Here is a 111,431-nt window from a genome sequence, read left to right as displayed (position 1 = left end):
CGTCATCCGACCTTCCGCATCGCGGTGGTCGGCGGCAGCCTGTTCCGCATCGGCACCGGCGCGATCCCGTTCCTGCTGCCGCTGATGCTCCAGGTCGGCTTCGGGCTCGATCCGCTGCAATCGGGGCTGATCACCTTCGCCGCGGCGGCCGGCGCGATGTTCGTGAAGACGATCGGCCCGCGGATCCTGCGCCGCTACGGCTTCCGTCCGGTGATGGTGGCGAACGCCGTCCTCGCCGCGCTCTTCCTCGCGGTGAACGGCCTCTACACCGCCGACACCCCGCATTGGCTGATGCTCGGGATCCTGTTTCTCGGCGGCTGCCTGCGCTCGATCCAGTTCACCTGCGTGAACGCCATCGCCTACGCCGACCTCGAGAAGTCCGAGATGAGCGCGGGCACGAGCCTCGCCAGCGTCGCGCAGCAGATCTCCTTGAGCCTCGGCGTGACGCTCGGCGCCCTGGCGCTCGAAGGCGCCGCCGAATGGCATGGCCGCAGCGCGATCATGGCGGTGGATTTCGGCCCGGCCTTCTTCGCCGTCGCGCTGATCTCGGCGGTCTCGGTCTTCGCCTTCCGCCAGCTCGCGCCGGATGCCGGCGCCGAGGTCTCGGGCCGGATGATCGCGCGTGCCGCGCCCGCCGCCGCACCGGGCGGGCCATAGGTGCAGGCTCCCCTCCCACGGTCCGCTCGCGGAGGCTGCGCGTGAACGTCTCGATCCTGCAACCGCTAATCGCTCAGATCGGGCTGATCGTGGCGCTCTACGTCTGGCTGTCCGTGGCGCGCCTGCGCGCCGTGAGCCGCGGCGAGGTCGCGTACGACGCCTTCGTCCTCGGTCGCGACGAGCCGCGGCCGATCGCGCGGATCACCCGCAACCTCGCCAACCAGTTCGAGCTGCCGGTGCTGATGGTCGGCTGCGTCGCGCTTCTGGCGGCTTTCGGCGAGGTCGGGCGGTTCGACGTCGCCTGCGCCTGGCTGTTCGTCGCCGGCCGGGTCGTGCACACGGCGGTGCAGACCCTGACCGACGACGTGAAGCTGCGCGGACGCGTCTTCGGGATCAATTTCGTGGCGTTCCTCGGGATCGCCGGGCACCTCGGCCTGATCGCCCTGGGGTCGCGGTAGGCCGCTCGGAGCGCATGCTCCGGCGCGGCCGCCTTAGGCGGCCTTGGCCCGGCGCGGCCGGTTTGCATTGGCGCTCGCCTTCGGGGCGCCCTTGGCGGCGGGCTTCGCCGCCGGGCGGCCGGTCGCGTCGGCGCGCCAGCCCTGCCAGCTCCAGGCGCCGGGTCCGGCGAGCGCGTAGATCAGGAAGCCGCCGGCGAGCCCGAGGTCGGCGAGCAGCAGCGTGCGCTCGGCCGCGGCCGCCGGGCCGGAGAACTGCCAGAAGGCGTGGAGTAGCATCGCCGTGAGGCCAGCGAACCCGGCGAGCGCGACGCCGGTGATCCGCGGCAGCACGCCGACGATCAGCGCGAGCGGCCCGAACACCTGCACGACGACGGCGAGCGTCGCCACCGCGTTCGGGGCCGGTACGCCGGCGCCGGCCAGCGTCAGCGCGAAACCGGAGACGTTGAGGGCGCGGGCGATGCCGGTCGGCAGCAGCGCGGCCGCCAGCAGAAGGCGCGCGGCGAGAAGCAGTCCGTCCTGGGCTCGGGCGATCACGCGTGGTCTCCGGTGGTCTGAGGCGAGGACGGCATCGTCGTCCGCACCGCTGAAGACCGGGTTAAGTCGCCCCCGCGCTCAACCGGAAACGCCGCCGCGGAACAGGCGTCCGCGCTCGGTCCACGCCACCACGAGGAGCGCGGCCGCGCCGAGCCCGGCATAGCCGAAGGCGATCGGAAGGGTCGTGCCGTCGAAGCACTGGCCGATCGCGAAACCGCAGAGCGCGCCGAGGATCGTCGTGTAGAACCCGAGGAACGAGGAGGCCGTGCCGGCGATCGCGCCGAGCGGCTGCAGGGCGAGCGCGTTGAAGTTCGGCATCGCGAAGCTGATCAGGAACTGGTTGCCGGCGAGCACCGCGAGGAACAGCGCCAGCGGCGGGTGCCCGCCATAGGCGAGCCCGATCGCGACCTGCCCGAGCGCCACCGCGACGAAGGCCGTCAGCCCCGCATGCGACAGCGCCCGCATACCGAGGCGTCCGACGACCCGGGCGTTGACCAGGGTCGCCGCGCCCATGGCGCCCGCGACCAGCCCGAAGGCCAGGGGGAACAGCGCGCCGAGGTGGTAGAGCCCGGTGTCGAACACCTGCTGGGCCGAGCCGACATAGCCCATGATGCAGCCGGTGAGCAGGCCGAGGGCGGTGGCGTAGCCGATCGCGACGCGACAGCCGAGCGTGGTCCGCAGGGCCTGCCCCGTCGCGGCGAAGGAGAGCGGCCGGCGGTATTCCGGATGCAGCGTCTCGGGCATGCGCGCTAGGAACCAGAGCGCGAGCAGCCCCGCGAGCGCGAGCATCGAGACGAAGACGTAGGTCCAGGAGCCGAGCGCGAGCATCGCCCCGCCGATCGCCGGCGCGATCATCGGCACGATCAGGAACACCATCATGGTGAAGGACATCACGCTCGCCATCTCGCGCCCGGCGAAGCGGTCGCGCACGATCGCGGTCGAGAGCACCCGGCCGCCGGCCGCGCCGAGCCCCTGGATCACGCGGGCGGCGAGCAGCCATCCGAACGACGGCGCGACCATCGCGAGCAGGGTTCCGGCGACGTAGACCAGCAGGCTGCCAATTAGCACGGGACGTCGCCCGAGGGCGTCGGAGACCGGGCCGTAGACGATCTGGGCCGAGCCGAAGCCGATCATGTAGACGTAGATCAGCCATTGCAGGTGGTTCGGGTCGACGACGCCGAAACGGGCCTGGATCGCCGGGAAGGCCGGCAGCAGGTTGTCGATCGAGATCGCGGTGACCGCCATCATCAGCGCGACGATCGCCACGAACTCGACGAAGCCCGGCCCGGTCCAGGGACGCGCGCGCGGGATCGCCTGGCCTTCGGGCGGATGGGGCCGGATCGGTGCTGTCACGGGAACGCCCTTGGCGGCGCGGGAACACCTCCGACGGGAAGGGCCGCACGGGCCGCCTCATCGGGGCGGTTCGCGGCGGGGATGTGGCCGGCGCATGCACGGGACGCCGAGGAGATCCCCCGCCGGCTGCTGGAACGGAAACGGCCTAGCTTCGTTGCATCGCCAACACTCGCTGCATACCCGGAGTTCCCGTGTCGACGCTCGTCCGCATCCTTCTCGCGATCTTCCTGCCGCCGATCGCCGTGCTCGTGACCAACGGTATCGGCCTGCAGTTCCTCCTCAACATCGTCCTGACGCTGATGTTTGGCCTGCCCGGCATGATCCACGCGCTCTGGCTGATGAACCGCGACCGCCCTCTGCTCTGAGCGGCATCGCCGAAACGAAGACAGCCGGCGGTCGCGCGACCGGCGGCTGTCTTCGTTCGACCGAGCGCGTCGCGATCGGTCAGGGCTTCTCGGGCTTGTCCGTCCGAAGCGCGGTCGTCGTCACCTTGCGCACCGGGCGCGGCGCGGCGTGAGCCACCTTGACGGTCTGCGCGGCGACCTTCACCGGCTCGGCAACGACCGCGTCCGCCGTCGGCGTCGCGGGTGTCGGCGTCGCGTCCTTGTCGAAGACCTTGCCGAGCAGCGTCCGGTAGGTGCTCGGATCGTCATCAGCGCCGGCGACCGTGATTCGCGCCGGCTTGGCCTTCGCGGCTTCCTTGACGCCATCGTCGCTGGGGTCGGGCTGCTTGGCCATCAGCGTCCGCGTGCCGGGCTTCATCGCGTCGGGCTTGGCCGTGCCGGGCTTGCCCGCATCCGCCTTGCCGCCCTTGGCGAGGGCTGACGCCGCGGCCTTGGTCGGGATCGGCGCCTCGGGCGCGGCGGCGAGCATCACCGGACGGCCCTTGGCGTCGACCTCGATCTCGCGCGGGCCGGCAGCCAGGCTCTCCGGCCGGCTGACGTCGCCGAGGTTGTGCCGGCCGTAATCCTTGGCGCTGTAGGGCAGCTCGGTCTCGGTGCCGCTGAGGTTGGCGAAGGCGGTGGTCTGCTCGGCGCGGAACACCGGGTTGCCGCCGCCGTCGTCGTAGACCACCCGCGTCGCCGGCGTGCCCTTGGCGACGAGCTCGGCGATCTCCTGGTTGTCGTGGGTGCGCTTCTCGGCGACGAGCGGATCGACCTTCGGCGTGCACGAGCCGGCGGCGGCATCCGCGCCGCCGAATACGTACTTGGTGCCGCACACCCCGACCTTCGGCTCGTCGCGCAGGGCTTCGAAATAGTCGGCGCCTTCCTTGAGGTTGCGCCAAAACGGGGCGTTCGGGTCGTTCCGGTACTTGGCCATGTTTTGTGCCGTCATCCGGAACGGATACGACTGGAACTGGAACGCGCGCTGGCCGCCGGCGAAGGCCTCGCGCGCGACCGCGTAGATCTCCGACATCGACGCGTCGGTCATCGCGAAGCACCCGGCCGACGAGCAGGTGCCGTGGACCATCAGGTAGTTGCCGGTGCTGCCGTTCGCCCGGTCGTAGGCGTTCGGGAAACCGGTGTCGAAGGAAAGGTAGTAGGACGAGTTCGGGTTCATCTGGCCCGGGGTGATCGTGTAGAATCCCTCCGGCGCCTGGCGATCGCCCTGCTTGCGCTTGGGCCCGAGCTGGCCCGACCAACGGCAGATCGGGTAGATCTTCAGGAGCGCGTAGCGACCGTCGGTCCCGCGCTTCCACACCTCCATCTCCGCTTCCTTCTTGTAGGCGCGGATCAGGATCGGGTCGCTCTGCTGCATCCCCTTGGTCTGCATCAGCGACAGGGTCTGGGGCGGGATCGGCGTGAGCGAGCGCGTCGAGGCGCCGTTGATCATCCCGTCCTGGCAACCGCCGAGGGACAGGGCGGCCGCGACGGCCACGGGCGCGATCAGGCGGGACGCTCTGTGGAGACTTGCAACGGCGAACCGGCGCACAGCCATGGGGGAACCTCGTCCTCGAACACACCGCGCGCGGGCCTTGTCGGCAGCCGTCGTGCGTCACTCCCCCACTCTCTAGCTTTGGTAAGCTTACGCCTCCGTTACCGCAAGGATCGGCCCCCCGCCGGCCTCGGCGCGACCGGTCCCGATGTGGATCACGGGGACGGGCGCAGGGTGCGCCGCGACTCCGCCGCGATCAGGTCGACGAGGAACGCGTCGTCAACCGGGTCGGCAAGGCGCAAACCGACTGATGCGGAAGGGGTTTCCACCGTCAGCCAGCGCAGGTCGGGGCGCGTCGGCTCGGCCGCCACGACGCGCCTCGCGGGGCTTCCCGGCACGTGCTGCAAAAAGGTTAAATGGTTCCCCGATCCTCGCTGTGCCAAAATGTCACAAATGCCGTAGGCGACCTCGGGCGGCGTGTGGAGGTGGGTCAACAGCCAGAATTGGTTCTCGGCGACGGGGTTCGACAGCGCGATCCGCAGGCGGCGGACCCCTTCGGCGAGGAAGCGGTAGTCGGCCTCGTCCGAGGCCGGGTCGTGGTGGTTGAAGACGCATGCGAGCCCGTAGCGCTCGCGATACAGCCGGTGGCGCCCGCGCCAGATGCCCTCGCCCTGCCGCTCGTCCAGGGGGATGGTCTCGAGCTGCGATCGATCCAGGAGCGCGGCGAAGTCGTCGGCGAGGCAGTCGCGAACCATCCCCGGCATGGTGAAGATCCAGTCGAACGGCCCCGACCAAGTACGCAACCCGAGCGTCTTCAGCACGTGCGCCATCTGGCAATGGGCGCCCAGGGAGACGTGGTTGACCGGGCCGGGCTCGCGCTCGCTGCCGAGCAGGCCGCCGAGCCTGCGTCCGAGCCCGCGCAGGAAGCCGGTGCCGTAGGGGCCGCCGGGTTCCGGCCGGCTCACAGGCGCCGGCCGATCTCGAGGAACTTGCGGGCGCGGCGGTCGCGGATCTCGTCGGGGGCCACGCCGTCGAACTCGGCCAGCGCGCCGGCCAGGGCGTCGCCCGCCGCGGCGATGGCGCCGGCGCGGTCGCGGTGGGCGCCGCCGGTCGCCTCGGGGACGATGGTGTCGATGATGCCGAGCCGCATCAGGTCCTGCGCGGTGATCTTCATGGCGGTGGCGGCGTCGGGCGCACGGCCCTGGTCGCGCCACAGGATCGAGGCCGCGCCCTCGGGCGAGATCACGCCGTAGATCGCGTGCTCCATCATCAGGACGCGGTTGGCGGTGGCGAGCGCGATGGCGCCGCCCGACCCGCCCTCCCCGATCACCAGCGCGACGTTCGCCACGCCGAGGCCGAGGCAGGCCTCCGTCGAGCGGGCGATGGCCTCGGCTTGGCCGCGCTCCTCGGCCTCGATGCCGGGGAAGGCGCCGGCGGTGTCGACGAAGGCCAGAACCGGCAGCCCGAAGCGGTCGGCGAGCTCCATCAGGCGCACCGCCTTGCGGTAGCCTTCCGGGCGGGCCATCCCGAAATTGTGCCGCAGGCGCGTCTCGGTGGTCGCGCCCTTCTCCTGGCCGAGCACGCAGACCGGCCGGCCGCGGAAGCGACCCATGCCGCCGACGATCGCCGCGTCCTCGCCGAAGCCGCGGTCGCCGGCCATCGGCGTGAAATCCTCGATCAGCCCGGTGCAGTAGTCGACGAAGTGCGGCCGCTGCGGATGCCGGGCGACCTGGGTCTTCTGCCAGGGGGTGAGGTTGGCGTAGATCTCGGCCAGCGCCTGCGCCGCCTTCGCCTCCAGCCGCCCGACCTCCTCGCTGATCGCGACGGCGCCGTCGCGGGCGCCGACGGCGCGGAGTTCCTCCAGCTTCGCCTCAAGCTCGGCCACGGGCTTCTCGAAATCGAGGTAGGAGCGCATCGCCGCCATCGTCGTCACAGTACTCCCATCCGAAGGCCGGTGCGGCTGCGGCGCTGGTGCCGAAGGCCCCGGCCGCGAACGGCGCAGGGTGTTGGCGAAGCGCGGACGGGTGTCAACCGGCGGACCTTCGCCGCAGGGATGCGTCCGTTCCAAGCGTGCGCGCCGAATCCGGCGACGATCGGACGGGTCAGGCCGCCTGGGCCTCGACGCGGTTCCGCCCCAGCGCCTTGGCGCGGTAGAGCGCGAGGTCGGCGCGCTTCAGCATCTCGCCGGGGCCGACATCCTCGGGCTGACGGGTCGCGACGCCGATCGACACGGTGACGGGGACGCTGCGTGTGTCGCGATGGATCGAGAACGGCATGCCCTCGATCCGCTCGCGGATGCGCTCGGCGATGGCGTGGGCCTCGGCGAGGCCGGCATCGGGCAGGATGATGACCACCTCCTCGCCGCCGTAGCGGGCGACGATGTCGATGGTGCGGGTGTGCAGGCGGACGCGGTCGGCGAAGGTGCGCAGCACCTCGTCGCCGGCTTCGTGGCCGTGGGTGTCGTTGATCGCCTTGAAGTGATCGATGTCGAGGATCAGCCCGGCGACCGGGCGCTCGCGCAGCCGCGGATCGGAGAACAGGCCGGCGAGGTGGTTGTCGAGGTAGCGCCGGTTGTGCAGTCCGGTGAGCCCGTCGGTGACGGCCATCTCCATCGACGCCTGCACCGCGCTGCGCAGAACCTCGGAGAATCGCTTGCGGCGGATCTGGGTGCGGACCCGCGCGACCAGCTCGTTGCGGTCGATCGGGCGGAGCAGGTAGTCGTGGACACCGAAATCGAGGCCGCGCACGATGCGGGCGCGGTCATGCGCCTCGGCCAGCATGATCAGCGGCACCTGCCGGGTCCGCTCCAGGTTGCGCAGCTGGCTGCACAGGCGCAGCCCGTCGAAGCCCTCGAGGTCGAGGCTGACCAGGACGAGGTCGAAGCCGCCCTCGGCCGCCACGTGGATCGCCGCCTGCGGATCGGTCTCGAGCGTGACCGCGTGGAACTGGCCGAGCGCCGCCGCCATCCGCTCGGCCGAGCCGCGCCGATCCTCGACCAGCAGCAGGCTTGCGTTGAGGCCGGTCTCGGCGGTGGCGAGCGCCAGCGGGTCGCCCATGCCGAACTCGCGCGAGGCGAGCGCGCGGCTGCGCAGCTCGTCGGTCACGGCCTTCAGGCGCACGAGGCTGCGGACGCGGCTGAACAGCGCGGTGTCGTCGATCGGCTTGGTCAGGAAATCGTCGGCGCCGGCGTCGAGGCCCTTCAGGCGGTCCGAGGGTTGGTCGAGGGCCGTGACCATCACCACCGGCAGGTGCGCGGTGAGCGGGTTGTTCTTGAGGATGCGGCAGACCTCGAACCCGTCCATGCCGGGCATCATCACGTCGAGGAGGACGAGGTCGCACAGGCCCTTCTCGCAGATCGCGATCGCGTCCGGGCCGTTCATGGCCGCGACGGTGTCGAAGTATTCCAGCGCGAGCTTCGTTTCGAGAAGCTTCACGTTCGGGAAGAGGTCGTCGACGATCAGGACGCGGGCCGACATCGTTCCTCGCACAAGGTTTCAGCGGGCGATCGCAGGCGCCGTCGAGGGCTCGATCCGGACCTTACTTGTCGGCAAGATACGTGCGAACCGTTGCCAAAAACTTCGCGACGGAGATCGGTTTGGACAAATATGCCTCGCAACCGCCCTCGAGAATGCGTTCCTCGTCCCCCTTCATGGCGAAGGCGGTGATGGCGACGACGGGAATGTGCTTGAGGTCGTCGTCCTCCTTGAGCCACTTGGTCACCTCGAGCCCCGAAACCTCGGGAAGCTGGATGTCCATCAGGATCAGGTCGGGATGGTGGGCACGCGCGAGCTCGATCGCCTCGATGCCGTTGGCCGTCTTGAGGGTCGCGTAACCGTGGGCCTCCAACAAGTCGTTGAAGAGCTTCATGTTCAGTTCGTTGTCCTCGACGATCAACACCGTTTTCGTCATCACGCTTCGATCCCGGTGCCGCCGCGCGTCCTTTACGGGACGTTACCCGACCTCACGCCTTTGTAAGCGACAGATGTTGATGAATCGCAAATCACTTCAAGACGATGGGTCGACGCGAGCCACCGCCGCCGACCACAACCTGGCCGTCGACGTGCTCGGCTGGATGGTCGCCGACGAGGACCGCCTGTTCCCGTTCCTCAACGCGACCGGGCTGTCGCCCGAGGACGTCCGCGCGTCGCTGTCCGACCCGGCCTTCCTCGTCGGCGTGCTCGACCACGTCATGGGCGACGAGCCGGTGCTGCTCGCCTGCGCGCAGGGGCTCGACATCAAGCCCGAGCGCATCGCGGCGGCGTGGCGACGGCTCTCGCCGCAACAATCCGACGAGTTCTAAAGGGCCGCGTGCCGGCTACGGGGCGCACGGCTTGTCCGGCGCCTTGTCGAGCTCGAGGCGGGTCATGTCGCCGAGGATCGCGAAGTCGCCGTAGTCGAGCTTGAGCGCGCCGCTGACCCCGTTCTCGTAGAGGTCGAAGGTAAGGGTGTAGATCGGCGTGCGCTCGCCCTCCCCTTGCGTGAAGTAGCTCAGCGTCACCGGCCAGTGCGGCACGGCGGCCATCGCACCCTCGTGCAGCGGCTTGTCGCGGTCCGACGCGGCGGCGTTCGCCGGCGCCGTCGCACGGCGGCCGATCACGGCCAGGGTGTCGTAGACCTTGCGGCCGTCGTCCGACCCGTCGAACACTTTGGCCGACATCGTGGTGTCGCCGGCCCGCGCGGCCTGGACGAGGCGGCGCATGTGCAGGCTCGGGAACAGCACCGGGCCGGCGGCGGTGAACTGGTCCTTCTTCGGCTCCTTGAGCCGGACCTTGAACGCGTCGCCGCTCGCATCCGCGGTGCCGTCGACGGCCGGGCTCGGCTGTCCGTTCAGCACCGTCACCGTGCGGAAGCGGAAATCGCGGGCCTCGCCGCCCTCGAAGGTGGTGTTGCGCAGGTCCGAGGTCCGGCTGCCGCTCTCGCCGGATTCGAGCACCGTCACCTGGCGGGTCTGCATGGTGTAGCCGCGGCAGGAGTCGCCCTTGAACTCGATCACGATGCGCCCGCGCGCGCTCTCGACCGCCCGGGTCCCGCCGGTGGAGGCGAGCGACAGGTCGTAGACCGCCTTGTGGTTGGCGAGGATCACCGGCTCGGGCTTTCCGGGCTTCGGATCCTCGGGCTTTGCCGCCTCGGGCGCCGGCTTGGCCGAGGCGTCGGGCGTGGCCGGCGCCGCATGGGCCATGCCGCCGAAGCAGGCCGCGCCGGCGAGGAACGCGGCGACGAGGGCGGTGGCGTGGCGTGGCATCGTGAAAACTCCCGAGGCGGTGACGGCCGAAGTTGAGGCGCAGGCTGCAGGTAGTGGGTGCCGGGCCCGGAGCAATGCCGGGCGCCGGATCAGCGGTAGCCGGCCGCCTGAAGCTCGAACAGCTCGGCGTAGCGTCCGCCGAGGGCGACGAGCGCGTCGTGCGTGCCGGCTTCGAGCACCTTTCCGTCCTCCAGCACCAGGATGCGATCGGCCATCCGAACGGTGGAGAATCGGTGCGAGATCAGCACCGCGGCCCGCCCGGCGCTGAGGTCGCGGAAGCGGCGGAACACGTCGTACTCGGCGCGCGCGTCGAGCGCGGCCGTCGGCTCGTCGAGGATCAGGATCTCGGCGTCGCGCATGTAGGCCCGGGACAGGGCGATCTTCTGCCACTGGCCCCCGGACAGGTCGACGCCGCCGTCGAAGCGCTTGCCGAGGGGCTGGTCGTATCCGGCCGGCAGGCGCGCGATGACCGCGTCGGCGAGGCCGCGCACAGCCGCACGGCCGATGCGCTCGGCATCGTCCCGGGCCTCGATCCGCCCGACGGCGACGTTCTCGCCGGCGGTGAGGTCGAAGCGGACGAAATCCTGGAAGATCGCACCGATGCGGCCGCGGAGCGCGTCGAGGTCGTAGGCCTGCAGCGGCAGGCCGTCGAGCAGGATGCGCCCCTCGGTCGGGTCGTAGAGCCGGGTCATCAGCTTGACGATCGTGGTCTTGCCGGCCCCGTTCTCGCCGACGAGCGCCAGGGTCTCGCCCGCCGCGAGGGTGAAGCTCAGGTGCCGCACCGCCCACGCGTCGACGCCGGGATAGCGGAAGCCGACATCCTCGAAGGCGAGGCCCTGGCGGATCGTCGCCGGCAGGGGTGCCGGGGTCTCGGGCGAGCGGATCGACGGCGCGATCGCGAAGAACGAGAACAGGTCGTCGAGGTACTGCGTCTGCCCGGCGATCTGGGTGAACCCGAGCAGCAGGCCCTCGATCAGCCCGCGCAGGCGCTGGAAGGCGCCGGCAAGGAAGGCGAGATCGCCGATCGAGAAGCCGCCCGCCACAGTGCGCCAGACGATGACGGCGTAGGCGGCGTAGTAGGCCAGCGTGCCGAGCGCCGCGAAGGCGCCGCCCCAGCCGGCGCGGCGGATCGCCAGCGCGCGGTTGTCGGCCACCACCTTGTCGGCGAGGCCGGCATAGAGGTCGGTGATGTAGCCGTTCAGGCCGAACAGCTTGACCTCCTTGGCCGATTCGACGCTGGCGCCGAGGTAGCGCAGGTAGTCGATCCGCCGCCGTTCCGGGGTGCGGATCCAGGCGAGGCGGTAACCGGCTCGGGTGAAGTGCGCCTCGTTGAGGAAGGCCGGCACCAGCGCCGCCGCGATCAGCACGATCAGCCACGGGGTGTAGACCGCGACGCCCGCGGCGAACGAGAGCAAAGTCACCAGGGCCTGCCCCTGCCCGAACACCTGGGCGATCAGGCTGGTGCGCCCGGTGACCTGCCGGCGCGCCCGCTCAAGCCGGTCCTGCTGTGCGCTGTCCTCGAACTGCGCGAGGTCGAGGGCCGCCGCATGGCGCATCAGCCGGAGCGAGGCGGCGTTGGAATAGAGGTCGGCGACCAACCCGTCGACCAACGTGCTGAGGCGTCCGATCAGGTCGGAGAGGATCGCCAGGGCGAGTTCGGCCGCGACCAAGGCCGCGAGCCGCGACAGGTGCGGGTCCGAGAGCCACGCATCGACGCTCATCGGCGTCGCCCGCGGCCGGGCATGTTCCGCGACGATCGCGTCGAGGATCAGCTTCGCGAGCCACAGGGTCGCCACCGGCAGCCCGGCGCCGACGAGGCGCAGGGCGAGGCTGGCGGCGAACAGGCGCGGGCTCGCGGCGCGGACCTGCGCGAACAGGGCCGGCAGGTAGCGCAGCGATCCGAAGCGTTCGGAGATGTGTCGCCTGGCGGCGGCGAGCGGGGCGGCCAGGGCGGGGTCGAGGCGGGCGGTCGGCATCCCGGCGGGTATGGGCCGGCGCGGAGCCGGCGTCGATGCCGAAGGCCCCGCGAGCCGTCCGAAGGTCTTCCGCGCCGACGCTTGTTGACGGCCGGCCCGATCGTCTACGCCGTGCTTTGCTCCGGCAGCGCAACGTCTCTATCTTGCCAAGCGTTTGCAAAACTTGCCAAGCGTTTGCCAAACAACACGGATGGGAGGGGCGATGCTGAGCGGTTCGACGATTCTGCGGATCTCGCTTCTGCTGGTCGTCGCGGGCTGCCTCGCCGCCCTGATCCAGTATTTTCTGCCGCACGCACCGTCGCCGGCGCAGGCGCCGCCGGTCTCCGTGCCGCCGGCATCCGTCGCCCCGGCGCCGCGAAAGGTCGGGACGCCGACGCTGGTCCCGTCCCCCGCAGCGCCTCGAGCGGACCTCGCCGCGCCGCCGGTATCGCCGGATCCCGCGCCCACACCCGGTCCGGCACCCCAGCCGACCGCGGAAGCCCCGGTTCTCTCGCAATCCGTGCCGGAGTCGCAACCGACCGGTCAGGCGGAGGTGAACGAGGCCGGCGACAGCGCCGGACCGCGCGCGCTGGCGCTGGTCGACCTCAACACCGCATCGCTGGCGGAGCTGAACGGGTTGCGCGGCGGCGGCAGCATCGGGCGGGCGATCATCCAGCGCCGGCCCTACACGACGATCGACCAGTTGCTGTCGAAGCGCGTGCTCAGCCGCGCGACCTACGACAAGATCAAGGATCAGATCACGATCCGCTGAGATGCCCGCGACCGCGAAGCCGAGCTGTCCTTGTCGGGGGCCGGAGCGGTGCCGCAACTGGCGCAGCCTGCGCCGGTTGCCTATTGTGGACCCTACGGACGGATCGTCTGCGCGGGCGATCCCCGATCAAGGTGCGAGGAGCTGCGCATGTTCACCCAGACCGGCAGCGCGATCCTTCGGGACGACCTCGGCGTCGAGGAGACGACCGAGACCGACAACATCGTGCGGTGGGACGGCGAGCGGCTCTACGTCGAGCACGACGTCTACCACAACGGGCAGCTGGTCCACCGCAAGTACCGCCGCAACGTGACCGAGCCGGTCGCCCGCGCGCTGCTCGCCGTGATCAACCGCGCCAAGCAATGAGGCGCGTCGTCCTGGCAGCCCTGACGGGTCTCGCACTCGGCGGTCCCGCCGTCGCGCAGGTCGGCGTGCGCTACGTCGCGCCGGAGCGCTTCACCGACGCGGAGGACCGTTGGGCCTCCTCCGGCCGGAGCCTGCGGCTGACGCTGGCGGAGATGACGCGGATCTTCCAGGACCTCGGCAGCCGGCGCCTCGGCCCCGACGAGAGCCTCGACATCACCGTCCTCGACATCGATCTCGCCGGGTACGAGCGGCCGGGCTTCGGCACGCCGAGTGGCCTGCGGATCGTCCAGGACTTCACGCCGCCGCGGATCCGGCTCGCCTACGCACTGCGGCGTGGCAAGCGGGTGGTCGCCAGCGGCGAGGATACGGTCACCGACCCCAACTTCATGCTGACGGCCAACCCACGCTTCTCGACCGGCGGCCTGTATTACGAGCGCGCGGTGCTGCGCGACTGGTTCGCGCGCCGCTTCCCGGTTCCGGCCGGCCGCGGCTGACGGACGTTTCGCGCGCCGAACCGCGCGGCTCGACCGCGGCTCACGCCGGCCAGCGCGGCGTGCGCTTCTGAAGGAAGGCATCGATGCCCTCGTCGGCGTCGGCGAGCATCATGTTCCGGGTCATGACCTCGGCGGCGTAGGCGTAGGCCTCCTCGAGGCCGAGCTCCGCCTGGCGGCCGAAGGCTTCCTTGCCGATCGCCACCACCCGCGCCGACTTGCCCGCGATGCGCATCGCCATCGCCTGCACCGTCGCATCGAGATCGGCGGTCAGCACCGCACGGTTGACGAGGCCGATGTGCAACGCCTCCGCGGCGTCGATCGGCTCGCCGAGCAGCAGCATCTCCATCGCCGCCTTGCGCGGCACCGCGCGGGAGAGCGCGACCATTGGGGTCGAGCAGAACAGGCCGATGTTGACCCCGGGCGTCGCGAAGCGGGCGTCGTCGGCGCAGACCGCGAGATCGCAGGTCGCGACCAGCTGGCAGCCGGCGGCGGTGGCGATGCCGTGAACCTGCGCGATCACCGGCTGCGGCAGCCGGGTGATCGCCAGCATCAGCCGGGAGCAGGCGCGGAACACCTCGGCCGCGGCCTCGCGCCCGGGATGCGCGCGCATCTCCTTGAGATCGTGACCGGCGCAGAAGGCCGGCCCGGCGCCGCGCAGCACGACGACGCGCACGGCTCGATCCTCGGCGATCGCGTCGAGCGCATCCTGCAAGGCCGCCATCAGCCCGAGGGACAGCGCGTTGCGGGCCGGACCGCGGTTCAGCGTCAGCGTGGCGATGCCTTCGGCATCCGCGCGAAGCAGCAGCGGCGCGTCGGTCTGCGCGGTCGAGGACATGCCCTGGCTCCCGTCTCGATGGCCGGTCAAGCCTATCACGGACGCGTCGGGTTTCGAGGATGGCTCAGGCCCGGCGCGCCGGCAGCGCCTGCGGGGCGAGCGGGGCGTCGTCGTACTCGGCGATCTCGAGGTCGATGCGGGCGAAGTCGGCGCCGCCGTGCCACCACACCAGCGGCTGAACCGAGACGAGGCCCTGGACGCTGCACAGCGTCTCCGCGAGGCCGGCGTCGACGAACAGGTGGCGCGGGCCGATCGCGTCGAGGCTCCGGGCAAGCGCGGTCCCGCGCAGGGTGAGGTCGAGCGGCATCACGGTGACGCCGACGGAGCCAAGGCCCTGCCAGATCGCGAGCACGTCGGGCTGGTTGCGCATCAGCAGGGCGACGACGTCGCCTTCCCCCAGCCGCTCGTGCAGGGCCCAGCGGGCGTAGCGGTTGCGGCGCTCGCCCGAGGGTGCGTCGCTCGGTTCGGCGAGGCGCAGCGACGGCGGCACGAAGGCGGGATCTGGCTCTGCGCGGTGGTCGAGGGCGAAGTGCATGCGGCGTCCAGTCCGGCTCATTGCGGAAGATGTCGGACTCCGATCTGCTCGCCACCGGTTAATAGCAGGCTTCGAACCCCCGCGTAGGGCAGGATCAAGTCGAAACAAGTTCCGCGGTTCCGCAAGGCAGACGAGGGACCGGGACGGCCAGTGACGCGGTAGAAACGCCGCTATCGATTGCAACGCAGGTAACGCTTAACCACGAACGACCTTCACCTTTGTCCTGCGTGGCCTGAGGCAATCCGTCGGGCCGCTCCCCCTGGGCGGCGTTCACCGTTCGGCGTATCTCGCCCGTCTCAACGACTCGCAAGAAGTCGTCGACGACGATGAGGAAACTTTCGCCCATGCGCATGTTCGCCACGCCGGCCGCCGCGGCCGCCCTCCTGAGCCTCGGTCTCGCCGCGCAGCCCGCCGCGGCGCAGATCCGCAACGCCCCGGCCCCGCGGGCGCTGGAATTCGCAGCCTACATCTTCGCGGCGTCGAACGTCTGCGGCTATCGGATCGGGACCGACACCTTCGAGGCGCTGCTGGTCAAGCAGGGCACCCGATCGGCCGACGTCAGCCCGCGCGGCCCGTTCGGCGGCCGGGTGCAGTCGATGTTCGCGCTGATGTCGAACGACATGGCCCAGCATCGCGAGAAGGCGTGCCTCGCCGTCGCCGGCGAATACGGCCCCGAAGGCACGGTCGCGAAGGACGTGCTGCTGCCGGCCGCAGCCGACGCGCCGCCCGCCGGCGCCGACACGCCCGCGCCACCGGCACCGGCGCCGAAGCCCGCCCAGTAACGCTGCGGGACGGAGCCGTCAGGGAAGGCGCCACGCGATCGGCGCCGACCCATGCTCGGCGAGCCACGCGTTGGCCCGGCCGAAGGGGTCCGAGCCGGGGAAGTCGCGCGCCCGGTTCAGCGGCGACGGATGGCCGCATTCGAGCACGCCGTGTCGCGATCGGTCGATCAGCGCGGCCCGCGCCCGCGCCTGTGCCCCCCACAGGAGGAACACGGCGGGCTCGGCGCGCGCCGAGACGGCCGCGACCGCCTCGTCGGCGAGCCTCGCCCAGCCGAACCGAAGATGCGCCCCGGCCTGGCCCGCCTCGACGGTGAGTGCGCTGTTGAGGAGCAGCACCCCCTGGTGCGCCCAGGCCGTGAGGTCGCCGCGCGTCGCCTTGCCCGGCTCGACCTCGGCCAGGATCACCTTAAGCGAGGCCGGCAGGCGCCGGGAGCCGACATAGGAGAAGGCGAGCCCGTTGGCGTCGCCCGGCGTCGGATACGGATCCTGCCCGAGGATCACGACCTTCACCGCGGGCAGCGGCGTCAGCGCCAGAGCGGCAAAGATGTTGCCGGGCGCGGGCAAGACCTGCGCGCCGGCTGCGATCCGTTCGTCGACCCGTGCCGCCACGATATCCGCCGCGCCCTCCGTGAAGAACGGCAAGGCGAGCCACGGGGATGCGCTTTGCCGGAACGCGGCGAGCGCTGCGGAGACGGTCGGTTCGGTCATCGGCCGATCAGGATGCGTTCGCCCTCGGTCACGGTGATCGGGGCGTGGCGGGCGACATAATCGATCACGGCGGTGGCGACGAGCCCGCCATCCGTCGCGCCGATCAAGGTCCGCCCCCGAGCCAGCACGCCGTAGCCGTTTCCCCCCTCGTAGAGGAAGTTGTTGGCGGCGACCCGGTAGGTCCGGGCCGGGTCCAGTGGCGCATCGCCGACGCGGACGGAGACGATCCTGTCGCCCGCCGGCGCATCGGGATCGACGCGGACGGTCAGGCCCGAGACCTGCGCGAAGCGGCCGGCCGGGCGGCCGAGCTCGCGAAACCCCGCCTCCAGCAGCGCGCGGACCTGGGCGCCGGTGATCGCCACCGACACGATGGTGTTGCCGAACGGAAGCTCGGTGAGGATGTCGCGCCGCGTCAGCATCGTGCCGGCCGGGTACAGGCGGTCGCCGCGCACGCCGCCGCCGTTCATCACCGCGATGTCGGCGCCCGTCGCCTCCCGCAGCGCGTCGGCGACGAGGCTCCCGAAGCTCGCCTCGCGGGCGCGCACGGAGACGATGCGGCTGTCGAGCGGATAGGCGGTCTCGCCGACCGGCACGTCGAGCCGGCGCGACAGGTCGCCCTCGAGCTTGCGCACGAGGGTCAGCGTATCCGGATCGGGTGCGACGGACGCCGAATCGTGGATTCGGAAGCTCGGCCGCCACGTCACGCGCCGCGTGCCGCCCGCCGTCGAGACGCTGGCGTGGATGTCGATGGCGGTGACGTAATGCGCGTCGCTGCTCGACTCCGCGAGCACGCGGCGCCCGTCGTACTGCACCACGAGGTCGTGGTCGTGCCCCGACAAAAGGATGTCGGCATGGCCCGCCGCCAGCATCGCGAGATCGGTCGCGCGCGCGGTGTGGACGATCGCCACGACGAGATCCGCGCCGTCGGCGCGCAGCGCCTCGGCCTGCGCGGCCAGCGTCTCCAGCTCGGGCCCGAAGCGTAGATCGCCGCTCTGGGATTTCTCCGGCGTCGCGGCCAACGCGATGCCGGTGACGCCGACGTGCAGGCCGCCGAGGGTGAGCATCTGCCGATCGCGCAGGCTCGGCAACGGCCGGCCGGACCCGTCCCGCAGGTTGGCGGCGAAGCACGGGAAGGCGGCGGCGGCCATGCGCTCGCGGAAGACGGCGGGCCCGAAATCAAATTCGTGGTTGCCGGGGACGAACACGTCCGGCGGGGCGAGGTTCAGCAGGTCGACGATGTGGGCGCCCTTGTCGAACCCCGACATCAGCGAAGGCGACAGGGTGTCGCCGGCATGGGCGTAGAGCACCGGGACACCGCGGTCGCGCTCGGCCTTCACGATCGCATTGAGCCGCGCGAACCCGCCGCGCCCGTCGACCTCGCCCATCAGGTAGACGTCGTTGACGAGGAGCAGCGTCAGCGTCGGCTCGGGCGCCGTGGGCTCGGTCGCGTTCGCGATGGCGGGCAGGCCGGCCGAAAGGCCGGCGCCGATGCCGAGACCGAAGGTCTGGCGGCGATTGGGGCGAGGCATGGCGTTGCGTTTTGGCGGAAAAGCCCAGCCTACCCCCGCCGACGTGACGCGCGCACGACGGTCCTTGGAGCATCTTCGCGCGCGTTGAAGCCCGGCCCGCCCGCAGACGATGTCCTAGCGGGCCGAGAAGGTCTCGCGCACCGCCTTGGCGTTGCGGCGGACCATCGGCCAGATCCAGGCGCCGGAAGCGAGGTAGGCCGCGGCCGGCATCGGCTTCAGCTCCTCGGCGAGGCGCTGGGCGAGGCCGGGCGCGCGGATCGGCACCGGCGGCGCATCGGTCTTGCGGTAGACCACCGTCGTGTCCTCGCGCCAGTAATTGGTGTCGGGCACGAGGCCGGCGCGGCGTGCGGTAAGGTCGAAGGTGTCGCGCACGAAGCCGTGGACGTGGGCGAAATGGAATCGCTCGTGCGGCGGCTTGCCGGTGGCGGCCATGTTCGGCACCGCGGCGTAGAGCACACCGTCGGGCTTCAGCCAGCGTGCCAGCCGCTCCATCACGTCGGCCGGGTCGCGCAGGTGCTCCATGACGTGGTGCGTGGTGATCACGTCGAACGTGCCCGGTGCGAACTGGTCGTCGGCGGCGTCGTCCAGCACCTCGACGCCGTGCGTCGCGCGGGCATAGGCGGAATAGTCGCGGCCCGGCTCGACGCCGATCGCTTCGCAGCCCCGAGCCCGGGCGGCGGCCAGGAACTCGCCCGATCCGGAGCCGAAATCGAGCAGGCGGGCGCCCGGCACCAGCTTCGGCGCGAGCAGTTCCGCCCGGAACGCCGCCTCGCGCGCCGAGCGCTTGAGATGGACCCGCGGCGGGCCGCCCGCGAAGGCGAGCTGGTAGTCGGCGCGGTAGGCGTGGGCGTAGTAATCCGCCAGCTCGGCCGGCGTCGGCATCGGGTCGGTGCGGATCAGGCCGCATTCGGCGCAGGCGATCGACTTCAGCGTCTTCAGGCGTCGATCGGTCTCCGCCACGGTGACGCTCTCCGTGGAGCCGCACAGATTGCAGGCCGTGGGCGCCCCCGTGTAGGGGTAGCCGGTGAACGGCATGAAGTGGTTCAGGAAGTAGCGGGGAGACTGCATGTCGCGCTCTCGTCGGCCGGACCTTCGCTGGCAGGCTTCGTGCTCTAGTTAGATATCCGATCCCGCACAACAGCACCGCCGTCATGCGGGCGCGCGGCCTCACCGTCGCCGCGCGCCCGGCGGCCCAGGACAGGAAGCGGCCGCCATGGCCGAGAACCTCACCATGAACGAACGCGTCGAACCGGCGTCCCTGTCGGCCGTCTCCACCGTCGAGCCGAGCCGTGCGGCCGGCGCGGGCACCCTTCCGGCCGATCACCCCCCGGTCCGCTGGGGCCGTGTCGGCGTGCTGCTGATGAACCTCGGCACGCCGGAGGGCACGAGCTACTGGCCGATGCGCCGCTACCTCAAGGAGTTCCTGTCCGACCGCCGGGTGATCGAGGTGCCGCGCCTGATCTGGTGGCCGCTGCTCAACCTGATCATCCTGACCAAGCGTCCCGGCCCGAAGGGCAAGGACTACGCGAGCGTGTGGAACAACGAGCGCGACGAGGGCCCGCTCAAGACCATCACCCGCGGCCAGGCCGAGCGCCTGCAGGCGATGATGGGCGACAAGGTCGTGGTCGACTGGGCGATGCGCTACGGCAAGCCCGAGGTCGCCCTGCGGATCCAGGCCCTGCTCGATCAGGGCTGCGACCGCATTTTGCTGGTGCCGCTCTACCCGCAATACGCCGCAGCGACCTCGGCCACCGCCTGCGACCAGGCGTTCAAGGCGCTGATGCAGATGCGCTGGCAGCCGACCGTGCGGGTCTCGGCGCCGTACCACGACGACCCCGTCTACATCCGTGCGATGGCCGATTCGATCCGCGAGGGGCTGGCCAAGCTCGATTTCGAGCCGGAGGTGATCCTCACCTCGTTCCACGGCGTGCCGAAGAGCTACCTGCTTAAGGGCGACCCCTATCACTGCCAGTGCGTGAAGACCGGCCGCCTGATCCGCGAAGAGCTCGGCTTCTCGACCGAGCGGATGCGGACGACCTTCCAGTCGCGCTTCGGCAACGAGGAATGGCTCAAGCCCTACACCGACGAGACCGTGCAGACGCTCGCGAAATCCGGGGTGAAGCGCATGGCGATCGTCGCGCCGGGCTTCACCGCCGACTGCCTGGAGACGCTGGAAGAGCTCGACGGCGAGAACCGGCACTACTTCGAGGACAACGGCGGCGAGCGCTTCGCCTACATCCCATGCCTCAACGACAGCGACCTCGGCATGAAGGTGATCGAGACCGTGGTGCGGCGGGAGCTGCAGGGCTGGGTCTGATCACCCGTATCGACCCGCACGCCATCTTGCGAAGCCCCGGCGCCGGGCTATCATCCAGCCCTCGACGCCGGGCGGGCCGGATCAGCAAGGGTGATGAGATGGCGTTCTTCATCGGGATCGCGTGTCCCTGGCTGGTCGTCGCGGTGCTCGACATCCTGGCCTCGCGCCGGCGCACCGACGAGCTGGCTGCACTCGGGATCGTCGGCGCCGCCCGCCCGGCGACCTCCTCCTACCTAACGCCCGACGTGAAGTGAGGCCGCGCTCGGTTCGGCGTCGACCGGGGGGCCGGCGCGCGTCGCCCCCTAGGCGCGCGTGACCGAGAGACCGGCCTCGAAGCCGTGCTCGCGGACGGTCTGCGCCTTCGGGAGCATGTCGCGAAGCTCTCGCACTTGGCTGGAGAGGTCGGCGTCGTTCGCCGGCTGGAACCAGCGATAGGTGCCCTTGCCGGCCCGCTTCGCCTCGTAGAGGGCCTGATCGGCTTCCGGCAGGAGGAGCATCGGGTCGTTGTCCGCGTCGCGCCGGGTCGCGATGCCGATGCTGAGGCCGACCCGGACGACCAACCCCGTCGGCAAGGCGTAGGGTCGTGCCACCTCGGCGATCAGGCGGGTCGCGATCGCCGGGATCGTGCGCTCGTCGTCGGCATGGACCAGGATCGCGAACTCGTCGCCGCCGAGCCGCGCGACGTCGGCGGGATCCGGCACGCAGCCGCGGATCCGTTCGCCGACGGCCGTCAGGAGCGCATCGCCCGCCGGATGCCCGTGCTGGTCGTTCACCGCCTTGAAGCCGTCGAGGTCGAGGAAGAGCACCGAAGCGTTCCGCTCGGCCGCCTTGAGGCGCGCTTTGAAGGAGCTGCGGTTCGGCAGGCCGGTCAGGCTGCAGTGAAGGGCGAGGTGGCTGCTTTCCTGCTGGGCCATCAGCATCTTAAGGTAATCGATGTGGAGTTCCCGGTTGATGCTGATCGTTCCCCATAGATAAAGCGGGGCGATGAGCACGATCGGCCACAGCCACGGCTCCGGCCCCATCGCAGCGCCGGCCGCATAGGGCACGATGATCAGGACCATCTGCAGCTTGACCATGCGCGGCGAGCCGGGATTGCGCGCGCACATCGCCCCGACGATCCCGGTCGACAGCATGGTGCCGAACACCGCCAGGACGGGATCGCCCAAGCTCATGCAGAGGAAGGCGCCAACGCCGATCTGCGCGCACCACAGCACGCTGCCGGCGATGAAGGCATCGACGACGAGGGTGTCCCTCGGACGGCGGAGCGAGGGATCTCGGAGGATCCGCATCAACCGGCCGATGACGGCGAAACGGAACAGGACCAGGATCGTATCGACGGCCGCCCAGGCGAAGAATGCCGGGATCGGGTTCCGATACAGCAGGATCGCGATGATGATCAGCCCGACGAGGGAGCCGGAGATCAGCGAGGACATTCGCCGGAACAACGTCCGCCGCAGCCCGTCGCTGATCTCGACGCAGACCGGCGCCGAGGTCTCGGTGAGCCAGATCATCGGTGCCAAGCGGGGCTTCAGCAGAACCTGCTCCGACGGCATCGCGATGATTTTCCTGCCGCCCCGATCATTGGGCACTCTTTCACACGATCCTTGCGCAAATGTTGATCCTTAGGCGCAAATTCCGTGCATGAGCGGTGCGTCATCGCATCTCAGACGCGGCGAGCCGCGCCGAAGCCCGCGGCTGCCACGCTTCGGCCCGAGCGAACGTCGGGCGGCCGCCGCGGTCAGGGCTTCTTCGGCTCCTCGGCGGCCGGGGCCGGCGCGGCGATCGGCTTGCCGTTCTCGTCGAAGCGCTCGACCTTGGCGTCGGCGCGGAGCTTCAGGATCAGATCCTGCTGCGCCTTGCGGATCAGCGCCTGATCGATCTGCTCCTTCAGCTCGTCGAAGGTCGGCACGGGCTTGTTGCGCTTCTCCTCGACCTTGATCACGTGCCAGCCGAACTGGGACTTGACCGGATCGGAAACCTGCCCGGGCTGCAGCTTGAAGGCGGCGTCGGCGAACTCCTTCACCATCCGGTCCTTCGAGAACCAGCCGAGGTCGCCGCCCTCGGCCTTCGAGCCGGCATCCTTGGTGGTCTCGGCGGCGACCTTGGCGAAGTCCTCGCCGCCCTTGATCCGCGCGGCGATCTTCTTCGCCTCGGCCTCGTTCTCCACGAGGATGTGGCGGGCGTGGATCTCCTCCTCCGGCTTCATCAGCTTGGCGGACTGGTCGTAGAGCGCGTGGGCCGCCTCGGGCGTCGCCGCCTTCTTGGCCTCGCGCTCAAGGTACTCGTCGAGGAGGAGCTTGTCGCGGAAGTAGGCGAGCTTGCGCTTGAAGTCCGGCGTGTCGCCGATCTTGGCGGCGTCCGCCGCCTGCGCACCGACCTTGAGGTCGAGCATGTAGTCAACCAGCAGGCCCTTCTTCTGCGCATCGTCGACGCCCGGCAGCGACAGGGCCGGATCCTCGGCCGCCACCGCGATGTCGCCGGCGGTGACCGGGATCCCGTTCACCTTGGCGACGACGCTGTCGGGCGAGGGCAGCACCGCGGCGGCGACGGAGGGCTGCGCCGCCGGGGTCGGCGTCTGCGCGGAGGCAATGCCGCCGAGCGCGAGCGCCAGGGCGAGCGCGCTCGCGCCGCGGAGGGTCTGGGTCTTCGACATGGCGTTGGCGTTCCTGGACGGTTTCGCCCCGACCCGTCGCGGCACGGCGCCGGACGGTCTCGCACGGGGCTTCGAGGAAGCGGCATCGCAGCCGCGGGAATCGGCGAGACAGGTGGCTCGCGTCGCACGCAAAGGCAAGGCGCAAGGGATGACGGAATTGAGGTCGCAGGAGCACGGCGCAGATGACGAAAGGATGCACGCACGTTCCATCGCCGTCGCGTCCGCCCGTCCTCGCCCGTCACGGGGAAAGCATTCCGTTGACTCCGTTTCTTGAGCCTTCGTGAACGCGCGCCGGTGCAGGCTTGCCGGATCGACGGAGGGGCGGATGCGCAGGATCTCGCAGATCGGATGGATCGTGCTCGCGGCTTCGACCGCTTTCGCGCTCGCGGCGACGCCGTCCTCCGCCGAGGCACGCGGGTTCCGCCTGCGCCTCGGAATCGGCAGCGCGTCCGCCGCGCCTCCGGTCCCGCCGCGCGCGGCCGAGCGCATCGCAAGCGCTGGCGTTCCCCTGCCGATCGCACCGCCTCGCGCGACGGAGCCGGCGTCGCCGCGGACGGAGCCGTGGACGCAGGCACGGGAGACGGTGCGTGGGCTGACGCCCGTCGCCGTCGCGCCCGTCGCCATCGCGCCTATCGCGGAGCGTGCGAAGCCGTCGCCGCATCCGGTGCGGGTCGCCGGCCCGTGGTGCACGTCGGACCGCATCGTCGGCGCCGGCGTGGGGTTCTGCGAAGTCAACTGACGCCGCGGGCGACGGCCGCCCACGAACGGGCCGCGCGAGGCGGCACCGATTCGGATCCGGGCCGAAGCGCCTCTGCGCAGCCCATCGCGCGCCGGCCTCTTTTAGATGCGGCCCGCGATATTTACCTCTATAAGCCCGGCCAACTCAGCCAAGGCCAGCCGTCTGCGGGAGACCGCCGACGGGCTTTCCCGTTTGCAGGTTCACGATGCTCGGTGCCCTCGCCAAGAAGATTTTCGGCTCGTCGAACGACCGGCGCGTGAAGGGCTATCGTCCCCGCGTCGCGGCGATCAACGAGCTCGAAGCCGAGATCCAGGTGCTGTCGGACGACGCCCTGCGCGCCCGCACCGACATGCTGAAGGCCGAGCTCGCGGCCGGCAAGAGCCTCGACGACATCCTCGTTCCCGCCTTCGCCACCGTGCGCGAGGCGGCCAAGCGCGTGTTCGGCCAGCGCCACTTCGACGTGCAGTTGATCGGCGGCATGGTGCTGCACGAAGGCGGCATCGCCGAGATGAAGACCGGCGAGGGCAAGACGCTGGTGGCGACGCTGCCGGTCTACCTCAACGCGCTGTCGGGCAAGGGCGTCCACGTCGTGACCGTCAACGACTACCTCGCCGCCCGCGACGCGGAGTGGATGGGGCAGGTCTACCGCTTCCTCGGGCTGACCGTCGGCACGATCGTGCACGGCCTCGACGACGAGCAGCGCAAGGAAGCCTACGCCTGCGACATCACCTACGGGACGAACAACGAGTACGGCTTCGACTACCTGCGCGACAACATGAAGTACGAGATGTCCCAGCTGGCGCAGCGGGGGCACAACTTCGCGATCGTCGACGAGGTCGACTCGATCCTGATCGACGAGGCGCGCACGCCGCTGATCATCTCCGGCCCCGTCGACGACCGCTCAGAGCTCTACGTCACCGTCGACGCGTTGATGCCGATGTTGGTGCCCTCGCACTACGACCTCGACGAGAAGCAGCGCACCGTCTCGCTGACCGAGGAGGGCAACGAGTTCATCGAGGACGCGCTGCGTGACGCCGGCATCCTCAAGGACGGCGACCTCTACGACGGCCACAACGTCACCATCGTCCACCACGTGAACCAGGCGCTGCGCGCCCACACGCTGTTCACCCGGGACAAGGACTACATCGTCAAGAACGACGAGGTGGTGATCATCGACGAGTTCACCGGCCGCATGATGCAGGGCCGGCGCTACTCTGAGGGCCTGCACCAGGCTCTCGAGGCGAAGGAGCGGGTGACGATCCAGCCCGAGAACCAGACGCTGGCCTCGATCACCTTCCAGAACTTCTTCCGCCTCTACGACAAGCTCGCGGGCATGACCGGCACGGCCTCGACCGAGGCCGACGAGTTCGCCGAGATCTACAAGCTCGAGGTCGTCGACATCCCGACCAACAAGGAGGTCGAGCGCGTCGACGAGGACGACCAGGTCTACCGCACCGTCGAGGAGAAGTACGCCGGCATCATCGAGGAGATCGAGACGGCGCATGCGCGCCACCAGCCGATCCTGGTCGGCACCGGCTCGATTGAGAAGTCGGAGCTGATCGCCGAGCTGCTCAAGAAGGCCGGCTTCACCCTGCTCGACTATTCCGATCCGAATGCGCTCACCGACGTCTACGCCGCCGCGCGCGAGGGCCGCGTCACCAAGCGCTTCGCGGTGCTGAACGCCCGCTTCCACGAGCAGGAGGCCTACATCGTCGCCGAGGCCGGCGTGCCCGGCGCAATCACCATCGCCACCAACATGGCCGGCCGCGGAACCGACATCAAGCTCGGCGGCAACGTCGAGATGCGTGTCGAGAAGGAGCTCGCCGGCCTCGAGGACGGCCCCGAGCGCGACGCCAAGGTCGCCGCGATCAAGGCCGAGATCGCCGAGAACCGCACCAAGGTGCTGGCGTCGGGCGAGCCGGCCGATCCGGAGGCCGGCCGCAAGAAGGCGCTGCCGGGCGGCCTCTACATCATCGGCACCGAGCGCCACGAATCGCGCCGCATCGACAACCAGCTCCGCGGCCGCTCGGGCCGCCAGGGCGATCCCGGTCGCTCGAAGTTCTTCCTGTCGCTGCAGGACGACCTGATGCGCATTTTCGGCTCCGACCGCATGGACGGGATGCTGCAGAAGCTCGGCCTCGAGCAGGGCGAGGCGATCATCCACCCGTGGATCAACAAGGCGATCGAGAAGGCGCAGCAGAAGGTCGAGGCGCGCAACTTCGACATGCGCAAGAACGTGCTCAAGTACGACAACGTCATGAACGACCAGCGCAAGGTCGTGTTCGAGCAGCGCCGCGACTTCATGGGCCAGGACAGCGTGTCCGAGACCGTCGAGGAGATGCGCCAGGCCACGATCGACGACCTCGTCGCGACCTATATTCCCGAGAACGCTTACGCCGAGCAGTGGGACGTCGCCGGCCTCCGCGAGCGCGTGACGGAGATCCTCAACCTCGACGAGCCGATCGAGGATTGGGCCAAGGAAGAGGGCATCGCCGACGAGGAGATGCGCGAGCGCCTGAAGAAGGCCGCCGACACCGCCTACGCCGCCCGGGCCGAGAAGAACGGTGCCGAGGTGACGACCTACATCGAGAAGCAGGTGCTCCTGCAGACCCTCGATCACCTCTGGCGCGAGCACCTCGTGACGCTCGACCACCTGCGCCAGGTGATCGGCTGGCGCGGCTTCGCCCAGCGCGACCCGCTGAACGAGTACAAGTCGGAGGCCTTCGACCTGTTCAACGGCCTCGTCACGCAGCTGCGCGAGCAGGTCACCAGCCAGCTCTCGCGCGTCGAGATCATGTTCCAGGAGCCGGAAGCCCAGGCGAACCCGTTCGGGCCATCCCCCGGCCTGCCGCAGATGTTCGCCCAGCACCTCGATCCCGTCACCGGCGAGAACGAGATGGACTATGCCGGCCGCGGCACCGGGAGCGACGGCGGCGGCGGGCCGGCCTACGGCTACGCCGCCCAGGGGCTGTCGGCCGACGGGGCCGTGCTGGAGCGCGACCCCGACGACGCGACCACCTGGGGCCGGGTCGGCCGCAACGAGCCCTGCCCCTGCGGCTCGGGCAAGAAGTTCAAGCACTGCCACGGCAGCTTCACGGCCTGAGCGCCTGCTCTCGTCACGGCGCTCCCGTCCGTAGGGTTCTCGTTCAGGGGCGCTCCACCCGCCCCGTCATCCCGGGGCGCTGAAAGGCGGGTCCGGGATGACCTGGGATGGGATGTGCGGGCGACGTTTCGTTCGGCCTCGATCGATGGTCGGCGGACGGTCGCCATCGCGAGAACCGGTGCGCCGCGGGATCCATCATCCATGACGACCGTCTTCATCGCGGGCGCCGGCACCGAGATCGGCAAGACCTACGTCACCGCGGCGATCGTACGGCGCCTGCGCGCCGACGGACGCGACGTGCGGGCGCTGAAGCCCGTCGCGAGCGGCGTGCCGCCGATGGGCGACCCGGATTTTGCCGGCAGCGATACGGCGCAGCTTCTGGCGGCCCAGGGGATCGCGGTCACAGCCGCCGCCGTCGCGGCCTGCTCGCCGTGGCGTTTCGCGGCGCCGCTCGCCCCCGACCAGGCGGCGGCTCTCGAGGGCCAAGCGCCCGTCCTCGAGGACATCGTCACGTGGTGCCTGGAGCGGATGGAGGCCGCGACGGGCACGCTGATCGTCGAGGGCGTCGGCGGCCTGATGAGCCCGGTGACCCGGGAGGCGACCGGCCTCGGCTGGCTGTGGTCGCTCGCCTGCCCGGCGATCCTCGTCTCGGGCAGCTATCTCGGGGCGATCAGCCACGCCCTGACGGCCTACGAGACCTGCCGGGCGGCCGACATCCCGGTCCTCGCCATCGTCGTCAACGAGAGCACCGGCGCGCCGACGCCGCCCGAGACGGTCGCCGAGGCGATCGCGCGCCACGCCGAGGTGCCGGTGATCGTCATCGCCCGGGATGCGCCCTGCCCGGATGCGCTCGCCGCCCTGATCTGACGTCGGGCCGACACACATTGACGCGATCGTCGGCGGCGATGCACGGTTCCGATGGACGGGCGCCGGGCGCCTGCTAGCGTCGCGCCGCGAAACGACGAGGGCGGGGCGTTCTGTGAGTGAGAGTCATGTCCGTGCGGAGGGGGGCGCCGAGCCCGCCGCCGCACGAAGGTTCCGCCCGGCCCTGCTGCTTGGGGCGCTCGGGGTCGTCTACGGCGACATCGGCACCAGCCCGCTCTACGCCTACAAGGAGGCGGTGCGGGCCGCCAGCGGCGGCGGCAACGCCGACCCCATCGCGGTGGTCGGCGCGGTCTCGCTGATCCTGTGGGCGCTGATCCTGATCGTCTCGCTGAAATACGCGGTGCTGATCCTGCGCGCCGACAATGCCGGCGAGGGCGGCATCGTCGCGATGCTGGCGCTGCTGGGCGCCCGCCATGCGAAGCCGCGCTCGTGGAAGGCGCTGCTGCTCGTCGTCGGGCTGATCGGCGCGGCGCTTCTCTACGGCGACGGCGCGATCACCCCGGCGATCTCGGTGCTCTCGGCGATCGAGGGCCTGAAGGTCGATGCGCCGGCGCTCGGCCGCTACGTCGTGCCGATCACGATCGCGATCCTCGTCGCCCTGTTCCTGGTGCAGAGCAAGGGCGTCGCCTTCATCGGGCGGATCTTCGGGCCGGTAATGCTGCTGTGGTTCGTCGTCCTCACGCTGATGGGGATCGGCGGCATCCTGCACAAGCCGGAGATCCTGCAGGCGGCGAACCCCCTGAAGGCGGTGGAATTTCTGGTCCATGCCGGCTGGCACGTGAGCTTCGCGATGCTGGGCGCGGCCTTCCTAGCGGTCACCGGCGGCGAGGCGATGTATGCAGACCTCGGGCATTTCGGCGCCCGGCCGATCCGCGTGGCGTGGTTCGCCCTGGTGCTGCCGGCCCTGGTGATCAACTATTTCGGCCAGGGCGCGCTGCTGCTGGCCTCGCCGGACGCGATCGAGAACCCGTTCTACCGGCTCGCGCCGGGCTGGGCGCATTACCCGCTGATCGGGCTGGCGACGATGGCGACGGTGATCGCCTCGCAGGCGATCATCTCGGGTGTGTTCTCGCTGACCCAGCAATCGGTCCAGCTCGGCTTCCTGCCGCCGATGCACATCGTCCAGACCGCCTCGGAGGAGCGTGGGCAGATCTACGTGCCGGCGGTGAACTGGCTCCTCGCCGCCGCCACCATCGCCGCCGTCGTGATCTTCGAATCGTCCGACGCGCTCGCCGGCGCCTACGGCATTGCCGTGTCGCTGCTGATGGCGATCACCACGCTGCTCGCCGCGCTGATCGCCCGCCGATGGGGCTACAACCTCGTGGCGATCCTGGCGGTGAACGGCTTCTTCCTGCTGATCGACCTCGTCTTCCTTGGGGCCAACAGCGTGAAGCTGTTCGAGGGCGGCTGGTTTCCGCTGGTGCTCGCCGGCTTCGTCGCGCTGATGATGCTGACGTGGCGCAGGGGCAACCAGCTGGTCGAGGAGGCCCGCGTCGGCCTGCGCCAGCCCGAGGACGTGTTCCTGGCCTCGCTCCAGCACCAGGACCTGGTGCGGGTCCGCGGAACCGGCGTGTTCCTGTCGGCGGCGATGCACGGCATCCCGATGCACCTGTCGCGGTTCGTCGAGCGCAGCCACGCCCTGCCGGAGCGGGTGATGATCGTCTCCGCCCAGTACGAGGAGACCCCGACCGTGCCGCGCGAGGAGCGCAGCCACGTGACGATCCTCGCGCCCGACTTCTACCGGGTGACCCTGCGCTACGGCTTCATGGAGGAGGCCTCGATCCCCGATGGGCTGGCCTGCGCCGTCGAGCACCGCCGCCTGCCGCCGCAGATGCTCGACGACCTCACGGTCTTCATCGGCCACGAGACCATCATCCCGAAGAACGACGACCGCGGGATGCAGCCCTGGCGCGAGAGCCTCTACGCCTTCATGCAGCGCAACGCCGAGCGCACCGGCGCCTTCTTCGGCGTGCCGACGCGGCAGGTGGTGGAGGTGGGAACCGAGATCGAGATCTAGAAGAGGCTCCGCGCGCCGGTGCCGAAGCGTCCCGCCGGGCCGCCTCATCCCCCCGCCGGATCGAGACGTCGGGCCGCGTATCGGGCCCGACCCGAGCGTCGGGCGATCACGCTTTCGCGCGTGGCGGGGGCATTTGGAACCATCATGGGCGCTTGCCGTTCGGACATCCCGACAGCGTTCGGTCACGCTTCGCGGCGTCGTCGCGAGGCCGGGCCGGGATCGCTGAGCACACAGGGAGCGTCCCGATGAGCAGCACCACGGACAAGATCAAGGGCCTCGCCAACGAGGCGGTCGGCAACGTCAAGCAGGGTGTCGGCAACGTCACCGGCAACGAGAAGCTGCAGGCCGAGGGCAAGGCGCAGGAGCTGAAGGGCGAAGCCCAGAAGACCGTCGGCGACGCCAAGGACGGCGTGAAGGGCGCGGCCCAGAAGGCCGCCGACGCCGTCAAGAAGATCTGATCCGTCCAGCGCTCGGCACCGGGGCGGCTGCGAGCCGGCCCCGGTGCCCATCCGCGAAGGCCGGCGCTGCCGGCCTTCGGATCACGATGCGAGGGACGAGATCATGAACCGGGATCGATTCGAAGGCGGCGTGCGCAACCTGCGCGGCCGCGCCAAGACCGCGATGGGTGCAGTCGGCGGGGATGCCGGACGGCAGCTCGACGGTGCCGTCGACCAGGCCGCGGGCGTTGCGCAGAACGCCTACGGCCGTGCGCGCGAGACCGCGCGGGACTGGCGTCGCGACGGCAAGCATTTCATCGACGAAGCGAGCGAGCGCGGCCGCGCCATCGCCGACGAGGCCGTGAGCCGCGGACGTCATTACCGCGGCCGGGCGGAGCACCATGGCCGCCACGTCGCGAAGCGCGCCGAGGAGAACAAGGGCGCTACCCTGGCGATCGTCGCAGCCGCCGCATTCGGCCTTGGTTGGCTCCTGCGGAGCGATCGCTGATCCATTCGGGGACGGGCGGTACGCGCCTGCAGGATGCGACGTTCAAGATCGTCGTTTCGTCGCCCGCCCGGCGCGTGCGACCGGTAAAAATGGTCTAAGGAACGGCGGACCGGGGGTGGCGATGCCCCCGAGCCCGCAGGCCCCACAGACCGAGACGAGGCGATGACCGGCTCCAGCATTCCGAACACCGTCCTGCTGACCCCGTCCCTGACGCGGCCCGCTTCGCAGTTGGTCACCATCTTCGGCGGCTCGGGCTTCCTCGGCCGGCACGTGGTTCGGGCGCTGGCCAAGCGCGGCTACCGCATCCGGGTCGCCGTCCGCCGTCCCGATCTCGCCCTGTTCCTGCAGCCGCTCGGGAAGGTCGGCCAGATCGTCGCCGTGCAGGCGAACCTGCGATACCCCGACTCGGTCGTGCGGGCGGTCGAGGGTGCGGACGTGGTGATCAACCTCGTCGGCATCCTTCAGGAAACCGGCGCCCAGAGCTTCTCGCGCCTCCAGGCCGAAGGCCCCGGCTTGATCGCGCGGGCGGCGGCCAAGGTCGGCGCCGCGATGATCCACGTGTCCGCGATCGGCGCCGATCCGAACTCCGAATCGCGCTATGCCCGCACCAAGGCCGAGGGCGAGGCCGCGGTGTTCGCCGCACGACCCGACGCCGTCGTGTTCCGGCCCTCCCTGGTCTTCGGGCCGGGCGACAGCTTCTTCAACCGCTTCGCCAGCCTCGCCCGGTTCCTGCCGGTGCTGCCGCTGGCCGGGGCCGAGTCGCGCTTCCAGCCCGTCTTCGTCGGCGACGTCGCCGAGGCGATCGCGCTGGCCGCCGACGGACGCGTGCCCGGCGGCAAGGTCTACGAGCTTGGCGGACCCGAGGTCGCGACGCTGGATCACCTCGTGCGCTACATGCTCGACACGACGATGCGCAAGCGCATGGTGGTGTCGCTGCCGCTGCCGATCGCCAAGATCCAGGCCCGTGCCATGGAGATCGCCGACACCCTGACCTTCGGGCTGCTGCCGGCCGACCTTAAGCTCACCCGCGATCAGGTCGTTCTGCTGCAGAACGACAACGTCGTCTCGGAGGCCGCCAAGGCGGAGGGCCGCAGCTTCGAGGGGCTCGGCATCCAGCCGACCGCCGCCGAGGCGGTGGTGCCGGGCTATCTCTGGCGCTTCCGAGCCGCCGGGCAGTTCGCCAAGGGCCGCGGCACCGAGGAGCAGGCCGAGATACCCGACTCGATCGCGCCGACCCCGATGGGCGAGGGCTCGCAGCACCGTCCGATGCGGGCGTCCGGTCCGGCGATCGGGGCCGACGCCGGCGGCTCGCCCGGCATGGGCCGGCGCTGGGGCAGCCGGAGCTAGGCCGCTACCGGAGCCGTCCCTGCAGGGCGGGGGCCGGCAGGCGGTGCGCCAGCCGCTTGTGGACGTGGACCATCAGCGCGATGCCGAACAGCGGCGTCAGCAGGTTGAGCACCGGGACAACCATCATCCCGGCCAGCAGGCAGCCCGCCGCGATCGTCGTGCCCGAGAACGTCCGGCGCATCGCGCCGGCTTCCGCCAGCGGCCGGTAGCGGGCCGCGGCCATCTCGAAATACTCGCGCGACAGCAGGTAGGCGTTGGCGGCGAAGAAGGCCGCCAGCCCGATCACCGGCACGAAGAAGATGATCAGCGCAGCAAGGTTCACCAGCAGGGTCAGGCCGGCGAAGCGCAGGGCGTAGAGCATCGCCGCGCCCCACGGCATCGGGCGGCCGGGCGGGTCGTCGGGGAAGTCGGTGCGCTCGACGATCTCGGCGGCTTCGTCGAGGAAGAACCCCGCCACCAGGATCGAGACCGCGGGCATCAGGTAGGCCAGCGCGACGAACAGCCCGAACCCGGCCAGGAAGTAGGCGAGGCTGTCGAGGATGGGGTAGGATTGCGAGATGTGGTGGCTCGCCTGGAACCACTGGATCAATCGCGTCAGCCCGAACCAGGCCAGCGCCAGGATGCCGAGCGTCAACCCGAGCGACTTCCACAGGATCGCACGGAGCGGCGGGGAGAAGGTCTGGCGCAGGGCCGCGAGCGCCGCCTGGATGAGCATGCCGTGATCCCGTCTCCCGCCGTCGATCGGCGCATCGCGGTTGTGGTGTCCCGATCCGTCCGCCGCAAGAGCACCGCTTGCGTCTCGTCGGCCTCGGGCCGGCGGGTTGGCCGAAACGCGCGACGGACCCGGAATGAGAACGACGAGAAGGATCGCGATCCGCGCAATGACCTCGATGCACGAGACGGCACCCCCGCATGCCCGGTTCCGGCCGAGCGTCGCGCCCAGGCTCGCCCCGCTGCCCGCGGACCCGGACGTGATCGTGGTCGGCGCGGGCGCTGCCGGGATCGCCGCCGCGCGGACGCTGATCGCCGCCGGCCTGTCCGTCGCGGTGCTCGAGGCGCGCGACCGCGTCGGTGGGCGCACGGTCGCGACGATGCTGCGCGGCCATGCGGTCGACCTCGGGGCGCACTGGCTTCACGTGGGCCCGATCAACCCCCTCGTCCAATTGGGCTTCGAGCGCGGCGAGCCCCTGCGCCGGGCAGCCCAGGAAGGCCACGTCTGGGTCGGGCGTCGCCCCGGGCGCCCGTCCGAGGTCGCGGCCTCCGCCCGGGCCTTCGACCGCGCCGACCGGGCGATGCATGCAGGCGCCGCCGCGGGCGGGCCGGACCGTGCGGCGGCGAGCGCCCTGCCCCGCGGCCTCGGCCCCTGGGGCGCCCGCGTCGCGCTGGTCCACGGTCTGGTGTCCGGACGGCCGCTGGAGGAGGTCTCACTCCAGGATTTCCCGAGCATGGAATACGGCGACAACTTCTTCGTCGCCGGCGGCTACGGCGGGTACCTCGCGCGGCTGGCGCAGGGGCTGCCGATCGCGCTCGACTGCCCCGTCGCCGGCATCGACTGGACGGGAGCCGGCGTTCGCGTCGCCACCGCGGACGGGCGGACCCTGAAGGCCCGCGCCATGATCGTGACGGTGCCGATGATGGTGCTGCGCGACAGCGTCGCCTTCTCCCCGGCCCTGCCCACGCCGATCCGTGCCGCGATCGACGGGTTCCGGGTCGGCATCTACGAGCACGCGGTGCTGCACTGGCCGTCGAGCCCGTTCCGCGGGCGGGACCGTCTCGCAAGCCTCGTCGGCGGACGCTTCAGCCCGCCGGGCCTGCTCACCCGCATCGACGGGACGCCGTTCCACTATTTCGAGCTCGACTCGGTCGGGGCCGCCGAGATCGATGCCGCCGGCACCGGCGAGGACGGTCTGCGCCGCCTTGTGCGCGCGACGTTGGCCAATCATTTCGGCGCCCGCCGCCTCCACGACCTGTCGATCCCCGCCGTGAGCGAATGGCGCCACGATCCCTGGTCGCGCGGCTCCTGGGCGTCGGTGCCGCCGGGCCACGCCGGCGCGCGCCGAACGCTGCACGCGGCGGTCGGCGAGCGGATCTGGTTCGCCGGCGAGGCGCTGTCGCGCGAGCAGTGGGGCACGACCGGGGGCGCCTATGCCGAAGGCATGCGGGCGGCCGACGCCGTGGCGGAGCGTATCCGGATGGGCACAGCCGCGTGACGGGATGAGGCGGCGGCGCCGGATCGTCTTGCGGTCGAGCCTGAAACGCGATGCATCAGGGGACGGATGATCGCGATGCGGGAAGAGGCCGTCTGATGAATTGGGTCGAGGGCATCGGCTATCTCGGGACGGCGCTGACCATCTCGGCCTCGGCGATGAGCACGATGATCCCGCTGCGGATCATCTCGCTCGTGGCGAGCGCCGCGGTCATCACCTACGGCCTGCTGATCGGCAGCATGCCGGTGGTGCTGACGGAGGCGATCCAGATCCCATTCAACGCCTGGCGGCTCTGGCAGATGGTCCGACTGGTGCGCGACGTGGAGAAGGCCGCCGACGGCGACCTCTCCCTCGACTGGCTGAAGCCCTACGGCACCGAGCGGGCCTTCGCGGCCGGGGCATCGCTGTTCGCCAAGGGCGAGGCGGCGACGACGATGTACTACGTCGAGGCCGGCTGCTTCCGCATCCCGGAATACGGGATCGAGGTGCGGACCGGCGGCATCGTCGGCGAGCTCGGCCTGCTCTCGCCGGGCAACCGGCGCACGGCCTCGCTGGTCTGCACCGAGGCCGGCCGGGCGCTGGAAGTGCCCTATTCCGCGGTCAAGCAGCTCTACTACCAGAACCCGGAATTCGGCTTCAGCTTCCTGAAGCTCACCAGCGAAAGGCTGTTCCAGAGCGCCGATGCGCGGGTCGCGGTGAGCGGCGACGTGGCCTGATCCGCGTCCGACCTGAGCGATCTTCGAGGATTCCGCGAAGCCGCCTCTAGGTGCGTCGTCCGAGAAGGCCGTGCAGGACCGCCCGCACGGCCGATTCCGGGGGCGGCGGGGCGGCCCAATCGGGGACCGGCCCCTCGTGAAGGTGCCAGTCGCGGGACTGGAACCGGTCGCCGGCTCCTCCGATCAGGCCGAGCCCGACGCGCGGACGATGCTGCCCGGTGCCGATGCGGCCGGCGGCCCAGACGCGCTGCCACCGATCGCGGACCGTCAGGTCGGCATCGCACCAGCCGAGGCGCTCGCGGCCCATCACGGCGAAGATGCGCTCGGGCGACGCCCCCGCCGGGATCCGGACCCAGGCGGAGGCCGCGTTACGGCGCTCACCATCCCCATGCCGTGTCCCAACTCTGGCTCAGAGCATGCTGGGCAGGATCCGATCCGGCGGGCGGTGGCCGTCCATGAAGGTCTTGATGTTGATGATGACCTTCTCGCCCATGTCGATCCGGCTCTCGAACGTGGCCGAGCCCATATGCGGCAGCAGCACGACCTTGCCGGACTTTGCGAGCTTGATCAGGCGCGGGCTCACCGCGGGCTCCTGCTCGAACACGTCGAGGCCGGCCGCCGAGATCTCGCCGGCCTCGATCAGGCGGGCGAGCGCGTTCTCGTCGATCACCTCGCCGCGGGCGGTGTTCACGACGATCGCCTCGGGCTTGAGCAGCTTGAGGCGGCGGGCCGAAAGCAGATGGTAGGTGGCGGGCGTGTGCGGGCAGTTCACCGACACGATGTCGACGCGCGCCAGCATCTGGTCGAGCGATTCCCAGTAGGTCGCCTCCAGCCCGGCCTCGATCGCACCCGGGACCCGGCGGCGGTTGTGGTAGTGGATCTGCAGGCCGAACGCCTTGGCGCGGCGGGCGAGCGCCTGCCCGATCCGGCCCATGCCGACGATGCCGAGGCGCTTGCCGGTGATGCGGCGCCCGAGCATCCAGGTCGGCGACCAGCCCGTGGTCCAGTCGTCGTCCGGAATGATGCGCGCGCCCTCGGGTACCCGCCGCGCGACGGCGAGGATCAGCGCCATGGTCATGTCGGCGGTGTCCTCGGTCAGGACGCCGGGCGTGTTGGTGACGGTGATGCCGCGCTCCAGCGCCCCGCCCACGTCGATGTGGTCGACGCCGTTGCCGAAATTGGCGATCAATCGCAGGTTCGGCCCGGCCTGGGCGAGGAGGCCGGCGTCGATCTTGTCGGTGACGGTCGGGACCAGCACGTCCGCCTCGCGCATCGCGGCGGCGATCCGATCGGACGAGAGCGGGGCGTCGTCGTGGTTCAGCCGCGCATCGAACAGCTCGCGCATCCGCGTCTCGACCGCGTCCGGCAGGCGTCGCGTCACGACGACGAGCGGCTTGCGCTTCAACGACATCTTCTCTCCCATCACCGGTTCGGGCAGGCCCGACACGAACGCCTCGCGCGGCGTCGACGCATCGTGGACCGGTCCCGTTCCCGGTTTCAAGCTCCGTTAACCGAGCTCCGCCAGACAGGAGCGGACGGCTTCCGGCCTCTCTACCAGAGGCCGGCCGGAACACAATCCGAAGTGCCGCGGCGGCACCAGCCCGCGGCGCGGGCGTTCTGTCGCCGATGCGCGAAGATCAGGAGATGGACGATGCGGCTGGCTCGGCTCTTCTTCGTTGGCGCCGCCCTCCTGGCGTCGCCCACCCTCACCCTGCCGGCTTCGATCGGGACGGCATCGGCCGCAGCGAGCGGCGGTCCCGAATCCGGAATCGGGCCCGTCACCAAGTTGCCGCTGCCGCGCTATGCCAGCCTGAAGACCGATCGCGTCAACCTGCGCGAGGGGCCCTCGAAGGATCACCGCACCCTGTGGGTGTTCCAGCGCGCCGGCATGCCGGTCGAGATCGTCGCCGAGTTCGAGACCTGGCGCCGCATCCGCGATTCGGAGGGGACCGAGGGTTGGGTCCTGCACTCGCTGCTCTCCGGCCGCCGGACCGCGATCGTCACCGCGTCCAAGGGCGCCGACAAGGCCGCGATCCCGCTGCGCGCGCGTGCCGACGACGGTGCCGAGGACGAGGCCCGCCTGGAGGCGGGCGTGATCGGCAGCGTGAAGACCTGCACCGGATCGTGGTGCCGCCTCGTCGTCGCCCTGCCCTCGAAGCACGACGTCGACGGCTACATCCACCAGGACCGCCTCTGGGGCGTCTACCCGAACGAGAAGGTCGACTAGAAAAAAAGGGCCCGGTTCGCACCGGGCCCTTTTCTTGAGTCTGGAAGGTTCGGCGGCTGCTCAGCTCTGGCGGCGCGTGCCGGGCCGGCGGCGCAGGCGGACGATCACCTCGACGCCAGCGATCTCCATGCCTTCGGGCGCATCGGGCAGCGATTCGACGGTGATGCCGCAATCGGGCATGTCCAGCACCTGCCCCTCGTCCTCGAGGAAGAAGTGGTGGTGCTCCGACGGGTTGGTGTCAAAGTAGGCCTTCGACCCGTCGAGGGCGAGCTGGCGCAGCAGGCCGGCCTCGGTGAACTGGTGAAGGGTGTTGTAAACCGTCGCCAGCGACACCGGCACCTTGGCGCGCATCGCCTCGTCGTAGAGCATTTCCGCCGTCAGGTGGCGGTCGCCGCGCCCGAACAGCAACCAGCCGAGCGACAGGCGCTGGCGCGTCGGGCGCAGGCCGGCGCGCCGCAGGCGGTCGCGCAGGTCCGAGAGCGGACAGCCACGGCGGGCGGCACCCGATGCATCCCCCGAGAGGGCCGGGATCCGGGCGTTGAGCGCGGCCTGTAGGGACAGCAGTTCGGACATCGGAGGGACTGAACGCTCGCGAGGGATGAAGAATTTCGCTTCCGTGTATATGGGAACGGTCGCCGGCTCGCAACACGCCGCGGTCGGCCCTCCCCCGCTCCGCGTGACGGCTGCATCGTTCGCGCCAGCTTGGAACCGGCTCCGCGCCTATGCTAACGAGGCCGCCGAGTGCGCGGTTCGCCCCGTGTACGGCACGCGTGCCGGCGCCGAAGCCGGCCCGGGCCCGCCGACCGAAGCTCGCGACACGAGGACCGACCCGCCTTCATGACGTCCGACACCGAACAGACCGCCCCCCGCGCCTCGCAGTATTCCTACGAGGACCTGCTCGCCTGCGGGCGCGGCGAACTCTTTGGCGCGGGCAACGCCCAGCTGCCGCTGCCGCCGATGCTGATGTTCGACCGCATCACCGAGATCGGTGCCGAGGGCGGCGCCCACGGCAAGGGCTTGGTGCGCGCCGAGTTCGACATCCGGCCCGACCTCTGGTTCTTCTCCTGCCACTTCAAGGGCGACCCGGTGATGCCGGGCTGCCTCGGGCTCGACGCCCTCTGGCAGCTTGTCGGCTTCCATCTCGGCTGGCTCGGTTCGCCCGGCCGCGGCCGGGCGCTCGGCGTCGGCGAGGTCAAGTTCACGGACCAGGTCCTGCCGACGGTCAAGCGGGTGGTCTACGGCGTCGACCTGCGTCGGGTCCGGACCGGCAAGCTCGTCCTCGGCATCGCCGACGGATGGCTGGAAGCCGACGGCAAGCGGATCTACGAGGCCAAGGACCTGCGCGTCGCGTTGTTCCAGAGCTGAGCGGCGGACCTGATTCCGACGCGTCTCGCGCAACGAGGCGCGTCCTCGCCGGTTGGAAACAGGCCGGCGGCATCCTAGCTGACGAGGAAGCGTGACGCTCGCCCCATCCGGGGGGCGTCGCCGTGGAGACGAGTTCTTTCATGCGCCGTGTCGTCGTCACCGGGATGGGCATCGTCTCATCCATCGGAAACAACACCCAGGAAGTGCTCGCCTCGCTCCGCGAAGGGCGGTCCGGGATCACGCGCGATGGGTCCCACGCCGAGCACGGCTTCCGCAGCCAGGTCTCCGGCCGGCCCGACCTCGACCCTGAGGGCATCGTCGACCGCCGCGCCATGCGCTTCCACGGCGGCGGCAGCGCGTGGAACCACGTCGCGATGGATCAGGCGATCCGCGATTCGGGTCTCGAAGCCGGCGACGTCTCGAACGAGCGTACCGGCATCATCATGGGCTCGGGCGGCCCCTCGACCCGCGTGATCGTCGAATCGGCGGCGATCGCCCGCGAGAAGGGCCCCAAGCGGGTCGGCCCGTTCGCGGTGCCGAAGGCGATGTCCTCGACCGCGTCGGCGACGCTGGCGACCTGGTTCAAGATCAAGGGCGTCAACTACTCGATCGCCTCCGCCTGCGCGACGTCGAACCATTGCATCGGCAACGCCGCCGAGATCATCCAGGGCGGCCGCCAGGACATCATCTTCGCCGGCGGCTGCGAGGATCTCGACTGGACGCTCTCCGTCCTGTTCGACGCGATGGGCGCGATGTCCTCGAAGTTCAACGCGACGCCCGAGCGGGCCTCGCGCGCCTACGACGCGAACCGCGACGGCTTCGTCATCGCGGGCGGCGCCGGCGTGCTCGTGCTCGAGGAATACGAGCACGCCAAGGCGCGCGGCGCGCGGATCTACGGCGAGATCGCCGGCTACGGCGCGACCTCGGACGGGTACGACATGGTGGCGCCGTCCGGCGAGGGCGCGGTGCGCTGCATGCGCCAGGCGATGGAAGGCTTGAAGGGCGCACGGATCGACTACATCAACCCGCACGCCACCTCGACGCCGGTGGGCGACGAGAAGGAGATCGAGGCGATCCGCGAGGTCTTCGGCCGCGGCGAGGCCTGCCCGCCGATCGCGGCGACGAAGTCCCTCACCGGCCACTCGCTCGGCGCCACCGGCGTCCAGGAAGCGATCTACGCCCTGCTGATGATGAACAACGGATTCATCAGCGCGAGCGCGCACATCGACGAGCTCGATCCCGCCTTCGCCGACATGCCGATCCTGCGCGAGCGCCGGGACGGGGCCAAGCTCGGGCACGTGCTGTCGAACTCGTTCGGCTTCGGCGGCACCAACGCGACCCTGGTGCTGAAGAACGTCGACGCCTGACGCGTCGAGCAAGACCTACGATCCTCCCCCGGCGGCGGCCGACACGGCATTCGGGAACGATCCGCGGCGAAAGGGATCGTTAACCACCGGAACCCATGCTTCCGGTTCCGGTTTCGTCGGAAAGCCATGCCTGGGAGCGGCGCGCGCATGACCTTCGTCCTGATCGGATTCGTGCTGGCTGCGGTGATCGTCGGCTCGGCCGGCATCTACGCCAAGCAGGCGCTGATCGACGACGCCAAGGCCCAGACGCGCGGCTACTTCTAGCGCGAACGCCCCCTTCGGCCGTCATCGAGCCCCACCGGATGGCAGGGCTTTCGTTTTTTCCTCGCTGCCGATTGGACAGCGCCGTCCCCCGCGCCTAAGCGTCGGTCCCTGTCTACTGCGCTCGGAGAGGCGCATCGCTCGGGAGTGACGGATCGGATGACGGGTTTGATGGCGGGCAAGCGCGGCCTGATCATGGGCGTGGCCAACGACCACTCGATCGGCTGGGGCATCGCCAGAACCCTGCATCAGCACGGTGCGAAGCTTGCCTTCACCTATCAGGGCGATGCCCTCGGCAAGCGCGTCACGCCGCTCGCCGCCCGGCTCGATTCCGATATCGTCCTGCCCTGCGACGTGGAAGACCTTGCCTCCGTGGACGCGACCTTCGCGGCCCTGGATGAGCGCTTCGACGGCACCCTCGATTTCGTCGTCCACGCCATCGGCTTTTCCGACAAGGCGCAGCTCAAGGGTCGCTACGTCGACGTGACCACCCGCGAGAACTTCTCGCGGACCATGACGATCTCGTGCTTCTCGTTCACCGAGATCGCGCAGCGGGCGGCCAAGCGCATGCGCGAGGGCGGCTCGCTCCTGACGCTGACCTACGGCGGCTCCACCCGCGTGATGCCGAATTACAACGTGATGGGCGTGGCCAAGGCCGCGCTCGAGGCGTCCGTGCGTTACCTCGCCACCGATCTCGGCCCGGACGGCATCCGAGTGAACGCCCTGTCGGCCGGGCCGATGCGGACGCTGGCCGGCGCCGGCATCGCCGACGCGCGGCTGATGTTCAACCACCAGCGGGCACATGCGCCGCTGCGGCGCACCGTGACGCTCGACGATGTCGGCGGCTCGGCGCTCTACCTGCTGTCCGACCTCTCCGGCGGCGTCACCGGCGAGATCCACTTCGTCGATTCCGGCTATAACATCATCTCGATGCCGCGGCCCGACGTGCTGCAGGCGCAGGACGAGGCCGGCGTCGTCGGCGACGCCTGAGACGCCTTCGTCAGCGTGTCACGGCGATCAGGCCGATCACCAGGCTCGCCAGCAGCAGGATCAGGTGGATTCCGACGCCGTCGGCGAGCCACGCGCTCATTCCGGGATACGGCCCGGGGGCAGCAACCCGGGCTCGCGCACGGGGCGGCGGACCGCGCGGCGCTCGCGCCGCTCGATGACCGCCCGCGGCGGCGGGGCGGACGGGTAGTTCGACGCGAACGGATTCGACGGGACGCCCGATCCGGTGAGCCCCAGCGTGCTTCCGGCGTAGCCCGTGCCCTGCGCCAGGGCCGGAAGCGAACCGGCCGCGAGGATCGCAGCGGCGAGCGTTGTGCGGTAGGGCATCGACATCCTTCGTCCTGTGGCTCTCGTCAGATAGGGCTGCGGCGGCGCGGGCGGGAACGGAAAACGTCATGGAACCGCATCGGATCGAGCGCGACAGCACGACCTACGACGTCACCTTCGAGCGTGCGCCCGAAGGCTGGGTCGCCCGCATCCGCCGGACGAGCGACGGCGCGGTGCACGTCGTCGCCTTCGCCGACGGCGTGGGCTACGCGGCGGACGACCCACGCGGCTCGCTGATCGCAGGTTGCGCGGCGGCGATCGAACGGCTGCCGTGGGGCGTCCCGACCAGGCACTGATCGCCCGGCCGGCGGAACCTGCGCGTCGCCCCCGTGTTCGCGCTGGACAGATCCTGTTCTCAAGACCGGAGTTTTCGATGTCCGAAGTCACCTATCACGTCGTCGAGCACGATGGCGGATACGCCTACAAGGTCGGCGACGTCTTCTCGGAGACCTTTCCGAGCCGCGACGAGGCCCTCCAGGCGGCACAGGCCGCTGCGGCCGAGCAGCAGGTGCCGGGCTCGACCGAGGGCATCCGCTATCAGGACGGTGCCGGCGCGTGGCACGACGAGACCGCGCGCGGCGACGACCGCCCGACCGCGAAGGTCGCGGACTGATCGAGACCCGTCCCGCGTCGAACGATGGCACGCAAGGCGGCCTCGGTGCCGCGGAAGCCGAAGACCGAACCCGAACCGGACGTCGTGCCGGTTCTGGCGAAGCTGCCGAAGGGTGCACGCCGCACGACGCCGTCCCGTGAGACGCTCGCCGCCCTCGCCCCCGATCGGCTCATCGGCCTGATCCTCGCCGAGACCGCCCGCAACGCCGCGTTCAAGAAGCTCGTGAGTGCGGCGCTCGCCTCCCTGCAGGGGCCGGAAGCGGTGGCGGCGATCGTCGACCGGCGGCTGACCGCCCTGGAGGGCGCCCGCGGCTTCATCGACTGGCAGAAGCGCCGGGCGTTCACCACGGATATCGGCGCGATGGTCACGGTGATCCTCACCGAGCTCGCGCCGCTCGATCGCATGGCGGCTCTCGAACGCCTGGTGCGCTTCCTCGGCGGCGCCGACGCGGTGCTCAACCGCGTGGACGACGGTTCGGGCGCGATCCAGGCGATCTACGAGCGCGCTTCGGATGCCGTGGTCGAGATTGCCGCAGAGCTCGAGCCGGACGAGGCCGGGCGGTTCGCGCTGACGCTGATCCCGCGCTTCGTCGCCGACCCCTACGGGCCGTTCGGCGTGCTGATCCGCGATCTGGTCCCGCGCCTCCCCGCTGCTGCCCTCGCCTCGCTCGATGCGAAGCTCGCCGAGGCGGCGGACACGAAGCATCGGGCCGCGGATGCACCGAACGGGCCCGCGGCCTCGCGAGCCGATCTCCGCCACGGGAACATCCTGCGCGTCCGTCAGGACATCGCCGACCGGCGCGGCGACGTCGCGGCCTACATCGCGCTCGAGCAAGCGATCATGCCCGGCCGTCCCGACGGGACCGAGATCGCAGGGCGCCTGCTCGCGGCCGGGCGGGCCGCCGAGGCGCTGGATTGGATCCGCCGCCCGAAATCATCGCGGAGCGGCGTGATCACCCGCGCGATGCTCGCGACCGGAGATGCGGCGCTCGACGGCCCGGACCGCGAGCGGATCGGGCTGGAGATCCGCATCCTCGATGCGCTCGACCGACGCGAGGAGGCTCAGGCTCTGCGCTGGCAGGGGTTCGAAGCGACGCTCGACGCCGACATGCTCCGCGCACACATCGCCAAGCTTCCGGATTTCGAGGACGAGGAGGTGCTGGAGCGCGCCCTCGACCACGTCGCCCGGCACGACGATGCCCATCGCGCGCTGGCCTTCCTGGTGGCGTGGCCGAGCCTCGACCGCGCGGCGCGCCTCGTCTTCGATCGCCGCGCGGAGTGGCGGAGCGAGGCCTATCGCCTGCTCGGTCTGGCGGCGGAGGCGCTGGAGCCCGATCATCCGGCCGCGGCGACGCTGCTGCTGCGCCGGATGATCGACGACATCCTCCGGGATGGACGCAGCAGCGCCTACCCCTATGCCGCCCGCCACCTCGCGGCCCTCGACGGGATGGCGCCGCGCCTGACGCCGGGATCGATCGATCCGTCACCCGAGGCCTACCGCACCGGCTTGCGGACGGCGCATGGACGCAAGCACGGGTTCTGGTCGCTCGTGCCGGCGTGAGGCCGAATCACACCGTCTCGATCGCGTCGACGCGGTCCGTATAGAAGGCGAGATGCCCGGCGATCTCGGCGACCGCCGGAAACGGCGCCTCGTAGCTCCAGACCGCGTCGGGGCGCGATGCGTCGCCGACCGCGAGGCTGAAGTAGCTCGCATCGCCCTTGTACGGGCAGTGGCTGGTCCGCGCCGACTTCTTGAAACGCGAGAGGTCGGCATCGCTGCGCGGAATGTAGAGCACCGGAGGGTACGACGCTTCCTTGAGGGAAAGCACCCGCTCGCTCTCGGCGACGGCGACGCCGTCCAGCATCACCCGGACGCGGCCCGGATGCGGCGTGATGGTGATCGGATGGTCGGGGCCGGGTTGCTTCATCGCGGAATCCTCTCGGTCGGGTTCAACTCGATGGTGCCGAGGGCGTCGGCGAGCCGTGCCTTCGCGCTGCCGGGCTTCAGCGGGACCTGCTGACTCGCATGCGGCGCCCAGCCGGTGAGCCACAGGATCTCGAAGCTGGCGTGAAGCCGCCCGTCCGCGTCGGCGAAGCGCGACGCGTAGATGTCCGCCATCCGCATCAGCGTCGCCCGCCGCAGGGGCGTGCGGCGGCGCTCGACCAGCGCGTTGGTCAGGCCCATGGCGCGCAGGTCCTGCATCAGGGAAAACGGGTCTGCGTAGCGCACCGTCACGGTCTCGGTGTCGGCGACCGGCAGGGCGAAGCCGGCGCGCTGCAACAGGGCGCCGGCCTCGCGCACCTCGGCGAACGGCGCGACCCGCGGGCTAACGCCGCCCTCGACCTCGCTTTCGGCTTGGGCGAAGCTCGCCCGCAGCTCGTTCAGGGTGGCGCCGCCGAGCAGGCAGCCGAGGAACAGCCCGTCGGGGCGAAGCGAACGGCGGAGCTGCACCAGCGTCCCGGGAAGATCGTTGACGCCCTGGAGCGCCAGCAGCGACACGGCGAGGTCGAAACCCTCGGGCGCGGCCGGCAGCGCCTCGGGGTCGGCGACCGCCTGCCGGACGCCGGGCACGGCCCGGTCCAGGATCGGCGCGAGGCGCAGGACCGTTGCGTCGGGGTAACGCGCCGACAGGACGCGCGCGGCCGCCGCGGTCGGCGTCGCGAGATCGAGGCTTCGGGTGAAGTCGCGCAGCACCGCGCCGAGGCGATCGTCGAGATCCTCCGCGACACGGGCGATCAGGAAATCGGCAAAGCCCGCACGCTGCGCCCGCGCCAGGCGTCGGCGGGCGAGGACGGTGTCGAACAGGGGCGAAGGCGCTGTCATCTGCCCCATCACATGGCGCTCGGATCGCTGTCTTGCCAGCGGCGCGACCGACGGGTGGCGAGGGCCGGACGACGATCACACTTCTGAGAGGGTGGAACGAGACCGGGGCGTCGCCGTTCCTGGTCAGTTCCATCGGCCGCTCGGCCGCGTACCGGAGTCCCATCCCATGATCCGCTTCCTGTCCGGGGCCGCGCTGGCCCTCTCGATCGTCGCTTTCGGCTCGGCCGCCGATGCCAAGGGTTGCATCAAGGGCGCCATCGTCGGCGGGATCGCCGGGCACTATGCCGGCCATCATGGGCTCGTCGGCGCCGCGGCCGGCTGCGCCATCGGCCGCCATCGCGCGAATGCCGAGGCCCGCCGCAACGACCAGACCGCGCCGACGACGCGCTGAGGCGCGCTCCCGATCGCGTCGGCGCGGCGGACGGATCGGGCCGTGCAGGCGCCTGAGACGTCGAGCATCGAGATCGGCCGTGCGTCGCAGGGCGCGCGGCCTTTCGCCGTTCTGAGTCGCGCTGTCCGCGCCCTGGTTGGTCTCGTCTACCCGCCGTCCTGCGCCGGCTGCGGCGCGGCGACCGCCGATCCCGGCGCGCTCTGCCCGTCCTGCTGGGCCGGCCTGCGCTTCATCGAGGAGCCGTGCTGCGCGCGGTACGGCACCCCGTTCGCCGTCGATCTCGGAATCGGTCCCCTGCTGTCGCCGCGGGCGATCAGCGAGCCGCCGGTCTTCGCGCGGGCCCGCGCCGTGGCGCTCTACGACGACACCGCCCGCAGCCTCGTCCATCGCCTGAAGTACCAGGACCGCCTCGACCTCGCCAAGGCGATGGCCGCGATGATGGCGGCGTCCGGCGCGGCGCTGATCGCGGAGGCCGACTGCGTCGTGCCGGTGCCGCTGCATCGCTGGCGCCTGTGGCGGCGGCGGTTCAACCAGGCGGCGCTGCTGGCGCGGCCGGTCGCCCGGGCCGGCAGCCTGCCGTTCCTGCCGCGGGCCCTGGCGCGGGTGAAAGCGACGCGCTCGCAGGTCGGGCTGACTCGCGCCGGGCGTGCCGAGAACCTTCAGGGCGCCTTCCGGGTGCCGGCGGCGCATCGGGCCGGCATCCAGGGACGGCGCGTCCTCCTCGTCGACGACGTCACCACCACCGGCGCGACCGCCAACGCCGCCGCCCGCGCCCTGCTGCGCGGCGGGGCCGCCTCGGTCGACCTGCTCACCTTCGCCCTGGTGGCCGACCCGATCGGTTAAGCGGGGGCGCGATCGTTCTCACGCGGGCGACGGGTTTCGCGACTGAAGCGCCGCGATCGTCAGGTCGAACGCCTCGGCGATGCTCTCGTGCCAGAGCGAGAACGGGGTGGGCCGTTCGAGGTGCACGGCGGCCTCGGCCTCCGTCCCGCTGGCCTGCAAGTCGGCGCCGTGCCGGATCGCGAGGCGGCGCATCGGTCCGTTCATGGCCAAGCACCGCACGTGCAAATCGCCGACGCCACGATTGCGCGCCGCTTCCGTGATCCGCGCGAACAGCGCCCCGCCGATGCCGCGACGCCGGTAGGCGCGCTCCACCGCGAAGGCCGCCTCGGCCTGCCTGCCGAGGTCGAGCGGCGTCGCACCCGGGCCGGACGGTCGCAGCTCCGCGACCCCGCGCAGGGTGCCGGACACGAAGGCACCGAAGATCAATCCGTCGGCCGTGACGGCGCGCTCGGCATAGGCACGGATCCCGGCCTCGCCGACGCTTCCCATGAACCGGTTCGCGCGGGTTTCGGGGTCCAGGCGCAGGAAGTAGGCGAGGATCTGCGCGCGGTCGCTCGCGCGCAGGCGTCGGATCGTGTGTCCCGCCGGTTTCGGCTCGGGCAATGCCATGTGCAGGTCTCCGGTATCGGCGCGCTGGGTGCGCGCATCCGGGCGTGCCCTCCCTCGAGGCAGGCAGGGTCTCGCACCGCCAAGCCGATTGTGCAATGCAACAATTCGTCGTCGCATCGCGTCGCCAGGGCTGACATGCATGCAGGGGATGGAACCACTTCTGTTGCATCGCGGTGCGACGCGGGGTTGATCGACCCGCCCGCGCGCGGCAGACGGTTGGGACGGGTCCCGCGTTGCAGCACCGCGCGGATGCCGAGCAGGATCCCGTGGTCGTGAGCCGGAAGCCGTGAGCCCAACCTCGCCGAGCCATGCGCCCTCCGCCGATGCGCGCAGCGGTGCGCTTTCTCCCGGCCCCGTCCACGATCGCTACGAGGCGCTGATCGCCTCCGGCGCGATCGAGCGCGACCCGGCCCAGGCGCGGCTGGTGCGCGCCCTCGACCGCCTGGTCCTCGACCTCGAGCGGAGGCGTCGCGCCAAGAAGGGCAGCGCGCTCGGCTGGCTGTTCTCGCGGAAGGACAGCGTCGGGCCGCCGAAGGGCCTCTACATCTGGGGCTCGGTCGGGCGCGGCAAGACCATGCTCATGGACCTGTTCCACGAGGCCGCCCCCGGGCCGAAGCGCCGCGTCCACTTCCACGGCTTCCTCGCCGACGCGCACGAGCGCATCCACGCCTACCGCCAGGCGCTGAAGCGCGGCGAGGTGAAGGGCGACGACCCGATCGGCCCCGTCGCCGACGCGCTCGCCGACGAGGCGACGCTGCTGTGCTTCGACGAGTTCACGGTCACCGACATCGCCGACGCGATGATCCTCGGCCGGCTGTTCGGCGCGCTGTTCAGGCGCGGCGTGACGGTGGTCGCGACCTCGAACGTCGAGCCGGACCGCCTCTACGAGGGCGGCCTCAACCGCGCGCTGTTCCTGCCCTTCGTCGAGGAGCTGAAGGACCGGGTCGAGGTGCAGCGCCTGGATTCGCGCACGGATTTCCGCCTGGAGAAGCTCGGCGGCGCACCGGTCTACCGTGTGCCCGCGGACGCGGAGGCCCGGGCCGCGATCGATGCCGCGTTCAAGGGGCTGACCGGGAAGGCCAAGGGCCGGTCGGCGACGATCACCGTGCACGGCCGCGCCGTGCCGGTGCCGCAGGAGGCGGCCGGCGTCGCCCGGTTCTCCTTCGCCGACCTCTGCGCCCAGCCGCTCGGCGCCTCCGACTACATGGCGATCGCCCGGGCCTTCCACACGGTGATCGTCGAGGACATCCCGGTGATGGGCGAGCAGAACCGCAACGAGTGCAAGCGCTTCATCACCCTGATCGACACCCTGTACGACCGCCACGTGAAGCTCGTCGCCTCGGCCGCGGCGGAAGCGCAGGACCTCTACACGGTCCGCGAGGGCCGCGAGGCCTTCGAGTTCGACCGCATCGTGTCCCGCCTGATCGAGATGCGATCGACCGAATACCTCGCCCTGCCGCATGGACGGGCGGATTCGGAAGCCTCCGGCGCCACGACCGGCCTCGTCGAGACCTGATGCGGCTTCGCGGCCGCCCGAGCTTCGACGGGTAAGGCTTCGACAACCGCCCCGTCCCGTCTATGTCTGCGCAGGTCGCCTCGGCACGTCGCTGGGCCGATCCGAGGCGCCCGAGATGATCACCGATACGAAACACCCGCTCGCCGCGGGTGGTGCTGCGATGCGGGGCGGGTTCGGGATGGTCGTCGCGTGGTGAGCCCCCGATCGATCTCGTTCCTGCGTCGGTCGAACTGGCGCAGCGCACGGCCCTTCGCCGGGCTGCTCGGCTCGCCGGTCGCCTTCGGCCTCCTGATCGTCGCCCTGGTGGCAGGTGGCTGGAACTACGTCGGCGGCGAGGCGAGCCGCGCGGCGGTCGCGGCCGGAAACACCCGGATCTCGGGGCTCGAGCGGCTGCTCTCGGCGGTGAAGGACCTCGAGACCGGCGAGCGCGGCTACGTCCTCGTCGGCGGCGACGTCTACCTCGAGCCCTACCAGAAGGCGCTCGGCGCGATCGACACCGGTCTCACCGGGCTCGGCAGCCTCGCCCAGGTGCCGCTGCGCCAGGGCGGGACGTCCCTTGCCGCTCTCATCGCGGACAAGCGCGACTTCGCGGCCCGGGTCGTCGCCGCGCGGCGGGACGTGAGCTTCGATGCGGCGACCGAGATCGTCCGCACCGGCGTCGGCAAGCAGCAGATGGACGCGATCCGCGCCGAGACCGCAGGATTGCAGGCCTCGATCGCCCGGCGGATGGAGGCCGATCGCAGCCGCGACGCCGCGCGTTCCCTGCTGCTGTCGATCCTCACGGCGGTCTGCGCGGTCGTGGCGATCGTGCTCCTCGCCCGCCTCGCCCTCGTCCGCCGCCGGGAGGCGATGCGGATGTCGGGCCTGCTCGACGGGGTGCTCGCCAATGCCCCCGTCGGCCTCGGCTTCCTCGACCGCGATCTCAAGATCCGCCACATGAACCGGGCGCTGGCGGTGATGAGCGAGCGCGGCTTCGGCGCCGATCTCGGCGCCCCGATCTGGGCGATGCTGCCGACCCTCGCCGACGCCCTGGGTCCGAAGCTCGCCGCGGCCCTCCACGAAGGGCTGGTGACGCCCGACGTGCCGGTCGCCGTCCCGACGCCCTCGGCCCCCGGCGGCGTGCGCCGCTTCTCGATGAGCTTCTATCCCCTCCGCGGCACCTCCTCTGAGGTCGAGCCGGCGATCGAGGGCGTCGGCATCGTCGTTCTCGACGAGACCCTGCGCTGGATGGTCGAGGAGCGCATGCGCCGCAGCGAGGAGCGCTTCCGCTCGCTGATCGAGGCGAGCGCGTCAATCGTCTGGACCGCGACGGCCGAGGGTACCTTGCACCCGCGGCAGGCCTCCTGGACGCGCTTCACCGGCCAGGACGACGCGGCCTATGGCGGGGAGGGCTTCCTCGACGCGATCCACGTGGACGACCGGGCGCATACGGCCGAGGCCTGGACCGTGGCGGTCTCGACGCTGCAGCCCTACGAGACCGAGCACCGCCTGCGCCGGGCCGACGGCGAGTACCGCCACATGGCGGTGCGCGCCGTGCCGATCCTCGCCGAGGACGGGCGCCTGCGGGAATGGGTCGGCACGCATACCGACATCACCGAGCGCAAGGCGGCCGAGGCCGCCGTCGAGGCGGCTCGTCAGGCGGCGGAGGACGCCAGCCGCGCCAAGAGCCAGTTCCTGGCTAACATGAGCCACGAGCTGCGCACGCCGCTGTCTGCGGTGATCGGCTATTCCGAGATGCTGCAGGAGGAGCTGGAAGACCTCGGCGAGCCCTCGCTGATCGCCGACATGAAGAAGATCGAGTCGAACGCCCGCCACCTTCTCGGGCTGATCAACGACGTCCTCGACCTGTCGAAGATCGAGGCCGAGCGCGTGGAGATCTACGCCGAGGACTTCTCCGTCGCCGAGGTCGTGGCCGAGGTCGCCGCCACGGTCGAGGGTCTGATCGCCAAGAAGGAGAACGCTCTCGACCTGACGATCGCCGAGGACGTCGGCACGGCGCATACCGACGTGACCAAGCTGCGCCAGTGCCTGATCAACCTTCTGAGCAACGCGGCGAAGTTCACCGAGAATGGCCGCATCGGCCTTACCGTGACGCGCGATGCGGAGGCCAGGCTCTGCTTCGCGGTCAGCGATACGGGGATCGGCATGACCGACGAGCAGGTCGGGCGGCTGTTCGAGCGCTTCACCCAGGCCGACGCCTCCACGACCCGGCGCTTCGGCGGCACCGGGCTCGGCCTCTCGATCACCCGCGCCTTCGCCGAGCTGCTGGGCGGCACCGTCGAGGTCGCGAGCCGCGAAGGCGCAGGCAGCACCTTCACGCTGATCCTGCCGGCGCAGTTCTCCGGCCCCGACGCCGGAGCGGCACACGGGGAGGATACGGCGGTGGGAAACCGCATCCTCGTCATCGACGACGATGCGGCGACGCGCGACCTGCTCGCGCGCTTCCTCGAGAAGGAGGGCTTCGTGGTCTCCACGGCGGAGGACGGACGCCAGGGCCTGGAACGGGCCAGGGCCCTGCGCCCCCGCGCGATCCTCCTCGACGTGACCATGCCGCGGATGGACGGCTGGTCGGTGCTGCGCGCGCTCCGGGCCGACCCTGAACTCGGCGCGACGCCGATCATCATGGTGACGGTGCTCGACGAGCAGAACCTCGCCTTCTCGCTCGGCGCCACCGACTACCTGCACAAGCCGATCGAGTGGGGGCACCTCAAGGCCGTCACCGACCGGTTCCGCCCCGGCAATGCCGAGGGACCGATCCTCGTCGTCGAGGACGATCCCGACGCCCGCGAGCGCGTGACGACCTTCCTGGAACGCGAGGGCTTTCCGGTGCGCTCGGCCGAGCACGGCAAAATCGCGCTGGAGGAGGTGGCGCGGGAGAAGCCCGCCCTCGTTCTCCTGGACCTGATGATGCCGGAGATGGACGGCTTCGGCTTCCTGCGCGCCCTGCGGACGCGGGCGGAGTGGCGCGACATCCCCGTGGTGGTGCTCACCGCCAAGGACATCACGGCCGAGGACCGACGCCGGCTCGCCGGGCAGGCGGACCGGGTGATCAGCAAGGGCTCGGTCAGCCTGTCGGACCTGGCTCAGGAGGTGCGGGGTCTGGTGGGGATTCCGGCGCAGGATTGAGAAGGGCGCAGCTGCCCGAAACGATCGCGCGAGCGATCACGGTGGCCATGCCCTCCCCGTCATCCCGGGGCGCCGAAGGCGAACCCGGGCTCCGGAACCGCAGGTCGTGCTCCAGCTTGCGCCCTCGGCGGTTCTGGATCCCGGGCTCCGCTGCGCCGAGCCGGGACGACGACGGTGGTTCTCGGCGGGTCCCGGAAGACCCTACTTCTCGACGAAGGCCTTCTCGATCACGTAGTGACCGGCCTCGCCGTGGTTGCCCTCCTCGTAGCCGCCGTTGGTCAGCAGCTCGCGGGTGTCGCGGATCATGTCGGGGCTGCCGCAGAGCATGAAGCGGTCGTTCTCGACCGACATGTTCGGCAGGCCGATATCCTCGAACAGCTTGCCCGAAGTCATCAGGTCGGTGATGCGGCCGCGGTTGCGGAACGGCTCGCGGGTCACGGTCGGGTAGTAGATCAGCTGCGCGCTGATCATTTCGCCGAGGAACTCGTGCTTCGGCAGGCTCTCGGTGATGGTCTCGCCGTAGGCGAGCTCCTGCACCTGCCGGCAGCCGTGGACGAGCACGACCTTCTCGAAGCGCTCGTAGGTCTCCGGGTCCTTGATGATCGACATGAAGGGCGCGAGCCCGGTGCCGGTGCCGAGGAGGTAGAGGTTCTTGCCCGGAAGCAGGTTGTCGAGCACCAGCGTGCCGGTGGGCTTCTTGCCGACGATGATCGGGTCGCCGACCTTGAGGTGCTGCAGCTTCGAGGTGAGCGGGCCGGCCTCGACCTTGATCGAGAAGAATTCCAGCTCCTCCTCGTAGTTGGCCGAGACGACGCTGTAGGCGCGCAGCAGCGGCCGGCCTTCGACCTCGATGCCGATCATCGTAAACTCGCCGTTCCGGAAGCGGAAGGCCGGATCGCGGGTCGTGCGGAAGGAGAAGAGCGTGTCGGTCCAGTGGTGGACCGACAGAACGCGCTCCTCGTAGAACTTGCTCATCGACTGAGGTGTCCCGAATCCCGATGGGTTTGGCGGTCTTTTCGCAGGTGCGGAACGCAGGTCAAGACGCGCCGACGACACACAGCCATGCAACCGCAACTGATTGGAATCGCTCTTAATACCCGCGGCGATCCGACCTAGAGCGGCTTCAGCCCGGCCTCGATCTCGGCGCGCCGCGGCTCGAGGAACGGCGGCAGGGCGAGGCCCTGACCGAGCCGGTCGAGCGGCTCGTCCGCGGTGAAGCCGGGGCCGTCGGTGGCGATCTCGAACAGGATGCCGTTCGGCTCGCGGAAATACAGGCTGCGGAAGTAGTAGCGGTCGACCGGACCGCTCGACGGCATCCGCCGCACCTTGAGCCGGTCGGCCCAGGCTGCGTAATCCGCATCGGGGATTCGGAAGGCGACGTGGTGCACCGCGCCGGCGCCCTGGCGGGCGGGGGCGGAGGCGTCGCCGACGAGCTGCACCTCGGCGGCCGACCCGCCCTCCCCCATGGCGAAGACGTGGACCGTTCCCTCAGGCGCCTCGAAGCTGCGATCATGCCGCATCCCGAGGACGTCCACGAGCACCGAGCCGGTCCGCTCCGGCTGAGCGACGGCGAGGCGGATCGGGCCGAGCCCGCGGATCTGATGCTCGGGCATCACCGGGCTGCCGGCCCAGGGGTGCGCATCGCCCGCGCCGCCGTCGTCGACGAGGCTCAGGCGCTGGCCTTCCGGATCCTCGAAATCCAGGGTCAGGCGTTCGTCGCGCTCGACCGGCTCGGAGTGGGCCACGCCCTCCCGCGCGAGGCGCTCGCGCCAGGCGTCGATCGCCGCCGGGCCGGCCACGCGCAGGTGCGTGCGGGTGATGCTGTTCGTCCCGCGTCGCTCGGGCGGCGTCGGCCAGTCGAAGAAGGTCACGTCGGTGCCGGGCGAGGCCAGCCCGTCGGCGTAGAACAGGTGGTAGGCCGAGACGTCGTCCTGGTTCACCGTCTTCTTGACGAGCCGCAGGCCGAGCACGCGGGTGTAGAACGCGTGGTTCTCCGCGGCCCGCGCGGTGATGGCGGTGAGATGGTGGATCCCGGTGAGCTGCATCGGCGAGAGCATCTTCCGTCGAAGCGGTCGCCGGTCCGGCGAAAAAACGTGCGGCACCGCGAAGAGATGGAACAGTCCCCACGACGGGGGTCATCGAGCCTGTGTCAGAGGCCGACCGGCCGCCCCGCGGCGACGACCAGCATCCGGCCGTCGGCGAAGGTCCGCGCGCCGGCGCGGCGGATGTCGTCCTGCGTGACCGAGGATACCAGGGCGTTGCGGCGCTCGATGTAGTCCATCCCGAGGCCTTCGAACGCGATCTGCACCAGCTGGTGGGCGATCTTGGTCGAGGTGTCGAAGCCGAGCGCGTAGGAGCCGGTCAGGTAGTCCTTGGCCTTCTGCAACTCCTCGTCGTCCGGGCCGTCGGCGATCAGGCGGTTGATCTCGTCGCCGATGACCGACAGCGCCTCGCCGACGCGCTCGTTCTTGGTCGCGGTGTAGCCCCAGGTCATCGCCGCCGAGCGGTGGCTGACCAGCGAGGTCCCGACCGAGTAGGCGAGGCCGCGCTTCTCGCGGACCTCTTGGAACAGCCGTGAGGTGAAGGCGCCGCCGCCGAGGATGTGGTTGAGCACGTAGGCGGGAATGAAGTCGGGGTCGCGCCAGGCGACGCCGGCCATGCCGAAGCGGATCACCGATTGCGGCACGTCGAGATCGACGACGACGCGCTTGCCGAGGTCGCCCACCGTGGTCCGCTCGATCGCGCGCAGGCCGCCGGCCTCGGGCAGCGCACCGAAGGCGCGGTCGAGGCTCGCGGCGAGCTGCTCGGCGCCGATCGCGCCGACGGCTGCGACCTTCACCGCGCCGCGACCGAGCAGCCGGGCATGCATCGCCACGAGGTCGTCGCGGGTGATCGCCGAGACCGCCTCGATCGTGCCCGAGGACGGGCGTCCGTAGGCGTGCCCGGCGAACGCTTCGGCGAAGAAGCGGCGCGATGCCATCACGCCCGGATCGTTCTGCTGGTAGCGCAGGCCGGCGATCACCTGGCCGCGGACCCGCTCGATCGCGTCGGCGTCGAAGCGCGGCTTTGCGAGCGCCAGGGCCAGCAGCTCGATCGCCTCGTCGGCGTGCTTGACCAGCATCTTCAGCGAGCCGCCGATCGCGTCGGGGCCGGCATGGAACGACAGCTCGATGGCGCGCGCCGCGAGCCGCTCCTGGAAGGCGTCGGAGCCGAGATCGCCCGCGCCCTCGTCGAGGAGGCGTGCCAGCATCTGGGCGCAGCCCGACTTGCCCTCGGGGTCCTGCGCCGCGCCGCCCTCGAAGGTGAAGGCCAGGGCGATCATCGGCACCACCGGCGATTCGACGTGCCACGCCTCGATGCCGACGGCGGTCTGGATCGGCAGCGCCTTGGCCGGACTCGCCTTGGAGCGGACCGGGTTCTCGGCCAGGTCGGTGTCGGCGAAGTTCATGGACGACCTCGTTGTTCTTGATGTCTGGGTGCGGCGCCGGGCGCCGCAGGCCGAACGTCCCTACTCGGCGGCGATGGCCATCGGTGCGTCCGGGTCGCTGGACTTGACGAGGTAGCCGGTGACCGAGCGCGACGGCGTCAGCCAGCGCTCGCTCGCCTCGGCCAGGCGCTCCCGGGTGACGCCCTCGATGTCGGACGGCCAGCGCCGCACTTCCTCGATGGTCTCGCCGATGGCGAGCGCGGAACCGTAGATGCGGGCGAGCGAGGACTGGCTGTCGGAGGAATACACCGTCTCGGCCACGAGGCGGGTCTTGGCCCGCTCGATCGCCTCGGCGTTCAGCGCATCCGACGGCACGCGCCGCAGCACGCGGTCGACCTCGGCCTCCAGCTTCTCCAGGCTGACGCCCTCGCCGGGCACCGCGTAGACGGAGAAGCGGGTGTCGTCGATCGCCGAGCCCATGTACCAGGCGCCCGCGTTGACCGCGAGTCCGCTCTCCATCACCAGCTTGCGGTAGAGATAGGAGGTCGAGCCGCCGCCGAGCACCTCGGCGAGCAGCTCGAGATCGTGGCAGCCGCCGTCGCGGGCGGTGATGCAGGACGGGGTGAGATAGAGCCGCTGCAGCGTCGGCTGCTCGACCTTCGGGTCCGCCACCGCGAGGCGGCGCAGCGCCTTCGGCTCCGGCTCGCGGGCACGGACGCGGATCGGGCGGGCGCCCTGCGGCGCGACGCGCCCGTAGGTCGCCTCGGCCAGGCGCCGGACCTCGTCGGGCGTCACGTCGCCGGCGACCACCAGGATCGCGTTCTCGGGGGTGTAGAAGCGCTTGTAGTAGTCGAGGGCGTGGCCGCGGTTCAGCTCCTCGATCTCGTGCATCCAGCCGATGATCGGGATGCCGTAGGGATGGTGCACGAAGAGCGAGGCGGCCATCGCCTCCGAGAGCTGGGCCGACGGGTCGGTCTCGACCCGCATGCGGCGCTCCTCGAGCACCACGTCGCGCTCCGGCGCCACCACCGCGTCGTCGAGGACGAGGCCGGTCATGCGGTCGGCCTCGAACGCCATCATCGTGTCGAGGTTGTCGCGGGCGACGCGCTGGAAATAGGCGGTGTAGTCGTAGGAGGTGAAGGCGTTCTCCTGGCCGCCGAGGCCGGAGACGGCCTTGGAGAAGGCGCCGACCGGGTGCTTCTCGGTGCCCTTGAACATCAGGTGCTCGAGGAAGTGGGCGATGCCCGACTGGCCGAGCGGATCGTCGGCCGAGCCGTTGCGATACCAAATCATGTGGGTGACGACGGGCGCGCGGTGATCGGGCACCACCACCACGTCAAGGCCGTTGTCGAGGGTGAAGGCCGACACCTCCGGCCCGCCGGCTTCCGAGCGCCCGAACGGCGCCGCCTCGGCGCGTCCCGCATTCGCGAAACGGCCGCCGGCCGGGAACAGGGTGGGCGTCGCCTTCCTGAGCAGATGCATTCCGTCTTCCCTCGTGCGGCCCCGAGGGACCGTCCGTTTCTGGTTCGATGCGGGGCTCCGAGCGCGCAGGCATCGTCTAAAATGGCACGTCCCGTATCTAAATTGGCAAGTCCCGTACCGGATTTGCCAGTCCCGGTCCCGTGCGGAACCGAGACGCGCCGTGTGTCACATCCGCACCTCAGCGCGCCCGCTGCTCACGCAGATAGACACCCGGATCGGCTTCGTCGCGCTCGCGGGTCGGGTTGTTGATCGGGTCGGTGGTGTTGCGGACGATCTTCCGCGGCGGCTGGCGATAGCCCTTGGGCGGGTCGGTGAGCACGTCGCGCGACGGCTCGGCCGCCGCTGGCTCCGTCTTCTCGTTGCCGATCCCCCGGATCAGGTCGAGCGGGTTGACCCAGGAATCCTCGCGGCTGTTCTCGCCGGGCTTGCGCTCGATCTCGCGGGTCAGGTTGGCGTCGGCGCGCCGGCCGGACCGCATCTCGTCGATCGAGAGCGTCGCGTTGTTGTCCTCGTAGCGACCCTGCGCCTGGCTGCCCTTGGGCAGACGGCGCTCGGCGGCGGCGCGCTCGCGCTCGACCACCTCGGGTTCCTTGGGCCATTGCGCCGAGGCGGCGCCGGCGCGGGGCGCCGGAAGGGACTTCCCGTCGAGCTTGGGTGGCATCACCAGCGGCGCGCGCTCGCGATACTCGATCGGCGCCTGCGGCTTCTCGAGAAGGCCGATGCCGCTCAAGGTGTTGCGCAGCAATTCGCCCGTTTCCTGGGCCTGGACCGTCGACGGCAGGGCGATCGCCGCCGCCGCCATGAGAATGAGCTCCCGATACCCGATCATGATGCCCCGCAGCTTGCCCACCGATGCCCGATCCCCGTTCCGGGGTTCTCGAAGCGGCCGCACGGATGACGGCCTGATCCGGCGCTTCGGGTCTGGGACCGGTTTCCGGCGATCGTATGGCGCCTTGACCGCTCCCGGCCAGCCGCCGGCAACAGGTGGCTGTGGATGTGGTCTCCCGGTCACGCCGGCGGCGGCTCGCCCGGCAGGGCGGGGCCCCGCTCCGGCAGCACGCTGTCGAGGATCAGCCCCACGACGCCCGCCACGATCGCCGCGTCGGCGATGTTGAACACGTACCAGGACCAGGCCCCGGCATGCAGGTGGACGAAGTCGAACACCGCGCCGTAGGCCGCCCGGTCGATCGCGTTGCCGAGCGCGCCCCCGGCGATCAGCCCGAGCGCGGTCGCGAGCAGGCGCGAACCGGCGCGGGTCATCCACACGCTGAGGCCGAGGGCCGCCGCGAGCGACAGCGCCACCAGCAGCCAGCGGCCGATGCCGCCCTCCTGCTGGAACAGGCCGTAGGACACGCCCCTGTTCCAGACCACGACGAACTCGGCGTAGGGGCCGAAGCGCCAGGGCTGGGTCAGCACCAGATCGGTACCGAAGTAGAGCCCCAGCTTCGAGGCCTGATCGAGGATCAGCGTCGTCAGGAGGGCGAGGAGTCCGAGGCGCCCGGGCGTCATCGGGTAGCCCCATCTTCCGTCGCGACGGCGACGGAACGCGGACGGGTCGCGAACGGGGTTTCCCCACCCTCCCCGTCATCCCGGGGCGCTGTTGCGCAGATCCGGGAAGACCGGATCGGATCCGCGGCGGTGCGCGCCGCGCCGGCCACGCGCTCCCCTGTCCCGACCCGCTTCGCGGGCCACCCTCCCCCGCGGAGGGGGGAGAGAGACGGTTCCGATCCGCTCACGCCGCGCTCGCGGCCGCGTGCGCCGCGTCCCACTCCCGCAGGGCGCGGGCGTCGCGGGGCGTGACGTCAGGATAGTCCGGATCGTTGCCGACCTCCGGCGTGACGCGCCAGGATCGCGCGCATTTCCGGCCCTCGGCGCGCGCCGGCACCACGGCGACGCCCTTGACCTCGTCGAGGCGGAACGCGTCGACCGGTCCCTCCCCGGCCTCGACTCGGATCGCGGAGGTGATGCAGACGTCGGCGAAGTCGACGCCGTCGAGGGCGGCCAGAAGCTCGGGATCGGCGATGGAGACCACGGGGGCCGCCTCCAGGCTCGCGCCGATGCGCTTGGCGGCCCGCTCGATCTCCAGCGCGCCGGTCACGACCCGGCGGACGCGACGGATCTTCTGCCAGCGCGCGGCCAGCCCGTCGTCGCGCCAAGCCTCGGGCGTCTCCGGCAGGGTCTGCAGGTGGACCGACCCGGTCTCCGACGGGAACCGGTCGAGCCAGGCCTCTTCGGCGGTGAAGGCGAGGACCGGGCTCAGCCAGATCACGACGCGGCGGAAGGCCTCGTCGATCACCTGAAGCGCGGCCCGGCGGGCGACCGACGAGGCCGGGTCGCAGTACAGGGCGTCCTTGCGCACGTCGAAGTAGAACGACGACAGGTCGCCGGTCAGGAAGTTGTTCAGCAGCGCGACCACCCGCTTGGTGTCGAAGGTGCGGTAGGCCTCGCGGATCTCGCCGTCGAGCTCGAGCAGCCGATGCAGCACGAAGCGCTCGAGTTCCGGCATCTCCGCCACCGGCACGTCGTCGCCCGCCACGCGGTGGGCGAGCGAGCCGAGCATCCAGCGCAGGCTGTTGCGCAGCTTCCGGTAGGTCTCGGCGAAGGTCTTGATGATCTCCGGGCCGATGCGCAGGTCGTCGGTGTAGTCCGACGCCGCGACCCACAGGCGCAGGATGTCGGCGCCGGAATCCTTGATGATGCTCTGCGGCGCGACGACGTTGCCCTTCGACTTCGACATCTTCAGGCCTTTGGCGTCGAGGACGAAGCCGTGGGTCAGCACCGTGTCGTAGGGCGCGCGGCCGCGCGTGCCGGCCGATTCGAGCAGCGAGGACTGGAACCAGCCGCGGTGCTGGTCCGACCCCTCCAGATACATCACCGTGTCCTGCCCGCCGTCGCGCCGGCGCACGACGTTGGCGAGACCCGGGAACGCCTCCGGGTCGTCGAGGACGAAGGCGTGGGTCGAGCCGGAATCGAACCACACGTCGAGGACGTCGGTGACCTTCTCGTACGCCGCCGGGTCGTGGTCGGGAGCGAGGAAGCGGGCACCGTCGGCATCGGTGAACCACGCGTCCGCGCCTTCCGCCGCGAAGGCGCCGACGATGCGGGCGTTCACGCGCGCGTCGCGCAGCACCTCGCCGGTGCCTTTCCTGACGAACACGGTGATCGGCACGCCCCAGGCGCGCTGGCGGGAAACCACCCAGTCCGGCCGGTTGCCGACCATGCCGTTGATCCGGTTCTTGCCCTGCGGCGGCACCCACTGGGTGTCCTCGATCGCCTGCAGGGCGACCTCGCGCAGCGTCCGGTCGCCGAGCGACTCCACCGCCTTGTCCATGGCGATGAACCATTGCGGCGTGTTGCGGAAGATCACCGGCTTCTTCGAGCGCCAGGAATGCGGGTAGCTGTGCTTGAGCCGGCCCGACGCCACCAGCGTCCCCGCTTCCTGGAGCGCGGCCATCACGGCCCTGTTGGCGTCGCCCTTCTCGCCCTTGTCGGTGAGGACGCGCTTCCCCTCGAAACCCGGCGCATCCTTGGTCAGCGCGCCGTCGGCATCGACGGTGTAGGGGATCCGGGTCTCGATGCCGCGCTCGGCGAGCGCGCGGCCGTTGGCCATCCAGACCTCGAAATCCTCGCGGCCGTGGCCCGGCGCGGTGTGGACGAAACCGGTGCCGGCCTCGTCGGTGACGTGGTCGCCGTCGAGCATCGGCACGGCGAAGTCGTAGCCGCGGCCGGCGAGCGGGTGGGACAGGGTGAGGCCGTCGAGCTCGGCCGGGCTCACGTCGCGCAGGCGCTCGTGGCCTGCGACGCGCGCGGCCTCGAAGACGCCCGCGGCAAGACCGTCCGCCAGCAGGTAGGTCTGGCCGACCTTGGCCCAGTTGTCCTCGGCGGCCTCGGTGACGCGATAGAGGCCGTAGGCGACGCGCTTGGAGTAGGCGACGGCGCGGTTGCCGGGCATGGTCCAGGGCGTCGTGGTCCAGATGACGACGCGGGCGTCGGTCAGGTCGGCGACGGCGCCTTCGCGCACCGGGAAGGCGGCGAAGATGGTGTCGCTGACGTGGTCCTCGTACTCGACCTCGGCCTCGGCGAGCGCGGTCTTCTCGACCACCGACCACATCACCGGCTTCGAGCCGCGATAGAGCTGCCCGCTCATCGAGAACTTGATCAGCTCGGCGGCGATCGCGGCTTCCGCCGGATAGGCCATGGTGGCGTAGGGATGGTCCCAGTCGCCGGTGACGCCGAGGCGCTTGAACTCCGCGCGCTGCACGTCGAGCCAGTGGCCGGCGAAGGTCCGGCATTCCTGGCGGAACTCGATGACCGGCACGTCGTCCTTGTTGCGGCCCTTGGCGCGGTACTGCTCCTCGATCTTCCACTCGATCGGCAGGCCGTGGCAGTCCCAGCCCGGCACGTAGTTCGCGTCGAAGCCGAGGCCGCCCATGGAGCGGACGATCACGTCCTTGAGGATCTTGTTCAGCGCCGTGCCGATGTGGATGTTGCCGTTGGCGTAGGGCGGCCCGTCGTGCAGCACGAATTTCGGCCGTCCGGCGGCCTGCGCGCGAAGCTGGCCGTAGAGGTCGGTCGTGCTCCAGCGCTCCAGCAGCAGCGGCTCGCGGGTCGGCAGGCCCGCCCGCATCGGAAAATCGGTCTGCGGCAGGTAGAGGGTCTTCGAATAGTCGCGGCCGGCCGGGGCTTCGGCTTGGGTCTCGTCGGTCATGGGGTCGGGCGTCCTGGATACGGGCGGCGCGCGTGCGGGCTCTGCGGAGGCCCGCGCCTGTCACGGCGCTAGGGGCGATGGAAGCGGTGGCTCCCGTGACGATCCCGGCCTCCGCGCAGCCGCGCGGGCGCGGCGCTCACGCGGCGGCCGGGCCCATAATTCGAAGACGGAGACAGGCGTCGGCGCTGCGCATGGGCGGCGTTCTAGCAGCGGGCGCGAGCGGAGGCCAGCGGATGCGCGCGTGCCGCTAAGCGATGCCGATTCACCACATCGCCACGCCACATCCCGAGCCGCTGCCACCAAATCGCGGCGCGTTCGTTGCCATCCCACGCGTTCCGCCGCGCCGGCCTGCCCGGCGCGGGTCCGAGACGCGACGGACCATCAAGACAGGATGCACGCCATGAGACATCTCCTGATCGCCGCGACGCTCGCCGTTTCCGCCTTCGCCATCGCCGGCCCCGCGCAGGCGCAGGGCCTCGTCGGCGGCGTGCAGCGCGGCTCGGCCGAGGGCAACCGCGTCGGCGGGCCGGTGGGCGGCGTGGTCGGCGGAGCGGTCGGCGGTGCCGTCGGAACTGTCAACGGCGCGCTCGGGATCGATCCCGGCCGGCGCGCCTACCGCACCGACCTGCGCTCGCGCCGCGCCGTCCGGCATCATCGCCGCCACCGCCGCTGAGACGTCGAGGTCCGGCCCGGACTGAAAGCGTCCGGCCCGGATTGAAAGCCGTTTCCGCCTCGATCCGGAGCCGGATCTAGGAAAATTGCGACCTTTCGCGGTTTCGCCCGTTGATCCGTCACGGACCCGGAGCCAGCCGATCGCGCGGCCGGGACATTCTCGAAACTCGATCAAGGATCCGACACCATGAAGACATTGCTGATCGCCACGACCCTCGTGCTCTCGCCGCTGGCCCTCTCCGCCACGGCGCAAGCCCAGGGCACCGTCCGCGGCGCCGAGCGCGGCGTCGAGGACGGCAACCGCGCGGCCGGCCCGATCGGCGGCGTGGTCGGCGGCGCCGTCGGTGCGGCCACCGGCACCGTGGGCGGCGTCCTCGGCGTCGATCCGGAGGCGGATCGCCGCGATCGCGAGGACCGTCGCGAGGAGCGGATGGAGCGTCGCGAGCGCATGGGCCGCTAAGCCCGACGCAGCGTCGTCTTAGAACGGGCCGGTCACCCTCGGGTGGCCGGCCCTTTTCGTTGCGCCATCGCGTCGTGGGCGAGCAGGTAGAGGCCCGAGCCGACGATGACCGCCGCGCCGAGCACGGTCCAGCGGTTCGGAACGTCGCCGAACAGCAGGTAGCCGAGCGTCAGCGACCAGAGCAGCTGCGTGTACAGGAACGGCGCGAGCACGTTGGCCGGCGCCCGCGCATGCGCCAGAATCAGCAGCCAGTGCCCCATCGTCCCGAACAGGCCGATGCCGACCAGCAGCGCCCACACCGTGAGGGAGGCCGGGCTGGTCCAGATCCACGGCAGCAGCGGCGTCATCAGCCCGAGGCCGGCCAAGCCGGAATAGACCATCGTCGTCGCGGTCGAATCATGCGCAGCGAGCTTGCGTGTCGCGAGGATGTAGAGCGCGTAGCAGAGCATGTTGCCGAGGCTGAGCAGGACTGCCGGGTGAACCTGGCCGAGGCCGGGCCGCACGATCACCAGCACGCCGAGGAAGCCGACCGCGATCGCCGCCATGCGCCTGGGTGACGACCATTCGCCGAGCAGCGGGTCGGCGAGCAGCGCGACGGTAAGCGGTGCCGCGAACTGGATCGACAGGGTCTCGGCGAGCTGGAGGTGGCGGAGCGCGAAGAAGTTCAGCGCCGTCGATCCGAACAGCAACAGCGAGCGCACCACCTGCAGGCCGAGGCGGCGGCTGCGCATGACGGCCGGGGTCGTCACCGGGTTGAGGAACACCGAGATCAGCGCCACGCTCACGCCGTAGCGCATAAAGGTGGTGAGCAGCGGGTCGACGCCGGAACGGGCCAGCACCTTCGCCGATGCGTCGAGGCAGGCGAAGAACGCCAGCGTTCCGCACATCAGCGCGATGCCGACGAGGCGCCGCCTGTCCGGCCGCGTCCCGCGTTCGCCGTCGGGGCCGGCCGCCGCCTCGCGCGACGCGCAGACCGCGTCGGCTCGTATCGCCTTGCTGGAGGAAATCGCCTTGGACCTTCGGGCCGCCGAGTTCGGTGGACCTTAGCCGGTCGACGCGACGGCGGGCACCCGTCCGTCCGCACCCGCGCCGTGTCGCCGACGCGGGGCCGCCGGCGTCACCTGTCTTGCGCCCGCTGCCGACGCGGGGTCGGCTCGGTTCGATTCTGCTCGCGCGTGAACGGCAGGATCGTCGCGCTCGCGACCTGAGGTTCGGTGGGCTCGGCGGTCGAGCGGTTGCCCTTGGGCTTGCGATCGAGCCACAGGCGGACCCAGACCCGGTTTCTCCGGCTCCAGCCGCGACGGGCGACCCAGGCCGGAATCGATGCCGTATGTTGCATTCGACGTCTTCTCACTCATCATGCGGACGTAGCGCCTGATGAAAGTCCTAGAGTGAGCGTGGGCCTGCCCGCGATGGCTGTGCGTCCCGAATTTTTGTCTCTGCGTCCAGGCTCTCAGAATCAGCGACCCACGTGGCAAACGAGAACGGCCCGCATCCGGTGGGATACGGGCCGCGCGTCGGTCATGTTCTGGGGCTCGTCCGCGGGTCTTGCCGGCGCCCGAGGCGTCGGGGCTAGTTCTCCTCGTCGCCCGGCTCGAAGCTCTGCGGAGCGGTCGATTCGGCGCTGGCGACCGGCGTCGGCGCGCCGATCGTCGAGGGCACGTTCACGCCGTCGCGCTTGTAGATGTCGTCGCGGAACTGCACGAGGCCGTCCGGCGTCGCCCAGGCGGTGATGTAGGTCCAGTAGACCGGCACCGGCGAGGACAGCGTGGCGTCGACGCGCTTGCCGCTCTCGATCGCCTGCTCGACCTGCTCGCGACCCCAGCCGGGCGTGTCCTTCAGGAGCCAGGTGATGTACTCGCGCACGTTCTGAACGCGGACGCAGCCCGAGGAGATGAAGCGGAAGTCGTCGCCGAACACGCCCTTCGTGTTCGTGTCGTGCATGAACACGCCGTACGGGTTCGGGATGTTGATGCGCACGATGCCCATCGAGTTGAAGTCGGCGCCTGAATCCTGGCGGTAGCGGTAGCGCGTGCCCTCGTCCGAGTTCCAGTTGACCTGGCTCGGCTGGATCTCGGCCTCGCCGGAGAAGATGCGGATCTTGTTGTCGGTGAGGTAGTTCGGATCCTTCTGCATCTTGGGGATGAGGTCCTTCTTCACGATGGAAGCCGGGACCGTCCAGAAGGGGTTGAAGTTGATCTGCGTCGCCTTGGTGTTCATGATCGGCGACTGGCGGTCGATCTTGCCGACGCCGGCGGCGTGCAGCGTCACGACCTGACCGTTCTCGACCGTCTGAACCAGGGCGGCCGGGATGTTGGTGATGACGAAGCGCTGCCCGAGGTTGCCCGAGTAGGAGCGCAGGCGCACCGCGTTGATCTCGAGCTGGCGCAGGCGGATGTCGGCCGGCACGTTCATGGCCTGCTGCGTCGCCATGCTCATCGTGCCGGTCTGGCTCAGGCCGTGGCGGGCCTGGAAGCGCTTCACGCCGGCGGCGACGTAGGAATCGTACACGCCGGAATTGCCGGCCACCGGGTCGATGTCGCCGGTCACGATCAGGCGCTGGCGCACGGCCCCGACCACCGCGCCGCGGGCGCCGATGCGCAGGCGGTCGGCACCGGAGACCGGCTTCCAGCCGCCGCGGGAGACGATCTCCTTGTAGCGCTCGACCATCTGCTCGGTGGCCGCCACCGTCTGCGGCGACAGGATCGGCGTCGACGAGCGCTGGACCTGCATCGCGGCGGGCGAGGCGTAGTCCTGCGCCCACTCGGCCTGGGCATAGCCGGCGCCGGCCTGCTCGCGCGCCGAAGCCGGGGCGACGAGGGCGACGGTTCCGAGGAGCGCGAGGCTCAGGGTCGCGCGGGAGGTAGCCTGAATGAGCATCGTGGTGGCTCTGGTCCATGGATGGGCGAAGTGGAGCGGGCGCTGTGCCGCCGTCTCCCTTGGGCCCAAGGTGTCCGGGTACGGTTAAGACTCCATGGCGACCGGGCTTTATTGTGGCGTGCCGGTGCGTGCCCGCACATCACGGGTGCGTGCGTCCTCCGTGCCACAGCGGAATCGGCCCAGCCGTGCCAAGGAATCGGAAGACGCGACGCGGTCGCCGGACAGGGTCGGCATGACGCCCGGGAGCCACAGGACGAGACCTCTGCGCGCGATCACCGCCGTGATCGCGCTCTACGCGTTCGTCCTGCAGGGCTTCCTCGGCGGCCTGATGCCGACGCCGATGGCCGGCGACGTCCATGCCCTGTGCCTATCGGGCGCTGCCGCCGCCGGCGATCCCTCGCCGGACACGCCTCACGTCCACGCCGATTGCTGCACCGCCGCCCACCACGTGGCCGACGCGTTGGCGCCTCGCGACACCGCCGCGACGATCATCTGGCCGCAAGGCCGCGTCGCCACCACCGCGTTCTGGCGGGCCGCCGCGAACGCCCCGCGTGCGCCGCCCCGCGCCATCGCCCATCCGCGAGGTCCGCCCGTCGCCTGAACCGATCGCCGCCCGATCCCTTCAGCCAGACGGTAGCTTTGCCATGTCCCGTATCACGCGTGCCGGCCTCTGCGTCGCGCTCGGCTTCGTCCTGCCCGGCCCGGGCGCCTTCGCCCACGCCACCCTCGACCGCAAGGAGGCCAGCCCCAACGCGGCCTATCGCGGCGTCGTGCAGATCAACCACGGCTGCGACGGCCGGCCCACCACGCGGGTCAGGGTCACCATCCCGGAGGGGATGGTCGGCGCCAAGCCGATGCCGAAGCCCGGCTGGCAGGTGACGACGACGCGGGGCGCCTACGCCAGGCCCTACCAGTCCTTCCACGGAATGGTGTCCGAGGGCGTCACGGCGATCACCTGGACCGGCGGCGCCCTGCCGGACGACCAGATCGACGAGTTCACCTTCTTCGCCCGGGTCTCCGACACCTTCGCGCCGGGCGCGACCGCGTACTTTCCGGTCGAGCAGGATTGCGATGGCGGCGGCTACCGCTGGAGCGAGATCCCCGGTCCCGGCCAGACCGCCCGGGACCTGAAGTCGCCGGCGCCGTCGGTGCGGATCGTCGCGGCGGCCCAGCCCGACGCGGCGCCGGCCGCGATCAAGGCCGGCGACCTCACCATCGCCACGCCCTGGCTGCGCGCGACGCCCGCCGGCGCCACCGTCGCCGGCGGCTACGTCAGCATCACCAACGCTGGCACCGTGCCCGACACCCTGATCGCGGCCGCGATCCCGCTCGCGCGGCGCGGCACGATCCACAGCATGTCGATGGACGGCGGCGTGATGCGGATGGCGCCGGTCGAGGCCGGCCTGACGATCAGGCCCGGCGAGACCGTGACGCTGGCCCCCGGCGGCCTGCACCTGATGTTCGAAGATCTGACCGCGAGCCCGAAGGCCGGCGAGACGGTCGCCGGCACGTTGACCTTCGCGCGCGCCGGCACCGTGCCGGTGACGTTCACGGTCGCGCCGATCGGCGCCCAGGCGCCCGCCGCACCGCCCGCGGGTCACGCCCACCACTGATCCGCGCCGACGCCGCGCGCATCCGCTCGGGATCCGCGTCGGCGTCGCCCTCTCCATCCAGTCCGGACGTGCCTGCCCGCGCCGACGCGCGCCCGGCGGCCGTCGGAAGGTGTCTCGCATGTCCCGTCCCGTCGAAACGGGCGCCCTGGCGCTCGCCGTCCTGCTGTCCGCCGCCCTGCCCTCCCGGGGGCAGGAGCCGTCGGATGCCGTCGTGCTGCCCGAGCTTTCGGTCAGCGGTGCCGCGGCGGGTTCGGTCACCGTCCCGAGCGTCGCCGAGCAGCGCGCGGCTCTGAACGCGACGGTCGGGTCGGTGGCCTTCGTCGACGCGGCGAGCTTCCAGGACCGCTACGCCAACACCCTGCGCGACGTGCTCAAGGACACGCCCGGCGTCGCGGTCCAGGAGCGCTACGGGCAGGAACTTCGTCTGTCGGTGCGCGGGTCGGGCATCGCGCGCGGGTTCCACCTGCGCGGCATCGAGCTTCTTCAGGACGGCATCCCGTTCAACCTCGCCGACGGAAGCGGCGACTTCTACCAGATTGATCCGTTGGCGCTGCGTTCGGTCGAGGTCTACAAGGGCGGAAACGCCCTCACCTTCGGCGCGACGACGCTAGGCGGCGCGATCAACGCCGTGACGCCGACCGCCTACACCGCGTTCGCGCCCAACATCGTCCGGATCGACGGTGGCAGCTTCGGCACGATCCGCGAGAACTTCCAGGCCTCGCGGATCTCGGGACCGGTCGATGTGCTGGTGAACGGCACCATCACCAATGCCGACGGCTTCCGCGACCACGAGACCCAGCGGACGCAGAACTTCAACGCCAACCTCGGCTACCAGCTGGCGCCGGGCGTCGAGACGCGGTTCTTCGCGGGCATCTACCTGACCGACCAGAAGCTGCCCGGCACGCTGAGCCTGTCCGACGCGCTGAACAATCCGACGCTGGCCAACGCCGCCGCGATCGCCGGAAACCAGTCGCGCAAGGTCGAGACCGAGCGCATCGCCAACCGCACCAGCTTCGTCCTCGACGTGGGAAAGCTCGACGTCGACACCTGGGCGATCCACAAATCGCTCTACCATCCGATCTTCCAGGCGATCGACCAGGACGGCTGGACCTACGGCATCAGCCCGCACTGGGCCGGCACGTTCGACCTCGGCGGCTTCCGCAACGACACGATCCTGGGCCTGCGTGCCTTCGCTGGGCAGAACTCGGCGCTGCAATTCGTCAACGTCCAGGGCCAGCGCGGCGCGCAGACCCTCAACGCCCTGCAGAGCGCCTCGAACCTCGAGGCCTATGGCGAGAACCGGTTCTGGTTCCTGCCGGACGTGGCCCTGATGACCGGCGCCAAGGCGTTCTCGTCCAACCGCACCTACAGCAACAAGGGCGGCCTCGCGGCGAGCCCGAACGTGCAGTTCGCCGACGAGACCTACGAGGGGGTGAACCCGAAGCTCGGCCTGCTGTGGCAGCCGTTGCCCGAGATCCAGGTGTTCGGCGACGTTACGCGCTCGCGCGACGTGCCGGATTTCGGCGACCTCGTGCAGACCAACATCTTGCGCACCACCTTCGTCCCCCTCCAGGCCCAGCGCGCCTGGACTTACGAGGCCGGCTCTCGCGGACGGATCGACCGCCTGACCTGGGACGTGACCCTGTATCGTGCCGACATCCGGGACGAGCTGATCAACTTCAACACCGCGCTCGGCGCGGCGATCAACCTGCCGGCGGCGACCTTCAACGCGCCACGCACCCGGCACCAGGGCGTCGAGGCCGCCTTCGGCCTCGACCTCGCCCGCGACCTGTCGGGCGTCGGTGACCGGCTGAGCCTGTCCCAGATCTGGACGCACAACGACTTCCGCTTCGTCGGCGATCCCGTCTACGGCAACAACCGCATCGCCGGCCTGCCCCAGGACGTGCTGCGCACGGTGGTGAGCTACGTCCACCCGAGCGGCTTCCACATTGCCCCGTCGGTCGACTGGGTGCCTCAGGGCGCGTTCGCCGACCACGCCAACACCTTGAAGGTGCCGGGATACGCTCTGCTCAACGTGCAGGCCGGGATCGACTTCGCGAACGGCGTCTCGCTGTTCGTCGACGCCCGCAACCTGCTCGATGCCCGCTACGTCTCCGACATCACCGTGGTCGCGAACGCCGGTGCCGTGGCCGGCGGCCCGGTGGCGTTCTATCCGGGGGCCGGGCGGTCGGTGTTCGGCGGCGTGCGCGCGGCGTTCTGACGAGCCGGCATAGTGCGGCACGTCGACTTACAGCCTCAATGTTGTCCCATGTCGTATCCGCCATTCGTCATCGCGCATCGACCGCGCGGTACTGCCTCGCCGCCCGATCTCGACATTCCGGTGGAACGTGCGCGGACGCGATTAAGGTTACCTTTCGGTTGTCGCGGCGGGACCTCCGTTCGGCGCTAGGATTGCGGCAAGGGTCGCGGACAGGCCGGGAGCGTTCCAAGACGGAACGACGACGGGCCCCGACAGCGACGCAGGAGGCAGGATGAACGGGTACGACGTCACGTTCCGGGACGAACGGGATTGGGTCGATTTCGGACGGACCTACGTCACGTCCGACGCCTTCCGGACGCTCTTCCACGACGGCATGGCGCTGGTGGAGGAGACCGCGGCGTATCTCGACGGCGAGGGCCGCGACGAGTCGCGCCTGATCTCGCGGGACGCAACCCTGTCCTACGCCTCGGAGAGCATGCGGCTCACCACCCTGCTGATGCAGATCGCGTCCTGGCTGCTGGTGCAGCGCGCGGTGTCCGAGGGCGAGCTCACCGCGAGCCAGGCCTTGCAGGAGAAGAACCGCGTGCGGCTCGCCGCGACCGAGGCGCCGAAGGCCGAGAGCTTCACGCTCCTGCCGGTCCGGCTGCAGAACCTGATCCTGCGCGCCCGCCGGCTGCACGCCCGCATCCTGCACCTCGACGGCCTGATCTCCGACGACCGCCCGACGCCGGCCGCCGTCGAGAGCCCGGTCGCCGTCCAGCAGAACCGCCTGCGCTCGGCCTTTCCCGGTCTGCAGGCCTGAGCGGAACACCCAGAACGCGAGAAGGGCGGCACCGCGGTGCCGCCCTTCTCGCGTTGATCCGGCCCCAGCAGCACGCCGAGGCGGGGATCGAAACCCTTACTTGCGGCCGACGAGGTTGCCGAAGCGCGAGGTGAAGCGCGAGACGCGGCCGCCGCGATCGAGCATCTTCTGCTCGCCGCCGGTCCAGGCCGGGTGCGTCAGCGGATCGATGTCGAGGTTCAGGGTGTCGCCTTCGCTGCCGTAGGTCGAGCGCGTCCGGTACTCGGTGCCGTCGGTCATCACGACCTTGATGAAGTGGTATTCGGGGTGCTCGGTCCCCTTGGCCTTGTCGGCCGCGCTCTTTGCCATGACGTCTCGTCCTCGACGGTGCACGAACTCCGGGAGCGCGGAGGGCGCGGCCCGTAAGATCCGTGGGTTGAAACTCTGTGATCGGACCGTTGCCACGAACCTCACGTTCGTGCGAACCGCTCATGCGAAGCCGACGGCCCGTCTTGGCGGCCCGCGGCCATTGCACACGCGCAATCGGAAGAAGGCGCGCGTATACCGCAGGCTCCGGCCGCTCACAAGCATGCTTGTCGCGCGGACGAGGGACGAAACACCAGAGGCGTGATGGCCCGCAAGAAGAACCCGCCCGCCGAAGGTCGCGACAAGGCCCCGCTGAGCTCGCTGCGGCCGCTGATCCCCTTCGCGGCGGCCTATCGCGGGCGGATCGTTGCCGCCTTCCTGTCGCTGCTGGCGGCCTCGGCGGCGACGCTGACGGTGCCGATCGCCATGCGCCGGGTGATTGATCACGGCTTCTCGCCCGAGGGCGAGAGCATGATCAACGCCTACTTCCTGGCGCTGCTCGGCGTCGTCGCGGTGCTCGCCCTGTCGAGCGCCGCCCGGTACTACACGGTGGTGACGCTGGGCGAGCGCGTGGTGGCCAACCTCCGCAGCGCCGTCTTCCGGCAGCTGACGCTGCTCGATCCCGCCTTCTTCGACAAGACGCAGTCGGGCGAGATCGTCTCGCGGCTCACCGCCGACGCGACCCAGGTCAAGGCGGTGTTCGGCGTCTCGATCTCGATCCTGCTGCGCAACCTGTTCCTGTTCGTCGGCGCCGTCGCGATGATGGTGATCACCAGCCCGAGGCTGTCGGTGCTGGTGCTGGTCGCGATCCCGCTGATCGTGTTCCCGCTGATCGTCTCCGGCCGCGGCGTCCGACGCCGCTCGCGCGCGGCGCAGGACCGCCTCGCCGACGCCTCCGCTTACGCGGCGGAAGCGGTCGGCGCGGTCCGCACGATGCAGGCCTTCGGCATGGGCCGGGCCACCGCCGACCGCTTCGCGCAGGCCTCCGAGAACGCCTATTCGGCCGCCGGCGAATCGATCCGCGCCCGCGCGCTGCTCACCGGCGTGGCGATCTTCCTGATCTCGGCCTCCGTCGTCGGGGTGATGTGGTACGGCGCGCAAGGGGTGCTCGCCCACACCATGAGCGCCGGGCAGCTGTCGCAGTTCGTGCTCTACGCCGTCTTCGGCGCGAGCGCGCTCGGGCAGCTCTCGGAAGTCTACGGCGAGCTCGCCCAGGCCGCAGGCGCGGCCGAGCGCCTCGGCGAGATCCTGGCCGCCGTGCCGGCGATCAAGCCGCCGGCCGATCCGGTGCCGATGCCGGTGCCGGCCCGCGGCGCCGTCGCGTTCGAGGCGGTGCGCTTCGCCTACCCGACCCGCGACATGACGGCCGCCCTCGACGGCATCGCCTTCACCGCGGCGCCCGGCGAGCGCATCGCCATCGTCGGCCCCTCGGGCGCCGGCAAGAGCACGGTGCTGCAGCTGCTGCTGCGCTTCTACGATCCGCAATCGGGCCGGGTGCTCGTCGACGGGGTCGACGTCGCGCGCGTCGACCCGGAGGCCCTGCGCGCCCGCATGTCGCTGGTGCCGCAGGACCCGACCGTGTTCTCGGGCTCGGTCGCCGAGAACATCCGCTACGGCCGGCCGCAGGCGAGCGACGCGGAGGTGCAGCGCGCGGCCGAGCTGGCCCATGCCGACGGCTTCATCCGCGCCCTGCCACAGGGCTACGCCACGCCGGTGGGCGAGCGCGGCGTCACCCTGTCCGGCGGCCAGCGCCAGCGCGTCGCCATCGCCCGCGCGATCCTGAAGGACGCGCCGATCCTGCTCCTCGACGAGGCGACCTCGGCGCTCGATGCCGAGAGCGAGCGCGCGGTGCAGTCGGCGCTCGACGGGCTGATGCGCGGGCGCACGACCCTGGTCATCGCCCATCGCCTCGCCACCATCCGCGCCGCCGACCGCATCCTCGTCCTCGACGACGGCCGCATCGTCGAGGACGGCACCCACGAGAGCCTGCTGGCGCAGGGCGCGCTCTACGCGCAGCTCGCCGCCCTGCAGTTCACCGATGCCCTCGACGAGACCGCCCGGGGCAAGGAGCCGCGCCTGCGCGGGGTGAGCGTCTCCGCCGCGGAGTAGCGTCGCGATCGCGCAATCGGAGGTTGCCGGTTCAACCCGGCCGCGCGACGCGGTAGACCCGTGGCATGAGCCGTCTCGACCTTGCCCGCTTCCCCCGTCTCGCGCTCCTCGAGCGTCCGACGCCGATCCAGCCGCTCGACCGGCTCTCGGCGGCCCTGGGCCCGGCGTTTAACGGGGTCCGCCTGTTCGTGAAGCGCGACGACCTCGCGCCGGTCGGCGGGGGCGGCAACAAGCTCAGGAAGCTCGAGTTCCTGCTCGGGGCGGCCCGCGCCGAGAACGCCGATACCGTGATCACGGTCGGCGCGCTGCAATCGAACCATGCGCGCCTCACCGCCGCTGCCGCCGCGCGCGAGAACTTCGCTTGCGAACTCTTCCTGAGCCGGAGCGTGCCGCGCACCGACCCGGACTACGTCGGCAACGGCAACCGCTTCCTCGACGACCTGTTCGGCGCCCGCGTCCACGAATTGCCGGCCGACGCCGACTCGCTCGCCGCCGCCGAGGTCCGCGCGAACGCGCTGCGGGCCGAGGGGCGGCGGGTCTACGTGTTCCCGTCCGGCGGTTCGAGCCCGGTCGGCAGCCTCGGCTACGCCGCCTGCGCCGAGGAGATCGCCGGGCAGGCCGAGGCGATGGGCGTGACCTTCACCCACATCCTGACCGCCAACGGCAGCGCCGGCACCCATGCCGGCCTCGCCGCCGGGCTATTCGCGATCGGTCGCGATCCGAGGCTCGCGAAGTCCTACGCGGTGCTCGCGGCGCAAGACCACGCCGAGGCCGAGACGCTGGCCAAGGCCAACGCGACCCTGGGGCTGCTGAAGCCCGGCGCGGCGCTGTCCGCTTCCGACATCGTGATCGACGGAAGCCATCGCGGCCCGGGCTACGGCATCCCGACCGATGCGATGCGCGAGGCCGTGCGCCTGATGGCCCGCAGCGAAGGCGTGCTGCTCGATCCGGTCTACAGCGGCAAGGCCTTCGCCGGCCTGCTGCACGACGTCCGCGCCGGCCGCTACCGGCCGGGCGAGGCGGTGCTGTTCCTGATGACCGGCGGGGTGCCGGGGCTGTTCGCGTATCGAAGCGCGTTCGCCGAAGCGTAAGCCCCTGGAGCATTTTCCGTGATCCCCGGGTCACGGAAAATGCTCTATCGTGTCGTGGGATCGCATTGTCTTCACGCGAGCCGGGATCCACCTCGCTCGACAATGCTTTAGCGCTCGGTCAGCTTCATCTCGATCCGGCGGTTCTTCGCGTAGGCCTCGTCGGTGGTGCCGGCGTCGAGCGGCTGGAACTCGCCGAAGGCGCCGGCAAGCAGCCGCTGCGGCGGCAGGCCCTTGCTCGCGAGGTACTGCACGACGGCGATGGCGCGCGCCGCCGAGAGTGACCAGTTCGACGGGAACTGCGCGCTGGCGATCGGGCGCGAATCGGTATGGCCGTCGACCCGCAGCACCCAGGGCAGGTCCGCCGGGATCTGCTTGGCGAGGTCGAGGATCGCCCCCGCGATCCGGTCGAGCTCCGGGCCGGCCTCGGCCTTCAGCGAGGCGGAGCCTACCGGGAACAGCACCTCGGATTGCAGCACGAAGCGGTCGCCGACGACGCGGATGTCGGTGCGATTGCCGAGGATCTGCCGCAGCCGGCCGAAGAAGTCGGAGCGGTATCGGGCAAGCTCCTGCACCTTCTGCGCAAGCGCGACGTTGAGGCGGCTGCCGAGGTCGGCGATGCGGGCCTGGCTCTCGCGGTCGCGGCTCTCGGAAGCCGCGAGCGCATCCTCGAGCGCCGCGAGCTGGCGCCGCATCGCGCCGATCTGGTCGTTGAGCATGTCGATCTGCGACTGCGCCCGGCCGGCCGCGCCGCGCTCGGCCTGGAGCTGCCTGTCGAGGTCGCTTGCCTGGCCCTTGCTCGAGGCCGTCGCCGCGGCCTCGGCGCGGGCCCGGTCGCGCTCGGCCTCGGTCGCGAGCAGGGTGTTGCGGAGCGCCTGCGCCGTCTCCTCCTGCCCGCGCCGGTTCGAGCGCTCGAGCGCCAGCAGGTCGGTGAGGTCGACGATCTGGCGGTTGAGCTTGGCCAGTACCGTGTCGCGCCCGGTCAGCTCCTGCGACAGGAAGAACTGGCCGACGACGAAGATCGTCAGCAGGAACACCACCGACAAGAGCAGCGTCGCCAGCGCGTCGACGTAGCCCGGCCAGACGTTGACGCCGCGGTCGCGGCGGACGAGGCGGGAGGCCATCAGACCCGCTCGCGGCCGAGCCGGTCGAGCACCTGCTTCATCTCGCGCTCGCGGCCGGCTTGGGCCTCGACCCAGTCGCGGATCATCTGCTGCTCGGCGCGCATGTGCTGGACGAGCCCCTGGATGCCCTCGGCGAGGTTGGTCATCGCCAGCGTAGCCGCCCGCCCGTTGGCGCCTTCCGACACGACGGTGGTCAGGCGGTCGACGGCTTCCTGCAGCGCCTCGACCGCGACCGGCTCCTGCCGCGCCTGAACCGGCGCGGGCGCGGCCGCCTCCTCGCCCGAGACCAGCCAGTCCTCCAGCTCGTTGTGGAAGCGGGCATGGGCCTGGCTCGCCTGCAGGTCGAGGAAGCCGGTGATGAGCGAGCTCGCCAAGCCGAACAGCGACGCCGAGAACGCCAGGCCGATGCCGCCGAGCGGCACGGCCAGCCCGTTCTTCAGCTCGTCGAACATCACGCTGGCCTCGCCGCCGCCACGCATCGACTTGATCACCGAGCCGACCGCCGAGAGCGTGTCGATGAGGCCCCAGAACGTGCCGAGCAGGCCGAGCAGGATCAGGATGCCGGCGATGTAGCGCAGGGTGTCGCGGCCCTCGTCGAGGCGCGCGGCGACGGTGTCGAGGAAGGCCCGCACCCCCGGCAGCGTCGCGCCGTCGCGCCGGGCCTGGATCGCCGGCACCAGCGGGACGACGAGGCGCGGCGGGCGCTTGGCCGCCTCCCCCAAGGCGACTGCGTTGACGTAGGACGCCTCGCGGTAGAGCCGGATCACCTGCCCGAAGGCCAGCAGCACCGCGATGAGGAGCACGCCGAGGATCAGGCCGTTGAGCCCCGGATTGGCCTGGAAGGCGGGCGTGATCTGGCGAAACAGGATGAAGGCGAGGAACCCGACCAGGATCAGGAAGACCAGCATCCGGACGAGGTAGATGCCCGGCTTCGCGATCGGTCTCCTGGCCGCCGGAATCTTGCCCGCCGCACTCTTGCCGATCGGCCTGTCCGCACTCGGCTGTGCGGGAAACGCGGTGTCGGAACGGGCGGCCATCGGTCGCGACTCTTCGGAAGGTGGCGCGAGGTCGTCTCCCGAAGATGATCGGCGGCCTCGATCGAGCAGGCCGGCACTGTGGCGTCAGCCTCCGATGCGATCAAGCCGCACAGCGCGCGTTCACATCGTTCAGTGCGGACTAATCCCAATCCCGCGGCCAAGTCTCCTCGAGATGAGGCCCGAGGCGAACCGCCGAGACCGCGACGGCGAGGCCGTCCGCATTGGTCTCGACGGCGATGCCGCACAGGGTGCCCTCCCCTTGCGCCGCTTCGAGGCGGGCGCCCGGCGTCTTCTGCAGGAATCGCCGCAGCGGCTCCTCCTTCTGCATGCCGAGCACCGAGTCGTAATCGCCGCACATCCCGGCATCCGTCAGGTAGGCCGTGCCGCCGGGCAGGATGCGGTGATCGCCGGTCGGGACGTGGGTGTGGGTGCCGACGACGAGGCTGGCGCGGCCGTCGAGGAACACGCCGAAGGCCTGCTTCTCGCTGGTCGCCTCGGCATGGACGTCGACGATGACCGCATCGGCGGCCTCGCCCAGCGGGCAGGCGGACAGCTCGCGCTCGACCGCGGCGAAGGGGTCGTCCAGCGCGTCGATGAATAGCCGACCCATCACGTTGACGACGAGGACGCGGGCGCCGGCCCGGGTCTCGACGATGGTGGCGCCCCGGCCCGGCGTGCCGGGCGGGTAGTTCGCCGGCCGGACCAGCTTCGGCTGGCGGGCGATGAAGACCAGCGCCTCGCGCTGATCGAAGGAGTGGTTGCCGAGCGTCACCGCGTCGGCGCCGGCCCCGAGGATCTCGTCGCAGATCGACTCGGTGATGCCGAACCCGCCGGCCGCGTTCTCGCCGTTCACGACCACGCAATCGAGCCGCCAGCGCTCGCGCAAGGCGGGAAGCCGGTCGGTGACGGCCTTTCGGCCGGGACGCCCGACCACGTCGCCGAGAAAGAGAAGCCGCATCGTCAGAGGTCTTTGGTGAGGGGAACGAACCCGGCCTCGGTCACGAGGTGGTCGAGGGGGCGATCGTGCGGCTCGGCCGGGACCCGCTGGATCTCCTGGACCGAGAAGGCGATGCCGATGGTCAGCACCGGGCCGCTGCGCGACAGTCGGCTGATCGCCTGGTCGTAGTAGCCGCGGCCGTAGCCGATGCGCTGGCCGCGCCGGTCGAAGGCGGCGAGCGGCACGATCAGGGCGGTCGGGTCGAGGGCCGGCAGGTCGTCGCGCGGCTCGCTGAGGCCGAAGCGGCCGGCGACCAGCGTCTCGCCCGCGCGCCACTCGCGGAACACCAGGCCGTCCGGCGTGACCTTCGGCAGCGCGACGCGCTGGCCGCGGGCGAACAAGCACTCGATCAGCGGGCGCGGGTCGGCCTCGCTGCGGATCGGCCAGAAGGCGCCGACGAGGGCGGCCTCGGCGAGGCCCGCGACCGTGAGGGCATGCTCGGCGATCGCCAGCGATCCGGCGCGCCGGATCTCCGGGTCGAGGGCGTCGCGCCGTGCGAGCGCGTCGCTTCGCAGGGCGGCTTTGTCGGAGGAGGTCGAGTGCGGAGCCACGTGAGCCGTTGGAGGATCGATCCCGGGAAACCTACAGTGTAGGTGGGCGCCGTGTTGGCCAAGTCCAGGGACGAGGCCAGGGACAGCTCCCGGGGGAGTCGATAAGGCCCCGGGGAAAGTGCTCCTGACGGACTCTGCAGCCCCGCCCGACACATGTAGCGGTGCGCCCCCGTCCGCGCCAGGGGGCGCGAGCGCCGAGCGTCGCGAAATCAGCGGCCGAGCAGGGTGCGCAGGCGGGGCGAGCGCGCCGACCCGTCGATGCATTCGAGCGTCGCCGACCGGTTGAGGGTGTGGAGGCGGGTGCCGGGCCAGGACGGCCCGGCGGTCAGCCTCGTCTTTACGGTCTGCGCGTAGCCCTCCGCGTCGAGGCGGTCGATCCGGGCGAGCGCCAGCGCCCGGCCGTAGCCCTCGGCGCAATCCTGGATCGGGCGGATCAGGGCTCCGTCGCGCGCGACGATGCGTCCGGCCGGCCGCGCCGAGGCGACGTCGACCAGCACCGGGTTGTGGGCATGCGGCGTCCAGGGCCCGCGAAAATCCGGTGCCGACCAGAGATGGAGCGCATCCGAGTACGAGCCGCTGCCGAGCGCCGCGCCGAGCGGCGCATCACGGACGGTCGCGAACATCCACCACAGGCCGCCGTGCTCGACCAGGGTCGCGTCGCTGGCGACGACGTCGGAGACCAGCGTCGCCTCCTTCACCCAGCCGCCCGGAAAGGCGGTGGCGCGGTAGAGGTCGATCGTGCCGGCGCTGCCGGTCTCGGGCACCATCCAGGCCTCGCCCGCGCGTTCGAACACGAACGGATAGGAGAGGTGATGGGCCTCCTCCAGCACCGGAATCGGCACGCCAATCGGTCCGTCGGCCGAGAACCGTACCGCCGAGACGATGCCCTTGGCCGTCGCGTGGACGAAATCCTCGACGAACAGCCAGGTCTCGCCGCGATGATCGAGGGGGAACGGGTCGGCGTAGAAGCGCCGGCCGTCGTCGGGCAGGGTGGTCCAGCCGGTGTCGGGGTGCCGGCGAAGGTCGATCACGTCCGGCCCGTCGAGCCGGCGCCAGCCGACCCGCCAGTGCGGGGCATGGTAGCACAGGTGGTAGAGCCGCTGCGCGACGGCGTGGGCGAGGATGCGCCCGGTGCGTGACAGGATCTGGGGGGCCGTGAGCTCGGCCGGTGGTGCCGCGATCCCGGGGCGTCCCGTCGCGGGGCCGCCCTCGTGGCGCCCGGCGAGCGCTGCCGCCAGCAGGGACACCGTGCGGATCAGCGCGTCGTCGAAGGAGGTCAGCATCACCCCGCGGCGTTCGGTGCCCGCGCGACCCGATGCGACGAGCCGGCTCCCGTCGGCGAGCGCCATCATCGGGGCCCGCCCGGCCAGGAGGCTCGCGAGCAGGCCGGCCTCGCCCGGCCGGCCGTCGTAGGACAACCGCCAGATCGAGCCGGCCTCCGCGGCGGCGACGTCGCCGCAGAGGTCGACGATCAGATCCGGCCGTGCATGCCCGGTCGGCCGCCACGCGGACAGGTCGCGATCCTGCGCCGGCGACGAGGCGCCCGATCGCGGCAGGCGGTGGATCAGCGTCTCGAGCGAGAACAGCAAGTCGGCGTTGGCCGGCCACGCGTCCGGCCCGGGGCGCGCATCGATCTCGATCGCGTCGACGCCCGGCAGGACGGCGATCCGACGGAGCAGGTGCACGTGCCAAAGGCGCGGCCTCCGACCGTCGAGACGCAACCTGAGACGCATGCCGCCGACCGATCCCTCTCGAACGTCCCGGCGAACGCCGCGTCCCCGCCCGTCGCGTTCGGCGCCAGGAACCGGGATACCCGGTGCAATCCGTCGTTGCGATCTATCACCAATTTCGTGACCGAGAAGATAACCTTGAAGACAGAGGCCGCCGCCCGATCGACATTAACCCTTACCCGAAGAAGCGAGGTCCGAACCCGGGGTACTACGCAGTCTTGAGGGATTTTCATTCAGTCGCGCGCACCTTGCAGTATCCGGTCAGGCGTCCGTAAAACTGACCCAATTTGACACGACGGTGGCCCACGGTGGCACAGCTGAACAGAAACCTTGCCGTTTCGGCCTGGATCGAGCCGGTCGCGCCCGAGCGCGTGGTCACATCCAAGCCCGAGACCACGGCCGAGCTCGGCGACCTGTGGCGCATCCTGTTCCGGCGCTGGAAGCTGATCCTCGGCACGGCGAGCGTGCTGGGCTTGGCGGCCCTGGCCTACGCCGTCCTCACGCCGTCCCTCTATACCGCGACCGCGCAACTCATGATCGATCCACGCGACCGCGTCGTCGTGAACAACGACGTCAATCCCGGAGCGCTGTCGCCCGACGGCGGCGTGACGCAGGTCGAGAGCCAGGTCCGCGTGATCGAATCGGACACCGTGCTGTCGCGCGCCATCGCCGAGACCGGGCTGGACAAGGATCCCGAGTTCGGTGCGGCGAGCACCGGCATCGTCGGGCGCGCCGTGCGCTCCCTCCGTGAGATGATCGCCGGGCGGCAGCCGGACAAGGTCGTCGACGCACGCGGGCAGTCCCTCGACCGGCTTCGGCGCAAGCTCTCGGTGAAGCGTGCCGACAAGGTCTTCGTCGTCGACGTGATCGTCACCACCACCGATCCGGACAAGTCGGCGCGGATCGTCAACGCCATCGCCAAATCCTACCTGTCGGACCAGACCGAGGCCCGGGCCGAGGGCGCCAAGCGCGCATCGGGCGAGCTGCGCGGCCGCCTCGACGACCTGCGCAACGCGGTGAACCAGGCCGACCTGCGGCTGGAGGACTACAAGGCGAAGAACGGCCTGATCGCGTCCAGCGGGCGCCTCGTCGGCGAGCAGCAGCTCACCGACAGCAACGCCCGCGTGGTCGCGGCCCGAACCCGCACGGCCGAGGCGCGCGCCCGCCTCCAGGGCGTCAAGGACGCCCGCGGACGGCCCTTCGCCGCCGGCGCGACGCCCGAGGCGATCCAATCCTCGGTGATCGACCGCCTGCGCGGCCAGTACGCCGAGCTGGCGAGCAAGGAGGCGGACCTGCGCACCAATCTCGGCGAGCGGCACCCGTTCATCGCCGCGACGCGGGCGCAGATGCAGGACGTGAAGCAGCTGATCGACGGCGAGCTCGGCCGCATCGCTCAGGCGGCGGAGTCGGAGTATCAGCGGGCGCAGGCCAACGAGCGCACGCTCACCGCCGACCTCGAGAAGCTCCAGAAGCAATCCGCGGTCAGCGCCCAGTCGAGCATCCGCCTGCGCGAGCTGGAGCGCGACGTCGACGCGAGCCGCACCGTCTACAACAACTTCCTCGTGCGCTCGCGCGAGCTGAAGGAGCAGACCGGGATCGACAGCACGAACGCCCGCGTCATCACCTGGGCGCGCCCGCCGGCGGACGCCTCCTGGCCGCCGCGGCTGTTCCTAGTGCTTGCGGCCTCGCTCGCCGGCCTCGGCCTCGGCACCGGCTTCGCCCTGGTTCGGGAATATGCCGAGCCGACGGTGCTGTCGCAGCGCCAGCTCGAGCGCCTGTCGAACGCGCCGGTCGTCGCGACCCTGCCGCGCCTGCGCCGCCGGAGCGACGGCGCCAGCGCGTCGGCGGCGGGCTTCACCCTCGACCACCTCCACGAATCGACCGATGGCGGCCGCTCGATCAGCATCCTCGTCACCTCCGGCGAGGCGGACGACGCCGACCGCAAGGCGGTGATCGACCTGCTCGCCTCCGTCGCGGTGGCGCGCGGCGAGCGGGTGCTGATCGTCGACGCCGACATGCGGATCGACGATTCGAGCGTCGGCGGCCTCCTCGACGTGCTCCGCGGCGAGCAGAGCCTGAACGCCGTCACCCGCCTCGATCCTGCGACCGGCGCGCGTCGGATGGGCATGGGCGACGCGCAGAAGCCGGTGCGCGACGCGTTCCTGCGCACCAACGTCGAGCGCTTCCTCGCCGGGGTGAAGGGGCGCTACGAGCTGGTCATCCTCGACGGCGGCGTCTTGTCCGAGAACCTGCGGATCGGGCCGGTCGCGGCGGCCGCCGACCGCCTGCTGCTGATCGTGCGCAACGGCGCCACCCGCCAGCGCGACCTCCTCAGCCTCGTCGGCACCTCGGAGGCCCTGGGCCGGCCGGTCTCCGGCTCGCTGCTGCTCGACGCGCGCGCGGCGAGCTGAGGAACCGATCGTGACGCAGGCGTACCGCCCGACGACGCCGGCGCACGCGGCCCGGCGGCAGCCGCAGGCGTTCCCGCTGCCCTCCCTCTCGCGGTTCGAGTCCTGGGCCCTGGTCGTGCTCGCCCTGGTCACCTGCGGCCTGTCGGGCGGCATGCTCTGGGCCGTGGGCATCAACTACGACGGCATCACCGGCTCGGCGGCGCAGAAGGTCCATCCCGCGACCTACCTCGCGGTGTTCCTGTTCGGCTGGACGATGCTGCGGGCCGGCAACCCGGTGATCCCGATGGCGGCGGCGGCCGAGCGGCGTCCCGCGAGCGTGCTGCTCTGCCTCGTCGGCTTCGGGCTGCTCGCCTTCATCGCCTCGCGGAACGGGACCGGGCTTGCCGGCTCGCTCGACACCTACGTGCTCACCGGCCTCGTCGTGATCCTGATGGCCGACCGGGACGCGATCACCATGCGGCACGTGGAGATCGTGGTGCACGCGGTCATGGTCGCCAACGCCGCGCTCGGCCTCGTCGAGTTCGTGAGCGGCCAGCGCTTCTTCCCGTTCCGCATGGACGGGCAGGCCTTCGACACCGACACGCGCTCGGCGGCGCTGCAGGGCCATCCGCTGGCCAACGCGACGTTGACCGCCTGCTACATCCTCGCCCTGTTCAACGGCGGCGGCCAGCTCCGTCCGATCACCCGCGCCGGCTTCATCACCCTGCAGCTGGTGGCGCTGATCACCTTCGGCGGACGCTCGGCGACGGTGGTGACGCTGTGCTTCGGCAGCGTCTTCGCGGTGGTCGCCCTCAACCGGGCGCTCCGCACCGGGCGCGTGCCGCTGCTCGGGGCGGCGATCGCCGTGTTGATGCTGACGATGGTGCCGATCGTCGTCGGCGGGCTCGCCGTCGGCGGCTTCTTCGACGCGCTGCTCGAGCGCTTCGTCTCGGACGGCGGCAGCGCCAATGCCCGCGTCGAGATGCTGGCGATCTTCGATGCGATCCCGTTCCGCGATCTCCTGGTCGGGCCCGATCCGTCGATCGTCGACACCCTGCGTCGGATGTACGGCCTCGAATGGGGCATCGAGAACCCGATCGTGCGCAGCCTCCTCTACAACGGCGTCGCGATGACGGTGCTGCTGATCGTCGCGATCGCGCTGTTCCTCTACGAGGTGGCGCGGCAGTGCCGGCACGGCGTGTTCCTGCCGATCCTCGCCTTCGTCGTGCTGATCAACACCTTCGAGAGCATCGGCGGGAAGACGACCCTCCTCGCCAAGTTCGCGCTGATGCTGCTGGTGCTGTACCCGCGCCGCCCGCTCAGCGCCTCGCCGTCCCCGGCATCGTCAGGCCCAGCGCGGCGATGATCGCGGGATCGATGCGGTGGGCGTCGTCCATCAGGCCGAGCCCGTCGAACAGGTTCCAGAACGCCCAGGCGAAGCCCGCGGCCTCCGCCGCCTCGCGGACGTCGCGGATGTAGCGGGCGCGATCGGGGGCGCGCGACGCGACGTAGCGCGCATCGCTCCTCAGGGCGCCGAACTCCCCCATCAGGATCCGTCGCGGCGCGATGCCGTAGAGGTCGGCCCAGGTTCGGATGTCGGCGAGATTGCGTTCGAGGTAGCCGCGGTCCGGGTCGGCGGCGAAGTACTCCTTCATCTTCGTCTCGGTGACGGCGTAGGCCGCCGCCTTGTCCGCGTCGGAGGTCGCGGTGTCGGCGCGCATGCGGGCGCGGACCGCCGCCAGCGTCGCGTCAAGCGTGCCCGCGCGCGCCGGCCACGGCACGTCGTTGAGCGCCCGATAGATCGGCTCGTCCTTCATCCAGGGCGCGCCCTGGTGCGAGAACAGGTAGGGCTCGTAGAAGTGGAAGGTGAAGAGCACCGGAGCGAGGGCGGCGAAGGAGGCGGGGTCGAGGGCCGTGAGGCCCGAGCCCATGCCGCCGCAGGCGCCGGTCGCGACCAGCGTCATGGCAGGCGCCGCCTTCCGCGCCGCGCCGAGGAGCGCCGCCTGCACCCGGTTCCAGGCCACCGCCCCGCAGGCCTGCGGCGGCTCGTTGACCGGTTCCAGGGCGATGCGGCCGGGCGCCCGCCCGCCGAAGCGCCGGGCGAGCTCGACGACGACGTCGCGGTAGGCGGGAAGCAGCGGCGCCGTCGCCGTCCCGTAGAACCGATCGGGGTTGTAGTGGTGGGTCGCGGCGTTGGCCTGGACGTTCAGCACCAACGACAGCCGGCTCGCGAGGATCAGATCGACCGCCTCGGACAGCATCGCGAACAGCCGCTCCCGCTGCGCGCCGGCGAAGGCGGCGAACGGGCCGGGATCGATCGGCAGGCGCACGAAATCGAATCCGGCCTCCGCCAGCTGCCGCAGGTCGCCGGCATTCGGCACCGGGCGGTCGGGCTGGAACGGCGGCCAGGCGTAGTCGGTGCGCGGCGCGGGGTATTCCCGGGTCAGCGAGAACCACGGCCACAGGCTGATGCCACGGCGCAGCACCACCGGCTCGGGCGTCGCGGCTGCGACCGGCCCGGCGAGCGTCATGGCGAGCGCGCCGCCGATCACCGTACGGCGGTCCGTCGCCATCGTCAGGCGACCGGATCCGCCGCGGCGCCGGCCGTCCGGCGGAGCGGCAGGCCGCCCGCACCCGGGCGCATCGCCGGCACATCGTCCGTGATCGGCTCGGACATCGGCGGATATCCGCCGAGCCGGCGCGCCTCGCGCTCGTAGGCGGCCAGGATGTCGTTCCACGAAAAGGCGGCGGACCTCCGCCGGGCCGCTGCACGGGCGGCCGCGACGGCCGCGTCGTCGCCGAGAACGGTCTCGATCGCCCGCTCGCATCCGTCCACGTCGGAGAAGTAGAACTGGCCGTCGCCCGCAGTGCCGCGATTGAAGGCGTTGTCGTGCGCGATCACCGCATTGCCGGCCCACAGGGCCTCGACCAGCGAAGGGTTGGTGCCGCCGACCGTGTGCCCGTGTAGGTAGGCGCGGGCATGGTGGCGCAGCGCCTGGACCGTCTCGGCCTCGTAGATCGCGCCTGGGAACACCACGCCCTCCCCTGCCGCTCGCCGCAACGCCCGGTGGTAGGCGTTGCTCGGGTCGAACGTGCCGAGCACCACCAGCTTGGCAGAGCGCGGCTTCCTTGAGAACGCCTCGACGAAGGCCAGCACGTTGTTGTCGGGCTCGATCCGCGCGATCGAGACGAGGAATCGATCGGGTTCGAGCCCGAGCGTCTGGATCGGCGCTTCCTTCGGCGCGCGGATCGGGTCGCCGCCGTAGGGGATCGTCGCGATCGACCGGCGCGGACGGCGGGTCGCGAGATGGTCGGCGATCGCCGGGTGGTCGGCGATCAGCCGGTGCGAGCTCCAGGCCGCGATCCACTCGCTCACCCAGAAGAACGCCCGCACCGCCAAGGACCATTTCGGGCGCCGCCACTCGATGCCGTCCATGTTGGTCAGGATCGTGGCGCCGCGCAGCCTGAGATACGGCAGGAAGATCGCCCCGTTGTAGCCGAGCACGAGGCAGACGCCGCCGCGCGTCACGGCGTCGTGCGCGCAGAACGCGTCGAAGGCCAACGTCGCCGCCGGGCCGGTCGCGGCGACCTCCACGGTGATCAGCTCGATCCCCCGCCACATCGTGGTGGAGACGCGCCGCCCGACCCGCTCGACATCCCGCTCGCAGTAGACGCCGACGCGCCAGCCGCGCGCGGCGAGATGCAGCGCGAGCCGTTCCGCGAACGTCTCGAACCCGCCATGCGACGCAGGGATGCCGCGCGTCCCAAGAATTAGGAGCGCCGGCGCAAGATCCCGCATACGCGAACCCCTTCCGATTTCAGTCAACTTCCGGTATGCGAGAAGACTTACTAACGAAGCGTCTCCGGAATACAACCAATAGTTGTTGCATCAGTGGTTAATTCAACTTATGCGTGCTGATCCAATACTTCGAACCGGGTATTCTTTCACGGACGGGAATGTTCGGGCGCCGGGCGGGTTCCTCGCCGCGCGGGACGGACGCGCCGTCCGCCGCATCACCTGCGTGCATCAGGGCTACGAGCTCTACGGATCGGATCGCAGCTTCTGCGAGACGGTGCGGACGATCCGCGAGGCCTATCCGCAGGCCTGGATCGACGTGGTGCTGCCCAAGGCCGGCCCGATCGTCGCGATGCTGGAGGACGCCGCGTCGCGGATCGTGATCGAGCCGATCTGGGTGCTGCGCCGGCGCAACCTGCTGCGGCTGGCGACGCTCGGCATGGCAGCCCTGCCCTTCGCCGTCGCCCGCGCGCTCCGGCGCATCCGGGCCAGCGATCTCGTCTACGTGAACACCACCGTCGTGGCGGACTACCTGCTGGCCGCGCGGCTCCTGCCCGGCCGAACCGTCGTCCATGTCCATGAGATTCCGGAGGGGGCGACCCTGACGGTGCTGCGCAACCTGATCCGCTGGAGCCGGGCGAACATCATCTTCAACTCGCGGGCGACGCAGGCCGCCTTCGCGATGCCGAAGGATGCGACCGTGCGCGTGGTCTACAACGGCATCGCCGGCCCGGCCCTGCCCAACACCGCGCGCTACGACGGCAGCCGTCCGCTGCGCCTGCTGATGCTCGGGCGGATCAGCCGCATCAAGGGCCAGGAGGTCTTGGTCGAGGCGATCCGGCGGCTGCCGGAGGCGATCCGGTCGCGCATCGAGCTGAAGATCGTCGGCAGCGCCTTCGAGGACGACGCCCGCGAGGCGGCGCTGGCCGCACAGGTCGCCGAGGCCGGACTGTCGGGGCAGGTCACCTGCTCGCCGTTCGTCGCCGACCCCGCTTCGCTCTACCGCTGGGCGGACGTGGTCACGGTGCCGTCGCAGCTGCCGGAGTCGCTCGGACGCGTCGCGATCGAGGCGCTGGCCTACGGCATCCCGCCGTTGGTCTCCGGCATCGGCGGCCTCACCGAGATCGTCGAGGATCGCGCGACCGGATGGGTCGTGCCCCCCGGCAACGTCGAGGCCTTGTCGCGGGCGCTCGCCGAGATCGTCACCCGCCCGGACCTGTGGACGGGGTATCCGGCGGCGGCGCGCTCCCGCTACGAGCGCATCTTCGACGAGAAGCTCGCGGCCGAGGGAATCGCGGCGATGCTGCGCCTGACCTTCCAGGGCGAGCCCGCCCGTGTGCCCGGCACCCGCACGCCGGCGAACGCCCCGTCGAACTCCGCCGGCTGACGGGGGCGGTCCGCCCGACCGCCGGACCTGCGAAGCCCGCCGGCATCGGCCCTCTTGTGCGTGCTCTGCGCAACGCTCCGTTAGCCAAGACCGAAGCCGGTCGCCGGCATGCTCGACCCGGCCCGGAACCGGTTTCGAAACGAAGTCTTGACGATACGGTCGAGCTTACAGCCTCCGGTGATCGCTTCGTAAGTATTCTCCTGCGATCGTTTCGGCGGACGTTGTTCCATCGTTCGACCGCACGCGGTATTGCTGTTCCTCATCCACTGCACATCGCGCCTGCGGTTGCGACACTCACACGATCTCGCCGGATCGCGTTCGCGCTCCGGTCTTCCGTGCTTCGACCCGCTTTCGGCCCCATGGCCGGCACGGGCATGAGAGATGGGATATGATCAGCACCTTCATCGAGCAGATCCTCGATCGCATCTCGGCCGCCAACCTCCTCGCCGCCGGCCTCCTGCTCGCGACCGCCCTCGGTTGCGCCGTGATCGCCTATTGGCGGACCGTCGAGGAGAAGTCCTTCGCAGAGTTCTTCGAGTTTTTGCTGCCGCACGAGGTGATCACCCACCCGTCCGCGCGCGCCGACCTGCTGTTCTACATCACCCGCAAGGCGATCATGCCGTTCCTGCTGATTCCGGCGGCCGTGACCTTCGTCGTCGCGGTCGGCTACGCGACCAACAAGATCGTCGGCACGATGTTCGGCATCGATGCGCCGCTGATGGGCGGGTCGCCGGGCCCGATCACGGTGATCGTCTTCACCGTGACCATGCTGCTCGCCTACGACATCTCCTATTACCTGTATCACACCGCTCAGCACCGGTTCCCGTTCCTGTGGGAGCTGCACAAGGTTCACCATTCGGCCGAGGTGATGGTCGGCATCACCAAGGATCGCGTCCACCCGCTCGACGAGCTCATGAACCGCGCCTGGGACGGCGTCATCCCCGGCATCTGCTTCGGGTTGTGGACCTTGATCGCACTCAACCCGGTGGAAGTCACGGTGTTCGGCGTCAACGTCTACATCATGCGCAACATCCTGATGATGGACTTCGTCCGGCACACGCATTTCAAGATCTCGTTCGGCAAGCTCAACAACCTGATCCTGTGCCCGCACTGGCACCAGCTGCACCACAGCACCAACCCGCGCCACTACGACAAGAACTTCGGGCTGCTGTTCTCGTTCTGGGATCGGGTCTTCGGAACCCTGTGCGTTCCCGAGCCGAACGAGAGCTTCAAGTTCGGCCTCGTCGACCGCGACGTGCGCGACTACCAGTCGCTGAACGGCCTCTACATCCTGCCGCTCAAGAAGATGTGGCGGGTCGTCAAGCGCCGCTTGAAGCCGCGTCGCGCCGCCCCGATCCAGGCCCGGGAAGGGTCGCAGCCGTGAGCGCGGAGCGTTTCGAGATCGTCCGCACGGGCGAGCGGCTCGCCGAGGTCGGCCCGGCCTGGACCGCCCTGTGGCGTGAATCCGGTGCGCTGGTGTTCCAGAGCCAGGCCTGGATCGCCGCATGGTGGGCGACGGTGCCGGATCGGGAGCGGCGCGCCTTGCAGATCGTGCTGGCCTGGCGCGGCGACGCCCTGGTCGCGGTGCTGCCGATGGCGACCTGCCGGCGGAAGGGGCTGCGCCTGCTCGAATGGGCGGCCAAGGACCACACCGATTACGGCGACGCCCTCCTGGCCGGCGACGATCCCGGTCTCCTGCGGCGGATGTGGGGGCATCTCTCGGCCGCCGGCGGGTTCGACCTGGTCTACCTGAACCGCCTGCTTCCGGGTGCGAAGGCACGGGCGCTGCTCGATCCGAGCCAGGCGGCCGGCGTGCGCCTGCGACCGAACCATCGCAGCGAGGTCAGCTTCCGCGTCGCCGGCGATTGGCCGACGGGCGAGGCCTGGGTCGCGGCGCAATCGAAGAAGACCCGCCAGAATTATCGTCGCGGCCAGAAGTTCATCGGCGAATCCGGCCCGTTGCGCTTCCGCCTGCTGCCGCCCGACGCGCCGATGGAGCCGGTGCTGCTGCGGCTCGCCGACCTGAAGCGCAAGTGGCTCGCCGGCAACCAGCTCGAATCGAACCTCTACGACGAGGGGTCGCCCGCGCTCTCCGCCCTGGTGCGGGTGCTGGCCGAGACCGGCCTGCTGCGCGCCTTCGTGCTCGAATGCGATGGCGTCATCGTCGCGGTGTCGATCAACTTCGTCCAGGCCGGCACGATGATGGCCTTCGTCACCACCTACGATCCGGCGTTCGAGCGCGGCTCGCCCGGCATGGTGCTGATGATGGACTACATCCAGTGGTCGATCGACCAGGGGCTGCACACCGTCGACTTCCTGTGCGGGGCCGAGGCGTTCAAGAGCCGTTTCGCCACCACCAGCGTCACGCTCGACGCCTTCATGGGCCGCAGGACGCTGCCGGGCGCCGCCGCGATGATGCTCGATTCCTGGAACCTCGTGGTCCGCGAGATGCGCCGCCGCAGCGGCACGCCGCCGCCGCAGGTTGCAGCGGCGAGCGAAGCCGCCTGAACCCGGAACGCCGGCGTCCGTTCACGCGGCGGCCGCCGGTGCCGACGTGCCGGCCGCGAAGCGGTCGGCGGCCTCGCGCACCCGCCCGTCGGGATGGCGGGACCGGTCGCGGAACGCCTTCGCCGACCACAACGCGGTGACGCATTCCGACACCGCGAGGCCGATCAGCGCGAAGGGCGGCGCCAGGGTGAGCAGCAGCGGCACCATGATCAGGAAGCCGATGCCGGCGCTGACCAGGGCGCCTGCGGCGATCACCCGGAACGCGGCGGACGCTTCGAGGAACGCTCGCGGGATGGCGTAGAGCAGCGCGATCGTCACCACGCACCAGACGCCGAAACCGATCGCGGCCATCGGCTCGCTTGCGAAGCGCCCGTTGAACAGGTGCCGCTCGATGATCGGCAGCGCCGTCCACATCGCGACCCCGTAGGCGAGGCAGGCGAGGCCGATCAGGGCCGTGCTGCGCACGACGAGGCGCCGCGCCTCGCGCCGGCGGCCCGCGGCGAGCAACGCCGAGATCTCCGGCAGGACCATGTTGTTGAGGGCGTTGGTCGGGATCCGCAGCGGCGCGAACAGCACCAAAGTCGCGGCGATCGGCGCATAGGCCGCGGGCCCGGCCAGCAGCGCGAACAGCAGCGTCAGCCCCTGGCCCTGGACGGTCGTGCCGGTGACGCCCAGCAGCGACCAGGCCAGCGTGCGCCAGATCTCCAGGTAGCGCCGCCGCACGCTGGCACGGAACGAGACCCGGACCGGTCGCCCGATCGCCGCCAACGCCACGGCGATCCCGGCCGCGTGCGCGGCCGCGATGCCGAGGAAGGCGTGCTCGAGCAGGGCGTCGTCGCCGGCATGGAGGAAGACGACGAGCGCCAGCCCGCAGGCCGAATAGACCATGTCGCTCGCGCCCGCGACCCAGGGCGCGCGGCGCGCCAGCAGCACGATCCGCAGGTAGCTGCGGAAGGCGTAGAGCCCGACGAAGGCGCCGCCGGCGAGCGCCGTGACCCCGAGCACCGGCGCGAGCCCGACCGACACAGCGGCGGCCATCAGCAGCGCGACGGCGGTCGCTCCGGAGCCGAACACCATGTCGTGGCCGCGTTCCGCCGGGCGGCCGAGACTGCGCGCGAGAAAGAGCGTCGCCGGCACCGCGACGAGGGCCCGGATGTACGTGACGCCGACGGCGCCGATCGTGAACACGATCGCGAACAGGCCGTACCCGTGGGCGCCGAGCTCCCGCACGAGCACGATGTTCAGGACGAAGTGGAACAGGCTCTGGATCAGTTCGCCGGACAGGATCACGGCGAAGCGCCGACCGAAGCGTCCGATGTCCGGAAGCCTCATGCGCCGCGTCCCCGACGGTCGGAGAGCGCGCGGCACCGTGCAGCAATCACGCGCGCGACGCCAGTCCGTGTCTGAATGTTTCCGTGTCCGGCCATGATATCGATCTGACGAGGTGAAGGTGTCTTCGAGACGAACGATCGCCCAGTGTGATATCCGAATCGACGAATGATCACGCGTTTGCCTAGGACGAATCTCGCATATCTTTTTGCAACGCACCATGCGATCGCGGGTTACGTAGATCGTCGCCGGCCGACTACGCATGCGGATCGTCCTGCCCGCGAAACGTCATGCGCCCGGCTCGCGGTTCCCCTACGTCGGGAACGCCGTTTGGTTTCAGCGGGGCTTGATCGGCCGGCCGCGATGCCGCAAGCCCGACACCCATCGATCCATCGGCCGCCCGTGACGCCTCGCGCAGCACCTGCTTCATCCGCACGATCCGGTTCGGCACCGCCAGAGGGGCGGCACGGGCGCGGCGCACGATGACGCGCCTCAGCGACGACTGCTTCGATCCGTCGGTGCCGGTGATGACCGTCGCCGAGGCGACGGCGATGATCCTGTCGCGGCTCCCCGTGGTGGCCGGCGTGGAATCCGTTCCGCTGTCGCAAGCCGACGGCCGCATCGCCGCCGAGGATGTTTCGGCGGCGATCGACGTCCCGCCCTTCGACAATTCGGCGGTCGACGGTTACGCGGTGCGCTTCTCCGACCTGTCCGAGACCGGATCGACGCTGCTGCCGGTCCGCGGGCGCCTGCCGGCCGGCGCCGCGCCGTCGGCGCTTTCCGCGCGCGCCGCCGACCGGATCTTCACCGGCGCGGCGATGCCGGAAGGTGCCGACACGGTGGTCATGCAGGAGGACGTCGAGGTCACGCCCGCTGGCGTCGTGCTGCCGTCCGGCATCGTCCGCGGCGCCAATCGTCGCCCGGCGGGCGAGGACATCGCGCGTGGCAGCGTCGCGATCCCCGCCGGCCGTCGGCTGCGACCGCAGGATCTGGCGCTCGCCGCCGCGATCGGACGCGGCGCCATTCCCGTGCGGCGGGCGTTGCGCGTCGCGGTGTTCTCCACGGGAAACGAGCTGACGGAGCCCGGCGGCGCGCGCGCGGCGTCCGGCATCCACGACAGCAACCGCGTGATGCTGATCGCGCTGCTGCGGCGGCTCGGGGCCGATGCCCGCGACCTCGGCATCCTGCGCGACGACCCGGATGTGCTCGCCGCACGCCTGCGCGAGGCGGCGCAGGGGCACGACCTGATCCTCACCTCGGGCGGCGTCTCGGTCGGCGAGGAGGATCACGTGAAGAACGCGGTCGCCGCCGCGGGATCGCTCGCCTTCTGGCGGCTGGCGATCAAGCCCGGACGCCCGGTCGCCATGGGGGTGGTCGCCGGCACGCCGTTCGTCGGGTTGCCCGGCAATCCGGTCGCGGCCTTCGTCACCCTCGCCTTCGTCGTCCGGCCGCTTCTCGATCGCCTCGGCGGCGCGGTCCATACGGAGCCCAGAGGCATGCCCGTGCGGGCCGCCTTCGCGCTGTCGCGAAAGCCGGGTCGGCGCGAGTTCCTGCGCGTCTGCGTGCATCGAGCCGCCGACGGGGCCTGCGAGGCGACGCTGTTCCCGCGACGCGGCTCGGGCACCATCACCTCGCTCACCGGCAGCGACGGCTTCGCCGACGTGCCCGACCATCTCGACCGGATCGATCCGGGAGACGTTCTGGCATTCCACGCCTTTGCCGCGATGTGGTGACGGCGTGATCGTCGGCGATGCGGCACCGCAACCGCTAGGCTCCAAGCGCGATGCCGGCTATCGTCGAGGTCGCATCGGCATCGTTGCTGCCGGTTGAAGGCGAGCGCATCATGAAGCCCCACGCCGCGGTCAGCGACGTTCCCCCGCCGCCGGGCAAGCGCCCGTTCGTCCTCGTCGGCCTGGTGGCGGCCGGCCTGTTCGGTTGGGGCGGCTACGGGCACTGGAAGCAGTCCGCCGCCGCCACGGAGACGCAGCGCAAGGTGCGGGAGACCGTGCCGGCCGTGCGCGTCGCCGCGGTCGAGCGCAGCGACAAGCCGGTCGACCTGACCCTGCCCGGCGATACCCAGGCCTTCGCCCGCGCCGCGATCTTCGCCCGCGCGACCGGCTACATCGCCGAACGCCGCGTCGACATCGGGTCGCGGGTCAAGGCCGGCGACATCCTGCTGCGGATCGCGGCGCCCGAGCTCGACCAGCAGCTCGCTCAGGCCGAGGCGCAGGCCGGGCAGATGCGGGCGCAATTGCTTCAGGCGAAGGCGCAGGTCGATCAGGCGCGCGCCAACGTCAATCTCGCCAACCTCACCAACAACCGCACCTCGACGCTGGCGACGCAGGGCTGGGCCTCGCGCCAGAACGCGGACAACTCGCAGGCGGGCGTGCTGAGCCAGGGCGCCTCCCTCGCGGCCGCGGAAGCCGGGGTGAAGGTCGCCGAGGCCAACATCAAGGCGCAGGACGCGACCGTCGATCGCCTCAAGGCGCTCACCAGCTTCAAGGACGTGGTCGCCCCCTTCGACGGGGTCGTCACCACCCGCAGCGTCGACGTCGGCGACCTGGTCAAGGCCGACGGAAGCGGCACGGCGCTGCTCGGCATGGATCGCGACGACATCCTGCGCATCAGCGTGAACGTGCCGCAGAACGCGGCGATCGGCGTCAGGAAGGGCGTCGTCGCCACGATCAAGGTGCCGCAGATTCCGGACCGCACCTTCTCGGGTCGGGTCGAGCGCAGCTCGGTGGCGCTGCTGACCGCGTCGCGCACCCTGACGACGGAAGTCGACGTGCCGAACCCCGACGGGACGCTGCGCGCCGGCCTCTACGTCTACGTGACCCTGCAGATTCCGCGTCCTGAGCCGGCGGTGATCGTTCCCGCCGAGGGCCTGGTGTTCAACCAGGGGGGCACCCAGGTCGCGGTCGTCGGAGACGACGACAGGGCCGAGTGGCGCTCGGTGCATATCCGGCGCGATTTCGGGACGACGATCGAGATCGACCAGGGCCTGACCGGGCAGGAGCGGATCGTGCTCGGGCCGCCGGCCGACCTTCGCGACGGCCAGCGGATCAAGCGCGATGGCGGCCCCGGCGAGGCCAAGCCGGTCCAGGCGGCGGCGCGCTGAGGGCGCTCAGTTCACCCGGACGATGAGCTTCATCTTCGGGTGGATGCCGCACAGCACGAGGAAGGTGCCGTTCTTCTCGAACGTCACCGGCGTGCGGCTGCCCGGGACCTGATCGCCGGAATCGAAGTTGAAGGCGTCCGACTCGATGTAGATGTGGTGGAGCAGGTCGCTGTCGTCGTTGACGATGGTGATCGTGTCGCCGCGGGTGACGACGAGGCTGTTGGGCTGGAACGCCCGGCCCTTCTGCGACACGAGGTGACCGCTCGCTTCCAGCCGGCCGACGAAGGCCATGCCTGCCAGAACGCCCGCGACCAGCGCCGCCGCCGTGCCGGCGACGGAGCGTGGGGCCGAGCGTGGGCTCGCGCGGCCGATCACCGATTCCCTGAGGTTGGGCATGGCGTCCTCGAAGATCACGCCTCATGGTTGCGCGGCCGTGGTTAAGATTCTGCTGATGTCGACGGCGGCTTTCGCGTGTTCCACAACGTAACTGCAGCGTTGCATCGGGCTTCGGTACGATCCTCGGTGCCCGATCCAGCCGCCGATACGCGGCGCACCGGCTAATGGCGCCTTAACATTTCGCATTTAACTTGGCCGAGCGCGGGCAGAAAGAAGCTACGTCTCGATGCGATGGAATGGGACCGGACCGAATAGGAGGCCACGCTCGGCAACGAGCGGGATGCCGCGCATGGTGGATGCGCGGGTGACCATCCGTGGCCGGATCCTCCTGGCGTTCCTGACCATGAGCCTGATCACCGGCGCGCTCGGTCTCTACGCGATCCGGGGCCTTCAGGATGCGGGCGAGCTCGTCAACCGCACCTACGACGAATCGCTGATGTCGATCAATTACGCGCGGGCCGCGGCAGCGGACTTCGCCAAGATGCGCTCCGCCTTCGCCCGGCGCATGGTGACCGGCGATCCGGCGGCCGCCTCCAAGCTCGATGCCGAGATCAACGAGCTCGCCGCGACGCTCTCCGACGACCTCGGGATCGCCGTCGAGCGCTCGCAATCCGACCGTGTGATCCGTTCGGCCAAGGCCGTCCAGGAGGGCGTGGAGCTCTGGGAGTCGATGCGCCACGGCCTCGACGGATCGACCGGCAAGAGCGCCGCCTGGGACGCCCTCGACCGCCAGGCCGGCATCGTCGACGGGCAGATCGAGCTTCTGGTCAACTATACCGCCGGCGACGGTTTCGTCTTCCGCCAGACCGCCCGGACCGTCGTCGCGCAGGAGATCCGCTTCAACGTGATCGCGATGGCGGTGGCGCTGATCCTGTCCGGCTTCGTCGCCTACCTGCTGAACCGCCGGATCATCGGCCCGCTCGCCTCGGCCTCGGCGGTCGCAGAGCGGATCGCGGCCGGCCGCCTCGACGACGCGGTGCCGACCGGCGGCCGCGACGAGCTGGGTGCGCTCCTGCGGGCCATGGCGACCATGCGCGACAACATCCAGGCGATGATGGAGCGCGAGGTCAGCCAGCGCCGCTCCGCCGAGGCACTGCTGGCCGACGCGCTCCAAAGCTCGCGCGAAGGCGTCGTGGTCGTCGACGCCCACGGGCGGATCGCTCTGGCCAACGCCCAGGCGCTGGAGTTCTTCAGCGGCCTGCGCTCGGCCGTCGAGGTCGGATCGTCGGTGATCGCGCTCGCCAACGGCGAGATCGACGCGCCGGCCCCGATGATCGACTGCGCGCGGACCCTGTCGCGCGACGGCGAGGTTCTGCTCGCCGACGGCCGCTGGTTGCGCGTCAGCCGCAGCGCCACGCAGGAGGGCGGGTTCGTCGCCGTGTGCAGCGACATCAGCGTCCTGAAGGAGCAGGAGGCCGGGCTCACGCAGACGAACCTGCGCCTCGACGCGGCGCTCGACAACATGAGCCAGGGCCTGTGCCTGTACGATGCCGACCACCGCCTGATGGTGGTGAACCGGCGCTACGCCGAGATCTACAACCTGCCGCCCGGTTCGGTCGTGCCGGGCATGTCGGCCGAAGCGGTGCTCCAATGCAGCCTCGGCGCCGGCCACCATCCGGGCTCGACCCTCGCCGATATGCTGCGCGAGGCCGCCTGCATCTTCGGGACGAGCCGCCAGCGCACCCATTTCCAGGAACTCGCCAACGGCCGGGTCGTCGCCATCGAGCAGCGGATGACCGCCGATGGCGGCTTCGTCGCGACCTACGACGACGTGACCGAGCGGCGCCAGGCCGAGGCGCGGATCGCCTATCTCGCCCACCACGACACCCTCACCGGCCTGCCGAACCGGATCCTGTTCAGCGAGCAGGTCGACGCCGCGATCGCGCAGGCCGGGCGCGGCACCGGCTTTGCCGTGTTCTGCCTCGATCTCGACGATTTCCGGCCGGTGAACGACACCCTCGGCCACGTGGTCGGCGACGAGCTGCTGCAGGCGGCGGCCAACCGGATCGGCGCCTGCATCCGCGAGATCGACAGCTGCGCCCGCCTCGGCAGCGACGAGTTCGCGATCCTGCAGCGCGGGATCGACACCGCCGAGGATGCCGCCGTGCTCGCCCGCCGCCTCGTCGAGGTGCTGGGCGCGCCCTTCGTCCTGTCGAGCCACACGGTGACCCTCGGCGTCACCCTCGGGATCACCCTGGCGCCTTACGACGGCACGAGCTGCGAGAAGCTCCTGATGAACGCCGACGTCGCGCTGGCGCGGTCGAAGGTCGACGCCCGCGGATCGTTCCGGTTCTTCGAGCCGGAGATGGATGCGCGCCTGCAGGCACGCCGGCTGTTCGAGGTCGACCTGCGCGAGGCGGTCGCCAACGAAGCCTTCGAGGTCCACTACCAGCCGATCTACTGCCTCAACGCCGAGCGGATCTGCGGCTTCGAGGCGCTGCTGCGCTGGAACCACCCGGTGCGCGGATGGGTGTCGCCGGTCGAGTTCATCCCCGTCGCCGAGGAGCTCGGCCTGATCGTGCCGCTGGGCGAATGGGTGCTGCACCGCGCCTGCGAGGAGGCCGCCCGCTGGCCCGAGGGCCTGAAGGTCGCCGTGAACGTCTCGGCGGTGCAATTCACCTCCGCGAGCCTGATCACTGTCGTGCGCGAGGCCCTGCAGCGCACCGGCCTGCCCGGCCAGCGCCTCGAATTGGAGATCACCGAATCGGTGCTGGTCGCCAACCCGGGCGCGACGACGGCGATCCTGCACAATCTCAAGATGCTCGGCGCCCGCGTCTCGATGGACGATTTCGGCACCGGCTACTCGAGCTTGAGCTACCTGCGCAGCTTCCCCTTCGACAAGATCAAGATCGACCAGTCCTTCGTGCGCGACCTGTGCGCCGAGAACGGGACCGAGTTCATCGTCCGTGCGGTGATCGGCCTGGGCGCCAGCCTGCGGATGACCACGACGGCCGAGGGCGTCGAGACCGAGGCGCAGCTGTCCAAGCTGCGAGCCGAGGGCTGCGACGAGGTGCAGGGCTACCTGTTCAGCCGACCGGTTCCCTCGGTCGAGCTGCCCGCCCTGATCACCCGTTGGAACGGCGCGGCGCGGGCGATCGCCTGATCCGCGCCGGCCGGTTCGGCCGACGCGGATTCGATCGGTCGAGCCGCGGGCCGGCGGTCCTACTCCGCCGCCGCGTCGAGGCGCGGGCGTTCGATCACCGTGCGGCCGCGCTTGACCAGCTCGGCCGTGCGGAACGCCACTTCCAGGGCCTGCTCCGCGTTGAGGCGCGGGTCGCAGTAGGTATGGTAGCGATCCTGGAGGTCGTCGGCCGTCAGCGCGCGGGCGCCGCCCGTGCATTCGGTCACGTCCTTGCCGGTCATCTCCAGGTGGATGCCGCCCGGGATGGTGCCTTCAGCGGAATGGGCGCCGAAGAAGCCCTCGATCTCCTGCATCACCCGCTCGAACGGGCGCGTCTTGTAGCGGCCGGCCGAGATCGTGTTGCCGTGCATCGGATCGCAGACCCACACGACGCTGCGCCCCTCGCGCTCGATCGCGCGAACCAGGCGCGGAAGATGCTCGCCGACCTTGTCCGCCCCGAACCGGCAGATCAGGCTGAGCCGACCGGCCTCGTTGCCGGGATTCAGCTTGTCGACGAGCCGGATCAGGCCGTCGGCCTCCATCGACGGCCCGCACTTCAGGCCGATCGGGTTGCAGATGCCTCGGGCGTACTCGACGTGGGCGTGATCGGGCTGGCGCGTCCGGTCGCCGATCCACAGCATGTGGCCCGACGTGGCGTACCAATCGCCGGTCGTCGAATCGACGCGGGTCATCGCCTCCTCGTAGCCGAGCAGCAGCGCCTCGTGGCTGGTGTAGAAGTCGGTGGTCCGCACCTCCTGGTGCGTCTCGGGATTGATCCCGATGGCGCGCATGAAGTCGAGCGCCTCCGTCATCCGCTCGGCGACGTCGGCGTAGCGGGACGATTGCGGGCTGTCCTTGACGAAGCCCAGCATCCAGCGGTGCGAGTTCTCGAGGTTGGCGTAGCCGCCGGTCGCGAAGGCGCGCAGCAGGTTGAGCGTCGCCGCCGACTGCCGGTACGCCTCGAGCTGCCGGCGCGGGTCCGGGATGCGCGCCTCGTCCGTGAAGGTCAGGCCGTTGACGATATCGCCGCGGTAGCTCGGCAGGCTCACGCCGTCGAGCGTCTCGGTCGGCGAGGAGCGCGGCTTGGCGAACTGCCCGGCGATGCGCCCGACCTTCACCACCGGCGACGCGCCGGCGAAGGTCAGCACCAGTGCCATCTGCAGGAACACGCGGAAGAAATCGCGGATGTTGTCGGCCGAATGCTCGTCGAAGCTCTCGGCGCAATCGCCGCCCTGAAGCAGGAAGGCCTGCCCGGTGGAGACGCGCGCGAGCGCCGTCTTGAGCTTGCGCGCCTCGCCGGCGAAGACCAGGGGCGGGAAGCTCGCGAGCTGGGCCTCGACCGCTTCGAGGGCGGCCGGATCCGGATAGGCCGGCACCTGCTGAATCGGCAGGTCACGCCATGTCTTCGGTGTCCAACGCTCGCCCATCACACAACTCCCCCGCACCGTGCGGCGATCTTTCCTCCACGCCGAATCCTGGCGCGAAGCGCGGCTTATAGAGTGCTTTTTTCCGGGGAGCGAGATGAGGCCGGCGCAGGCCAGGGCGGATCGGGGGTCAGGTCCCGTATCCGCCTCCGCGAAGATCAGCCTTCGCCGTCCTCGACCTCGATGCCGTGCTCGGCCAGGATCCAGAAGATCGCTTCCAGGTCCTCCGCCGAGACGTCCCGGGGCGGAAGCGCCTCCTCCAGGTCCTCGTAGGTCAGGCAGCGGCTGCGCCGGGCCGCCGCCTTCGTCAGCAGCGCCTCGATCGCGCCCTGGATGTCGGGCGCCAGCGCGTCCCGGCTCGGCAGGGTGGTGGTGAAGGCTGGCCGGAGCGCGTCGGCCAGGAGGCCGTCGATCACGCGCTGACGCCGCGCCTGCGCGTCGCCGGCCGTCGGCACCGGCTCGGCCGGGCCGGCCTTGCCCGGCTCGCGCTTGCCGGGGTCTTTCTTGCCGGAGTCTTTCTTGCCCATCGATCGGATATGGCTCGTGAAACCGCGCCGTCGAGACCCGGCGCGACCGGGATCGTCAGCCGACGGCGACGGGATGCTTGGTCACCTGCGGGACCCGCATGGTGACCAGTTCCTCGGACGCGGTCGGGTGCACCGCGATGGTGCGGTCGAAATCGGCCTTCGTCGCGCCCATGGTCACCGCGATGCCGACCGCCTGGATGATCTCGCCGGCATCGTGCCCGAAGATGTGGACGCCCACGACCTTGTCGCTGGCGCAGTCGACCAGCACCTTCATCAGGATCTTCTCGTCGCGTCCCGACAGCGTCGCCTTCATCGGCCGGAAGCTCGCCTTGAACACGTCGATCTTGCCGAAGATCGCGCGGGCGGTGTCCTCGTTGTGGCCGACGACGCCGATCTCCGGGGTCGAGAACACCGCGGTCGGGATCAGGCGGTGGTCGACGCAGGCCGGCTTCTCGCCGAACACCGTGTCGGCGAAGGCGTGGCCCTCGCGGATCGCGATCGGCGTGAGGTTGGCGCGATTGGTGACGTCGCCGACCGCGTAGATGGAGGGCACCGCGGTCCGCGAGTAGGCGTCGACCGGGATCGCGCCGGCGGCGTCGGTCTCGATCCCAACGCGGTCGAGGCCGAGCCCGCCGACGTTCGGGCGCCGGCCGGTCGCGATCAGCACCTGGTCGACCGTGATCGTCTCGCCGTCGTCCAGCGTCGCGGCGATCCCGCCCGCGACGCGCTCGAGCTTCGCGAGGGTGCGCCCGAGCTTGAGCGACATCCGCCTGGCGTAGGCTTCGCCGAGCGCGTCGCGGATCTCGTCGTCGAAGCCGCGCAGCAGCCTGTCGCCGCGATGGAGCAGCGTCGTCCGGCTGCCCAGGGCCGCGAACACGCCGGCGAACTCGACGGCGATGTAGCCGCCGCCGATCACCAGGATGCGCTCGGGCAGCGTCTCCAGCTCGAACACCTCGTTCGAGGTGATCGCCAGCTCGGCGCCCGGCACCGCCGGTTCCTTCACCGGATGGGCGCCGACCGCCACCAGGATCACCTTGGCGGTCACGCGCGCGCCGCTGCCGACGAGGCGGATCGTGTGCGCGTCCTCGATCACGGCGCGCTCCGGCACCACCGTGACCCCGGCGCGGATCAGGTTGGCGTCGTAGATCCCTTCGAGCCGGGTCACCTCGGCGTCGCGCCTCCGCTTCAGGACGCTCCAGTCGAAGCGCGGTGCCTCGACGGTCCAGCCGAACCCGGCGGCGTCCTCGAATTCGTCGGCGAAGCGACCGGCATAGACCATCAGCTTCTTCGGCACGCAGCCGCGGATCACGCAGGTGCCGCCGACGCGGTACTCTTCCGCCATGGTCACGCGGGCGCCGTAGCCGGCCGCGATCCGCGCGGCGCGAACGCCGCCCGAGCCGCCGCCGATGACGAACAGGTCGACGTCGTAGGTGTCGGTCATGACGGGGTCCGATCGGGCGCGGCCGAGGGCCGGGGAAGGGGTGCCTGCGCGGTGCGGTGCCCGGCATCGCGCAGCCAGGTGATGGCAGCGCCGAGGCCGGCGGTCCACCACGCCGCCCAGGTGTTGTGCTCGACCAAGGCGATGGCCGCCGCCGCCGCGATCAGGGCGAGCGCCGTCGCGCGCTCGGCCGAATCCGAACCCGCAACCGGCGCGAGCATCAGCATCGAGACGGCCGCCACGAGCACGGCGCCGACGACGCCGAGCTCGGCCCAGACCTGAAGGAACGCGTTGTGCGGATGGCCGACCGCCAGAAGCGTGCGCATCTCGGGATCGAGGCGTTGGGCCACCGGCGTCTCGGCGAAGCGGGCGGAGGTGCCGAAGCCCGCCCCGACCCACGGATCCGCCGCGACCGCGGCGCCGAAGCTGCGGGCGATGGCGACGCGGGCGCGCGACGAGGAATGCACCAGCCGCTCGTGCGCGGCCTCCGGCATAAAGCGATCGAGCAGGTCGCCCTCCACCGGCGCCAGCGCCACCGCGAGGCCGAGGCTCAGCCCGGCCACGCCGACGGCGAGCCGGCCCGGCACGAGCCGCGCGAGGGCGAACATCGCCCCGCCGGCGATCAGCCCCATGGCGGCGGCTCCGCTCACCGAGCGCAGGATGCCGAGGGCCGCGAAGGCCAAGGCGACGAGGGCGAGAACCCGCCGGCCCTGCCGCCACAGCACCAGGGCGAGCGGGCCGGCGACGACGGCGAGGGTCAGCGCCGGGCGGTTGTAGACGAATTCCGCCACCCGCTGACCGAGCGCGCGCTGCAGCGGCAGGCCGGTGGCGAGGCCGACGGCGATGGTCAGCCCGGCGAGCACCACCATCGCCGCCGCGAGCGGAGCCGCGAAGGCCGGGATGCGCCCCGGCGCGAGGCGGACGAGGAGGTAGGCAGCGACGAGCGTCGGCAGGAACTCGCCGGCCATCCGCAGCGACAGCGCGGGGAACGGCGTCCAGGCCAGGGTGAGCGCGCACCAGGCGAGGAACGCCAGCGCGGCGAGGCCGACCGGCGTCGCGAGCGGCGGGACGAGGCGGCGCGGGACCGCGCCGGCATCCTCGACGCAGCGCCCGGCCAGGAACAGCACGGCCGCGATGGCGACGACGAGGGGGCTCGACCGGTTGGCCAGCGCCATCGCCAGGGGCATCACGGCGAGCGCGACGGCGCCCGCTGCATAAAGACGTCGGGACGGGGACACGGGCCGGCCGCGCGGTCGATTCGTGTGCCTACTGGAGCTGGTGCCCGCGCTTGCCCATCTCGGCGCGCACGCGGACCATGACGTATTCCGAGACTTCCTGGGTCCAGGTCTGCATCGCCTGCACCATCTCGTCGAGGATCTGAGGCTGGGTCTCGACGTAGCGCTTGCCGGCGGGCGAGCGGAAGAACGCCGCGATGTCCTGCAGCTCGGCTTCGCTCAGCTTGTTCGCGTAGATTCGCGCCGCGGTGTCGATGATGCGCTGCTTCTGCAGCTCCATCTCGGGGTTGAGGCCCTGCAGCACCTCGTCCAGATCCTTGCTCAGCTCGGGGCGGGTGACGGTCTGCTGCTTGATCTGCTCAGCGAAGGCCGGAATGATCGAGTCGAACGAGCGCGCGATGCCGGAATTGAGCATCACCTCGCGGGCGAGCGCGAGATGGTTGGCGCCGATCGTCGGGGCGCCGCGCGTGGCCGGGGCGGCGGGCGCGGCCGGCGTCGCGGCGGGCTTCTGAGGCGCAGCCTTCTGGGCCTGGGCGAGGCCGGGCGCAGCGGCGACTAGGGCCGCGACCAGCACGGGGAAGAGGCGGCGGGAGAGGACGGGCATTCCGGGCATTCCTGAAGCGAGGGGAAGAGCCGGCGCCGGCATCCGAGGCCGTCGCCGGGGCGCCGTCGGGCGCGCTGATGCAGCTATGCGAGGCTGCCGATCACGGTGATCTCGGCCTGCCCGTCGCGGTCCTCGGCGAGGATGGCCGCGGTGGCGATCCCGAGGAACAGGCCGTGCTCGACCACGCCCGGCACCGACCAGAGCAGCGCCGACAGCCGCTCGGGATCGGCGATCCGCCCAAGGCGCGCGTCGAGGATGTGGTGGCCGCCGTCGGTCGTGAGCGGCGCGCCGCCGGGGGCCATGCGCAGCGCGACCGCACCCGTGCAGCCGGCGCGCGCGATCGCCGCCTCGACGGCGCGCCGGGTCGCCGTGAGGCCGAAGACGTTGACCTCGATCGGCAGCGGGAAGGCGCCGAGCGTCCCGACGCGCTTGGCGGCATCGGCGATCACCACCATGCGGCGGCTGGCGCAGGCGACGATCTTCTCGCGCAGCAGCGCCGCGCCCCCGCCCTTGATCAGCCGGAGATCGGCATCGACCTCGTCGGCCCCGTCGATCGTCAGGTCGAGCTCGGGCAGTTCCTCCAGCGTCGCGAGGCGGATGCCTTCCCGCGTCGCCGCCGCGTGGGTCGCCTCGGAGGTCGGGACGCCGACGACGTCGAGGCCGTCGCGAACCCCCGCGCCGAGCAACGCGACGAAGGCCGCCGCCGTCGATCCGGTGCCGAGGCCGAGCCGCATTCCGGGCTCGACGAGATCGAGGGCGCGGGCGGCGGCCGCGCGGCGCAGGTCCGGGCCGCTCACGACGACGTCCCGCCGTCGGGTCTCACGAAAGGATGCATGCGCAGGGTGCCGGTCCGTCCCGTTGGGATGCGGCACGCCCTAGCATGGCCGCCGTCGCGCCGGGAAGCCGCGGTACCGGCCGAGACCGGTATTCGGATGACGATCCCCCCGGTGGGATCCGGCTTCGTCAGAACCGGCTGCCGCCCTGCGGCGGCGTCGCGCTCGCGCCGGCCCGGCCCGGGACGCTGCCGACGAGCGGCGCCTCGGCGGCCCCCTCGGCCGACGGGTTGGTCTGCTGGGTGCAGACGACCTGCTCCTTCTTCACCAGCACGAAGCAGATGCTCATCTCGCCGGTGCGGTAGTTCACCCGGAACACGCCCGCCTCCCGGGTGTGGCGCGTCGCCACGAGCCCATATTCCGACGGGGGCTGCGCACCGGCGCCCTCGCCGGCCGCGAAGCAGACCGTGAGGCCGATGCCGCCGGCGCCTTCCTGCAAGCCGTATTGGCACGAGGTGACCTCGCCGGTGACCTTGTCGACCCGATACATGCGGTTGAGGTCGGCCTGGGGCGCCGGAACGAACTCGAACGAGGCGGCGGCGGCGGTACCCGGCGCGAGCAGGCCGAGGCCGAGGGCGAGCAGAGGGAGTTTCATGGGGGGTCCCGGAGGGTGTGACGCCCCTCCTTTCGAGGGTTTTTCGGGCAAGTGTGGGGCGCCGCACGCCGTCTCGCGCACGACCCGAACGGTTTCGAAACCTGCCCGCAACCTTGCCCCGCCGCGGGTGGCCGGCTAGCGAGGGCCCCTCCCCCCGCCGCCCCGGAAAGACCCGATGCCCACCCTGCCGAAGATCGCCGTGTTCGACCTCGACGGCACCCTGGCCGAGACCGCGGGCGACCTCGTCGGCACGCTCAACGTGCTGCTCGTGAGGGAAGGCCTGCCGGAACTGGCGCTCGAGGAGGCCCACGACCTGATCGGTGCCGGCGCCAAGGCGCTGATCCGCCGCGGCTTCGAGGCCGCCGGCCGCGAGCTGACGCCGGAGCGGCACGAGGTGCTGTTCGGCGACTTCCTGGAGCATTACGGCGCGCATCTGTGCGAGCGCTCGCACCTCTATCCCGGCGTGGTCGAGGCGCTGGATCGGCTCGAGGCCGAGGGCTTCCGGCTGGCCGTCTGCACCAACAAGGTCGAGGGGCTCGCGGTCGACCTGCTCGACCAGCTCGGCATCGGCGGCCGTTTCGCCGCGATCTGCGGGCGCGCGACCTTCCCCTACAGCAAGCCCGACCCGCGCCACATCACGCTGACCATCGCGCGGGCCGGTGGCGATCCGGAGCGCGCGGTGATGGTCGGCGATTCCCGCGCCGACATCGATGCCGCCAAGGCCGCCGGCATCCCGGTGGTGGCGGTCACCTTCGGCTACACCGACACGCCGGTGGACCAGCTCGGGCCGGACCGGGTGATCTCGCACTTCTCGGACCTGCCCGGTGCCGTCGCCGAGCTGCTGTCGGCTCAGGCGTAGTCCTCCGGCACCCGGACCTTGCCCGCGCGCAGCAGCGTGTAGAGGAACGGCACGAACAGCAGCGTCGCCGGCGTGCCGAAGGCGATGCCGCCCATCACGGCGCGGGCGAGCGCGGCGTTCTGCTCGCCGCCCTCGCCCGTGCCGAGCGCCATCGGGATCAGGCCGAGGAACATCGCGCCCGCCGTCATCAGCACCGGGCGCAGGCGCGTCTCGCCGGCGAGCAGGGCGGCGTCGACCGCCGAGCACCCCGTCGCCTCGCGATGCTCGCGGGCGAAGGTCACGAGCAGGATCGAGTTCGCGGACGCGATGCCCACCGACATGATCGCGCCGAACAGCGACGGGATCGAGAAGGTGGTGCCGGTGATGAACAGGCTCGCGACGATGCCGCAGAAGGCGAGCGGCAGGGCGGCCAGCACCACGAAGGGATCGCCCCAGCTCTGATAGTTCACCGCCATCAGCAGGTAGACGGCGATGAGCGCGATGCTCAGGCCGACGCCGAGGCGCAGGAACGCCGAGTCCATGTTCTCGATCTGCCCGCGCACGGTGATCTTGTCGGGCACCGGCAGCGCCTTCTGCTCCTCGTCGACGATGGTGCGGATCTCCCGCGCCACCGAGCCGAGGTCGGAATCCTGCACCGCCGCGTAGATATTGTAGGTCGGCGCCGTGTTGACGTGGTTGACCACGGTCTGCGTCGCCTCGCGGCGCAGGGTCGAGACGCTGGAGAGCAGGGTCAGCACGCCCGGCTGGTCGCTGTTGGCGCGCACCAGCAGCGGCGTGTTCTGCAGGTCGGTGAGCGAGGCGTTGCGGTATTCCGGCGTCTGCACCCAGAGCTGGTACGGGATGCCGGTCTTCGGGTCGGTCCAGAAGTTCGGCGTCACCTGGAAGGAGCCCGACAGGGAGACGTTGAGCCCCTGCGCCACCTGCTGCTGGGTCAGCCCGAGCTCCGAGGCGAGGCGGCGGTCGACGTCGACGAAGAACTGTGGCGTGCCGACGATCTGGTGCAGGTGCACGTCGACCGCGCCCTTCGTCTCCTTCAGGCGGCGGACGATGTTCTGGGCGACCGCGAGGTCCTTTTCGGCGTTGCGACCCGAGACCTGGATGTCGATCTGCGCCAGCGTGCCGAAGTTCAGGATCTGCGTGATGATGTCGGAGGGCTGGAAGTAGACGATCACGTCGGGGAAGCGCTCGCGCAGCACCTCGCGCAGGCGCTTCGTGTAGGCGCCGACGTCGCCGTGTCCCTCGCGCAGGTTCACCAGCATCTGGCCGTCGTTGTAGCCGACGAAGGAGCCGTCCGAGAACGCGAAGTTGTAGTTGTTCGAGGGCAGGCCGATGTTGTCGAGGATCTGCTCGATCTCGCCGTCCGGGATCACCTCGCGCACCGTGGCGCCGACGGCCGCGAAGACCTGCTCGGCGGTCTCGATCCGCATGCCGGGCCGGGTGCGCAGGTGCAGCGTGAGCTGGCTCGAGGCGACCTGCGGGAAGTAGTCGCGCCCGACGAAGGTGAACAGCCCGGCCGTGCCGAGGAACACCAGCAGGACGACGGCGATCGTCGCGACGCGGCGGCGCACCACGACGTGGAGCAGCCCGAGATAGCCGCGGTGGAAGCGCTCGAAGCGCGCCTCGAAGCCGTTCCGGAAACGCCCGGCGACGTGGATCACCGGGCGCCCGAGCCAACCGATGGCCCGCGCCACCCGCCCGCGCCGCGGCGGCGCGACGGCGTCGTGCCCGCCGCCATGTCGCTCGACGTACTCGCGCGCGACCAGCACGTCGATCAGCACCGGCACGAGGGTGCGCGAGAGCAGGTACGAAGTCAGCATCGCGAACACGACCGCGAGCGCCTGCGGTGTGAACAGGTACTTCGGCGTGTCGGCCAGCGCGAAGACCGAGACGAAGGCGGCGCAGATCGACAGCGTCGAGATCAGCGTCGGCTTCGCGATGCTGGCGGCGCCCTCGACCACGGACTTGCGGAACGGCTCGCCCTCCTCGAACAGCCGATAGGTGTTCTCGATCGCCACCGTCGCGTCGTCGACGAGGATGCCGACGGCGAGCGCGAGGCCGCCCAGCGTCATCACGTTGATGGTCTGGCCGAGCGCGGCGAGGATCGCGAGCGAGGTCAGGATCGAGAGCGGGATCGAGATCAGCACGACGATGGTCGAGCGCCACGAGCCGAGGAACAGCAGGATCGTCAGGCCGGTGAGGCAGGCGGCGATCGCCGCCTCGTGGATCACGCCCTCGATCGCGGCGGACACGAAGACCGACTGGTCGAACAGCGGCTTGATCGCCATGCCGTCGGGCGCGGCGGCCTGGATCTCGGGCAGCACCTTCTTGATGTTGTTGACCACGTCCAGCGTCGAGGCCGTGCCGTTCTTGAAGATCCGCATCAGCACCGAATGCAACCCGTCCGAGCGCACGATGTTGACCTGCGGCGGGCCGCCGTCGCGGACGTAGGCGACGTCGCGCACCAGCACCGGCTGGCCGGCCACGACCTTGATCGGGATCTCGTTCAGCGCCGCGATCGCGTCCGGGGTCGCGTTGAGCAGGACCGGATATTGCTGCTCGCCGATCTTGACCAAGCCGGAGGGCACGGTGAGGTTCTGCGCCGTCATCGCGTTGGTGACGTCGAGCGCCGTGAGGCCGAGCGCCCGCAGCGCCTGGAGGTCGAGATCGACCATGATCTGTCGCGGCGTGCCGCCGAACGGTGACGGCAGCGTCGAGCCCGGCACCTGCACGAGGCGCTGGCGGATGCGGTACTGCGCGTAATCGTAGACCTTGGTCAGGCTCTCCTTAGTCGAGGTCAGCGCCAGCTGGATCACCGGCACCGAGGAGGCCGAGAACCGCAGCACGATCGGCGGCTGCACGCCTGGCGGCATCGCCGAGCGGATCGAGTTCATCGCCGACACGACCTGGGTGATGGCGAGGTCGACGCTGACCTCGCCGTCGAAGTAGATCTTCTGGATCGCGGTGCCCTGAAGCGTCGTCGACTCCATCCGCTTGATGTTGTTGACGTTGTTCGAAAGCGAGAACTCGGCGTAGGTGGTGATCCGCCGCTCCATCTCCGGCGTCGACAGGCCGGTATAGGTCCAAACCACCACGACCACGGGGATGTCGACGATCGGCAGCACGTCCTTGGGCGCGACCACGATCGCGCCGCCCCCGGCGAGCATCATCAGCACGGCGAGCACGTAGGTAGTGATGCGGAACTTCAGTGCGTACTGGACGAGGCCCATCTGGTCTCCGTGATCCGGCCATGGCCCGGATCATCGCATCATGAATTCAGGCGCCACCGAACGCGAGTATTGTTTCGCGATCATGTCCGCGCGCTGCGGCTGCGAAGAGGCCGCAGGACCTTGCGGCGTGGTCGAAGGCCGGCTCAGACCCGCCGTCGCTGGCTCGGGCGGGGTTTCGTTGCAGGCTTGTCCGGCCCGTCCGTCGCCCCGGGGCAGATCCCGCGCAGCTGCATCCAATCGGCGTCGCTCAGGATGTGCCTGTCGGGGTCCCGGGCCCCGGCGAGGGCGCGGATCGTCGCGGCACGCTCGCGGGTGAAGGGATGGCTGCGCAGGAGGGCCGGGTCGGCATCCGCCTCGTCCTTGGCGATCCGCTCGAGCATCGAGGCCAGCGCCGCCGCGTCGCCGCCGGCCGACCGCATCGCGGCGACGGAATAGGCGTCGGCCGCCCGCTCGGCATCGCGGCTGTAGCCGGCCGAGAGCACGGCCTGGCCGAGGGCGACGATCACGGTGGAGCCGGTGAGGTCGCCGAGCACGAGGCTGAGCAGGAACGACGTGCCCGAGGCCTGGATCAGCGCCCGGGTCGGATCGCGCAACGCCACGTGCCCGAGCTCGTGCGCCAGCACGCCGGCGAACTCGTCGGCGCTCCGCGCCTTGGCGATCAGCTCGGAGAGCACGACGACGCGCGCGCCCGGCAACGTCACCGCGTTAGCGGTGTCGTGGCGGCGGACCGTGACCGCGAGATCGGGCGGCAGGCCGCGACCGGCCGCGAGGCGGGCGACGAGGCGGTCGAGCACGGCCCGGCCGGCCGGCTCCGCGCAGGGCGCCGGTTCGCCCATCAGGTCGAGCACCTGCGCCTCCACCGCGGTGCCGAGGCGCGCCTCGATGCCGGCCGGCACCAGCGGCGCGAGAACGCCCGCCGCGATCGGAAGGCCGAAGAACACGGTGAGCAGGACCGCGATGCCGACCGCAAGCGAGCCGGCGACGAGGCGCCAGGTTCCTCCGCCCGCGTCCGCGCGCTTGCGCAGGTCGGGGCAGCGGGTTTCGAGACATGCGGCGAACGACGGGTCCACGACCTCGACATGGCCGGGATCGCCCGCGATCCCGAGGCGCAGCAGCGGGGCCTGCCCCTCGCCGGCCCGCAAATCGGTCAGGTTCCAGTCGCGATGGACCTCCAGCCCGGTGATCTCGAGGCGCTCGCCGAGGTGCAGGGTCACCGCGTGCGGCGCGGCGCTCCGTCCGTCGAACCAGCGGCCGGACGCGGTGAGCGCCATCAGAACCCGATCTGCAGCGCGCCGCCGACGTCGAGCGCGTCGGCGAGGCCCTCGTTGAGGCCGCTGCCGGGCCCGTGGCTCGCGGCGAGGATGCGGTTCAGGCCGTCGGCATCGGCCACCTGCGTCGTGGTCGCGACCTCGGCCCAGAGTCGGGCCTGGACGACGCGCACGTACAGCACCGCGAAGGCGAGCGCGCCGCCGAGATAGAGCAGGCCGCCGCCGAGCACCGCCGCCCAGGCCAGCCCGTCGCCGCCCGCGGCCCGCGCGGCGAGGCCGGCGAGCAGCGCGATCAGGCCGACCACCACGACGAAGCCGAGGAGCGACAGCGCGTAGACGAGGTAGGGCCAGTAGAATTGCCGCGCGCGGAGCGTCGAGACGAGGCGTACCGGCCCGAGGCGCGCCGCGTTCATGAAGACCCGCGTCTCGCGCGCCCGATAGAACGGCACCAGCAGGAGCGAGAGCGGAAGGCAGAAGCCGGCGGTGATCCCGAGCGCGACGGCGAGGATCGCGATCCGGGTGCCGGCATAGGCGGGGTTGAGGATGAGATCGCCGCCCTTGCCCCCGGGCTTGGGCAGCATCAGGTCGATCGGCAGGACGAAGTCGTTGGCGGCGATCAGCGCCAGCAGCAGGGCGAGCACCGGGCCGAGCGCCACCGCGTAGAACAGCAGCCAAGGCCCGAGGAGCGCGCGCCCGCGCGCGTCGGACGCCATCCGGCCGGTGCCGATCAGGGTGTGGCCGATGCGGTAGCGCTCGAGGCCGGCGCGCATGAACGGGAAAGCGAGGCCCAGCGTCGCCAGCGTCAGCGCCCACCACAGGGCGGCCCGGCCGGCATAGGCGAGGCCCGAGCCGTCCTGGCCGAGGCGGATGCCGCGCCACAGCGTCCGCATCGCCCGGTAGCGGCGCCCGCGGTAGATCGCGAACTGCCCGAGCAGGAACAGGATGACGAAGGACAGGATCGCCGAGTACGGCGCCAGGCTCGGCAGCGCGATCGCCAGGCCGAACAGCCCGACATAGATCACGATCAGCAGCCCGAGGGCCGCGAGGAAGCCGAGAAAGAGCTCGCGCCCGGTGCCGGTGTAATCCGCCGGGCTGCCGTCGACGACGGTGCGGCTCCAGAAGAAGCGCCGCAGGTCGGTCATGTACCAGAAGCGGTAGATGCCGAAGGTGACGAGCGAGAGCAGGAACCCGACGATCGCGAGCCTGGTGAGGCCGCGGAGCCGGGTGTCGAAGGCAACCTGTCCGGTCCGCGACATGGATCCCCTTCCGGGCCTGCGATCGACGGCCGGTCAGCGCAGCAGGGCCGATTTCTCGACCTGGAGGGCGGCGGCGATCTCGTCGAGCGCCTTGTGCTCGACCTCGCTGATGCCGCCGAAATCGGCGACGTCGGCGGCGATCAGGAAGATGTCCTGGCGCTGGTCGAGCGGCCGGTCGGCGATGGCCGCGACGTGGCGCAGGTTCTCGATCCGCCCGGCGCGGGTCTTGGCGCGGGCGATGCCCTCGTACAGCTCCTGCTCGATCCGCAGGGTGTCGTAGGATTTCTGGAGGATCGGGTTGGCGCGCATGCCCGAGATCGCCGACTCGACCTCCTCCTCGTCGACGTCGCCGTCGGCGATCGTCACGTTGGCCGCGGCCGAGACCGCGGCAGCAAGAAACAGGCCGTCGCCGGCATAGGACATGATCGTCCGGCCGAACCGCAGAATGGCGTCCTGGAAGATGCTCATTGCCTACCTCGCACTCGCCTGACTCACGGGAAATGCCCGTTCGGAGTCAAGCGTTTCCCGCCCGCGACCGGGCCGCATCCTCGAACGATCCGTCCGTCACGCCGTCGCATGGTCAACAGCAGCGGAATCCGCTGGTGTTGCCGACACCGAACCGCGTGTTCTCCCGATGGCGGAAGAACTCGATCTCGGTCATCGGCGCCTGGTCGGGATGCGTCCGCGCGGCGTGGGCGGCATAGGCCGCGTAATCGCCCTGCCCCACCATCAGGCGCGCGCCGTCGCAGACGCACTTGGACAGGGCCTTCCAACGGTCGCGCAGGTTCTGCGAAGCGGCCTCCATCGGCCCTACTCCGCCGCGACGATGCGGGCTTCGCTCTCGAGGGCCGTCCAGCGGTCGGAGCGCAGCGCCTTGACGCAGGCGGCGATGCCGAAGCCGGCGATCGCCACGACGAGGCCGATGAACAGCGCGGCGAGCACCGCGTCGATCCGGTCGTTCAGCACGATCTGGCCCATCTGGCCGAGGTCCTTGGCCGGCGCCAGCACCTTGCCTTCCGCCAGCGCGCTCGCGTAGCGCTCGGCATGGGCGAGGAACCCGATCTTCGGGTCGGCGGAGAAGATTTTCTGCCAGCCCGCGGTGAGTGTGCAGATGCACAGCCACGCGGTCGGGATGATCGTCACGAATGCGTAGCGCTCGCGCTTCATCTTGAAGATCACCACCGTGCACAGCGTCAGCGCCACGGCGGCCAGCATCTGGTTCGAGATGCCGAACAGCGGCCACAGCGTGTTGATGCCGCCGAGCGGGTCGGTCACGCCCTGGTAGAGGAAGTAGCCCCAGGCGCCGACCGCGATGGCCGTCGCCAGGATGCTCGGCACCCAGGCGTTGGTCTGCTTGAACGACGGCACCGCCAGCCC

The 111,431-nt window shown here is 70.7% G+C and carries 105 protein-coding genes and 1 other RNA gene (1 of these 106 running past the window's edge); 47 read left to right on the top strand and 59 right to left on the bottom strand.

Features of this window, described 5'->3' with window-relative positions:
* Both MKK55_RS03960 and MKK55_RS03955 read left to right on the top strand, forming a co-directional pair.
* Positions 1–657: the final stretch of an MFS transporter gene (locus MKK55_RS03960; protein ID WP_243933391.1), read on the top strand. Its footprint begins 765 nt before the window's first position; only the last 657 of its 1,422 coding nucleotides appear in the window; its start codon lies off the left edge, out of view; its stop codon occupies positions 655–657.
* Between the two features lie 41 nt (positions 658–698).
* Complete coding sequence (locus tag MKK55_RS03955; RefSeq protein ID WP_243933389.1) at positions 699–1,115, top strand: MAPEG family protein; 417 nt, start codon at positions 699–701, stop codon at positions 1,113–1,115.
* A gap of 33 nt (positions 1,116–1,148) precedes the next feature.
* Here MKK55_RS03955 and MKK55_RS03950 read toward each other — a convergent pair whose 3' ends face one another.
* Both MKK55_RS03950 and MKK55_RS03945 read right to left on the bottom strand, forming a co-directional pair.
* A complete protein-coding gene (locus tag MKK55_RS03950) occupies positions 1,149–1,649 on the bottom strand; it encodes a DoxX family protein (RefSeq protein WP_243933388.1) in 501 nt (166 codons plus the stop codon).
* Between the two features lie 78 nt (positions 1,650–1,727).
* Entirely contained in the window at positions 1,728–3,002 is a 1,275-nt protein-coding gene (locus MKK55_RS03945) for a multidrug effflux MFS transporter (RefSeq protein WP_243933387.1), read from the bottom strand.
* 191 nt (positions 3,003–3,193) lie between these two features.
* Between MKK55_RS03945 and MKK55_RS03940 the strand changes: the two genes are divergently transcribed.
* Positions 3,194–3,367, top strand: a complete 174-nt coding sequence (locus tag MKK55_RS03940) for a YqaE/Pmp3 family membrane protein (RefSeq protein WP_147728777.1) — start codon at positions 3,194–3,196, stop codon at positions 3,365–3,367.
* A gap of 79 nt (positions 3,368–3,446) precedes the next feature.
* Here the strand turns inward: MKK55_RS03940 and MKK55_RS03935 are convergent, their stop codons facing one another.
* The 5 genes from MKK55_RS03935 to MKK55_RS03915 form a co-directional block, all read right to left on the bottom strand.
* Complete coding sequence (locus MKK55_RS03935) at positions 3,447–4,940, bottom strand: L,D-transpeptidase family protein (protein ID WP_409566010.1); 1,494 nt, start codon at positions 4,938–4,940, stop codon at positions 3,447–3,449.
* 152 nt (positions 4,941–5,092) lie between these two features.
* A complete protein-coding gene (locus MKK55_RS03930; RefSeq protein ID WP_147842764.1) occupies positions 5,093–5,842 on the bottom strand; it encodes a DUF1796 family putative cysteine peptidase in 750 nt (249 codons plus the stop codon).
* Positions 5,839–6,792 carry an acetyl-CoA carboxylase carboxyltransferase subunit alpha gene (locus tag MKK55_RS03925; RefSeq protein WP_243933411.1) on the bottom strand — a complete coding sequence of 318 codons (954 nt, stop codon included), beginning with the start codon at positions 6,790–6,792 and terminating at the stop codon, positions 5,839–5,841. Before MKK55_RS03925 ends, MKK55_RS03930 begins: the two co-directional genes overlap by 4 nt.
* 187 nt (positions 6,793–6,979) lie before the next feature.
* Entirely contained in the window at positions 6,980–8,353 is a 1,374-nt protein-coding gene (locus MKK55_RS03920; RefSeq protein ID WP_147728255.1) for a PleD family two-component system response regulator, read from the bottom strand.
* 61 nt (positions 8,354–8,414) lie between these two features.
* Positions 8,415–8,786, bottom strand: coding sequence for a response regulator (locus tag MKK55_RS03915; protein WP_147728258.1), 372 nt, complete (start codon positions 8,784–8,786; stop codon positions 8,415–8,417).
* 79 nt (positions 8,787–8,865) lie between these two features.
* On the opposite strand from MKK55_RS03915, the gene MKK55_RS03910 reads away from it, so the two are divergent.
* Positions 8,866–9,177 (top strand): DUF3572 domain-containing protein, encoded by a 312-nt coding sequence (locus MKK55_RS03910; RefSeq protein WP_147728254.1) that lies wholly within the window; start codon positions 8,866–8,868, stop codon positions 9,175–9,177.
* A 15-nt stretch (positions 9,178–9,192) separates the two neighbouring features.
* Here the strand turns inward: MKK55_RS03910 and MKK55_RS03905 are convergent, their stop codons facing one another.
* Both MKK55_RS03905 and MKK55_RS03900 read right to left on the bottom strand, forming a co-directional pair.
* Positions 9,193–10,056: a cell envelope integrity EipB family protein gene (locus MKK55_RS03905; protein WP_147728257.1), complete on the bottom strand. Its 864-nt coding sequence runs from the start codon at positions 10,054–10,056 to the stop codon at positions 9,193–9,195.
* Between the two features lie 152 nt (positions 10,057–10,208).
* Positions 10,209–12,095: an ABC transporter ATP-binding protein gene (locus MKK55_RS03900; RefSeq protein ID WP_243933385.1), complete on the bottom strand. Its 1,887-nt coding sequence runs from the start codon at positions 12,093–12,095 to the stop codon at positions 10,209–10,211.
* 202 nt (positions 12,096–12,297) lie between these two features.
* Between MKK55_RS03900 and MKK55_RS03895 the strand changes: the two genes are divergently transcribed.
* The 3 genes from MKK55_RS03895 to MKK55_RS03885 all read left to right on the top strand — a co-directional run bounded on the left by MKK55_RS03895 (position 12,298) and on the right by MKK55_RS03885 (position 13,703).
* The gene (locus MKK55_RS03895) at positions 12,298–12,846 is read left to right on the top strand and encodes a ComEA family DNA-binding protein (protein ID WP_243933384.1); all 549 of its coding nucleotides are present in this window, start codon (positions 12,298–12,300) and stop codon (positions 12,844–12,846) included.
* Between the two features lie 147 nt (positions 12,847–12,993).
* On the top strand, positions 12,994–13,209 hold the full coding sequence (locus MKK55_RS03890) for a hypothetical protein (protein WP_147728766.1): 216 nt from the start codon (positions 12,994–12,996) through the stop codon (positions 13,207–13,209).
* Positions 13,206–13,703 (top strand): DUF3016 domain-containing protein, encoded by a 498-nt coding sequence (locus tag MKK55_RS03885; RefSeq protein ID WP_147728765.1) that lies wholly within the window; start codon positions 13,206–13,208, stop codon positions 13,701–13,703. The genes MKK55_RS03890 and MKK55_RS03885 overlap by 4 nt, the downstream gene beginning before the upstream one ends.
* A 40-nt stretch (positions 13,704–13,743) precedes the next feature.
* On the opposite strand, the gene MKK55_RS03880 is transcribed toward MKK55_RS03885, so the two are convergent.
* The gene (locus tag MKK55_RS03880; RefSeq protein WP_243933382.1) at positions 13,744–14,538 is read right to left on the bottom strand and encodes an enoyl-CoA hydratase; all 795 of its coding nucleotides are present in this window, start codon (positions 14,536–14,538) and stop codon (positions 13,744–13,746) included.
* A 64-nt stretch (positions 14,539–14,602) separates the two neighbouring features.
* Positions 14,603–15,073 carry an AMP-binding protein gene (locus MKK55_RS03875; protein ID WP_243933380.1) on the bottom strand — a complete coding sequence of 157 codons (471 nt, stop codon included), beginning with the start codon at positions 15,071–15,073 and terminating at the stop codon, positions 14,603–14,605.
* 350 nt (positions 15,074–15,423) lie between these two features.
* Between MKK55_RS03875 and MKK55_RS03870 the strand changes: the two genes are divergently transcribed.
* The gene (locus MKK55_RS03870) at positions 15,424–15,855 is read left to right on the top strand and encodes a hypothetical protein (protein WP_147858201.1); all 432 of its coding nucleotides are present in this window, start codon (positions 15,424–15,426) and stop codon (positions 15,853–15,855) included.
* An 18-nt stretch (positions 15,856–15,873) separates the two neighbouring features.
* Here the strand turns inward: MKK55_RS03870 and MKK55_RS03865 are convergent, their stop codons facing one another.
* From MKK55_RS03865 to MKK55_RS03855, 3 genes are all read right to left on the bottom strand, one after another.
* On the bottom strand, positions 15,874–16,563 hold the full coding sequence (locus tag MKK55_RS03865; RefSeq protein ID WP_147726939.1) for a uracil-DNA glycosylase: 690 nt from the start codon (positions 16,561–16,563) through the stop codon (positions 15,874–15,876).
* Complete coding sequence (locus MKK55_RS03860; RefSeq protein WP_243933378.1) at positions 16,560–18,092, bottom strand: bifunctional metallophosphatase/5'-nucleotidase; 1,533 nt, start codon at positions 18,090–18,092, stop codon at positions 16,560–16,562. Before MKK55_RS03860 ends, MKK55_RS03865 begins: the two co-directional genes overlap by 4 nt.
* A gap of 114 nt (positions 18,093–18,206) precedes the next feature.
* Positions 18,207–19,160 carry a class I SAM-dependent methyltransferase gene (locus MKK55_RS03855; RefSeq protein ID WP_243933377.1) on the bottom strand — a complete coding sequence of 318 codons (954 nt, stop codon included), beginning with the start codon at positions 19,158–19,160 and terminating at the stop codon, positions 18,207–18,209.
* A 163-nt stretch (positions 19,161–19,323) separates the two neighbouring features.
* Here MKK55_RS03855 and hemH point away from each other — a divergent pair, with 163 nt between their 5' ends.
* Positions 19,324–20,409 (top strand): ferrochelatase, encoded by a 1,086-nt coding sequence (hemH, locus tag MKK55_RS03850; protein ID WP_243933409.1) that lies wholly within the window; start codon positions 19,324–19,326, stop codon positions 20,407–20,409.
* Positions 20,410–20,507: 98 nt separating this feature from the next.
* Positions 20,508–20,663, top strand: a complete 156-nt coding sequence (locus MKK55_RS03845) for a hypothetical protein (RefSeq protein ID WP_243933375.1) — start codon at positions 20,508–20,510, stop codon at positions 20,661–20,663.
* Between the two features lie 48 nt (positions 20,664–20,711).
* Here MKK55_RS03845 and MKK55_RS03840 read toward each other — a convergent pair whose 3' ends face one another.
* Both MKK55_RS03840 and MKK55_RS03835 read right to left on the bottom strand, forming a co-directional pair.
* Positions 20,712–21,962: a GGDEF domain-containing protein gene (locus MKK55_RS03840; protein WP_243933372.1), complete on the bottom strand. Its 1,251-nt coding sequence runs from the start codon at positions 21,960–21,962 to the stop codon at positions 20,712–20,714.
* Positions 21,963–22,147: 185 nt separating this feature from the next.
* Entirely contained in the window at positions 22,148–23,062 is a 915-nt protein-coding gene (locus tag MKK55_RS03835; protein WP_243933370.1) for a peptidylprolyl isomerase, read from the bottom strand.
* A 325-nt stretch (positions 23,063–23,387) separates the two neighbouring features.
* Between MKK55_RS03835 and MKK55_RS03830 the strand changes: the two genes are divergently transcribed.
* From MKK55_RS03830 to MKK55_RS03800, 7 genes are all read left to right on the top strand, one after another.
* Positions 23,388–23,801, top strand: coding sequence for a hypothetical protein (locus MKK55_RS03830; protein ID WP_243933368.1), 414 nt, complete (start codon positions 23,388–23,390; stop codon positions 23,799–23,801).
* A 205-nt stretch (positions 23,802–24,006) separates the two neighbouring features.
* A complete protein-coding gene (gene secA, locus MKK55_RS03825) occupies positions 24,007–26,904 on the top strand; it encodes a preprotein translocase subunit SecA (RefSeq protein WP_243933365.1) in 2,898 nt (965 codons plus the stop codon).
* Positions 26,905–27,105: 201 nt separating this feature from the next.
* Positions 27,106–27,771, top strand: a complete 666-nt coding sequence (gene bioD, locus MKK55_RS03820; protein ID WP_243933364.1) for a dethiobiotin synthase — start codon at positions 27,106–27,108, stop codon at positions 27,769–27,771.
* 181 nt (positions 27,772–27,952) lie between these two features.
* The gene (locus tag MKK55_RS03815; protein ID WP_243933407.1) at positions 27,953–29,806 is read left to right on the top strand and encodes a potassium transporter Kup; all 1,854 of its coding nucleotides are present in this window, start codon (positions 27,953–27,955) and stop codon (positions 29,804–29,806) included.
* Positions 29,807–30,051: 245 nt separating this feature from the next.
* Positions 30,052–30,264, top strand: a complete 213-nt coding sequence (locus tag MKK55_RS03810; protein ID WP_147727207.1) for a CsbD family protein — start codon at positions 30,052–30,054, stop codon at positions 30,262–30,264.
* Between the two features lie 103 nt (positions 30,265–30,367).
* A complete protein-coding gene (locus tag MKK55_RS03805) occupies positions 30,368–30,751 on the top strand; it encodes a CsbD family protein (RefSeq protein ID WP_243933363.1) in 384 nt (127 codons plus the stop codon).
* Between the two features lie 162 nt (positions 30,752–30,913).
* Positions 30,914–32,098: a complex I NDUFA9 subunit family protein gene (locus MKK55_RS03800; protein ID WP_243933362.1), complete on the top strand. Its 1,185-nt coding sequence runs from the start codon at positions 30,914–30,916 to the stop codon at positions 32,096–32,098.
* Between the two features lie 4 nt (positions 32,099–32,102).
* Here MKK55_RS03800 and MKK55_RS03795 read toward each other — a convergent pair whose 3' ends face one another.
* Positions 32,103–32,813, bottom strand: coding sequence for a sulfate transporter family protein (locus MKK55_RS03795; RefSeq protein WP_243933361.1), 711 nt, complete (start codon positions 32,811–32,813; stop codon positions 32,103–32,105).
* A 166-nt stretch (positions 32,814–32,979) separates the two neighbouring features.
* Here MKK55_RS03795 and MKK55_RS03790 point away from each other — a divergent pair, with 166 nt between their 5' ends.
* Complete coding sequence (locus MKK55_RS03790) at positions 32,980–34,308, top strand: flavin monoamine oxidase family protein (RefSeq protein ID WP_243933360.1); 1,329 nt, start codon at positions 32,980–32,982, stop codon at positions 34,306–34,308.
* A 95-nt stretch (positions 34,309–34,403) separates the two neighbouring features.
* The gene (locus tag MKK55_RS03785; RefSeq protein ID WP_243933359.1) at positions 34,404–35,021 is read left to right on the top strand and encodes a Crp/Fnr family transcriptional regulator; all 618 of its coding nucleotides are present in this window, start codon (positions 34,404–34,406) and stop codon (positions 35,019–35,021) included.
* Between the two features lie 46 nt (positions 35,022–35,067).
* On the opposite strand, the gene MKK55_RS03780 is transcribed toward MKK55_RS03785, so the two are convergent.
* Complete coding sequence (locus MKK55_RS03780; protein WP_243933357.1) at positions 35,068–35,328, bottom strand: hypothetical protein; 261 nt, start codon at positions 35,326–35,328, stop codon at positions 35,068–35,070.
* A 102-nt stretch (positions 35,329–35,430) separates the two neighbouring features.
* Positions 35,431–36,432 carry a 2-hydroxyacid dehydrogenase gene (locus MKK55_RS03775; protein WP_243933356.1) on the bottom strand — a complete coding sequence of 334 codons (1,002 nt, stop codon included), beginning with the start codon at positions 36,430–36,432 and terminating at the stop codon, positions 35,431–35,433.
* A gap of 240 nt (positions 36,433–36,672) precedes the next feature.
* Here MKK55_RS03775 and MKK55_RS03770 point away from each other — a divergent pair, with 240 nt between their 5' ends.
* Positions 36,673–37,248, top strand: coding sequence for an SH3 domain-containing protein (locus MKK55_RS03770; RefSeq protein WP_147727712.1), 576 nt, complete (start codon positions 36,673–36,675; stop codon positions 37,246–37,248).
* 60 nt (positions 37,249–37,308) lie between these two features.
* Here MKK55_RS03770 and irr read toward each other — a convergent pair whose 3' ends face one another.
* Positions 37,309–37,821 (bottom strand): Fur family transcriptional regulator Irr, encoded by a 513-nt coding sequence (gene irr / locus MKK55_RS03765; RefSeq protein ID WP_147727713.1) that lies wholly within the window; start codon positions 37,819–37,821, stop codon positions 37,309–37,311.
* Positions 37,822–38,085: 264 nt separating this feature from the next.
* Here irr and fabA point away from each other — a divergent pair, with 264 nt between their 5' ends.
* From fabA to fabI, 3 genes are all read left to right on the top strand, one after another.
* On the top strand, positions 38,086–38,613 hold the full coding sequence (fabA, locus tag MKK55_RS03760) for a 3-hydroxyacyl-[acyl-carrier-protein] dehydratase FabA (protein WP_243933354.1): 528 nt from the start codon (positions 38,086–38,088) through the stop codon (positions 38,611–38,613).
* A 140-nt stretch (positions 38,614–38,753) separates the two neighbouring features.
* Positions 38,754–39,980 (top strand): beta-ketoacyl-ACP synthase I, encoded by a 1,227-nt coding sequence (gene fabB / locus MKK55_RS03755; protein WP_147727715.1) that lies wholly within the window; start codon positions 38,754–38,756, stop codon positions 39,978–39,980.
* A gap of 420 nt (positions 39,981–40,400) precedes the next feature.
* Entirely contained in the window at positions 40,401–41,231 is an 831-nt protein-coding gene (gene fabI / locus MKK55_RS03750; RefSeq protein ID WP_147727716.1) for an enoyl-ACP reductase FabI, read from the top strand.
* Positions 41,232–41,327: 96 nt separating this feature from the next.
* Here the strand turns inward: fabI and MKK55_RS03745 are convergent, their stop codons facing one another.
* The gene (locus MKK55_RS03745; protein ID WP_147841083.1) at positions 41,328–41,576 is read right to left on the bottom strand and encodes a hypothetical protein; all 249 of its coding nucleotides are present in this window, start codon (positions 41,574–41,576) and stop codon (positions 41,328–41,330) included.
* A 68-nt stretch (positions 41,577–41,644) separates the two neighbouring features.
* On the opposite strand from MKK55_RS03745, the gene MKK55_RS03740 reads away from it, so the two are divergent.
* The 3 genes from MKK55_RS03740 (at position 41,645) to MKK55_RS03730 (ending at position 43,749) form a co-directional block, all read left to right on the top strand.
* The gene (locus MKK55_RS03740; protein WP_243933352.1) at positions 41,645–41,872 is read left to right on the top strand and encodes a hypothetical protein; all 228 of its coding nucleotides are present in this window, start codon (positions 41,645–41,647) and stop codon (positions 41,870–41,872) included.
* A gap of 77 nt (positions 41,873–41,949) precedes the next feature.
* Complete coding sequence (locus tag MKK55_RS03735; RefSeq protein ID WP_147726267.1) at positions 41,950–42,189, top strand: DUF2188 domain-containing protein; 240 nt, start codon at positions 41,950–41,952, stop codon at positions 42,187–42,189.
* A gap of 24 nt (positions 42,190–42,213) precedes the next feature.
* Positions 42,214–43,749 (top strand): DUF6880 family protein, encoded by a 1,536-nt coding sequence (locus MKK55_RS03730; protein WP_243933351.1) that lies wholly within the window; start codon positions 42,214–42,216, stop codon positions 43,747–43,749.
* A 7-nt stretch (positions 43,750–43,756) separates the two neighbouring features.
* Here MKK55_RS03730 and MKK55_RS03725 read toward each other — a convergent pair whose 3' ends face one another.
* Both MKK55_RS03725 and MKK55_RS03720 read right to left on the bottom strand, forming a co-directional pair.
* A complete protein-coding gene (locus MKK55_RS03725) occupies positions 43,757–44,116 on the bottom strand; it encodes a DUF427 domain-containing protein (protein ID WP_243933350.1) in 360 nt (119 codons plus the stop codon).
* Positions 44,113–45,012 carry a methyltransferase domain-containing protein gene (locus MKK55_RS03720; protein ID WP_243933349.1) on the bottom strand — a complete coding sequence of 300 codons (900 nt, stop codon included), beginning with the start codon at positions 45,010–45,012 and terminating at the stop codon, positions 44,113–44,115. The genes MKK55_RS03725 and MKK55_RS03720 overlap by 4 nt, the downstream gene beginning before the upstream one ends.
* Before the next feature lie 166 nt (positions 45,013–45,178).
* Between MKK55_RS03720 and MKK55_RS03715 the strand changes: the two genes are divergently transcribed.
* Together MKK55_RS03715 and MKK55_RS03710 are read left to right on the top strand one after the other, a co-directional pair.
* Positions 45,179–45,403, top strand: a complete 225-nt coding sequence (locus MKK55_RS03715) for a hypothetical protein (RefSeq protein WP_147726270.1) — start codon at positions 45,179–45,181, stop codon at positions 45,401–45,403.
* A gap of 111 nt (positions 45,404–45,514) precedes the next feature.
* On the top strand, positions 45,515–46,246 hold the full coding sequence (locus MKK55_RS03710) for a ComF family protein (RefSeq protein WP_279595970.1): 732 nt from the start codon (positions 45,515–45,517) through the stop codon (positions 46,244–46,246).
* Between the two features lie 18 nt (positions 46,247–46,264).
* On the opposite strand, the gene MKK55_RS03705 is transcribed toward MKK55_RS03710, so the two are convergent.
* Positions 46,265–46,855: a GNAT family N-acetyltransferase gene (locus MKK55_RS03705; protein ID WP_243933347.1), complete on the bottom strand. Its 591-nt coding sequence runs from the start codon at positions 46,853–46,855 to the stop codon at positions 46,265–46,267.
* A 286-nt stretch (positions 46,856–47,141) separates the two neighbouring features.
* Between MKK55_RS03705 and zapE the strand changes: the two genes are divergently transcribed.
* Complete coding sequence (gene zapE / locus MKK55_RS03700; RefSeq protein ID WP_243933345.1) at positions 47,142–48,371, top strand: cell division protein ZapE; 1,230 nt, start codon at positions 47,142–47,144, stop codon at positions 48,369–48,371.
* A 189-nt stretch (positions 48,372–48,560) separates the two neighbouring features.
* Entirely contained in the window at positions 48,561–51,497 is a 2,937-nt protein-coding gene (locus MKK55_RS03695; protein WP_243933343.1) for a response regulator, read from the top strand.
* 201 nt (positions 51,498–51,698) lie between these two features.
* Here MKK55_RS03695 and MKK55_RS03690 read toward each other — a convergent pair whose 3' ends face one another.
* The 7 genes from MKK55_RS03690 to ileS form a co-directional block, all read right to left on the bottom strand.
* On the bottom strand, positions 51,699–52,472 hold the full coding sequence (locus tag MKK55_RS03690) for a ferredoxin--NADP reductase (RefSeq protein ID WP_147726273.1): 774 nt from the start codon (positions 52,470–52,472) through the stop codon (positions 51,699–51,701).
* Positions 52,473–52,609: 137 nt separating this feature from the next.
* A complete protein-coding gene (locus MKK55_RS03685; protein WP_243933403.1) occupies positions 52,610–53,542 on the bottom strand; it encodes a ring-cleaving dioxygenase in 933 nt (310 codons plus the stop codon).
* Between the two features lie 104 nt (positions 53,543–53,646).
* The gene (locus tag MKK55_RS03680; RefSeq protein WP_243933341.1) at positions 53,647–54,945 is read right to left on the bottom strand and encodes a M16 family metallopeptidase; all 1,299 of its coding nucleotides are present in this window, start codon (positions 54,943–54,945) and stop codon (positions 53,647–53,649) included.
* 60 nt (positions 54,946–55,005) lie between these two features.
* Complete coding sequence (locus MKK55_RS03675; protein WP_243933340.1) at positions 55,006–56,406, bottom strand: M16 family metallopeptidase; 1,401 nt, start codon at positions 56,404–56,406, stop codon at positions 55,006–55,008.
* Between the two features lie 178 nt (positions 56,407–56,584).
* The gene (locus MKK55_RS03670) at positions 56,585–57,256 is read right to left on the bottom strand and encodes a hypothetical protein (RefSeq protein ID WP_313898923.1); all 672 of its coding nucleotides are present in this window, start codon (positions 57,254–57,256) and stop codon (positions 56,585–56,587) included.
* 158 nt (positions 57,257–57,414) lie between these two features.
* On the bottom strand, positions 57,415–57,915 hold the full coding sequence (gene lspA / locus MKK55_RS03665; RefSeq protein ID WP_243933339.1) for a signal peptidase II: 501 nt from the start codon (positions 57,913–57,915) through the stop codon (positions 57,415–57,417).
* A 223-nt stretch (positions 57,916–58,138) separates the two neighbouring features.
* Positions 58,139–61,114 carry an isoleucine--tRNA ligase gene (gene ileS, locus MKK55_RS03660; protein ID WP_243933338.1) on the bottom strand — a complete coding sequence of 992 codons (2,976 nt, stop codon included), beginning with the start codon at positions 61,112–61,114 and terminating at the stop codon, positions 58,139–58,141.
* A 400-nt stretch (positions 61,115–61,514) separates the two neighbouring features.
* On the opposite strand from ileS, the gene MKK55_RS03655 reads away from it, so the two are divergent.
* Complete coding sequence (locus MKK55_RS03655) at positions 61,515–61,787, top strand: hypothetical protein (RefSeq protein WP_147841093.1); 273 nt, start codon at positions 61,515–61,517, stop codon at positions 61,785–61,787.
* A gap of 186 nt (positions 61,788–61,973) precedes the next feature.
* Entirely contained in the window at positions 61,974–62,246 is a 273-nt protein-coding gene (locus tag MKK55_RS03650) for a hypothetical protein (protein ID WP_147841094.1), read from the top strand.
* A gap of 32 nt (positions 62,247–62,278) precedes the next feature.
* Here the strand turns inward: MKK55_RS03650 and MKK55_RS03645 are convergent, their stop codons facing one another.
* From MKK55_RS03645 to MKK55_RS03635, 3 genes are all read right to left on the bottom strand, one after another.
* Complete coding sequence (locus tag MKK55_RS03645; protein ID WP_409566012.1) at positions 62,279–63,235, bottom strand: DMT family transporter; 957 nt, start codon at positions 63,233–63,235, stop codon at positions 62,279–62,281.
* A gap of 128 nt (positions 63,236–63,363) precedes the next feature.
* Positions 63,364–63,585: a hypothetical protein gene (locus MKK55_RS03640; RefSeq protein ID WP_243933337.1), complete on the bottom strand. Its 222-nt coding sequence runs from the start codon at positions 63,583–63,585 to the stop codon at positions 63,364–63,366.
* A 233-nt stretch (positions 63,586–63,818) separates the two neighbouring features.
* Complete coding sequence (locus tag MKK55_RS03635; RefSeq protein WP_243933336.1) at positions 63,819–65,126, bottom strand: murein L,D-transpeptidase; 1,308 nt, start codon at positions 65,124–65,126, stop codon at positions 63,819–63,821.
* Positions 65,127–65,358: 232 nt separating this feature from the next.
* Here MKK55_RS03635 and MKK55_RS03630 point away from each other — a divergent pair, with 232 nt between their 5' ends.
* The 4 genes from MKK55_RS03630 to MKK55_RS03615 all read left to right on the top strand — a co-directional run bounded on the left by MKK55_RS03630 (position 65,359) and on the right by MKK55_RS03615 (position 69,762).
* Entirely contained in the window at positions 65,359–65,727 is a 369-nt protein-coding gene (locus tag MKK55_RS03630; protein WP_243933335.1) for a hypothetical protein, read from the top strand.
* Positions 65,728–65,770: 43 nt separating this feature from the next.
* Positions 65,771–66,739: a DUF1775 domain-containing protein gene (locus MKK55_RS03625; protein WP_243933333.1), complete on the top strand. Its 969-nt coding sequence runs from the start codon at positions 65,771–65,773 to the stop codon at positions 66,737–66,739.
* Between the two features lie 118 nt (positions 66,740–66,857).
* Positions 66,858–68,960 carry a TonB-dependent receptor family protein gene (locus MKK55_RS03620; RefSeq protein WP_243933331.1) on the top strand — a complete coding sequence of 701 codons (2,103 nt, stop codon included), beginning with the start codon at positions 66,858–66,860 and terminating at the stop codon, positions 68,958–68,960.
* Between the two features lie 271 nt (positions 68,961–69,231).
* A complete protein-coding gene (locus MKK55_RS03615; RefSeq protein WP_147728573.1) occupies positions 69,232–69,762 on the top strand; it encodes a DUF1465 family protein in 531 nt (176 codons plus the stop codon).
* Positions 69,763–69,858: 96 nt separating this feature from the next.
* Here MKK55_RS03615 and rpmE read toward each other — a convergent pair whose 3' ends face one another.
* The gene (gene rpmE, locus MKK55_RS03610; RefSeq protein ID WP_147728574.1) at positions 69,859–70,110 is read right to left on the bottom strand and encodes a 50S ribosomal protein L31; all 252 of its coding nucleotides are present in this window, start codon (positions 70,108–70,110) and stop codon (positions 69,859–69,861) included.
* Between the two features lie 261 nt (positions 70,111–70,371).
* Between rpmE and MKK55_RS03605 the strand changes: the two genes are divergently transcribed.
* Both MKK55_RS03605 and MKK55_RS03600 read left to right on the top strand, forming a co-directional pair.
* Positions 70,372–72,216 carry an ABC transporter transmembrane domain-containing protein gene (locus tag MKK55_RS03605; RefSeq protein ID WP_243933329.1) on the top strand — a complete coding sequence of 615 codons (1,845 nt, stop codon included), beginning with the start codon at positions 70,372–70,374 and terminating at the stop codon, positions 72,214–72,216.
* Positions 72,217–72,281: 65 nt separating this feature from the next.
* On the top strand, positions 72,282–73,307 hold the full coding sequence (locus MKK55_RS03600) for a D-cysteine desulfhydrase family protein (RefSeq protein WP_243933327.1): 1,026 nt from the start codon (positions 72,282–72,284) through the stop codon (positions 73,305–73,307).
* 107 nt (positions 73,308–73,414) lie between these two features.
* Here MKK55_RS03600 and MKK55_RS03595 read toward each other — a convergent pair whose 3' ends face one another.
* The 6 genes from MKK55_RS03595 to MKK55_RS03570 form a co-directional block, all read right to left on the bottom strand.
* The gene (locus MKK55_RS03595; RefSeq protein WP_243933325.1) at positions 73,415–74,428 is read right to left on the bottom strand and encodes a peptidoglycan -binding protein; all 1,014 of its coding nucleotides are present in this window, start codon (positions 74,426–74,428) and stop codon (positions 73,415–73,417) included.
* Positions 74,428–75,336, bottom strand: a complete 909-nt coding sequence (locus MKK55_RS03590; protein ID WP_243933401.1) for a MotA/TolQ/ExbB proton channel family protein — start codon at positions 75,334–75,336, stop codon at positions 74,428–74,430. The genes MKK55_RS03595 and MKK55_RS03590 overlap by 1 nt, the downstream gene beginning before the upstream one ends.
* Before the next feature lie 268 nt (positions 75,337–75,604).
* On the bottom strand, positions 75,605–76,423 hold the full coding sequence (locus MKK55_RS03585) for a TIGR00282 family metallophosphoesterase (RefSeq protein ID WP_243933323.1): 819 nt from the start codon (positions 76,421–76,423) through the stop codon (positions 75,605–75,607).
* A 2-nt stretch (positions 76,424–76,425) separates the two neighbouring features.
* Entirely contained in the window at positions 76,426–77,013 is a 588-nt protein-coding gene (locus MKK55_RS03580; protein WP_243933321.1) for a 5-formyltetrahydrofolate cyclo-ligase, read from the bottom strand.
* A non-coding RNA gene (gene ssrS / locus MKK55_RS03575) (6S RNA) lies at positions 77,003–77,159 on the bottom strand. Before ssrS ends, MKK55_RS03580 begins: the two co-directional genes overlap by 11 nt.
* Positions 77,160–77,222: 63 nt before the next feature.
* Positions 77,223–78,698 carry a formyl transferase gene (locus MKK55_RS03570; protein ID WP_313898952.1) on the bottom strand — a complete coding sequence of 492 codons (1,476 nt, stop codon included), beginning with the start codon at positions 78,696–78,698 and terminating at the stop codon, positions 77,223–77,225.
* Between the two features lie 353 nt (positions 78,699–79,051).
* Here MKK55_RS03570 and MKK55_RS03565 point away from each other — a divergent pair, with 353 nt between their 5' ends.
* Together MKK55_RS03565 and MKK55_RS03560 are read left to right on the top strand one after the other, a co-directional pair.
* Positions 79,052–81,154, top strand: coding sequence for a GumC family protein (locus MKK55_RS03565; RefSeq protein WP_243933319.1), 2,103 nt, complete (start codon positions 79,052–79,054; stop codon positions 81,152–81,154).
* 10 nt (positions 81,155–81,164) lie between these two features.
* Complete coding sequence (locus MKK55_RS03560; RefSeq protein WP_243933318.1) at positions 81,165–82,499, top strand: VpsF family polysaccharide biosynthesis protein; 1,335 nt, start codon at positions 81,165–81,167, stop codon at positions 82,497–82,499.
* Here the strand turns inward: MKK55_RS03560 and MKK55_RS03555 are convergent.
* Positions 82,453–83,706, bottom strand: a complete 1,254-nt coding sequence (locus tag MKK55_RS03555) for a glycoside hydrolase family 5 protein (protein WP_243933317.1) — start codon at positions 83,704–83,706, stop codon at positions 82,453–82,455. The genes MKK55_RS03560 and MKK55_RS03555 overlap by 47 nt on opposite strands.
* 2 nt (positions 83,707–83,708) lie before the next feature.
* Positions 83,709–84,932, bottom strand: coding sequence for a DUF1972 domain-containing protein (locus MKK55_RS03550; protein ID WP_243933316.1), 1,224 nt, complete (start codon positions 84,930–84,932; stop codon positions 83,709–83,711).
* Positions 84,933–85,155: 223 nt separating this feature from the next.
* Between MKK55_RS03550 and MKK55_RS03545 the strand changes: the two genes are divergently transcribed.
* The 3 genes from MKK55_RS03545 (at position 85,156) to MKK55_RS03535 (ending at position 88,824) form a co-directional block, all read left to right on the top strand.
* Positions 85,156–86,316 carry a glycosyltransferase gene (locus tag MKK55_RS03545; RefSeq protein ID WP_409566009.1) on the top strand — a complete coding sequence of 387 codons (1,161 nt, stop codon included), beginning with the start codon at positions 85,156–85,158 and terminating at the stop codon, positions 86,314–86,316.
* A 388-nt stretch (positions 86,317–86,704) separates the two neighbouring features.
* A complete protein-coding gene (locus MKK55_RS03540; RefSeq protein WP_243933314.1) occupies positions 86,705–87,700 on the top strand; it encodes a sterol desaturase family protein in 996 nt (331 codons plus the stop codon).
* Complete coding sequence (locus MKK55_RS03535; RefSeq protein WP_243933312.1) at positions 87,697–88,824, top strand: GNAT family N-acetyltransferase; 1,128 nt, start codon at positions 87,697–87,699, stop codon at positions 88,822–88,824. Before MKK55_RS03540 ends, MKK55_RS03535 begins: the two co-directional genes overlap by 4 nt.
* A gap of 21 nt (positions 88,825–88,845) precedes the next feature.
* Here the strand turns inward: MKK55_RS03535 and MKK55_RS03530 are convergent, their stop codons facing one another.
* Entirely contained in the window at positions 88,846–90,156 is a 1,311-nt protein-coding gene (locus MKK55_RS03530; RefSeq protein ID WP_243933310.1) for a hypothetical protein, read from the bottom strand.
* A 253-nt stretch (positions 90,157–90,409) separates the two neighbouring features.
* A complete protein-coding gene (locus tag MKK55_RS03525; protein WP_243933309.1) occupies positions 90,410–90,583 on the bottom strand; it encodes a hypothetical protein in 174 nt (57 codons plus the stop codon).
* A gap of 52 nt (positions 90,584–90,635) precedes the next feature.
* Between MKK55_RS03525 and glp the strand changes: the two genes are divergently transcribed.
* A complete protein-coding gene (gene glp / locus MKK55_RS03520; RefSeq protein WP_243933308.1) occupies positions 90,636–91,886 on the top strand; it encodes a gephyrin-like molybdotransferase Glp in 1,251 nt (416 codons plus the stop codon).
* A gap of 110 nt (positions 91,887–91,996) precedes the next feature.
* The gene (locus MKK55_RS03515; RefSeq protein ID WP_147842863.1) at positions 91,997–93,271 is read left to right on the top strand and encodes an efflux RND transporter periplasmic adaptor subunit; all 1,275 of its coding nucleotides are present in this window, start codon (positions 91,997–91,999) and stop codon (positions 93,269–93,271) included.
* 6 nt (positions 93,272–93,277) lie between these two features.
* Here MKK55_RS03515 and MKK55_RS03510 read toward each other — a convergent pair whose 3' ends face one another.
* Positions 93,278–93,667, bottom strand: coding sequence for a plastocyanin (locus MKK55_RS03510; RefSeq protein WP_313898921.1), 390 nt, complete (start codon positions 93,665–93,667; stop codon positions 93,278–93,280).
* A 280-nt stretch (positions 93,668–93,947) separates the two neighbouring features.
* Here MKK55_RS03510 and MKK55_RS03505 point away from each other — a divergent pair, with 280 nt between their 5' ends.
* Entirely contained in the window at positions 93,948–96,770 is a 2,823-nt protein-coding gene (locus tag MKK55_RS03505; RefSeq protein WP_243933307.1) for an EAL domain-containing protein, read from the top strand.
* Positions 96,771–96,829: 59 nt separating this feature from the next.
* Here the strand turns inward: MKK55_RS03505 and MKK55_RS03500 are convergent, their stop codons facing one another.
* From MKK55_RS03500 to MKK55_RS03470, 7 genes are all read right to left on the bottom strand, one after another.
* Positions 96,830–98,215, bottom strand: a complete 1,386-nt coding sequence (locus tag MKK55_RS03500; protein ID WP_243933306.1) for a class II 3-deoxy-7-phosphoheptulonate synthase — start codon at positions 98,213–98,215, stop codon at positions 96,830–96,832.
* A gap of 155 nt (positions 98,216–98,370) precedes the next feature.
* Complete coding sequence (locus MKK55_RS03495) at positions 98,371–98,739, bottom strand: RNA polymerase sigma factor region1.1 domain-containing protein (protein ID WP_147842866.1); 369 nt, start codon at positions 98,737–98,739, stop codon at positions 98,371–98,373.
* Positions 98,740–98,794: 55 nt separating this feature from the next.
* Complete coding sequence (gor, locus tag MKK55_RS03490; RefSeq protein ID WP_147842867.1) at positions 98,795–100,180, bottom strand: glutathione-disulfide reductase; 1,386 nt, start codon at positions 100,178–100,180, stop codon at positions 98,795–98,797.
* Positions 100,177–101,364: an O-antigen ligase family protein gene (locus tag MKK55_RS03485; protein ID WP_147858168.1), complete on the bottom strand. Its 1,188-nt coding sequence runs from the start codon at positions 101,362–101,364 to the stop codon at positions 100,177–100,179. Before MKK55_RS03485 ends, gor begins: the two co-directional genes overlap by 4 nt.
* Before the next feature lie 79 nt (positions 101,365–101,443).
* A complete protein-coding gene (locus tag MKK55_RS03480; RefSeq protein WP_405042593.1) occupies positions 101,444–102,016 on the bottom strand; it encodes a DUF2059 domain-containing protein in 573 nt (190 codons plus the stop codon).
* Between the two features lie 83 nt (positions 102,017–102,099).
* Positions 102,100–102,813: a ribose-5-phosphate isomerase RpiA gene (gene rpiA / locus MKK55_RS03475; protein WP_147858170.1), complete on the bottom strand. Its 714-nt coding sequence runs from the start codon at positions 102,811–102,813 to the stop codon at positions 102,100–102,102.
* Between the two features lie 166 nt (positions 102,814–102,979).
* Entirely contained in the window at positions 102,980–103,444 is a 465-nt protein-coding gene (locus MKK55_RS03470; RefSeq protein WP_147858171.1) for a hypothetical protein, read from the bottom strand.
* Positions 103,445–103,619: 175 nt separating this feature from the next.
* On the opposite strand from MKK55_RS03470, the gene gph reads away from it, so the two are divergent.
* Positions 103,620–104,303, top strand: a complete 684-nt coding sequence (gene gph, locus MKK55_RS03465; RefSeq protein WP_243933305.1) for a phosphoglycolate phosphatase — start codon at positions 103,620–103,622, stop codon at positions 104,301–104,303.
* Here gph and MKK55_RS03460 read toward each other — a convergent pair.
* From MKK55_RS03460 to MKK55_RS03435, 6 genes are all read right to left on the bottom strand, one after another.
* Entirely contained in the window at positions 104,294–107,530 is a 3,237-nt protein-coding gene (locus tag MKK55_RS03460) for an efflux RND transporter permease subunit (protein ID WP_243933304.1), read from the bottom strand. The two genes, gph and MKK55_RS03460, sit on opposite strands and share 10 nt — an antisense overlap.
* A 143-nt stretch (positions 107,531–107,673) precedes the next feature.
* The gene (locus MKK55_RS03455) at positions 107,674–108,804 is read right to left on the bottom strand and encodes a M48 family metallopeptidase (protein ID WP_409566011.1); all 1,131 of its coding nucleotides are present in this window, start codon (positions 108,802–108,804) and stop codon (positions 107,674–107,676) included.
* The gene (locus MKK55_RS03450; protein WP_243933300.1) at positions 108,801–110,054 is read right to left on the bottom strand and encodes a DUF898 family protein; all 1,254 of its coding nucleotides are present in this window, start codon (positions 110,052–110,054) and stop codon (positions 108,801–108,803) included. Before MKK55_RS03450 ends, MKK55_RS03455 begins: the two co-directional genes overlap by 4 nt.
* Before the next feature lie 33 nt (positions 110,055–110,087).
* Entirely contained in the window at positions 110,088–110,522 is a 435-nt protein-coding gene (locus MKK55_RS03445) for a tellurite resistance TerB family protein (protein WP_147844056.1), read from the bottom strand.
* A 112-nt stretch (positions 110,523–110,634) separates the two neighbouring features.
* Complete coding sequence (locus tag MKK55_RS03440; protein ID WP_243933299.1) at positions 110,635–110,859, bottom strand: YbdD/YjiX family protein; 225 nt, start codon at positions 110,857–110,859, stop codon at positions 110,635–110,637.
* 5 nt (positions 110,860–110,864) lie between these two features.
* Positions 110,865–111,431, bottom strand: a 567-nt coding sequence (locus MKK55_RS03435) for a carbon starvation CstA family protein (RefSeq protein ID WP_279595963.1), incomplete at its 5' end; no start/stop codon positions are given.

This window comes from Methylobacterium sp. J-059 (assembly GCF_022829485.1).
In the GTDB taxonomy this organism is placed as follows: domain Bacteria; phylum Pseudomonadota; class Alphaproteobacteria; order Rhizobiales; family Beijerinckiaceae; genus Methylobacterium.
Note: the sequence above shows the minus strand (reverse complement) of the source record. Positions and strands in the feature narration are given on the sequence as shown.

Excerpts from the sequence above, each read along its gene's own strand:
- MKK55_RS03510 (WP_313898921.1), bottom strand. The coding sequence starts at position 93,667 with ATGCCCAACCTCAGGGAATCGGTGATCGGCCGCGCGAGCCCACGCTCG.
- MKK55_RS03935 (WP_409566010.1), bottom strand. The coding sequence starts at position 4,940 with ATGGCTGTGCGCCGGTTCGCCGTTGCAAGTCTCCACAGAGCGTCCCGC.
- hemH (WP_243933409.1), top strand. The coding sequence starts at position 19,324 with ATGAACGAACGCGTCGAACCGGCGTCCCTGTCGGCCGTCTCCACCGTC.
- MKK55_RS03470 (WP_147858171.1), bottom strand. The coding sequence starts at position 103,444 with ATGAAACTCCCTCTGCTCGCCCTCGGCCTCGGCCTGCTCGCGCCGGGT.
- MKK55_RS03600 (WP_243933327.1), top strand. The coding sequence starts at position 72,282 with ATGAGCCGTCTCGACCTTGCCCGCTTCCCCCGTCTCGCGCTCCTCGAG.
- rpmE (WP_147728574.1), bottom strand. The coding sequence starts at position 70,110 with ATGGCAAAGAGCGCGGCCGACAAGGCCAAGGGGACCGAGCACCCCGAA.
- MKK55_RS03875 (WP_243933380.1), bottom strand. The coding sequence starts at position 15,073 with ATGCACTTCGCCCTCGACCACCGCGCAGAGCCAGATCCCGCCTTCGTG.
- MKK55_RS03740 (WP_243933352.1), top strand. The coding sequence starts at position 41,645 with ATGGAACCGCATCGGATCGAGCGCGACAGCACGACCTACGACGTCACC.
- MKK55_RS03725 (WP_243933350.1), bottom strand. The coding sequence starts at position 44,116 with ATGAAGCAACCCGGCCCCGACCATCCGATCACCATCACGCCGCATCCG.
- MKK55_RS03440 (WP_243933299.1), bottom strand. The coding sequence starts at position 110,859 with ATGGAGGCCGCTTCGCAGAACCTGCGCGACCGTTGGAAGGCCCTGTCC.
- MKK55_RS03595 (WP_243933325.1), bottom strand. The coding sequence starts at position 74,428 with ATGGCCTCCCGCCTCGTCCGCCGCGACCGCGGCGTCAACGTCTGGCCG.
- MKK55_RS03525 (WP_243933309.1), bottom strand. The coding sequence starts at position 90,583 with ATGAAGCAGGTGCTGCGCGAGGCGTCACGGGCGGCCGATGGATCGATG.
- MKK55_RS03915 (WP_147728258.1), bottom strand. The coding sequence starts at position 8,786 with ATGACGAAAACGGTGTTGATCGTCGAGGACAACGAACTGAACATGAAG.
- MKK55_RS03855 (WP_243933377.1), bottom strand. The coding sequence starts at position 19,160 with ATGCAGTCTCCCCGCTACTTCCTGAACCACTTCATGCCGTTCACCGGC.
- MKK55_RS03870 (WP_147858201.1), top strand. The coding sequence starts at position 15,424 with ATGTTCGCCACGCCGGCCGCCGCGGCCGCCCTCCTGAGCCTCGGTCTC.
- MKK55_RS03830 (WP_243933368.1), top strand. The coding sequence starts at position 23,388 with ATGCGCAGGATCTCGCAGATCGGATGGATCGTGCTCGCGGCTTCGACC.
- MKK55_RS03720 (WP_243933349.1), bottom strand. The coding sequence starts at position 45,012 with ATGACAGCGCCTTCGCCCCTGTTCGACACCGTCCTCGCCCGCCGACGC.
- MKK55_RS03780 (WP_243933357.1), bottom strand. The coding sequence starts at position 35,328 with ATGGGCCGCGAGCGCCTCGGCTGGTGCGATGCCGACCTGACGGTCCGC.
- MKK55_RS03685 (WP_243933403.1), bottom strand. The coding sequence starts at position 53,542 with ATGCAGCTCACCGGGATCCACCATCTCACCGCCATCACCGCGCGGGCC.
- MKK55_RS03655 (WP_147841093.1), top strand. The coding sequence starts at position 61,515 with ATGAGACATCTCCTGATCGCCGCGACGCTCGCCGTTTCCGCCTTCGCC.
- MKK55_RS03480 (WP_405042593.1), bottom strand. The coding sequence starts at position 102,016 with ATGCCCGTCCTCTCCCGCCGCCTCTTCCCCGTGCTGGTCGCGGCCCTA.
- MKK55_RS03845 (WP_243933375.1), top strand. The coding sequence starts at position 20,508 with ATGGCGTTCTTCATCGGGATCGCGTGTCCCTGGCTGGTCGTCGCGGTG.
- MKK55_RS03605 (WP_243933329.1), top strand. The coding sequence starts at position 70,372 with ATGGCCCGCAAGAAGAACCCGCCCGCCGAAGGTCGCGACAAGGCCCCG.
- fabI (WP_147727716.1), top strand. The coding sequence starts at position 40,401 with ATGACGGGTTTGATGGCGGGCAAGCGCGGCCTGATCATGGGCGTGGCC.
- MKK55_RS03895 (WP_243933384.1), top strand. The coding sequence starts at position 12,298 with ATGCTGAGCGGTTCGACGATTCTGCGGATCTCGCTTCTGCTGGTCGTC.
- lspA (WP_243933339.1), bottom strand. The coding sequence starts at position 57,915 with ATGACGCCCGGGCGCCTCGGACTCCTCGCCCTCCTGACGACGCTGATC.
- gor (WP_147842867.1), bottom strand. The coding sequence starts at position 100,180 with ATGACCGACACCTACGACGTCGACCTGTTCGTCATCGGCGGCGGCTCG.
- MKK55_RS03795 (WP_243933361.1), bottom strand. The coding sequence starts at position 32,813 with ATGCTCATCCAGGCGGCGCTCGCGGCCCTGCGCCAGACCTTCTCCCCG.
- MKK55_RS03715 (WP_147726270.1), top strand. The coding sequence starts at position 45,179 with ATGATCCGCTTCCTGTCCGGGGCCGCGCTGGCCCTCTCGATCGTCGCT.
- MKK55_RS03840 (WP_243933372.1), bottom strand. The coding sequence starts at position 21,962 with ATGCCGTCGGAGCAGGTTCTGCTGAAGCCCCGCTTGGCACCGATGATC.
- MKK55_RS03865 (WP_147726939.1), bottom strand. The coding sequence starts at position 16,563 with ATGACCGAACCGACCGTCTCCGCAGCGCTCGCCGCGTTCCGGCAAAGC.
- MKK55_RS03485 (WP_147858168.1), bottom strand. The coding sequence starts at position 101,364 with ATGCCCCTGGCGATGGCGCTGGCCAACCGGTCGAGCCCCCTCGTCGTC.
- MKK55_RS03810 (WP_147727207.1), top strand. The coding sequence starts at position 30,052 with ATGAGCAGCACCACGGACAAGATCAAGGGCCTCGCCAACGAGGCGGTC.
- MKK55_RS03460 (WP_243933304.1), bottom strand. The coding sequence starts at position 107,530 with ATGGGCCTCGTCCAGTACGCACTGAAGTTCCGCATCACTACCTACGTG.
- MKK55_RS03550 (WP_243933316.1), bottom strand. The coding sequence starts at position 84,932 with ATGCGGGATCTTGCGCCGGCGCTCCTAATTCTTGGGACGCGCGGCATC.
- MKK55_RS03635 (WP_243933336.1), bottom strand. The coding sequence starts at position 65,126 with ATGCTCATTCAGGCTACCTCCCGCGCGACCCTGAGCCTCGCGCTCCTC.
- ileS (WP_243933338.1), bottom strand. The coding sequence starts at position 61,114 with ATGACCGACGAGACCCAAGCCGAAGCCCCGGCCGGCCGCGACTATTCG.
- MKK55_RS03555 (WP_243933317.1), bottom strand. The coding sequence starts at position 83,706 with ATGGCGACGGACCGCCGTACGGTGATCGGCGGCGCGCTCGCCATGACG.
- bioD (WP_243933364.1), top strand. The coding sequence starts at position 27,106 with ATGACGACCGTCTTCATCGCGGGCGCCGGCACCGAGATCGGCAAGACC.
- MKK55_RS03690 (WP_147726273.1), bottom strand. The coding sequence starts at position 52,472 with ATGAGCAAGTTCTACGAGGAGCGCGTTCTGTCGGTCCACCACTGGACC.
- MKK55_RS03905 (WP_147728257.1), bottom strand. The coding sequence starts at position 10,056 with ATGGCCCATGCGGCGCCGGCCACGCCCGACGCCTCGGCCAAGCCGGCG.
- MKK55_RS03770 (WP_147727712.1), top strand. The coding sequence starts at position 36,673 with ATGCGGCTGGCTCGGCTCTTCTTCGTTGGCGCCGCCCTCCTGGCGTCG.
- MKK55_RS03530 (WP_243933310.1), bottom strand. The coding sequence starts at position 90,156 with ATGAGGCTTCCGGACATCGGACGCTTCGGTCGGCGCTTCGCCGTGATC.
- fabB (WP_147727715.1), top strand. The coding sequence starts at position 38,754 with ATGCGCCGTGTCGTCGTCACCGGGATGGGCATCGTCTCATCCATCGGA.
- irr (WP_147727713.1), bottom strand. The coding sequence starts at position 37,821 with ATGTCCGAACTGCTGTCCCTACAGGCCGCGCTCAACGCCCGGATCCCG.
- MKK55_RS03885 (WP_147728765.1), top strand. The coding sequence starts at position 13,206 with ATGAGGCGCGTCGTCCTGGCAGCCCTGACGGGTCTCGCACTCGGCGGT.
- glp (WP_243933308.1), top strand. The coding sequence starts at position 90,636 with ATGACGCGCCTCAGCGACGACTGCTTCGATCCGTCGGTGCCGGTGATG.
- MKK55_RS03615 (WP_147728573.1), top strand. The coding sequence starts at position 69,232 with ATGAACGGGTACGACGTCACGTTCCGGGACGAACGGGATTGGGTCGAT.
- MKK55_RS03705 (WP_243933347.1), bottom strand. The coding sequence starts at position 46,855 with ATGGCATTGCCCGAGCCGAAACCGGCGGGACACACGATCCGACGCCTG.
- MKK55_RS03495 (WP_147842866.1), bottom strand. The coding sequence starts at position 98,739 with ATGGGCAAGAAAGACTCCGGCAAGAAAGACCCCGGCAAGCGCGAGCCG.
- fabA (WP_243933354.1), top strand. The coding sequence starts at position 38,086 with ATGACGTCCGACACCGAACAGACCGCCCCCCGCGCCTCGCAGTATTCC.
- MKK55_RS03650 (WP_147841094.1), top strand. The coding sequence starts at position 61,974 with ATGAAGACATTGCTGATCGCCACGACCCTCGTGCTCTCGCCGCTGGCC.
- MKK55_RS03590 (WP_243933401.1), bottom strand. The coding sequence starts at position 75,336 with ATGCTGGTCTTCCTGATCCTGGTCGGGTTCCTCGCCTTCATCCTGTTT.
- MKK55_RS03540 (WP_243933314.1), top strand. The coding sequence starts at position 86,705 with ATGATCAGCACCTTCATCGAGCAGATCCTCGATCGCATCTCGGCCGCC.
- MKK55_RS03775 (WP_243933356.1), bottom strand. The coding sequence starts at position 36,432 with ATGTCGTTGAAGCGCAAGCCGCTCGTCGTCGTGACGCGACGCCTGCCG.
- MKK55_RS03880 (WP_243933382.1), bottom strand. The coding sequence starts at position 14,538 with ATGTCCTCGACCGCGCAGACCGACGCGCCGCTGCTGCTTCGCGCGGAT.
- MKK55_RS03450 (WP_243933300.1), bottom strand. The coding sequence starts at position 110,054 with ATGTCGCGGACCGGACAGGTTGCCTTCGACACCCGGCTCCGCGGCCTC.
- secA (WP_243933365.1), top strand. The coding sequence starts at position 24,007 with ATGCTCGGTGCCCTCGCCAAGAAGATTTTCGGCTCGTCGAACGACCGG.
- MKK55_RS03890 (WP_147728766.1), top strand. The coding sequence starts at position 12,994 with ATGTTCACCCAGACCGGCAGCGCGATCCTTCGGGACGACCTCGGCGTC.
- MKK55_RS03920 (WP_147728255.1), bottom strand. The coding sequence starts at position 8,353 with ATGTCGGCCCGCGTCCTGATCGTCGACGACCTCTTCCCGAACGTGAAG.
- MKK55_RS03445 (WP_147844056.1), bottom strand. The coding sequence starts at position 110,522 with ATGAGCATCTTCCAGGACGCCATTCTGCGGTTCGGCCGGACGATCATG.
- MKK55_RS03625 (WP_243933333.1), top strand. The coding sequence starts at position 65,771 with ATGTCCCGTATCACGCGTGCCGGCCTCTGCGTCGCGCTCGGCTTCGTC.
- MKK55_RS03515 (WP_147842863.1), top strand. The coding sequence starts at position 91,997 with ATGAAGCCCCACGCCGCGGTCAGCGACGTTCCCCCGCCGCCGGGCAAG.
- MKK55_RS03730 (WP_243933351.1), top strand. The coding sequence starts at position 42,214 with ATGGCACGCAAGGCGGCCTCGGTGCCGCGGAAGCCGAAGACCGAACCC.
- MKK55_RS03735 (WP_147726267.1), top strand. The coding sequence starts at position 41,950 with ATGTCCGAAGTCACCTATCACGTCGTCGAGCACGATGGCGGATACGCC.
- MKK55_RS03500 (WP_243933306.1), bottom strand. The coding sequence starts at position 98,215 with ATGGGCGAGCGTTGGACACCGAAGACATGGCGTGACCTGCCGATTCAG.
- MKK55_RS03800 (WP_243933362.1), top strand. The coding sequence starts at position 30,914 with ATGACCGGCTCCAGCATTCCGAACACCGTCCTGCTGACCCCGTCCCTG.
- MKK55_RS03620 (WP_243933331.1), top strand. The coding sequence starts at position 66,858 with ATGTCCCGTCCCGTCGAAACGGGCGCCCTGGCGCTCGCCGTCCTGCTG.
- MKK55_RS03860 (WP_243933378.1), bottom strand. The coding sequence starts at position 18,092 with ATGCCTCGCCCCAATCGCCGCCAGACCTTCGGTCTCGGCATCGGCGCC.
- MKK55_RS03805 (WP_243933363.1), top strand. The coding sequence starts at position 30,368 with ATGAACCGGGATCGATTCGAAGGCGGCGTGCGCAACCTGCGCGGCCGC.
- MKK55_RS03680 (WP_243933341.1), bottom strand. The coding sequence starts at position 54,945 with ATGAACTTCGCCGACACCGACCTGGCCGAGAACCCGGTCCGCTCCAAG.
- gph (WP_243933305.1), top strand. The coding sequence starts at position 103,620 with ATGCCCACCCTGCCGAAGATCGCCGTGTTCGACCTCGACGGCACCCTG.
- MKK55_RS03900 (WP_243933385.1), bottom strand. The coding sequence starts at position 12,095 with ATGCCGACCGCCCGCCTCGACCCCGCCCTGGCCGCCCCGCTCGCCGCC.
- MKK55_RS03630 (WP_243933335.1), top strand. The coding sequence starts at position 65,359 with ATGACGCCCGGGAGCCACAGGACGAGACCTCTGCGCGCGATCACCGCC.
- MKK55_RS03745 (WP_147841083.1), bottom strand. The coding sequence starts at position 41,576 with ATGCCCTACCGCACAACGCTCGCCGCTGCGATCCTCGCGGCCGGTTCG.
- MKK55_RS03785 (WP_243933359.1), top strand. The coding sequence starts at position 34,404 with ATGAATTGGGTCGAGGGCATCGGCTATCTCGGGACGGCGCTGACCATC.
- MKK55_RS03925 (WP_243933411.1), bottom strand. The coding sequence starts at position 6,792 with ATGCGCTCCTACCTCGATTTCGAGAAGCCCGTGGCCGAGCTTGAGGCG.
- MKK55_RS03585 (WP_243933323.1), bottom strand. The coding sequence starts at position 76,423 with ATGCGGCTTCTCTTTCTCGGCGACGTGGTCGGGCGTCCCGGCCGAAAG.
- MKK55_RS03790 (WP_243933360.1), top strand. The coding sequence starts at position 32,980 with ATGACCTCGATGCACGAGACGGCACCCCCGCATGCCCGGTTCCGGCCG.
- MKK55_RS03675 (WP_243933340.1), bottom strand. The coding sequence starts at position 56,406 with ATGCATCTGCTCAGGAAGGCGACGCCCACCCTGTTCCCGGCCGGCGGC.
- MKK55_RS03835 (WP_243933370.1), bottom strand. The coding sequence starts at position 23,062 with ATGTCGAAGACCCAGACCCTCCGCGGCGCGAGCGCGCTCGCCCTGGCG.
- MKK55_RS03910 (WP_147728254.1), top strand. The coding sequence starts at position 8,866 with ATGAATCGCAAATCACTTCAAGACGATGGGTCGACGCGAGCCACCGCC.
- MKK55_RS03505 (WP_243933307.1), top strand. The coding sequence starts at position 93,948 with ATGCCGCGCATGGTGGATGCGCGGGTGACCATCCGTGGCCGGATCCTC.
- MKK55_RS03640 (WP_243933337.1), bottom strand. The coding sequence starts at position 63,585 with ATGCAACATACGGCATCGATTCCGGCCTGGGTCGCCCGTCGCGGCTGG.